Source organism: Bacillus sp. K7 (assembly GCF_053903245.1).
The window spans coordinates 172,501-287,843 of the sequence record NZ_CP096406.1; the positions used below are offsets into that span (position 1 = coordinate 172,501).

99 protein-coding genes, 5 tRNA genes, 6 rRNA genes and 3 pseudogenes (2 of these 113 only partly in view) are annotated in these 115,343 nt (G+C 45.1%); 75 read left to right on the forward strand and 38 right to left on the reverse strand.

All coding sequences use genetic code 11. From position 1 onward, the window contains the following. From M1D98_RS01010 to M1D98_RS01045, 8 genes are all read left to right on the forward strand, one after another. A 16S ribosomal RNA gene (locus tag M1D98_RS01010) occupies positions 1–1,146 on the forward strand (it extends 403 nt beyond the left edge of the window). A gap of 170 nt (positions 1,147–1,316) precedes the next feature. After that, positions 1,317–4,244, forward strand: a 23S ribosomal RNA gene (locus M1D98_RS01015). Between the two features lie 128 nt (positions 4,245–4,372). Further along, positions 4,373–4,488: ribosomal RNA gene (gene rrf / locus M1D98_RS01020) — 5S ribosomal RNA — on the forward strand. Positions 4,489–4,672: 184 nt separating this feature from the next. Then, positions 4,673–6,222, forward strand: a 16S ribosomal RNA gene (locus M1D98_RS01025). Between the two features lie 170 nt (positions 6,223–6,392). Continuing rightward, positions 6,393–9,320, forward strand: a 23S ribosomal RNA gene (locus tag M1D98_RS01030). 128 nt (positions 9,321–9,448) lie between these two features. Further along, positions 9,449–9,564 (forward strand): 5S ribosomal RNA (rrf, locus tag M1D98_RS01035). Together the 16S, 23S and 5S rRNA genes form the textbook arrangement of a ribosomal RNA operon. Before the next feature lie 995 nt (positions 9,565–10,559). Next, on the forward strand, positions 10,560–11,996 hold the full coding sequence (locus tag M1D98_RS01040; RefSeq protein WP_268558686.1) for a SulP family inorganic anion transporter: 1,437 nt from the start codon (positions 10,560–10,562) through the stop codon (positions 11,994–11,996). A 144-nt stretch (positions 11,997–12,140) separates the two neighbouring features. Beyond that, positions 12,141–13,061 carry a bile acid:sodium symporter family protein gene (locus M1D98_RS01045; RefSeq protein ID WP_082246426.1) on the forward strand — a complete coding sequence of 307 codons (921 nt, stop codon included), beginning with the start codon at positions 12,141–12,143 and terminating at the stop codon, positions 13,059–13,061. Between the two features lie 9 nt (positions 13,062–13,070). Here the strand turns inward: M1D98_RS01045 and M1D98_RS01050 are convergent, their stop codons facing one another. From M1D98_RS01050 to M1D98_RS01110, 13 genes are all read right to left on the reverse strand, one after another. After that, the gene (locus M1D98_RS01050) at positions 13,071–13,817 is read right to left on the reverse strand and encodes an alpha/beta hydrolase (RefSeq protein WP_456279904.1); all 747 of its coding nucleotides are present in this window, start codon (positions 13,815–13,817) and stop codon (positions 13,071–13,073) included. Next, positions 13,814–14,824 (reverse strand): iron ABC transporter permease FeuC, encoded by a 1,011-nt coding sequence (gene feuC / locus M1D98_RS01055; protein ID WP_121641730.1) that lies wholly within the window; start codon positions 14,822–14,824, stop codon positions 13,814–13,816. The genes M1D98_RS01050 and feuC overlap by 4 nt, the downstream gene beginning before the upstream one ends. Continuing rightward, positions 14,817–15,821 (reverse strand): FecCD family ABC transporter permease, encoded by a 1,005-nt coding sequence (locus tag M1D98_RS01060; protein WP_121641731.1) that lies wholly within the window; start codon positions 15,819–15,821, stop codon positions 14,817–14,819. The genes feuC and M1D98_RS01060 overlap by 8 nt, the downstream gene beginning before the upstream one ends. 19 nt (positions 15,822–15,840) lie before the next feature. Then, the gene (gene feuA, locus M1D98_RS01065) at positions 15,841–16,794 is read right to left on the reverse strand and encodes an iron ABC transporter substrate-binding protein FeuA (protein ID WP_456279905.1); all 954 of its coding nucleotides are present in this window, start codon (positions 16,792–16,794) and stop codon (positions 15,841–15,843) included. 90 nt (positions 16,795–16,884) lie between these two features. After that, entirely contained in the window at positions 16,885–18,474 is a 1,590-nt protein-coding gene (gene btr, locus M1D98_RS01070) for a bacillibactin transport transcriptional regulator Btr (RefSeq protein WP_456279906.1), read from the reverse strand. A gap of 187 nt (positions 18,475–18,661) precedes the next feature. Then, positions 18,662–19,906, reverse strand: coding sequence for an exo-beta-N-acetylmuramidase NamZ family protein (locus M1D98_RS01075; RefSeq protein ID WP_456279907.1), 1,245 nt, complete (start codon positions 19,904–19,906; stop codon positions 18,662–18,664). Between the two features lie 13 nt (positions 19,907–19,919). Further along, complete coding sequence (locus M1D98_RS01080; protein WP_456279908.1) at positions 19,920–21,848, reverse strand: glycoside hydrolase family 3 protein; 1,929 nt, start codon at positions 21,846–21,848, stop codon at positions 19,920–19,922. A gap of 28 nt (positions 21,849–21,876) precedes the next feature. Next, positions 21,877–23,202 carry a penicillin binding protein PBP4B gene (pbp4b, locus tag M1D98_RS01085; RefSeq protein WP_435576906.1) on the reverse strand — a complete coding sequence of 442 codons (1,326 nt, stop codon included), beginning with the start codon at positions 23,200–23,202 and terminating at the stop codon, positions 21,877–21,879. A 56-nt stretch (positions 23,203–23,258) separates the two neighbouring features. Further along, positions 23,259–24,626, reverse strand: coding sequence for a PTS transporter subunit EIIC (locus M1D98_RS01090; RefSeq protein WP_456279909.1), 1,368 nt, complete (start codon positions 24,624–24,626; stop codon positions 23,259–23,261). Between the two features lie 24 nt (positions 24,627–24,650). Continuing rightward, positions 24,651–25,502, reverse strand: coding sequence for a MurR/RpiR family transcriptional regulator (locus M1D98_RS01095; protein WP_121641739.1), 852 nt, complete (start codon positions 25,500–25,502; stop codon positions 24,651–24,653). A 13-nt stretch (positions 25,503–25,515) separates the two neighbouring features. Beyond that, positions 25,516–26,433 (reverse strand): N-acetylmuramic acid 6-phosphate etherase, encoded by a 918-nt coding sequence (murQ, locus tag M1D98_RS01100; protein ID WP_121641740.1) that lies wholly within the window; start codon positions 26,431–26,433, stop codon positions 25,516–25,518. Between the two features lie 108 nt (positions 26,434–26,541). Beyond that, positions 26,542–27,024 carry a GNAT family N-acetyltransferase gene (locus tag M1D98_RS01105; protein ID WP_121641741.1) on the reverse strand — a complete coding sequence of 161 codons (483 nt, stop codon included), beginning with the start codon at positions 27,022–27,024 and terminating at the stop codon, positions 26,542–26,544. A 12-nt stretch (positions 27,025–27,036) separates the two neighbouring features. Next, positions 27,037–27,492, reverse strand: a complete 456-nt coding sequence (locus M1D98_RS01110; RefSeq protein WP_121641742.1) for a DUF523 domain-containing protein — start codon at positions 27,490–27,492, stop codon at positions 27,037–27,039. 181 nt (positions 27,493–27,673) lie between these two features. On the opposite strand from M1D98_RS01110, the gene M1D98_RS01115 reads away from it, so the two are divergent. The 18 genes from M1D98_RS01115 to M1D98_RS01200 all read left to right on the forward strand — a co-directional run bounded on the left by M1D98_RS01115 (position 27,674) and on the right by M1D98_RS01200 (position 44,367). After that, positions 27,674–27,748 (forward strand) — tRNA-Glu (locus M1D98_RS01115). A gap of 3 nt (positions 27,749–27,751) precedes the next feature. After that, a tRNA-Val gene (locus M1D98_RS01120) sits at positions 27,752–27,827 on the forward strand. A 4-nt stretch (positions 27,828–27,831) separates the two neighbouring features. Next, positions 27,832–27,904, forward strand: a tRNA-Thr gene (locus tag M1D98_RS01125). Between the two features lie 22 nt (positions 27,905–27,926). Beyond that, positions 27,927–28,011: transfer RNA gene (locus M1D98_RS01130), tRNA-Tyr, on the forward strand. Between the two features lie 4 nt (positions 28,012–28,015). After that, positions 28,016–28,087 (forward strand) — tRNA-Gln (locus tag M1D98_RS01135). A gap of 228 nt (positions 28,088–28,315) precedes the next feature. Then, entirely contained in the window at positions 28,316–28,879 is a 564-nt protein-coding gene (sigW, locus tag M1D98_RS01140; RefSeq protein WP_010331476.1) for an RNA polymerase sigma factor SigW, read from the forward strand. Positions 28,880–28,892: 13 nt separating this feature from the next. Continuing rightward, a complete protein-coding gene (gene rsiW, locus M1D98_RS01145; RefSeq protein ID WP_121641743.1) occupies positions 28,893–29,519 on the forward strand; it encodes an anti-sigma-W factor RsiW in 627 nt (208 codons plus the stop codon). Between the two features lie 159 nt (positions 29,520–29,678). Beyond that, positions 29,679–30,500 carry a diadenylate cyclase CdaA gene (gene cdaA / locus M1D98_RS01150; protein WP_010331474.1) on the forward strand — a complete coding sequence of 274 codons (822 nt, stop codon included), beginning with the start codon at positions 29,679–29,681 and terminating at the stop codon, positions 30,498–30,500. Beyond that, entirely contained in the window at positions 30,493–31,938 is a 1,446-nt protein-coding gene (cdaR, locus tag M1D98_RS01155) for a CdaA regulatory protein CdaR (protein ID WP_456279910.1), read from the forward strand. Before cdaA ends, cdaR begins: the two co-directional genes overlap by 8 nt. 18 nt (positions 31,939–31,956) lie before the next feature. Next, positions 31,957–33,303, forward strand: coding sequence for a phosphoglucosamine mutase (glmM, locus tag M1D98_RS01160; RefSeq protein ID WP_010331472.1), 1,347 nt, complete (start codon positions 31,957–31,959; stop codon positions 33,301–33,303). 431 nt (positions 33,304–33,734) lie between these two features. Continuing rightward, complete coding sequence (gene glmS / locus M1D98_RS01165) at positions 33,735–35,537, forward strand: glutamine--fructose-6-phosphate transaminase (isomerizing) (RefSeq protein ID WP_456279911.1); 1,803 nt, start codon at positions 33,735–33,737, stop codon at positions 35,535–35,537. 449 nt (positions 35,538–35,986) lie between these two features. Further along, the gene (locus M1D98_RS01170; protein ID WP_456279912.1) at positions 35,987–37,132 is read left to right on the forward strand and encodes an NADH:flavin oxidoreductase; all 1,146 of its coding nucleotides are present in this window, start codon (positions 35,987–35,989) and stop codon (positions 37,130–37,132) included. 194 nt (positions 37,133–37,326) lie between these two features. After that, positions 37,327–38,097, forward strand: a complete 771-nt coding sequence (locus M1D98_RS01175; RefSeq protein WP_010331469.1) for an SDR family NAD(P)-dependent oxidoreductase — start codon at positions 37,327–37,329, stop codon at positions 38,095–38,097. A gap of 772 nt (positions 38,098–38,869) precedes the next feature. Further along, positions 38,870–40,378: an NADH dehydrogenase subunit 5 gene (locus tag M1D98_RS01180; RefSeq protein ID WP_456279913.1), complete on the forward strand. Its 1,509-nt coding sequence runs from the start codon at positions 38,870–38,872 to the stop codon at positions 40,376–40,378. Positions 40,379–40,392: 14 nt separating this feature from the next. Continuing rightward, positions 40,393–42,999 carry a DUF2309 domain-containing protein gene (locus M1D98_RS01185; RefSeq protein WP_268522060.1) on the forward strand — a complete coding sequence of 869 codons (2,607 nt, stop codon included), beginning with the start codon at positions 40,393–40,395 and terminating at the stop codon, positions 42,997–42,999. Positions 43,000–43,073: 74 nt separating this feature from the next. Then, a complete protein-coding gene (locus M1D98_RS01190; RefSeq protein WP_121641748.1) occupies positions 43,074–43,598 on the forward strand; it encodes a carbonic anhydrase in 525 nt (174 codons plus the stop codon). A 57-nt stretch (positions 43,599–43,655) separates the two neighbouring features. Next, on the forward strand, positions 43,656–43,946 hold the full coding sequence (locus tag M1D98_RS01195) for a DUF6407 family protein (protein WP_010331465.1): 291 nt from the start codon (positions 43,656–43,658) through the stop codon (positions 43,944–43,946). A 58-nt stretch (positions 43,947–44,004) separates the two neighbouring features. After that, the gene (locus M1D98_RS01200; protein WP_010331464.1) at positions 44,005–44,367 is read left to right on the forward strand and encodes a DUF2294 domain-containing protein; all 363 of its coding nucleotides are present in this window, start codon (positions 44,005–44,007) and stop codon (positions 44,365–44,367) included. A gap of 391 nt (positions 44,368–44,758) precedes the next feature. Here M1D98_RS01200 and M1D98_RS01205 read toward each other — a convergent pair whose 3' ends face one another. Then, a complete protein-coding gene (locus M1D98_RS01205; protein WP_010331463.1) occupies positions 44,759–45,763 on the reverse strand; it encodes a serine hydrolase domain-containing protein in 1,005 nt (334 codons plus the stop codon). A gap of 5 nt (positions 45,764–45,768) precedes the next feature. Then, entirely contained in the window at positions 45,769–46,599 is an 831-nt protein-coding gene (locus M1D98_RS01210; protein WP_121641749.1) for a MerR family transcriptional regulator, read from the reverse strand. 135 nt (positions 46,600–46,734) lie between these two features. Between M1D98_RS01210 and M1D98_RS01215 the strand changes: the two genes are divergently transcribed. The 4 genes and pseudogenes from M1D98_RS01215 (at position 46,735) to M1D98_RS01230 (ending at position 49,688) form a co-directional block, all read left to right on the forward strand. Beyond that, positions 46,735–47,712 carry an alpha/beta fold hydrolase gene (locus M1D98_RS01215; RefSeq protein WP_435576911.1) on the forward strand — a complete coding sequence of 326 codons (978 nt, stop codon included), beginning with the start codon at positions 46,735–46,737 and terminating at the stop codon, positions 47,710–47,712. Position 47,713: 1 nt separating this feature from the next. Then, entirely contained in the window at positions 47,714–48,385 is a 672-nt protein-coding gene (locus M1D98_RS01220) for a response regulator transcription factor (protein ID WP_456279914.1), read from the forward strand. Continuing rightward, positions 48,382–49,368 carry a sensor histidine kinase gene (locus M1D98_RS01225; protein ID WP_205600458.1) on the forward strand — a complete coding sequence of 329 codons (987 nt, stop codon included), beginning with the start codon at positions 48,382–48,384 and terminating at the stop codon, positions 49,366–49,368. Before M1D98_RS01220 ends, M1D98_RS01225 begins: the two co-directional genes overlap by 4 nt. Positions 49,369–49,425: 57 nt before the next feature. Continuing rightward, positions 49,426–49,688, forward strand: a pseudogene (locus M1D98_RS01230) (hypothetical protein). Here M1D98_RS01230 and M1D98_RS01235 read toward each other — a convergent pair. Together M1D98_RS01235 and M1D98_RS01240 are read right to left on the reverse strand one after the other, a co-directional pair. Continuing rightward, positions 49,673–50,443 carry a serine/threonine protein kinase gene (locus M1D98_RS01235; protein ID WP_268522039.1) on the reverse strand — a complete coding sequence of 257 codons (771 nt, stop codon included), beginning with the start codon at positions 50,441–50,443 and terminating at the stop codon, positions 49,673–49,675. The pseudogene M1D98_RS01230 and the gene M1D98_RS01235 overlap by 16 nt on opposite strands. Positions 50,444–50,539: 96 nt before the next feature. Next, positions 50,540–51,397, reverse strand: a complete 858-nt coding sequence (locus M1D98_RS01240) for a hypothetical protein (protein ID WP_039075999.1) — start codon at positions 51,395–51,397, stop codon at positions 50,540–50,542. A gap of 132 nt (positions 51,398–51,529) precedes the next feature. On the opposite strand from M1D98_RS01240, the gene M1D98_RS01245 reads away from it, so the two are divergent. From M1D98_RS01245 to M1D98_RS01260, 4 genes are all read left to right on the forward strand, one after another. Further along, the gene (locus tag M1D98_RS01245) at positions 51,530–52,714 is read left to right on the forward strand and encodes a DUF4885 domain-containing protein (RefSeq protein ID WP_456279915.1); all 1,185 of its coding nucleotides are present in this window, start codon (positions 51,530–51,532) and stop codon (positions 52,712–52,714) included. Positions 52,715–52,989: 275 nt separating this feature from the next. Then, complete coding sequence (locus M1D98_RS01250) at positions 52,990–54,378, forward strand: amino acid permease (RefSeq protein ID WP_010331454.1); 1,389 nt, start codon at positions 52,990–52,992, stop codon at positions 54,376–54,378. Between the two features lie 111 nt (positions 54,379–54,489). Next, complete coding sequence (csgA, locus tag M1D98_RS01255; RefSeq protein WP_003241413.1) at positions 54,490–54,738, forward strand: sigma-G-dependent sporulation-specific acid-soluble spore protein CsgA; 249 nt, start codon at positions 54,490–54,492, stop codon at positions 54,736–54,738. Between the two features lie 14 nt (positions 54,739–54,752). Next, the gene (locus tag M1D98_RS01260) at positions 54,753–54,944 is read left to right on the forward strand and encodes a YbxH family protein (protein ID WP_121641755.1); all 192 of its coding nucleotides are present in this window, start codon (positions 54,753–54,755) and stop codon (positions 54,942–54,944) included. A gap of 31 nt (positions 54,945–54,975) precedes the next feature. On the opposite strand, the gene blaOXA is transcribed toward M1D98_RS01260, so the two are convergent. Next, positions 54,976–55,779: a class D beta-lactamase gene (gene blaOXA, locus M1D98_RS01265; protein WP_121641756.1), complete on the reverse strand. Its 804-nt coding sequence runs from the start codon at positions 55,777–55,779 to the stop codon at positions 54,976–54,978. Positions 55,780–55,942: 163 nt separating this feature from the next. Here blaOXA and M1D98_RS01270 point away from each other — a divergent pair, with 163 nt between their 5' ends. After that, positions 55,943–57,196, forward strand: a complete 1,254-nt coding sequence (locus M1D98_RS01270) for a cytochrome P450 (protein WP_121641757.1) — start codon at positions 55,943–55,945, stop codon at positions 57,194–57,196. 39 nt (positions 57,197–57,235) lie between these two features. Here the strand turns inward: M1D98_RS01270 and M1D98_RS01275 are convergent, their stop codons facing one another. After that, complete coding sequence (locus tag M1D98_RS01275; RefSeq protein ID WP_039075993.1) at positions 57,236–57,496, reverse strand: hypothetical protein; 261 nt, start codon at positions 57,494–57,496, stop codon at positions 57,236–57,238. 356 nt (positions 57,497–57,852) lie between these two features. Between M1D98_RS01275 and M1D98_RS01280 the strand changes: the two genes are divergently transcribed. Continuing rightward, on the forward strand, positions 57,853–59,481 hold the full coding sequence (locus tag M1D98_RS01280) for a Na/Pi cotransporter family protein (protein ID WP_205600459.1): 1,629 nt from the start codon (positions 57,853–57,855) through the stop codon (positions 59,479–59,481). Between the two features lie 25 nt (positions 59,482–59,506). On the opposite strand, the gene M1D98_RS01285 is transcribed toward M1D98_RS01280, so the two are convergent. Then, positions 59,507–60,397 (reverse strand): glycerophosphodiester phosphodiesterase, encoded by an 891-nt coding sequence (locus M1D98_RS01285; protein ID WP_268558673.1) that lies wholly within the window; start codon positions 60,395–60,397, stop codon positions 59,507–59,509. 91 nt (positions 60,398–60,488) lie between these two features. Next, a complete protein-coding gene (gene glpT / locus M1D98_RS01290; RefSeq protein WP_121641760.1) occupies positions 60,489–61,823 on the reverse strand; it encodes a glycerol-3-phosphate transporter in 1,335 nt (444 codons plus the stop codon). A gap of 294 nt (positions 61,824–62,117) precedes the next feature. Here glpT and M1D98_RS01295 point away from each other — a divergent pair, with 294 nt between their 5' ends. From M1D98_RS01295 to M1D98_RS01305, 3 genes are all read left to right on the forward strand, one after another. Next, positions 62,118–62,366: a YbeF family protein gene (locus M1D98_RS01295; protein WP_268522032.1), complete on the forward strand. Its 249-nt coding sequence runs from the start codon at positions 62,118–62,120 to the stop codon at positions 62,364–62,366. 89 nt (positions 62,367–62,455) lie between these two features. Further along, entirely contained in the window at positions 62,456–63,373 is a 918-nt protein-coding gene (locus tag M1D98_RS01300) for a bifunctional helix-turn-helix transcriptional regulator/GNAT family N-acetyltransferase (protein ID WP_268558672.1), read from the forward strand. After that, the gene (locus tag M1D98_RS01305) at positions 63,370–64,623 is read left to right on the forward strand and encodes an MFS transporter (protein WP_268558689.1); all 1,254 of its coding nucleotides are present in this window, start codon (positions 63,370–63,372) and stop codon (positions 64,621–64,623) included. Before M1D98_RS01300 ends, M1D98_RS01305 begins: the two co-directional genes overlap by 4 nt. Before the next feature lie 28 nt (positions 64,624–64,651). Here the strand turns inward: M1D98_RS01305 and M1D98_RS01310 are convergent, their stop codons facing one another. The 4 genes from M1D98_RS01310 to M1D98_RS01325 form a co-directional block, all read right to left on the reverse strand. After that, complete coding sequence (locus M1D98_RS01310) at positions 64,652–65,077, reverse strand: hypothetical protein (RefSeq protein WP_010331443.1); 426 nt, start codon at positions 65,075–65,077, stop codon at positions 64,652–64,654. Between the two features lie 62 nt (positions 65,078–65,139). Then, entirely contained in the window at positions 65,140–66,051 is a 912-nt protein-coding gene (locus tag M1D98_RS01315; RefSeq protein ID WP_268558671.1) for a hypothetical protein, read from the reverse strand. A 178-nt stretch (positions 66,052–66,229) separates the two neighbouring features. Then, entirely contained in the window at positions 66,230–67,255 is a 1,026-nt protein-coding gene (locus tag M1D98_RS01320) for an ADP-ribosylglycohydrolase family protein (RefSeq protein ID WP_268558670.1), read from the reverse strand. Positions 67,256–67,267: 12 nt separating this feature from the next. Further along, positions 67,268–68,668 carry an ADP-ribosyltransferase gene (locus M1D98_RS01325; RefSeq protein ID WP_456279916.1) on the reverse strand — a complete coding sequence of 467 codons (1,401 nt, stop codon included), beginning with the start codon at positions 68,666–68,668 and terminating at the stop codon, positions 67,268–67,270. Between the two features lie 44 nt (positions 68,669–68,712). Here M1D98_RS01325 and purT point away from each other — a divergent pair, with 44 nt between their 5' ends. The 11 genes from purT to trhO all read left to right on the forward strand — a co-directional run bounded on the left by purT (position 68,713) and on the right by trhO (position 78,304). Next, complete coding sequence (gene purT, locus M1D98_RS01330) at positions 68,713–69,867, forward strand: phosphoribosylglycinamide formyltransferase 2 (protein ID WP_456279917.1); 1,155 nt, start codon at positions 68,713–68,715, stop codon at positions 69,865–69,867. A gap of 140 nt (positions 69,868–70,007) precedes the next feature. Continuing rightward, positions 70,008–70,946, forward strand: coding sequence for an extracellular metalloprotease Mpr (gene mpr / locus M1D98_RS01335; protein ID WP_456279918.1), 939 nt, complete (start codon positions 70,008–70,010; stop codon positions 70,944–70,946). Further along, the gene (locus M1D98_RS01340; RefSeq protein WP_121641768.1) at positions 70,909–71,307 is read left to right on the forward strand and encodes a DUF2606 family protein; all 399 of its coding nucleotides are present in this window, start codon (positions 70,909–70,911) and stop codon (positions 71,305–71,307) included. Before mpr ends, M1D98_RS01340 begins: the two co-directional genes overlap by 38 nt. 173 nt (positions 71,308–71,480) lie before the next feature. Beyond that, entirely contained in the window at positions 71,481–72,365 is an 885-nt protein-coding gene (locus M1D98_RS01345; RefSeq protein WP_010331435.1) for an alpha/beta fold hydrolase, read from the forward strand. Between the two features lie 200 nt (positions 72,366–72,565). Further along, positions 72,566–73,099 (forward strand): CDP-diacylglycerol--serine O-phosphatidyltransferase, encoded by a 534-nt coding sequence (gene pssA / locus M1D98_RS01350; protein ID WP_121641770.1) that lies wholly within the window; start codon positions 72,566–72,568, stop codon positions 73,097–73,099. Beyond that, positions 73,090–73,578: a DedA family protein gene (locus M1D98_RS01355; RefSeq protein ID WP_010331433.1), complete on the forward strand. Its 489-nt coding sequence runs from the start codon at positions 73,090–73,092 to the stop codon at positions 73,576–73,578. The genes pssA and M1D98_RS01355 overlap by 10 nt, the downstream gene beginning before the upstream one ends. After that, positions 73,571–74,362 (forward strand): phosphatidylserine decarboxylase, encoded by a 792-nt coding sequence (locus M1D98_RS01360; protein ID WP_456279919.1) that lies wholly within the window; start codon positions 73,571–73,573, stop codon positions 74,360–74,362. The genes M1D98_RS01355 and M1D98_RS01360 overlap by 8 nt, the downstream gene beginning before the upstream one ends. A gap of 54 nt (positions 74,363–74,416) precedes the next feature. Beyond that, on the forward strand, positions 74,417–74,710 hold the full coding sequence (locus tag M1D98_RS01365; protein ID WP_268558666.1) for a hypothetical protein: 294 nt from the start codon (positions 74,417–74,419) through the stop codon (positions 74,708–74,710). 88 nt (positions 74,711–74,798) lie between these two features. Next, positions 74,799–76,142 carry an erythromycin esterase family protein gene (locus M1D98_RS01370; protein ID WP_268558665.1) on the forward strand — a complete coding sequence of 448 codons (1,344 nt, stop codon included), beginning with the start codon at positions 74,799–74,801 and terminating at the stop codon, positions 76,140–76,142. 107 nt (positions 76,143–76,249) lie between these two features. Next, positions 76,250–77,131 carry a helix-turn-helix transcriptional regulator gene (locus M1D98_RS01375; RefSeq protein ID WP_268558664.1) on the forward strand — a complete coding sequence of 294 codons (882 nt, stop codon included), beginning with the start codon at positions 76,250–76,252 and terminating at the stop codon, positions 77,129–77,131. Between the two features lie 204 nt (positions 77,132–77,335). Beyond that, complete coding sequence (gene trhO / locus M1D98_RS01380; protein ID WP_010331429.1) at positions 77,336–78,304, forward strand: oxygen-dependent tRNA uridine(34) hydroxylase TrhO; 969 nt, start codon at positions 77,336–77,338, stop codon at positions 78,302–78,304. A 138-nt stretch (positions 78,305–78,442) separates the two neighbouring features. Here trhO and ptsG read toward each other — a convergent pair whose 3' ends face one another. Both ptsG and nagB read right to left on the reverse strand, forming a co-directional pair. Beyond that, complete coding sequence (gene ptsG / locus M1D98_RS01385) at positions 78,443–80,335, reverse strand: glucose-specific PTS transporter subunit IIBC (RefSeq protein ID WP_456279920.1); 1,893 nt, start codon at positions 80,333–80,335, stop codon at positions 78,443–78,445. Positions 80,336–80,355: 20 nt separating this feature from the next. Beyond that, positions 80,356–81,105, reverse strand: a complete 750-nt coding sequence (gene nagB / locus M1D98_RS01390) for a glucosamine-6-phosphate deaminase (protein ID WP_121641777.1) — start codon at positions 81,103–81,105, stop codon at positions 80,356–80,358. A 219-nt stretch (positions 81,106–81,324) separates the two neighbouring features. Between nagB and gamR the strand changes: the two genes are divergently transcribed. The 3 genes from gamR to M1D98_RS01405 all read left to right on the forward strand — a co-directional run bounded on the left by gamR (position 81,325) and on the right by M1D98_RS01405 (position 83,610). Next, entirely contained in the window at positions 81,325–82,032 is a 708-nt protein-coding gene (gene gamR, locus M1D98_RS01395) for a transcriptional regulator GamR (protein ID WP_121641778.1), read from the forward strand. Between the two features lie 33 nt (positions 82,033–82,065). Further along, a complete protein-coding gene (locus tag M1D98_RS01400) occupies positions 82,066–82,341 on the forward strand; it encodes a DUF1648 domain-containing protein (RefSeq protein WP_010331425.1) in 276 nt (91 codons plus the stop codon). Between the two features lie 201 nt (positions 82,342–82,542). Continuing rightward, positions 82,543–83,610 (forward strand): branched-chain amino acid aminotransferase, encoded by a 1,068-nt coding sequence (locus M1D98_RS01405; RefSeq protein WP_121641779.1) that lies wholly within the window; start codon positions 82,543–82,545, stop codon positions 83,608–83,610. Between the two features lie 37 nt (positions 83,611–83,647). On the opposite strand, the gene mmuP is transcribed toward M1D98_RS01405, so the two are convergent. The 4 genes from mmuP to M1D98_RS01425 all read right to left on the reverse strand — a co-directional run bounded on the left by mmuP (position 83,648) and on the right by M1D98_RS01425 (position 88,696). Next, entirely contained in the window at positions 83,648–85,060 is a 1,413-nt protein-coding gene (mmuP, locus tag M1D98_RS01410; RefSeq protein WP_456279921.1) for an S-methylmethionine permease, read from the reverse strand. A gap of 120 nt (positions 85,061–85,180) precedes the next feature. Beyond that, positions 85,181–86,128, reverse strand: a complete 948-nt coding sequence (mmuM, locus tag M1D98_RS01415; protein ID WP_268522014.1) for a homocysteine S-methyltransferase — start codon at positions 86,126–86,128, stop codon at positions 85,181–85,183. Between the two features lie 125 nt (positions 86,129–86,253). Further along, entirely contained in the window at positions 86,254–87,690 is a 1,437-nt protein-coding gene (locus M1D98_RS01420; protein WP_121641782.1) for an alanine/glycine:cation symporter family protein, read from the reverse strand. A 22-nt stretch (positions 87,691–87,712) separates the two neighbouring features. After that, positions 87,713–88,696 carry a glutaminase gene (locus M1D98_RS01425; protein WP_121641783.1) on the reverse strand — a complete coding sequence of 328 codons (984 nt, stop codon included), beginning with the start codon at positions 88,694–88,696 and terminating at the stop codon, positions 87,713–87,715. 299 nt (positions 88,697–88,995) lie between these two features. Between M1D98_RS01425 and M1D98_RS01430 the strand changes: the two genes are divergently transcribed. The 12 genes from M1D98_RS01430 (at position 88,996) to M1D98_RS01485 (ending at position 102,754) form a co-directional block, all read left to right on the forward strand. Then, on the forward strand, positions 88,996–90,228 hold the full coding sequence (locus M1D98_RS01430; protein ID WP_268558688.1) for a sensor histidine kinase: 1,233 nt from the start codon (positions 88,996–88,998) through the stop codon (positions 90,226–90,228). A 10-nt stretch (positions 90,229–90,238) separates the two neighbouring features. Then, the gene (locus M1D98_RS01435; RefSeq protein WP_121641784.1) at positions 90,239–91,183 is read left to right on the forward strand and encodes a DNA-binding domain-containing protein; all 945 of its coding nucleotides are present in this window, start codon (positions 90,239–90,241) and stop codon (positions 91,181–91,183) included. Positions 91,184–91,408: 225 nt separating this feature from the next. Continuing rightward, on the forward strand, positions 91,409–92,335 hold the full coding sequence (gene kdgD, locus M1D98_RS01440; protein WP_435576923.1) for a 5-dehydro-4-deoxyglucarate dehydratase: 927 nt from the start codon (positions 91,409–91,411) through the stop codon (positions 92,333–92,335). A gap of 32 nt (positions 92,336–92,367) precedes the next feature. Then, a complete protein-coding gene (gene gucD / locus M1D98_RS01445) occupies positions 92,368–93,834 on the forward strand; it encodes an alpha-ketoglutaric semialdehyde dehydrogenase GucD (RefSeq protein ID WP_456279922.1) in 1,467 nt (488 codons plus the stop codon). Between the two features lie 84 nt (positions 93,835–93,918). Next, a complete protein-coding gene (gudP, locus tag M1D98_RS01450; protein WP_121641785.1) occupies positions 93,919–95,286 on the forward strand; it encodes a glucarate transporter GudP in 1,368 nt (455 codons plus the stop codon). Between the two features lie 36 nt (positions 95,287–95,322). Then, on the forward strand, positions 95,323–96,690 hold the full coding sequence (gene gudD, locus M1D98_RS01455; RefSeq protein WP_268552555.1) for a glucarate dehydratase: 1,368 nt from the start codon (positions 95,323–95,325) through the stop codon (positions 96,688–96,690). A gap of 69 nt (positions 96,691–96,759) precedes the next feature. Further along, positions 96,760–97,461 carry a FadR/GntR family transcriptional regulator gene (locus M1D98_RS01460; protein ID WP_010331416.1) on the forward strand — a complete coding sequence of 234 codons (702 nt, stop codon included), beginning with the start codon at positions 96,760–96,762 and terminating at the stop codon, positions 97,459–97,461. 91 nt (positions 97,462–97,552) lie between these two features. Beyond that, complete coding sequence (gene garD, locus M1D98_RS01465) at positions 97,553–99,085, forward strand: galactarate dehydratase (RefSeq protein WP_456279923.1); 1,533 nt, start codon at positions 97,553–97,555, stop codon at positions 99,083–99,085. 328 nt (positions 99,086–99,413) lie between these two features. Next, the gene (locus M1D98_RS01470; protein WP_121643689.1) at positions 99,414–100,094 is read left to right on the forward strand and encodes a response regulator transcription factor; all 681 of its coding nucleotides are present in this window, start codon (positions 99,414–99,416) and stop codon (positions 100,092–100,094) included. A 1-nt stretch (position 100,095) separates the two neighbouring features. Then, the gene (locus M1D98_RS01475) at positions 100,096–101,031 is read left to right on the forward strand and encodes an ATP-binding protein (RefSeq protein WP_456279924.1); all 936 of its coding nucleotides are present in this window, start codon (positions 100,096–100,098) and stop codon (positions 101,029–101,031) included. Positions 101,032–101,125: 94 nt separating this feature from the next. After that, the gene (locus tag M1D98_RS01480; RefSeq protein WP_456279925.1) at positions 101,126–102,049 is read left to right on the forward strand and encodes an ABC transporter ATP-binding protein; all 924 of its coding nucleotides are present in this window, start codon (positions 101,126–101,128) and stop codon (positions 102,047–102,049) included. Between the two features lie 18 nt (positions 102,050–102,067). Then, positions 102,068–102,754 carry an ABC transporter permease gene (locus M1D98_RS01485; RefSeq protein ID WP_121643690.1) on the forward strand — a complete coding sequence of 229 codons (687 nt, stop codon included), beginning with the start codon at positions 102,068–102,070 and terminating at the stop codon, positions 102,752–102,754. Here M1D98_RS01485 and M1D98_RS01490 read toward each other — a convergent pair. Beyond that, positions 102,715–102,845 (reverse strand): annotated as a pseudogene (locus tag M1D98_RS01490) (hypothetical protein). The gene M1D98_RS01485 and the pseudogene M1D98_RS01490 overlap by 40 nt on opposite strands. Next, positions 102,805–103,191, reverse strand: coding sequence for a DUF2512 family protein (locus tag M1D98_RS01495; protein WP_010331411.1), 387 nt, complete (start codon positions 103,189–103,191; stop codon positions 102,805–102,807). The pseudogene M1D98_RS01490 and the gene M1D98_RS01495 overlap by 41 nt, the downstream one beginning before the upstream one ends. 110 nt (positions 103,192–103,301) lie before the next feature. On the opposite strand from M1D98_RS01495, the gene M1D98_RS01500 reads away from it, so the two are divergent. From M1D98_RS01500 to tatC, 7 genes and pseudogenes are all read left to right on the forward strand, one after another. Continuing rightward, positions 103,302–104,537 (forward strand): serpin family protein, encoded by a 1,236-nt coding sequence (locus tag M1D98_RS01500; protein ID WP_268558661.1) that lies wholly within the window; start codon positions 103,302–103,304, stop codon positions 104,535–104,537. Positions 104,538–104,619: 82 nt separating this feature from the next. After that, positions 104,620–105,048 (forward strand): cell wall hydrolase, encoded by a 429-nt coding sequence (locus M1D98_RS01505; RefSeq protein ID WP_010331409.1) that lies wholly within the window; start codon positions 104,620–104,622, stop codon positions 105,046–105,048. 99 nt (positions 105,049–105,147) lie between these two features. After that, complete coding sequence (locus tag M1D98_RS01510) at positions 105,148–105,879, forward strand: vWA domain-containing protein (protein WP_010331408.1); 732 nt, start codon at positions 105,148–105,150, stop codon at positions 105,877–105,879. 81 nt (positions 105,880–105,960) lie between these two features. Then, a pseudogene (locus tag M1D98_RS01515) lies at positions 105,961–106,137 on the forward strand (hypothetical protein). Between the two features lie 18 nt (positions 106,138–106,155). After that, positions 106,156–107,907, forward strand: coding sequence for an alkaline phosphatase PhoD (phoD, locus tag M1D98_RS01520; protein ID WP_268558660.1), 1,752 nt, complete (start codon positions 106,156–106,158; stop codon positions 107,905–107,907). A gap of 13 nt (positions 107,908–107,920) precedes the next feature. Further along, positions 107,921–108,133, forward strand: coding sequence for a sec-independent protein translocase protein TatAD (gene tatAD / locus M1D98_RS01525; RefSeq protein ID WP_003223835.1), 213 nt, complete (start codon positions 107,921–107,923; stop codon positions 108,131–108,133). 60 nt (positions 108,134–108,193) lie between these two features. Next, positions 108,194–108,919, forward strand: coding sequence for a twin-arginine translocase subunit TatC (gene tatC, locus M1D98_RS01530; RefSeq protein WP_121641792.1), 726 nt, complete (start codon positions 108,194–108,196; stop codon positions 108,917–108,919). On the opposite strand, the gene pcp is transcribed toward tatC, so the two are convergent. Further along, positions 108,916–109,563, reverse strand: a complete 648-nt coding sequence (gene pcp / locus M1D98_RS01535; protein WP_268558659.1) for a pyroglutamyl-peptidase I — start codon at positions 109,561–109,563, stop codon at positions 108,916–108,918. The two genes, tatC and pcp, sit on opposite strands and share 4 nt — an antisense overlap. Before the next feature lie 79 nt (positions 109,564–109,642). Here pcp and M1D98_RS01540 point away from each other — a divergent pair, with 79 nt between their 5' ends. Further along, the gene (locus M1D98_RS01540; protein ID WP_121641794.1) at positions 109,643–110,752 is read left to right on the forward strand and encodes an aminotransferase class V-fold PLP-dependent enzyme; all 1,110 of its coding nucleotides are present in this window, start codon (positions 109,643–109,645) and stop codon (positions 110,750–110,752) included. 57 nt (positions 110,753–110,809) lie between these two features. On the opposite strand, the gene lmr(B) is transcribed toward M1D98_RS01540, so the two are convergent. From lmr(B) to M1D98_RS01555, 3 genes are all read right to left on the reverse strand, one after another. Next, complete coding sequence (gene lmr(B) / locus M1D98_RS01545) at positions 110,810–112,249, reverse strand: lincomycin efflux MFS transporter Lmr(B) (protein WP_456279926.1); 1,440 nt, start codon at positions 112,247–112,249, stop codon at positions 110,810–110,812. 55 nt (positions 112,250–112,304) lie between these two features. Next, the gene (lmrA, locus tag M1D98_RS01550) at positions 112,305–112,871 is read right to left on the reverse strand and encodes a transcriptional regulator LmrA (protein ID WP_010331401.1); all 567 of its coding nucleotides are present in this window, start codon (positions 112,869–112,871) and stop codon (positions 112,305–112,307) included. 395 nt (positions 112,872–113,266) lie between these two features. Further along, positions 113,267–113,392, reverse strand: coding sequence for a hypothetical protein (locus M1D98_RS01555; protein WP_268522005.1), 126 nt, complete (start codon positions 113,390–113,392; stop codon positions 113,267–113,269). A gap of 274 nt (positions 113,393–113,666) precedes the next feature. Between M1D98_RS01555 and M1D98_RS01560 the strand changes: the two genes are divergently transcribed. Then, on the forward strand, positions 113,667–114,305 hold the full coding sequence (locus M1D98_RS01560; RefSeq protein ID WP_456279927.1) for an esterase/lipase family protein: 639 nt from the start codon (positions 113,667–113,669) through the stop codon (positions 114,303–114,305). A gap of 38 nt (positions 114,306–114,343) precedes the next feature. Here M1D98_RS01560 and M1D98_RS01565 read toward each other — a convergent pair whose 3' ends face one another. Next, positions 114,344–114,727: an RDD family protein gene (locus tag M1D98_RS01565; protein ID WP_456279928.1), complete on the reverse strand. Its 384-nt coding sequence runs from the start codon at positions 114,725–114,727 to the stop codon at positions 114,344–114,346. A gap of 233 nt (positions 114,728–114,960) precedes the next feature. On the opposite strand from M1D98_RS01565, the gene M1D98_RS01570 reads away from it, so the two are divergent. Continuing rightward, positions 114,961–115,343 carry the 5' portion of a helix-turn-helix domain-containing protein gene (locus tag M1D98_RS01570; protein ID WP_456279929.1) on the forward strand. 694 nt of this gene lie beyond the right edge of the window, so 383 of the gene's 1,077 nt are visible here — the first part of the coding sequence; its start codon is at positions 114,961–114,963; the stop codon falls past the right edge of the window.

Sequence of the window (115,343 nt, forward strand, 5' to 3'; positions counted from 1 at the left end):
GCCGCGTGAGTGATGAAGGTTTTCGGATCGTAAAGCTCTGTTGTTAGGGAAGAACAAGTGCCGTTCAAATAGGGCGGCACCTTGACGGTACCTAACCAGAAAGCCACGGCTAACTACGTGCCAGCAGCCGCGGTAATACGTAGGTGGCAAGCGTTGTCCGGAATTATTGGGCGTAAAGGGCTCGCAGGCGGTTTCTTAAGTCTGATGTGAAAGCCCCCGGCTCAACCGGGGAGGGTCATTGGAAACTGGGGAACTTGAGTGCAGAAGAGGAGAGTGGAATTCCACGTGTAGCGGTGAAATGCGTAGAGATGTGGAGGAACACCAGTGGCGAAGGCGACTCTCTGGTCTGTAACTGACGCTGAGGAGCGAAAGCGTGGGGAGCGAACAGGATTAGATACCCTGGTAGTCCACGCCGTAAACGATGAGTGCTAAGTGTTAGGGGGTTTCCGCCCCTTAGTGCTGCAGCTAACGCATTAAGCACTCCGCCTGGGGAGTACGGTCGCAAGACTGAAACTCAAAGGAATTGACGGGGGCCCGCACAAGCGGTGGAGCATGTGGTTTAATTCGAAGCAACGCGAAGAACCTTACCAGGTCTTGACATCCTCTGACAATCCTAGAGATAGGACGTCCCCTTCGGGGGCAGAGTGACAGGTGGTGCATGGTTGTCGTCAGCTCGTGTCGTGAGATGTTGGGTTAAGTCCCGCAACGAGCGCAACCCTTGATCTTAGTTGCCAGCATTCAGTTGGGCACTCTAAGGTGACTGCCGGTGACAAACCGGAGGAAGGTGGGGATGACGTCAAATCATCATGCCCCTTATGACCTGGGCTACACACGTGCTACAATGGACAGAACAAAGGGCAGCGAAACCGCGAGGTTAAGCCAATCCCACAAATCTGTTCTCAGTTCGGATCGCAGTCTGCAACTCGACTGCGTGAAGCTGGAATCGCTAGTAATCGCGGATCAGCATGCCGCGGTGAATACGTTCCCGGGCCTTGTACACACCGCCCGTCACACCACGAGAGTTTGTAACACCCGAAGTCGGTGAGGTAACCTTTTAGGAGCCAGCCGCCGAAGGTGGGACAGATGATTGGGGTGAAGTCGTAACAAGGTAGCCGTATCGGAAGGTGCGGCTGGATCACCTCCTTTCTAAGGATATATTACGGAATATAAGACCTTGGGTCTTATAAACAGAACGTTCCCTGTCTTGTTTAGTTTTGAAGGATCATTCCTTCGAAACGTGTTCTTTGAAAACTAGATAACAGTAGACATCACATTCAATTAGTAAGACAAGATATCACATAGTGATACTTTTTAACGGTTAAGTTAGAAAGGGCGCACGGTGGATGCCTTGGCACTAGGAGCCGATGAAGGACGGGACGAACACCGATATGCTTCGGGGAGCTGTAAGCAAGCTTTGATCCGGAGATTTCCGAATGGGGAAACCCACCACTCGTAATGGAGTGGTATCCATATCTGAATTCATAGGATATGAGAAGGCAGACCCGGGGAACTGAAACATCTAAGTACCCGGAGGAAGAGAAAGCAAATGCGATTCCCTGAGTAGCGGCGAGCGAAACGGGATTAGCCCAAACCAAGAGGCTTGCCTCTTGGGGTTGTAGGACACTCTGTACGGAGTTACAAAGGAACGAGGTAGATGAAGAGGTCTGGAAAGGCCCGCCATAGGAGGTAACAGCCCTGTAGTCAAAACTTCGTTCTCTCCTGAGTGGATCCTGAGTACGGCGGAACACGTGAAATTCCGTCGGAATCCGGGAGGACCATCTCCCAAGGCTAAATACTCCCTAGTGACCGATAGTGAACCAGTACCGTGAGGGAAAGGTGAAAAGCACCCCGGAAGGGGAGTGAAAGAGATCCTGAAACCGTGTGCCTACAAGTAGTCAGAGCCCGTTAACGGGTGATGGCGTGCCTTTTGTAGAATGAACCGGCGAGTTACGATCCCGTGCAAGGTTAAGCAGAAGATGCGGAGCCGCAGCGAAAGCGAGTCTGAATAGGGCGCATGAGTACGTGGTCGTAGACCCGAAACCAGGTGATCTACCCATGTCCAGGGTGAAGTTCAGGTAACACTGAATGGAGGCCCGAACCCACGCACGTTGAAAAGTGCGGGGATGAGGTGTGGGTAGGGGTGAAATGCCAATCGAACCTGGAGATAGCTGGTTCTCTCCGAAATAGCTTTAGGGCTAGCCTCAAGGTAAGAGTCTTGGAGGTAGAGCACTGATTGGACTAGGGGCCCCTACCGGGTTACCGAATTCAGTCAAACTCCGAATGCCAATGACTTATCCTTGGGAGTCAGACTGCGAGTGATAAGATCCGTAGTCGAAAGGGAAACAGCCCAGACCGCCAGCTAAGGTCCCAAAGTATACGTTAAGTGGAAAAGGATGTGGAGTTGCTTAGACAACCAGGATGTTGGCTTAGAAGCAGCCACCATTTAAAGAGTGCGTAATAGCTCACTGGTCGAGTGACTCTGCGCCGAAAATGTACCGGGGCTAAACGTATCACCGAAGCTGCGGACTGTTCTTCGAACAGTGGTAGGAGAGCGTTCTAAGGGCTGTGAAGCCAGACCGGAAGGACTGGTGGAGCGCTTAGAAGTGAGAATGCCGGTATGAGTAGCGAAAGAGGGGTGAGAATCCCCTCCACCGAATGCCTAAGGTTTCCTGAGGAAGGCTCGTCCGCTCAGGGTTAGTCGGGACCTAAGCCGAGGCCGAAAGGCGTAGGCGATGGACAACAGGTTGATATTCCTGTACCACCTCCTCACCATTTGAGCAATGGGGGGACGCAGGAGGATAGGGTAAGCGCGGTATTGGATATCCGCGTCCAAGCAGTTAGGCTGGGAAATAGGCAAATCCGTTTCCCATAAGGCTGAGCTGTGATGGCGAGCGAAATATAGTAGCGAAGTTCCTGATTCCACACTGCCAAGAAAAGCCTCTAGCGAGGTGAGAGGTGCCCGTACCGCAAACCGACACAGGTAGGCGAGGAGAGAATCCTAAGGTGATCGAGAGAACTCTCGTTAAGGAACTCGGCAAAATGACCCCGTAACTTCGGGAGAAGGGGTGCTCTGTTAGGGTGCAAGCCCGAGAGAGCCGCAGTGAATAGGCCCAGGCGACTGTTTAGCAAAAACACAGGTCTCTGCGAAGCCGTAAGGCGAAGTATAGGGGCTGACGCCTGCCCGGTGCTGGAAGGTTAAGAGGAGCGCTTAGCGTAAGCGAAGGTGCGAATTGAAGCCCCAGTAAACGGCGGCCGTAACTATAACGGTCCTAAGGTAGCGAAATTCCTTGTCGGGTAAGTTCCGACCCGCACGAAAGGCGCAACGATCTGGGCACTGTCTCAACGAGAGACTCGGTGAAATTATAGTACCTGTGAAGATGCAGGTTACCCGCGACAGGACGGAAAGACCCCGTGGAGCTTTACTGCAGCCTGATATTGAATGTTGGTACAGCTTGTACAGGATAGGTAGGAGCCTTGGAAACCGGAGCGCCAGCTTCGGTGGAGGCATCGGTGGGATACTACCCTGGCTGTATTGACCTTCTAACCCGCCGCCCTTATCGGGCGGGGAGACAGTGTCAGGTGGGCAGTTTGACTGGGGCGGTCGCCTCCTAAAAGGTAACGGAGGCGCCCAAAGGTTCCCTCAGAATGGTTGGAAATCATTCGCAGAGTGTAAAGGCACAAGGGAGCTTGACTGCGAGACCTACAAGTCGAGCAGGGACGAAAGTCGGGCTTAGTGATCCGGTGGTTCCGCATGGAAGGGCCATCGCTCAACGGATAAAAGCTACCCCGGGGATAACAGGCTTATCTCCCCCAAGAGTCCACATCGACGGGGAGGTTTGGCACCTCGATGTCGGCTCATCGCATCCTGGGGCTGTAGTCGGTCCCAAGGGTTGGGCTGTTCGCCCATTAAAGCGGTACGCGAGCTGGGTTCAGAACGTCGTGAGACAGTTCGGTCCCTATCCGTCGCGGGCGCAGGAAATTTGAGAGGAGCTGTCCTTAGTACGAGAGGACCGGGATGGACGCACCGCTGGTGTACCAGTTGTTCTGCCAAGGGCATCGCTGGGTAGCTATGTGCGGACGGGATAAGTGCTGAAAGCATCTAAGCATGAAGCCCCCCTCAAGATGAGATTTCCCATTCCGCAAGGAAGTAAGATCCCTGAAAGATGATCAGGTTGATAGGTCTGAGGTGGAAGTGTGGCGACACATGGAGCTGACAGATACTAATCGATCGAGGACTTAACCACATTTTGATTGATGTCATATCTGTTATCTAGTTTTGAGAGAACATCTCTCTAAAAGGCGGAAAGAAACTCCGCTAAGGGCTCTCACATCCTGTGAGAAACGCCCAGTACCTTCATCCTGAAGGCATTTGTTTGGTGGCGATAGCGAAGAGGTCACACCCGTTCCCATGCCGAACACGGAAGTTAAGCTCTTCAGCGCCGATGGTAGTCGGGGGTTTCCCCCTGTGAGAGTAGGACGCCGCCAAGCAGTTGCACGCTAGTGTAATTAAATAAGAAAAAGTTGTTGACTTTGAAGAAGCAACGTTATATACTAATAAAGTTGCTTTAACAAAGCGCACAAAAAAATGATCTTTGAAAACTAAACAAGACAAAACGTACCTGTTAATTCATTTTTATAAATCGCACAGCAATGTGCGTAGTCAGTCAAACTTTTATCGGAGAGTTTGATCCTGGCTCAGGACGAACGCTGGCGGCGTGCCTAATACATGCAAGTCGAGCGGACAGATGGGAGCTTGCTCCCTGATGTTAGCGGCGGACGGGTGAGTAACACGTGGGTAACCTGCCTGTAAGACTGGGATAACTCCGGGAAACCGGGGCTAATACCGGATGCTTGTTTGAACCGCATGGTTCAAACATAAAAGGTGGCTTCGGCTACCACTTACAGATGGACCCGCGGCGCATTAGCTAGTTGGTGAGGTAATGGCTCACCAAGGCAACGATGCGTAGCCGACCTGAGAGGGTGATCGGCCACACTGGGACTGAGACACGGCCCAGACTCCTACGGGAGGCAGCAGTAGGGAATCTTCCGCAATGGACGAAAGTCTGACGGAGCAACGCCGCGTGAGTGATGAAGGTTTTCGGATCGTAAAGCTCTGTTGTTAGGGAAGAACAAGTGCCGTTCAAATAGGGCGGCACCTTGACGGTACCTAACCAGAAAGCCACGGCTAACTACGTGCCAGCAGCCGCGGTAATACGTAGGTGGCAAGCGTTGTCCGGAATTATTGGGCGTAAAGGGCTCGCAGGCGGTTTCTTAAGTCTGATGTGAAAGCCCCCGGCTCAACCGGGGAGGGTCATTGGAAACTGGGGAACTTGAGTGCAGAAGAGGAGAGTGGAATTCCACGTGTAGCGGTGAAATGCGTAGAGATGTGGAGGAACACCAGTGGCGAAGGCGACTCTCTGGTCTGTAACTGACGCTGAGGAGCGAAAGCGTGGGGAGCGAACAGGATTAGATACCCTGGTAGTCCACGCCGTAAACGATGAGTGCTAAGTGTTAGGGGGTTTCCGCCCCTTAGTGCTGCAGCTAACGCATTAAGCACTCCGCCTGGGGAGTACGGTCGCAAGACTGAAACTCAAAGGAATTGACGGGGGCCCGCACAAGCGGTGGAGCATGTGGTTTAATTCGAAGCAACGCGAAGAACCTTACCAGGTCTTGACATCCTCTGACAATCCTAGAGATAGGACGTCCCCTTCGGGGGCAGAGTGACAGGTGGTGCATGGTTGTCGTCAGCTCGTGTCGTGAGATGTTGGGTTAAGTCCCGCAACGAGCGCAACCCTTGATCTTAGTTGCCAGCATTCAGTTGGGCACTCTAAGGTGACTGCCGGTGACAAACCGGAGGAAGGTGGGGATGACGTCAAATCATCATGCCCCTTATGACCTGGGCTACACACGTGCTACAATGGACAGAACAAAGGGCAGCGAAACCGCGAGGTTAAGCCAATCCCACAAATCTGTTCTCAGTTCGGATCGCAGTCTGCAACTCGACTGCGTGAAGCTGGAATCGCTAGTAATCGCGGATCAGCATGCCGCGGTGAATACGTTCCCGGGCCTTGTACACACCGCCCGTCACACCACGAGAGTTTGTAACACCCGAAGTCGGTGAGGTAACCTTTTAGGAGCCAGCCGCCGAAGGTGGGACAGATGATTGGGGTGAAGTCGTAACAAGGTAGCCGTATCGGAAGGTGCGGCTGGATCACCTCCTTTCTAAGGATATATTACGGAATATAAGACCTTGGGTCTTATAAACAGAACGTTCCCTGTCTTGTTTAGTTTTGAAGGATCATTCCTTCGAAACGTGTTCTTTGAAAACTAGATAACAGTAGACATCACATTCAATTAGTAAGACAAGATATCACATAGTGATACTTTTTAACGGTTAAGTTAGAAAGGGCGCACGGTGGATGCCTTGGCACTAGGAGCCGATGAAGGACGGGACGAACACCGATATGCTTCGGGGAGCTGTAAGCAAGCTTTGATCCGGAGATTTCCGAATGGGGAAACCCACCACTCGTAATGGAGTGGTATCCATATCTGAATTCATAGGATATGAGAAGGCAGACCCGGGGAACTGAAACATCTAAGTACCCGGAGGAAGAGAAAGCAAATGCGATTCCCTGAGTAGCGGCGAGCGAAACGGGATTAGCCCAAACCAAGAGGCTTGCCTCTTGGGGTTGTAGGACACTCTGTACGGAGTTACAAAGGAACGAGGTAGATGAAGAGGTCTGGAAAGGCCCGCCATAGGAGGTAACAGCCCTGTAGTCAAAACTTCGTTCTCTCCTGAGTGGATCCTGAGTACGGCGGAACACGTGAAATTCCGTCGGAATCCGGGAGGACCATCTCCCAAGGCTAAATACTCCCTAGTGACCGATAGTGAACCAGTACCGTGAGGGAAAGGTGAAAAGCACCCCGGAAGGGGAGTGAAAGAGATCCTGAAACCGTGTGCCTACAAGTAGTCAGAGCCCGTTAACGGGTGATGGCGTGCCTTTTGTAGAATGAACCGGCGAGTTACGATCCCGTGCAAGGTTAAGCAGAAGATGCGGAGCCGCAGCGAAAGCGAGTCTGAATAGGGCGCATGAGTACGTGGTCGTAGACCCGAAACCAGGTGATCTACCCATGTCCAGGGTGAAGTTCAGGTAACACTGAATGGAGGCCCGAACCCACGCACGTTGAAAAGTGCGGGGATGAGGTGTGGGTAGGGGTGAAATGCCAATCGAACCTGGAGATAGCTGGTTCTCTCCGAAATAGCTTTAGGGCTAGCCTCAAGGTAAGAGTCTTGGAGGTAGAGCACTGATTGGACTAGGGGCCCCTACCGGGTTACCGAATTCAGTCAAACTCCGAATGCCAATGACTTATCCTTGGGAGTCAGACTGCGAGTGATAAGATCCGTAGTCGAAAGGGAAACAGCCCAGACCGCCAGCTAAGGTCCCAAAGTATACGTTAAGTGGAAAAGGATGTGGAGTTGCTTAGACAACCAGGATGTTGGCTTAGAAGCAGCCACCATTTAAAGAGTGCGTAATAGCTCACTGGTCGAGTGACTCTGCGCCGAAAATGTACCGGGGCTAAACGTATCACCGAAGCTGCGGACTGTTCTTCGAACAGTGGTAGGAGAGCGTTCTAAGGGCTGTGAAGCCAGACCGGAAGGACTGGTGGAGCGCTTAGAAGTGAGAATGCCGGTATGAGTAGCGAAAGAGGGGTGAGAATCCCCTCCACCGAATGCCTAAGGTTTCCTGAGGAAGGCTCGTCCGCTCAGGGTTAGTCGGGACCTAAGCCGAGGCCGAAAGGCGTAGGCGATGGACAACAGGTTGATATTCCTGTACCACCTCCTCACCATTTGAGCAATGGGGGGACGCAGGAGGATAGGGTAAGCGCGGTATTGGATATCCGCGTCCAAGCAGTTAGGCTGGGAAATAGGCAAATCCGTTTCCCATAAGGCTGAGCTGTGATGGCGAGCGAAATATAGTAGCGAAGTTCCTGATTCCACACTGCCAAGAAAAGCCTCTAGCGAGGTGAGAGGTGCCCGTACCGCAAACCGACACAGGTAGGCGAGGAGAGAATCCTAAGGTGATCGAGAGAACTCTCGTTAAGGAACTCGGCAAAATGACCCCGTAACTTCGGGAGAAGGGGTGCTCTGTTAGGGTGCAAGCCCGAGAGAGCCGCAGTGAATAGGCCCAGGCGACTGTTTAGCAAAAACACAGGTCTCTGCGAAGCCGTAAGGCGAAGTATAGGGGCTGACGCCTGCCCGGTGCTGGAAGGTTAAGAGGAGCGCTTAGCGTAAGCGAAGGTGCGAATTGAAGCCCCAGTAAACGGCGGCCGTAACTATAACGGTCCTAAGGTAGCGAAATTCCTTGTCGGGTAAGTTCCGACCCGCACGAAAGGCGCAACGATCTGGGCACTGTCTCAACGAGAGACTCGGTGAAATTATAGTACCTGTGAAGATGCAGGTTACCCGCGACAGGACGGAAAGACCCCGTGGAGCTTTACTGCAGCCTGATATTGAATGTTGGTACAGCTTGTACAGGATAGGTAGGAGCCTTGGAAACCGGAGCGCCAGCTTCGGTGGAGGCATCGGTGGGATACTACCCTGGCTGTATTGACCTTCTAACCCGCCGCCCTTATCGGGCGGGGAGACAGTGTCAGGTGGGCAGTTTGACTGGGGCGGTCGCCTCCTAAAAGGTAACGGAGGCGCCCAAAGGTTCCCTCAGAATGGTTGGAAATCATTCGCAGAGTGTAAAGGCACAAGGGAGCTTGACTGCGAGACCTACAAGTCGAGCAGGGACGAAAGTCGGGCTTAGTGATCCGGTGGTTCCGCATGGAAGGGCCATCGCTCAACGGATAAAAGCTACCCCGGGGATAACAGGCTTATCTCCCCCAAGAGTCCACATCGACGGGGAGGTTTGGCACCTCGATGTCGGCTCATCGCATCCTGGGGCTGTAGTCGGTCCCAAGGGTTGGGCTGTTCGCCCATTAAAGCGGTACGCGAGCTGGGTTCAGAACGTCGTGAGACAGTTCGGTCCCTATCCGTCGCGGGCGCAGGAAATTTGAGAGGAGCTGTCCTTAGTACGAGAGGACCGGGATGGACGCACCGCTGGTGTACCAGTTGTTCTGCCAAGGGCATCGCTGGGTAGCTATGTGCGGACGGGATAAGTGCTGAAAGCATCTAAGCATGAAGCCCCCCTCAAGATGAGATTTCCCATTCCGCAAGGAAGTAAGATCCCTGAAAGATGATCAGGTTGATAGGTCTGAGGTGGAAGTGTGGCGACACATGGAGCTGACAGATACTAATCGATCGAGGACTTAACCACATTTTGATTGATGTCATATCTGTTATCTAGTTTTGAGAGAACATCTCTCTAAAAGGCGGAAAGAAACTCCGCTAAGGGCTCTCACATCCTGTGAGAAACGCCCAGTACCTTCATCCTGAAGGCATTTGTTTGGTGGCGATAGCGAAGAGGTCACACCCGTTCCCATGCCGAACACGGAAGTTAAGCTCTTCAGCGCCGATGGTAGTCGGGGGTTTCCCCCTGTGAGAGTAGGACGCCGCTAAGCAAGGTAAAACCCAGCTCATTGAGCTGGGTTTTTTGTTTCATATTTGTACTGATTTGTTTTTTGATGAAACAATTTTGACGGATCTTGGCTGCAGTAACCAGCAGTCGTGCGACGCTGCGTTAACGAAGGAGCTGCATCAAAAGCTGTTTGATTAAATTCGCTGGGACAAACAGAAAAGGATTAACCTGTTATTGTAAAACGTGGGATTAGGGGTACATGGCCCATTTGCCGATTATGACGTAGACGAGGACTGTTTTATGTATAATTCCAAAAATAATATGAATCGGAATGAGCCACTTAAATTGAGCTGTTTTCCTGTGTATTAAACGTGATAGAGCAGGCTGCAACGGGCTGCAAGAAAACCCGATGATGTAGAGGCCGATTAGGGTATGCATTTGCTGTGATCTATGACACGATTGATAATCAACTTTATTGGGCATATTTGTTAATTAATGAGGGTAGAAGGCTTGTGTCCATAGGGTTTGATGATACGCATGAGGTGAAAATCAGCTCATATTAGCTGCTTTCGCATGGCGTACAATTGTTGAAATCCGAGAGGCTCACCAGATTATGGAGGATGCCGTATCATGTGTCGTGGATATGCCTCAGCTTACTGAACTGATTGGAAAAAATCTCGCTTGATAACTATGAGGCTGCGATCCAAGAACTAATGAGAAGAGATCCGTTGTCTAAATGAGAGAACATTTCTTACTGCTATTCAGATGATTCTTGTTTTTCATCCAGATATGATATCATTCAAAAATGGCTCAAAAGTTAGTGTAAGTCATTATTTCTTCAGCATTCATCTTGCGTAATTGATTAAAATTTATTATGATACTCTTTGTATGGCAACTCCTTGCCTCAATTCAATATACTCAACGTTTCCCCTTTTTCTCCGGTCGTTTACCTTTTCTTTTTCTTCCGTAAAATAAAGAAAGCTTCCAGCATAACAGATACGGTGCGGATTTATTTTTTTAAAAAAGGAGTCGTTATATTTGAATAATAGTTTTACATTAAAGCAGCAATGGTTCGGAAATATCCGAAAAGACATACTTGCTGGCATTTTAGTTGCTTTAGCATTAATACCTGAAGCGATTGGCTTCTCGATTATAGCCGGTGTTGACCCGATGGTCGGTCTTTATGCGTCATTTTGTATAGCCATTATCATCTCTATTTTTGGCGGCAGACCTGGCATGATTTCAGCTGCTACTGGCTCAATGGCGGTTGTGATGGTATCGTTGGTTGCAGATCACGGGCTTCAGTATTTATTTGCGGCTACGATTTTGACAGGAATTATTCAGGTGATTTTAGGTATCAGTAAAATTGCGAGATTAATGAAATTTATTCCGCGTTCTGTGATGATCGGTTTTGTGAATGCGCTGGCGATCCTTATTTTCTCAGCGCAGCTTCCTCAGTTTGAAGGTGCTTCTTGGAGCATGTATGCGATGCTTGCCGGATCGTTGGTTATTATTTATGTATTGCCGAGGTTTACAAATGCGGTTCCTTCTCCGCTTGTTGCGATTGTTGTGATGACGATTATTGCGGTCATATTTCATGTGGATGTGCGGACCGTAGGCGATATGGGCAATATATCTAGTTCGTTGCCTCATTTCTTAATCCCTGATGTCCCATATACGTTTGAAACACTGCAAATCATTTTTCCTTATTCGATTGCTTTAGCGTTTGTCGGATTACTTGAATCTTTGCTGACAGCACAGATTATTGATGAAATGACGGATACGGACAGTGATAAAAATAAAGAGAGCCGCGGACAGGGAATTGCGAATATCGTGACTGGATTCTTTGGCGGCATGGCAGGCTGCGCTATGATCGGACAATCTGTCATTAATACAAAAGCTGGCGGGCGCGGGCGCTTATCAGCATTTGTTGCCGGTGCTTTTCTGATGTTTTTAATTGCCGTCTTGAGTACTGTCGTCATGAAAATTCCAATGGCTGCGTTAGTGGCCGTTATGGTTATGGTTTCTGTCGGTACATTTGATTGGTCTTCTTTAAAAGGCCTCAAGAAAGCGCCGCTCACTGACTCTATTGTCATGATTGTGACTGTTATTACGGTTGTGGTGACGGATGACTTATCTAAAGGTGTATTCGTCGGCGTTATCTTAAGTGCGGTGTTCTTTGTGGCGAAAATCTCAAAGCTGAAAATCGTTTCTCATGCAGAGGATCAAAAGCTGAGAACGTATCGAGTAAAGGGACAAATCTTTTTTGCCTCAGTGACTGATCTTACGAATGCTTTTATTTACCAAGAGGATATTGAGCGAGTCGTGATTGACTTAACTGAGGCTCACGTATGGGATGATTCAGGAGCGGCGGCGCTTGATAAGATTGTTGCGAAGTTTAAAGAGCAAGGAATTGAAGCTGAAGTAAAGGGTTTAAATAAAGCTAGTAAAGCTCTTATGAAGCAAATGACATAAAGTGTGAAAGTCCAGATTGATGAGATCTGGGCTTTTTTATATAACATACGGCTGAACAGCATTGATATAATAGAGAGAAAAGAAATGTAAATAGGGGACTTGCGTATGATGCTTCAGAAGCTTAACCGTATATTGGGGAGGGTGATGCCGCTTTTAACGCCGACTAGCGTGGTGCTGGGCGTGCTGCTGGCTCAATTTTTAAATGGGTATGAAAGCGCTGTGCCCTGGATCTTTGCTTTTATTACGTTTGCAGGCAGTTTGAGCGCTAACTTTCAATCATTGAGGCACGCATTGTCACATCCCCTTCCTATGATTCTTGCATTATTTGTTCTTCATATTTTTATGCCGCTTTTTGCTTGGGGCAGCGGCCATCTTATCTTTAAAGGCGATCCTTTGACGATCACCGGCTTAACATTGGCTGTTGTGATTCCTACGGGGATTACAAGCTTGATTTGGGCAGCGATGTACAAAGGGAATGTCGGATTGACGCTTTCAATTATCTTAGTTGATACGGTACTGTCTCCGTTGATCGTTCCGCTGAGCCTTTCATTGCTAGCAGGCGCTCAGGTTCATATGGATGTGTGGGGAATGATGAAAGGGTTGATTGTGATGGTCGTGATTCCTTCTTTTCTGGGTATGCTGTTTAATCAGATGTCATCTCCAGAAAGAACTGCATCTATGAGCAGTATGCTGTCTCCTTTTTCAAAACTTTGCCTGATGGCAGTGATTGCGATTAACAGTGCTGCGATTGCCCCTTATTTCAAAGCCGTTGATTGGAGATTCGTAGGAATAGCGGCGACGGTTTTCTTTATCGCGTTAACAGGCTATGCTGTTGCTTGGCTGATCGGAAAAATGATGAAAAGGCGCCAGGAGGAAATTGTATCTCTTATTTTTACGGGAGGCATGAGAAATATTAGTGCCGGCGCAGTTCTTGCCGTTACGTTCTTTCCGTCTCAGGTTGCCGTTCCGGTGGTGATCGGCATGTTGTTTCAGCAGATTCTGGCTGCTTTGTTTGGCTATATGCTGAATCGTTTTGAGTTAAAACCTGTATTGCAGAAAGCATGAAAAACCCGCTCAATTGTGTGAGCGGGTTTTTCCGTATAGCCATTCGAGCGCGATGATGAACTGTTCGGAGAAGTACTTGTGGTGGTGCACTGCCCCTTTTTCTATTGAAAGACACAGCTGATCTTCAGTGAAGCCTTTTTCTTTTAAACTTTGATGCACTTGCTTTGTATTCTGTAGCATATGTCGCTGAATGGATTGTTTTTCACGGCCTTCTTCACTGCCGACAGACATAAAGACACGTGCAGTGCCGGGTTTTAAAGAAGATGAACGAATGGTTTCCACTGTGTTCTCATACCAATAGGAGCCTGAGATAGAGCCTATCTTTTCAAACACTGACGCATGCTTTAATAAAGCGAACATTAAGATGAGGCCTCCTAATGAGGAGCCGATCAACCCTCTAGATTCTCTGCTAACGTTCCAGTTGGCTTCAATAAATGGAATGAGCCGGTTTATGATGTCAGACAGATAGTGATAACCCATGCCTCCGAAGTCTGGGAACCGATCACTAAGCGAAGCAGCTGGCCAAGGGGTGTATTCATCCAGCCGGTTTTCAGGTTCGATACCAATCAGGACGAGTTCTGGGAGCGTTCGCTGTTGAAATGCGCTTTCTAATACTTTGATTTGGTCTTGAAATAAAGAATTTCCATCCTGCACGTAAACAGGAGGAAATCTTCTGCTGTTTGGGTTGTAGGAAGGAGGGAGGTACAAATTGAACCTCCTTTTGCCGGCTTTGTGTTCTGAGAGGGATCCGTTCAAGCATTCCCCCCCTTTTTTTGCTTGAAAAGCAGATATAAGAAATAAGGAACACCGAGGATCGCCAAAATGATTCCTGCGGGCACTTCCGCTGGCTGAAAAAACAGCTTTCCGGCAAAGTCTGCACTTATGACTAGCAGCATGCCGATTACACCGCTCAGCGGCAGGATGTCACGATGTTCGACACCAGCCAGTCTCCTTGAAATATGAGGAGCAATTAAGCCGACAAACGCCATGCTTCCCGCTACGGAGACACAGGCGCTGATGATTGCTACACAGGCGACGAGCAGGATGGTTTTTTCCCTATTTGATGAAATACCGAGGCTTCTGACTGTGTCTTCATCAAAACGAATGGTGTCCAGCAAGCGGGACTTCCCGATAAGAATAGGGATAAACAGCAGCATCCATGGGAGGACGGCTGTGATGTAAGTCCAATTGGCAGACCAGATGCTTCCGTTTTTCCACACCATGGCCATTTGATAGTCTTGCGGGTCCATTTTTAATGATAAAAACAAAGACAGGGCGCTGAATCCAGAATTGATCGCGATTCCCACTAGAATAATTCTTCCTGAATCTAGGTTGCCTCTATGCCATGCAAATATGTAAATCAGGATCGCTGCAATCAGTCCGCCTAACAATCCGAAGATCGGCATTCCCATCGCCGCAGCTAAGGATGTCACTTCTTTTTGGCCTTGGAACAAGAGCATAAACGCGACTATCCCAGCTCCCGCCCCCGCGTTGATCCCGAGTATTCCAGGGTCTGCGAGGCCGTTACGTGTGATGGCTTGGATGACGGCGCCCGCAATGCCCAGACCGAGTCCAATAATGGCCGCCATGACAATTCGCGGCAGTCTTAAATCGAACAGCAAAATTTCATACTGCGGATTCGGATCAATCTGAAAAAGAGTGGAGAGCAGCTCAGCCGGACGAACGGAAAATGATCCGCTCGTTAAGCTGAAATAGCTGACAACGAGAATCAAAGCAATGAATACGGCATATTTTTTAGCCATTTTGCTCCCCTCCTTTTCGTTTAATCAAATAAAGGAAGAAAGGCACGCCGATTATGGATGTCACGACTTCAATCGGTGTTTCAAACGGATAATTGATAAATCTGCTTGCGAGATCACACAAGGTTAAAAAGACTCCGCCCAAAATGCATGAACACGGAATCAGCCTGCTGTAATCTGAGCCAACAAGAAATCTTGTGATATGCGGAACAACCAATCCGACAAACGCAATTTTACCGGCGAGCGCTACGGCACTGCCGGTTAAAATGATGACAGAAAGCATCGCCATGATCTTAATGGTTTTTTTCTTTTGTCCCAGGCTTTTAGAAATGTCTTCGCCTAATGATACAGCGGTCACCTTTTTGCTGAGAGAAACGGCTATCACGATGCCAATTAGGAAAAACGGAGCGGCTAGCTTCAGGAAATCCGGACTCATTTGATGAAGTCTGGCACTGTACCAGAAACTGAGATCCTGTGAAATTTGAAAATAAATTGACATGGCCGCTGATAAACTGCTGAGCAGCATGCTTGTGACTGTGCCGATGATGGCAAGCTGTACGGGGGAAAACCCGTTAGGCATCAAGGCGGCAAGGCTGAATACTAACACAGCTCCTAATGCTGAGCCGATAAAAGAGTAAATGATCATTTCAAACGAAGACGATTGCGGGAGCAGAACCATACAAAGCGTGATAATAAACGCAGAACCATCTGAAACGCCCATAATAGAAGGCGAAGCTAAATAATTTCGTGTAATGCCTTGCATAAGCGCTCCAGAAACAGCAAGGGCTGCCCCTATGAGCAGAGCGCCGGCAGCCCTTGGAATCCGGGAATGCCATATAATTTGATGGTCTGTGTTTCCCGGATCGAAATAAATAAGAGATGTAAAAACAATATCTGTGTTTAGATGCTTTGCGCCGTATAGGATCGAAAGCAACAGCGATAGTGCGATAGCAAATGGAGAAGTAATCAATATGATACGTGTCCACTGTTTTGAATACATACAAAAAACCTACTCTGAATTAGTTTTGTGTCAATTTTTCAGCAGCCGCTTTCAGGAAGCGGACTTTGCTCCACGCTGTGCCGCCTTGTGCGAGAGGATCCACTGAGTTGACGTACACATGATCTTCTTTGACTGCTTTAAGGCTTTTCCAGATTGGATTCTTCTTTAAATCTTCTAACGCTCCAGGTTTGTCTGCATTTTCATCATCAGAAAATTGGACGAAGATATGGTCCGGGTCCATTTCGCTTAATTTTTCTAACGAAATCAACTCCTGCGCTTTTGCCGCTTTTACTTCGTCCGGCGCTTTAAGGCCTAAGTCACCATAAAGAGTGGAGTTGAAGTACACCTGTTCAGGATAAATGTAAATGTTGCCTTGTCTGATTCTGATGACAAGCGCTTTTGAATCTTTTGCTTTATCGCTGATTTTTGTTTTTGTTTCTTTTAGATCCTGTTCATAGTCTGCAATGATTGTTTTCGCCTTTTTCTCTTTTCCAGTCAGCTGGGCAAGCAGCATCATGTTTTCTTTCCAGTTTGAAGAGATATGAGAGACCGGGATTGTCGTCCCGGCTGTGCTGATTTTTTGCAGTGTTTTTTCCGGGAACTTTGTTGAAGCAAGGATGACATCTGGCTTCATTTCAAGAATTTTTTCAATGTTTGGCTCCATTTTTTCTCCGGTTGGTTGGGCATTATCAGTGATATCTTTGTACATATCAGGGAACTTGCCGGAAAATGAAATCGCGCCTTGCGGATGAACGTCAAGCAGTTTCGCGTCTTCCATTGATTCGACGCTTCCCGTAATGGCAATTTTGTCTGTTGGTACAGATACTTCATAGGTTTTATCCAGGTATTCAATTTTCTTCTTCTCAGATGCTGAACCGCTTGCCTTGCTGGCAGTCGATTCGTTTTTGCTGCCGCAAGCTGCCGCCGTTAGCGCGAGAAGCAAGATTAATAAGGTAAGAGAAATCTTTTTCATCTATAGAGCCTCCTGTTCAATTGATAACTATTATCAATTGGAATTATAGAGAATGAACGGATATAACACCATGGATAAAATTCATATTTATCATGGACTTTCACCGGATAGTAAAGAAATGGCTTGCTTTACGATCCGTTCGTGCCCGAAAGCCGAGTATTCATTCCAAGGGTCGAAGGATAGAAGATAAACTCGTTTGTTACGCACCGCGCTTAGGTTTTGCCACACTTCTGTCTTCTGTAATTGCTTGAAGTAAGCGATGGTTTCAGGCTCTTTAAATAGAAAAAGCATGATGCAGTCAGCTTCGCAGTTTGCGATATTTTCTAACGGAATCGCTTGCTCTGAAGGCGTGTCTGCTGTTAATGCGGAGTTGAATCCTAAATCTCCAAAAAAGACTTCACGGACGCTTCGATGATGTGCCGGATAGAAGTTTTGCTTGTGCAGCCTCAGAAACAGAAAACGCAGGCCTTGGGTGTGGTGAAGTATTTTCTTTGCAGTCTCCGTTTGCTGGTCATAAGCCGCAAGCCACTTTTCTGCTTCGGACTCTTCCCTTAAGAATAAGGAAGTTTGCAGAAAGTGATTTCTCCAGCTTTCTTCTGAAGGAAGATATATGACTTTTGCGATGCGATTGAGCTTATTTTGTTCTTCTGGAGAAATGGAATCCATGCTGAAAACCACATCGGGTTCAGCCTGAGCTAACGTCTGCAGGTTTTCTTCCCATTTTTCATTAGACCGGTATGCGCTGAGATGGACGGGTATATCTGCCGAATAATGCTGATAGTAGTAAGACGTCCACTTCGGATGGAGTGCGGCCGCAATCGGTATGTGATTCAGTGGGATGAGATGGCCCATTGTGCCCTTTCCGTATGCGGCAATTTTTTTTCGGCGTTTTTTCATATAGCTTGTAGGTGAACAGCCTGTATGCTTTTTAAAGATTCTGCTGAAATAAAACTCATCTTGATAGCCTGTTTGATGAGCGATTTCTTTTAATTTGCAGTTTGATCTTGCCATGAGCCGTTTTGCTCGGGTGATTCGCGTTTTTGTGATGAATTCTGTTACGCTCTGGCCTGTCCGTTTTTTAAAGGTTTCGCTGTAGTGTTTGGCGCTGATTCCCGCCATTTGCGACAACTGGGCAAGAGTTATTTTTGTATGGGCATGGGTTTCGATGTATTGCTTTGTTTTTTCGATGGCTGAATGTGTATCCGTCTGATCAGATAAACTGGCAGTGAAGAGGTCATAAATCAGGCTTTGTACTTCAATCACACATTTTAACTGAGAAAGATGAGACGACTCACTCCACAGCGCTGCAAGCTCATGAAGCCGGGCTGCTAGGTTTTCGATAGGTGAAACATTCACATGCTTCAGTTTGGCTAGTTCCGTATCTGTATATGGCGTTAAGAGATCTTGTCTGGAATGCTGGATATAGCTTTGAAGCCTGATCAGACAAGTATCTATATCTCCCTCGGCTGAAGGTGAAAAGCCGAAGGTCTCATTAGGCGGACAAACATAAAGTGTCTTTTTTTGCAGAGGGTTGATACTTGTTCCGATCGAAATATGACCGTTTCCTCTTAAATGAAAGATCAGCACGAATGAATCGGCTAATTGCTGTTCTGAGAAGAGATCGCTTGTTTTTTTGAGATATTCAATTTGTATCGGATGATAAATGACTGTATTTTGCAAGAGTAGACCACCTTTTCAGAAACATTCAATTGATAATCATTTTCAATAGAATTGTACCAAATAAATGAAAGTTTTCCTATATAAAGCGGGTGGGTTTTTGTCATGAAAAAACCCTTACTTTCGTTTGAACGTAAGGGTCTTTTGTTCAGTAGAAAATGTTACACGTGTAACATACGATGCTTACGTCTTAATAGATGAGATATTTTTTTCTTGTTTTGCTGAATTGTTTGAGTGGTTTTTCATAGCGATCTATGATGTCTTCTATAGAAGTGCCATTTACAATTTCTGTTTTGATCCAGCCGTTGCCTGCCAGTTTATCAAATGAACCTGTTGAAAGGAACTCAAAATCCTCAGGATAGAGATCATGTAGGGTTTTAATGAGTGACAGACCTGTTCTGGTCGCTTCAAACGTTTCTCTGTCTGTCACATAGAGCTGCACACCATGGCAAAGCGTTCCCTGATATTTAGAAAACGTCGGTGTGAATGAAGCTGCCCTGAATGTCACGCCAGGCAGATTGAGACTGTTCAATATTTCTTCAAGCTTTGTACTTTTGATAAAGGGAGCTCCAATGAATTCGAATGGCTTTGTGGTACCCCGCCCTTCGGAGATATTTGTTCCTTCAATCAGACCGGTTGCGGGATAAACAAATGTACTTTCCACAGTCGGCATGTTCGGTGAAGGGAGGACGAAAGGCAGTCGGGTATCGTTGAAATCCATTTTTCGTTTCCAATGTTTCATTTTCACTACTGTGAGATCGGCACCAATGTCAAATTCTTTGTTGAACAGTACAGCCAATTCACCTATGGTCATTCCGTGCTTTAGCGGAATGGGATACAGTCCGACAAATGAAGCGTATTCAGGTTCTAAGACTGGCCCTTCAATATGTTTTCCGCCTTGAGGATTGGGGCGGTCCAGCACCATAAAAGGAATGTCATTTTCTTTAGCGGCTTCCATGGCGTAGGCCATTGTATAAATGTACGTGTAGTAACGGGTCCCGACATCCTGAATGTCAAACATAAGAACATCGACATTTCTCAGCATCTCTGGTGTCGGTTTTTTCGTTTCCCCGTAAAGGCTATATACGGGAATCCCGGTTTTTTCATCAATGTAAGAGCCAATTTCGTCTCCCGCCTGAGCGTCGCCGCGGACGCCGTGCTCAGGGCCGAATAACGCTGTCAGTTTGATATCTGGGTTTTCATAAAGAATATCGACACTGCTTTTCAAAGATACATTTATGCCTGTTGGATTGGTGATGAATCCGACTCTTTTTCCTTTGAGCTGTTTTTTATAAGCTGGCAAAAGCGTATCTATACCGGTCTGGACTTTAGGTTTTTTAACTGTTTGATTCTTGGAATCGGGTGATGCTGAGGCAGCCGTTATCGTTCCAAACATAATGAACCCTGTGAGAAATGCGAATATTGTTTTTCTCATGTGTCCCTCCTTATTAGAGCGGTTTTCCCGTTTTGATATTTAATCCGTAGCCATATGGATACAGGATGTCTCCCGGTTTCGTGACTGACAGAATGTCGACTGGAAGTGTACCTTTAGGTTTTGCCTGGCCGAATATCGCCATAACTCCGGCGGGAATATTGGGTTGTAGATAACGGCCATTCGCGTACCCTTTAAATCCATAGACAGCTATGAGCGCCTTAGATTCTTCAAAATTGGCTGCATCATATGGGTTGCGCAGGCTCATTAAGACAAATGGTTTGTTGTGCTGCAGTGCAGTCTTCATGACAGCTCTCGGAAATACGGTGGCCCATTTGCTTGAATCCGATATGGTGTCGTCGATGACACCGTCGTTGACGACAGGGTCATTTTTCACGACATAAGATCCGGTTATGATATAATCAGCCTCTTTTACTTGTTTTTCATGCTCGGCATTAAATACTTGGTTGGCAAATTTCATTTTGCTGAGGGACACGGGTTTGATTTTCTTTCGCTTGACGAGATCGTGAATGGTTTGTTCAATCGAAGCCGTTTGTTCTTCGTAAGGCGCGACAATTAAGATTTGGCTGCCTTTTTTAGGCTTGAACGGCAAGATATGCTGTTCATTTTTCAAAACGGTCACAGCTTTTTCAGCTATTTTTTTCTCCGCTTTCAGGTGATGCTTACTTCCTACGATTTTCTGGGCTTTTTCTATTTTTTCTTTTATGCTGTCATCGTTTCGAGCTGGATACATACCGCGTTTTATTTTCAGGGAAATGATTCTTTCAACTGATTTGTTGATTTGATGTTCAGGAATGTCTCCGTTTTTCACTGCTTCTTTTAACGCTTGAATAACACGTGCGAATTTCTGTTCTTCTTTCAGAGAAGTAACTGAGGCGGGCATTAAGGCAATATCGACGCCCGCTTTTACAGCCATGACCACAGCCTCTTCCTGGCCGAAATGATCTGTGATTGCTTTCATATTGAGGGCATCGGTAACAATGACGCCGTCAAAGCCCATTTCCTGACGAAGAAGACCGGTCATCACCTTTTTCGAGAGTGTCGCCGGAACCAGAATGTCCGATCCATCGAGTTTGCTTTTGTACGTGGTGTCATCAAAGGCAGGAAATTGAACGTGAGCTGTCATCACCATATCAGCACCGGCATCAATAGCTCTTTGAAAGGGATAGAGCTCGATCTCACGAAGGCGTTCTTGACTATGGGAAACAAGAGGCAGTCCGTAATGGCTGTCAACGTCCGTGTCTCCATGTCCCGGGAAATGTTTGAGGGCAGAGGCGATATCTTGCCGCTGCAGCCCTTTCATCGTATATAAACCGAGTCGTGCTGTCAGGTTCCGATTCGAGCTGAATGACCGTACGCCAATCACCGGATTATCAGGATTATTATTAATGTCCATGACAGGGCTGAAATTTGTATTAATGCCTAAGGCAGAAAGCTCTTTCCCAATGATGGTGCCAGTCTGGTAGGCATTGATTCTGCTTCTGGCAGCACCCAGTGCCATATTCCCTGGGAAATTAGTCCCCTCCCCTAATCTCGTAACAATGCCGCCTTCCTGATCAATACTCAGAATGAGCGGGATGTTGGGGCTGGCCCTTTGGTAAGCGTCTGTCAATTGAACGGTTTGCTTTGTTGTTTTTACGTTTTCTGCAAAAAGGATCACGCCGCCGAAATGATATTTGTTGATAAGACTAGCGACTTCTTCATTCATTTCTGTAAAGGCTTGAGGAGAAGAAACGCCTTCTTTTTGCCAATTTCTAAAATCCGGCATCAACATCTGGCCGAGTTTTTCATCTAACGTCATGCGATTGACAAGCTGCTTGGCGTCAGCTGAGCTGCTGGCTGAAGCAGCTTTTGTCTGGCTGGCGCCGAGAAAACATGATAGAAAGAGAACGGTTGAAAGGATAAGCGGAAATACGGTTTTCATAGAAAGCTTCCTCCTATCGTCGAATCATTCATTCCATCGCTTTATAGATCGCGGTAATGACGCTTCCATAACTGCCTGTTGGAAATTGATCGCCCTCAAACCCATTTGGATTTTCCTCTGGATCAGCAACTGGTGAATGCTTTTTGTTTGTTAACAATGCGATGCCTAAATTGTAAGTAGGATCAATGATTGTAACTGTCCCTGTCCATCCGGTATGTCCATAAGCATGTTCGCTGGCGTAAGGGCCAAACATCCATTCCATGCTTTTATTTCCGTTTCGCCGCCAGCCAAGAGCGTATGTTGGATCTGTTGCTGAAGAGGCTGTAAACAGGTCGGCTGTGTACTGATCAAATAAAGAAACGTTTCGGTATGATCCTTTGTTTAACATGACCTGTAGCAGAATAGCCATATCATCAGCATTTGAGAACAATCCAGCATGGCCGGACACGCCTCCCATTGAGTAAAACGCTTTTTCGTCGTGCACTTCTCCTTGCAGCGTGTTTGTGCGGATGTTAGGGAAATGAATAACGCCGTCCCGCGTGTTGCCCATACGTTCAGTCGCTGCGAACTGCTTCGGTTTGAAGCCTTTTTGCAACGGATTGTATAAGGTATGTTTGAGTCCCAACGGTCTGTAAAGTTCTTGCTCAGCGTAGACATCAAGCGGTTTTCCGGTGAGCTTTTCGACAATACAGCCGAGGATCATGTATCCGATGTCACTGTATACGTGTTTTGTCCCTGTTTGATAATCGAGCGGAATTTTCGACAGATATTTAATTGTTTTGTCCCGCTCCTGAGAAAAGTACATACCGGCTTTTTCCGGCGTGTAAAAGTAAAAGCTTGCGGGGAGCCCTGATTGGTGCTGGAGAACATCAATGACACGAATCTTGTCTTTTCCTTTCATAAGGTCTCCTGGCTGATCTTTGAAATCAGGCAAATATGCAGAAACCATTTCATAGACGTCGAGCTTTCCTTGGCTGACTAAACGCTGCAATGCGAAATTAGTTGCGTACATTTTCGTATTTGAGGCTAAGTCAAACATCGTGCGGGTTCTCATTTTAACCGGACGGCGCAACAGCTCTGATTCTTCGTACTTTTTACTGTAGCCGTACGCTTCTTTTTTAATGATGCGGCCGTCCTTCACGATGACAAGAACAGCGCCAGGAAATCCTGCTTCAACATCGCGTTCTATCATCCGATCAACCTTCCTTAGTTTCTTCGACGAGAATTGTGCAATTTCTGTATTGATGGTTTTCGGCTCAATCTGGTTATCTGCTGTTTGCGCGAAGGTTTCGTTGGGCGCCAGTATAGATAGAATGAATATGGCACTGAATAAGGAAAGTGTCTTTGTTTTCATAGGTTTGCTCCTTTCCTTGCGTTTATCCTGTTTACTATCCCTAAAACAGAAACCATTTAATCGAACTGAGAAGCCATTTCATCTTTATAGCCAAACGCGTACGTTAATAAAAAGCCGGCCGCGTAGGAAATAAAGAGTCCGATGATATACAGAATGATTTGCGAAGATAGGACGAGAAAGGAAAGCGGCAGTCCGGAGACACCAATCGCAATGGTAGCTATCTGAAAATAAGCTTGAAAGGCGCCGCCGATTCCGGCTCCTAAGCAGGCTGTTAGAAACGGGCGTCCAAGTGGCAGCGTGACCCCGAAGATCAGCGGTTCACCAATGCCGAGCAGCCCCGAAGGCAGTCCTCCGGCGATCGCTTTTCTCAATGTTGTTTTTTTCGTTTTGATAAAGATGGCAAAGGCCGCGCCTACCTGTCCCGCCCCTCCCATAGCCAAAATAGGGAGCAGAGGATCATTTCCGATTGAATGGATCAGTTCCATGTGCACAGGCGTCAAGCCTTGATGCAGTCCGGTCACGACGAGGGGAAGAAAGGCAGCGCCCAGAATAAAGCCTGCAGCGATGCCGCCGATATTCAAGATGGACAGAAGGCCGTCTGTAATAGCATCAGAAATGAAGCCGCCTAAAGGCATAAATACGACATACGTTACGATTCCGGTGATTAACAGTGAAACGGTTGGGGTGACAATGATATCAAGTGATTGAGGAATAAAACGGCGGATACTTTGTTCAGTGTAAGCAATGAATATGGCTGCGAAAAGAACTCCGATCAGACCTCCCCTGCCCGGAAGAAGCTGTTCTCCGAATAAACTGATCTTTGCGATCTCCGGATTCATAATCAAGATCCCTGCCAGAGCTCCAAGAGCGGGTGTCCCGCCAAATTCTTTCGATGCGTTAATGCCGACAAGAATGCCGAGATAAGTGAACAACCCTGAGCCGATGACTGTCAGGATAACAGCGACTTGTGATTCTGCAGAGAGCCAGCCAGCTTGAATGATTGCCTTGGTAATCCCGGTGATTAAACCGGAAGCGACGAGTGCGGGAATAAGAGGGATGAAGATGCTGGCCATTTTACGTAAGAAACGTTTAAAAGGAGTGGCGTTTTTTCGGTTTATGTCGGCTTTCTTTTTGGCTGCTGCATCTTTGACGTCGATACCTTCTTCAGCTGACACGAGCTTCGAGAAAGCGGCTGAGACATGATTGACGACTCCGGTTCCGAGAATGATTTGTAAGGTTTCAGCTTCAACGACACCCAATACGCCGTCAAGCTTTCTTAAAGCATGGGCATCTGCTTTGCTTTTGTCGTAAGGCGTAATCCGGAGACGCGTCATGCAATGCGTATACGAGGAAATATTGCCCCTTCCTCCGCATAGCTCAAGGATTTTCTTTGCGAGATGATGATAGTTCTTTTCTTTGCTCATCAAAACCCTCCTCTTCTAGCTGCCTTATTTTTTTCTCAAAGATTGTATGGCTGCTCTTGTTTTATCGATATAGCCGGTTGTTTCTTCGTACCGCTCAGCCGCCATGCCTAAAAACAAAACATCCATCATAAAAAGCTGGGCGAGGCGGGAGGAAGTGGCTGCACTTCGAATCAGGGCTTCGTTGGAATATGCTGTGTGCAATGGGACGTCAGCCAGCGCGGAGACGGATGTCTGACTGAATTGTGTGAGGCTGATCGTTTTGATGCCTTGTTTCTTAGCCATCGTGAGCGATTCAATGATTTCCTGCGTCTCTCCTGAAAACGAAATGGCGAATGCGATATCATCCTTATCTGCATTTGCGATTAATGATGCCACAAGGTGAGTGTCTGTGAACGCGGTTGCTTGTTTATGAATCCGAAGCCACTTTTGCTGGGCGTCCTTGGCGACAATGCCGGAAGCCCCGAGGCCGATAAAATGCACGGTATGAGCTTTGAGAAGCAGAGACACCGCTTGTTCCAGCTTTTTGTAGTCCATCAGGCCTGAAGTATCCTGAATGGCCTGAATGGCATTGCCGGCCGCTTTTTCAGAAATGGAGGACAGCGGTTCGTGGGGCGAAATGTCCCGGTAGCCTTGTGTAGCAGGCTTTGCCAGATCGCCTGCCACTCTCATTTTTAAATCTTGAAAGCCCTTTAGTCCGAGTGATTTGCAGAGCCTGATGACGGCAGCGTCACTTGAATTGGCTAAGACGCTAATTTCGCTGACAGTGCTTTCGATTGCTTTGTGGGGATGAGTTAGGATGTAATCTGCAAGTTTACGCTCCGATGGAGGGAGCTTGTGCTTCATTGATTGGATGATCGCTATACCGCCTGTTGCCATGCTCGTTCTCTCCTTATCCTGAATGGTGATTTTCGATAGCTTTGTCTATAAAACCATTTGCTTCATCAAGCAATGTTTTAGCTTGCTCCTGATCGGTGCTTGTTTTGAGCATGACGATTGCCGTTTTGACGTGATGATCGGCTTGTTCCAGAGTTTGTCTGGCTGTGTCGTATGAAGCGTTTGTAAAGCTTTGGATGATATTGATGGCGCGTTCTTTTAGTTTTTTGTTGCTGACGTTGACGTCTACCATCAAGTTTTCGTAAACCTTGCCGATTTTGACCATGACAGCGGTGGATATCATGTTTAGAATCATTTTATGAGCAGATGCGGCTTTCATACGTGTTGATCCGGTTATAGCCTCAGGTCCGACGACAACCTCAATGCTGTGATCAGCTTCCTTGCTGATGGCGGAATTTTCATTACTGGTAAGGGCGATGGTGTGTGCTCCGACTTTACGGGCGTATGTGAGGGCGCCTGCGGCGTAAGGTGTGCGGCCGCTTGCTGCGATGGCAATGACGGTATCGTTTGATGTAAGCTGTATGTTTTTTAAATCTTCGGCTCCTGCTTCTTCACTGTCTTCAATACCCTCTGCTGCCTGCAAAAATGCTTTGGGGCCTCCAGCCATAATTCCAATGACCTGATCTGAGCTTACGCTAAAGGTGGGAGGACATTCAACAGCATCCATGACACCGAGTCTGCCGCTTGTGCCGGCGCCTGTGTATATGAGCCGGCCCCCATTTTGAAACGAGTCGCAGGCGCAGTCTACAGCTGTTTTGATTTTAGGGAGAACCTGCTGAACGGCGGCTGCGACTTTCAAATCTTCGTTGTTGATCATTTTGAGGATGCCGAGTGTGTTTGCTTTATGGATGTCAGCTGTTTGGCTATTGCGTGATTCCGTTGTGAGACGGTGAAGGTTTAATGGTTCTGACATGAGGATGCCCCCTGTTTCAATATAATGTATCTCAATATTCAGTATATTCATTTCTGTCATTGTATTTCAACTCTGTTTTTTATTTTTGAAATTTTATTTCATCTGAGACTATAAGAAATAATGAAGAATCAGCTGTTCTCCTAGCGGCCCGATTCTTCTCCGTCCTTTATCCAGGAATCCGCTTTTCATGTAAAGTTGTTTTGCGCGTGTGTTTAGGTAATTGACGGCCAAAATGATTTCATCACACCATGGAAAATAACCGCTCACAAACGAGGGTAGCTGAAGCATTGCTTTTTTTGCATAGCCTTTTCCATGATGTGCAGCGTTTACAGACAGGGAACTGAGCAGTAAAGCAAATGGATTGTTAGTATAGGGAGCAAGTGTTTCTTTTGATGTATATAGAATGAAAAAGCCGACCGGCAGATCGTTTTTTAGAATGACAACCGGATATCGGTCTTTTACGCCTAAGGTCTGAGTCAGCACCTCATTGGGAAGAGAGGTAAAGCGTTTGTCATCGTTGTTTAACGTGAATGATTGAAGTTCCTGCAAATGTTCAGGTTTATAGAATGATAAAGATATGTCTAGAGTCATGTAGCGGCCTCCTTACAATATGTCGTCTAGCTGATTTTCTGAAATGACGCGGTAGCCTGCTTGTATTAATAGTGCGGCGGTCACTCCCCTGCCGGCGATTTTTCTGCTAGAGAATGTGCCATTATAAATAAAATTGCTTCCGCATGACGGACTGTTTTCTTTTAATATGACGGCAGAAGCATTGATTTCTGTTGCGTAAGCTAATGTTTTAGCGGCGCCTTTCATATATAATTCTGTTACATCTTCTCCTGAAGCCGTCATGATTTTCGCGGTTCCATTGAGTACATCCTCGCCAGTGCCTCCGATGATTTCTGCAGGCTCACGGGGCGTGCAGAAGCCGCCGAGAAGCTCAGGGCAAGCCATGACTGCTTTCTTTTCATCGACTAGTTTTCTGATTTTCTCTGATGCGGCGTGAGAGCCGTTGTATCGGCATTCAATGCCGCCAAGACAAGAACTGACTAGAATCATTTTGGTTACTCCTCCCTCGGATTCGCTTATTTCTATCATAAAATAAATGACTAATGTTGGTAGGCTTTTTCACTTAAAAAAGGGGTTAAAAAGTTTGAAAATAAAAAATTCAATTTTTCTCTTTACAAATGGGGGTCAACCTGTATATAATAACTTTTGTCAGCTCGACGAGAACACAAACGGCCCGTTGGTCAAGCGGTTAAGACACCGCCCTTTCACGGCGGTAACACGGGTTCGAATCCCGTACGGGTCACCATTTGGAGGATTAGCTCAGCTGGGAGAGCATCTGCCTTACAAGCAGAGGGTCGGCGGTTCGAGCCCGTCATCCTCCACCATCTTGCCGGTGTAGCTCAATTGGTAGAGCAACTGACTTGTAATCAGTAGGTTGGGGGTTCAAGTCCTCTTGCCGGCACTGTTTTTTCAAAATTTTATGTGGAGGGGTAGCGAAGTGGCTAAACGCGGCGGACTGTAAATCCGCTCCCTCAGGGTTCGGCAGTTCGAATCTGCCCCCCTCCACCATTATTGGGCTATAGCCAAGCGGTAAGGCAACGGACTTTGACTCCGTCATGCGTTGGTTCGAATCCAGCTAGCCCAGTCACAGACACCTTTGACCAAAAGGTGTCTTTTTTCTTTTGTGATGATTATTCCAACTTCTAACTGTTCAGTCTGTATAATAATTTTAATCATATGTTAAGGTAGTTTATTGGCGAATTACCATCTACACCCTGCCAAAAATTTGTTAAACTTATTTTATAAAAAATTGAAACCTTTTCAAACGAAGCTCGTATACATACAGACCGGTGAAGGCAGAGGTTAGATAAATATGGAAATGATGATTAAAAAGAGAATTAAGCAAGTCAAAAAAGGCGACCAAAATGCATTTGCGGACATCGTTGATATTTACAAGGATAAAATTTATCAGCTTTGCTACCGTATGCTCGGCAATGTGCATGAGGCGGAGGATATTGCACAGGAGGCTTTCATCAGGGCGTACGTTAATATCGACAGTTTTGATACAAACCGGAAATTTTCAACTTGGCTTTATCGAATTGCGACCAATTTGACGATTGACCGCATTCGCAAAAAGAAGCCGGATTATTACCTCGATGCAGAGGTGGCTGGTACGGAAGGCTTGACCATGTATTCACAAATCGCCGCAGACGGAGTTTTGCCAGAAGATGCAATAGTGTCGCTGGAGCTATCAAACACGATTCAACAGAAAATTTTAAAGCTTCCTGACAAATACAGAACAGTAATCGTATTAAAGTATATTGACGAACTCTCATTAATTGAAATCGGCGAGATTCTGAACATTCCTGTGGGGACTGTGAAAACGCGGATTCACAGAGGGAGAGAGGCTCTTCGAAAACAATTAAGGGATCTTTAAGTGGGGTGATGAAATGAGCTGTCCTGAACAAATTGTGCAGCTTATGCATATGCATCTTGATGGAGATATCCTTCCGAAAGATGAACACGTATTAAATGAACATCTTGAGACATGCGAGAAATGCAGAAAGCATTTTTATGAGATGGAAAAATCTATAGCGCTCGTGCGGAGCACATCGCATGTCGAAGCCCCTGCGGATTTTACCGCTAATGTCATGGCGAAATTGCCTAAGGAGAAGAAAAGAGCTTCTGTGAAAAGATGGTTCAGAACCCATCCTGTTATCGCAGCTGCTGCGGTATTCATCATTTTGATGGGCGGGGGGTTTTTAAACAGCTGGCATAATGACCACAACTTCAGCGTGTCCAAGCAGCCGAATCTTGTGGTGCAGAATCATACTGTAATCGTGCCTGAAGGTGAGACGGTTAAAGGTGATGTGACTGTCAAAAACGGCAAGCTCATTATTAAAGGCAAAATAGACGGGGATGTAACCGTTGTAAATGGCGAAAAGTATATGGCCTCTGCTGGACAAGTCACCGGTCAGATTGATGAAATCAACCAATTATTCGACTGGACATGGTACAAATTGAAGTCCACGGGGAAAAGTGTACTCAATGCATTAAAACCGAATGACAAAGAGTAAAGCGTGTCGCCGCTTTGCTCTTTTTTTACGGGCTGAAAGAGCTGGCGCATTTCACTTGCCAAATCGAAATGTGGTATAATGGGCTCGCTATGTTAAGTACATATGCGCAACACGTTAAACACAAAATACGAAATGACTGAAATCTTGGAGGACGAGGAAATGGCTTTTGAGGATATCCCTTTTTTGCAGTACCTCGGCAATGCCGTTGATATTCTCCTTGTTTGGTATGTGATATATAAGCTTATTATGGTCATACGCGGCACGAAAGCGGTTCAGCTGTTAAAAGGAATTGTCGTGATCGTGCTTGTTCGTATGGCAAGCCAATATTTGGGCCTCGGTACGCTTCAATGGCTGATGGACCAAGCGATAACATGGGGATTTTTAGCAATTATTATTATTTTTCAGCCTGAGCTGAGAAGAGCGCTTGAGCAGCTTGGCCGCGGCCGCTTTTTCTCAAGGAGCGGCACGCCTGTGGAGGAAGCCCAACAGAAAACGATTGAGGCCATCACAAAGGCGATCAATTATATGGCGAAACGACGTATAGGAGCCCTGCTGACCATTGAGCGGGACACTGGAATGGGCGATTATATAGAGACTGGCATCCCGTTGAATGCCAAAGTCAGCTCCGAGCTGCTGATCAATATTTTTATTCCGAACACTCCGCTGCATGACGGTGCGGTGATTATGAAGAATAATGAAATTGCCGCTGCCGCCTGTTATCTGCCGCTTTCTGAAAGCCCGTTTATTTCAAAAGAACTGGGCACGCGGCATAGAGCGGCTGTCGGCATCAGTGAAGTGACAGACAGTTTGACGATTATTGTGTCGGAAGAGACCGGCGGCGTCAGTGTGGCAAAGAACGGCGACCTTCACAGAGAACTGACTGAAGAAGCGCTGAAAGAAATGCTTGAAGCCGAGTTTAAGAAAAACACCAGAGACACTTCTTCTAACCGCTGGTATTGGAGGGGCAAGAAAAATGGATAAATTCTTAAACAACCGCTGGGCTGTAAAAATCATTGCTCTGCTTTTCGCGCTCTTGCTTTATGTGGCGGTTAACAGCAATCAAGCACCGACTCCGAAAAAACCAGGTGAATCTTTTTTTCCGACATCAACGATTGATGAGGCAACACTGACCGACATTCCGGTTAAAGCGTATTACGATGATGAAAACTACGTCGTGACAGGTGTTCCGCAAACAGTGAATGTCACAATAAAAGGTTCGACAAGCGCCGTGAAAAAGGCCAGACAGACAAAGAACTTTGAAATATATGCCGACATGGAGGACTTGAAAACCGGCACACATAAGGTCGAGCTTAGGGCCAAAAACGTGTCGGATGGACTCACAATCTCGATTAATCCATCGGTTACGACGGTTACAATTCAAGAACGAACGACCAAAAGCTTTCCTGTAGAAGTGGAGTATTATAATAAAAGCAAGATGAAAAAAGGCTATTCTCCGGAGCAACCGATTGTCAGCCCGAAAAATGTGCAGATCACCGGATCTAAAGATGTGATTGATCATATTTCTCTTGTGAAAGCTTCGGTGAATCTGGAAAAAGCAGATGAAACGATCGAAAAGGAAGCGAAAGTGACTGTCTATGATAAAGACGGAAACGCGCTTCCTGTGGACGTGGAGCCCTCGGTCATCAAGATTACCGTTCCGGTGACAAGCCCAAGTAAAAAAGTGCCCTTTAAAATTGAACGGACAGGAAGCCTTCCTGACGGTGTCAGCATAGCGAATATTGAATCCAGCCCCAGTGAGGTAACGGTTTACGGCTCGCAGGATGTGTTGGATTCTCTTGAATTTATTGACGGCGTCAGCTTAGATTTAAGCAAAATCAACAAGGATTCAGATATCGAGGCAGATATTCCGCTTCCCGACGGCGTCAAAAAAATCTCGCCGTCAAAGGTGACGTTGCATATAGAGGTTGATAGTGAAGCGGATCAGAATTTTGAAAATGTCCCTATTAAGACTGTAGGGCTGAACAGCTCGCAAACCATTGAATTTCTTGATCCTGAATCGCAAGCCATAGACGTGACGGCTAAAGGTTCTCCCGGCAATATAAAAAAGCTGAAAAAATCAGATATAGAATTGTATGTGAATGTTTCAGATTTAGATGACGGGGAGCATAGCGTGAAGCTTGAAGTAAACGGGCCTCAGAATGTAACCTGGTCCTTGGGGCAAAAAAGCGCCAAAATCAAGCTGACGTCTAAAAAAAGCAATACATCAACTCATGACAACAGCAATACATCAGGGAACCAGGATGGCACAGATAAACAAACGAATGATCAAAATCAGCAAGAAGATACAACGAACAGTAATAAAAACAGCAATGATCAAAAACAAGACGTAAATAAAGACCAAAACCAAGATCAGGATGAGGACGAATCCGCTGCGGATTCACAATCTTCATCAGAATAAAAAAGGAGCGATTATAAAATGGGCAAGTATTTTGGAACAGATGGTGTAAGAGGTGTCGCCAATAGTGAGCTTACACCTGAGCTGGCCTTTAAAGTCGGGCGTTTCGGCGGGTATGTGCTGACAAAAGATAAACAACGTCCAAAAGTACTGATAGGCCGCGATACACGGATCTCCGGCCATATGCTGGAGGGGGCCCTTGTCGCCGGACTTTTATCTATTGGCGCAGAAGTCATGCGTCTGGGTGTCATTTCTACACCTGGTGTATCCTATTTAACAAAAGCGATGGATGCAGAGGCAGGCGTCATGATTTCTGCTTCTCATAACCCAGTACAGGATAATGGCATCAAGTTCTTTGGGGGAGACGGATTTAAGCTTTCTGATGAACAGGAGGCTGAAATTGAAGGCCTGATGGACGAACCGGAGGATAAGCTGCCAAGACCGGTTGGAGCTGATCTAGGGCTTGTAAATGACTATTTTGAAGGCGGCCAAAAATATCTGCAATTCTTAAAACAGACAGCTGATGAAGATTTCACAGGCATTCATGTGGCGCTTGACTGTGCCCATGGCGCAACATCGTCCTTGGCGACACACCTGTTTGCGGATTTAGATGCAGATGTTTCAACTATGGGAACATCTCCGAACGGATTAAATATTAATGACGGCGTCGGATCGACACATCCAGAAGCGCTCAGCGCGTTTGTCAAAGAGAAAAACGCCGATCTTGGTCTTGCATTTGACGGTGATGGTGACCGACTGATCGCTGTCGATGAAAAAGGAAATATCGTTGACGGCGACCAAATCATGTACATATGCTCAAAATACTTGAAATCAGAGGGCCGTTTAAAGGATGATACAGTCGTTTCAACTGTGATGAGCAACCTTGGTTTTTATAAGGCGCTTGAACAAGAAGGCATCAAAAGCGTACAGACAGCTGTCGGTGACCGCTATGTAGTGGAAGCGATGAAAAATGACGGCTATAATGTCGGCGGAGAGCAGTCAGGACATCTGATTTTCCTTGATTACAACACGACAGGGGACGGATTATTGTCAGCTATTATGCTGATGAACACATTGAAGGCGACAGGCAAGCCGCTGTCAGAGCTTGCGGCTGAAATGCAGAAGTTCCCGCAGCTGTTAGTCAATGTAAGAGTAACTGATAAATATAAAGTCGAAGAAAACGATAAAGTAAAAGCTGTTATTTCTGAAGTTGAAAAAGAAATGAATGGAGACGGCCGGATTTTGGTGCGCCCTTCAGGCACTGAACCGCTCGTGCGCGTTATGGCTGAAGCGAAGACGAAGGAGCTGTGCGATGAGTATGTGAATCGCATTGCTGAAGTTGTGCGGTCAGAAATGGGATTGGAGTAACGAAGTCTATCATCAGAGAGCGAACAAGACAAGCGAGGTTTACATATGATAATTGTGAGACATGTGGGAAAGTTGTTTAAAAAACAATTGACCGTTCATGGCACATGCTGTAAAATCAAGCTTGTCTTGTTTTTATTTTCTCTGAGGAAGAAAAGACGGGATAATTGCTTCACTTATAATGATAGCGCCCGGACTAAGCGCCCGAAAAAAGGCTTAGTTGACGAGGATGGAGGTTATCGAATTTTCGGCGGATGCCTCCCGGCTGACTATGCAGATCACAGCCGTAAGGATTTCTTCAAACCAAGGGGGTGACTCCTTGAACAAAGAGAAATTACATGATCTTCCAAAAACATGTAGGAGGGGACGATTGAAAGTCCCCTTGAAATTTGACTTTCTTCGTCTCCTTTTACAATCTTAGGAGGAAGAAAAATATGTGTGGAATCGTAGGTTATATCGGTCAGCTTGATGCGAAGGAAATTTTGTTGAAAGGGTTAGAAAAGCTTGAGTACCGCGGATATGACTCTGCGGGTATCGCTGTTGCCAACGAACAGGGAGTCCATGTGTTCAAAGAAAAAGGACGCATTGCTGATCTTCGTGAAGTTGTGGATGCCAATGCAGAAGCGAAAGCTGGAATTGGCCATACTCGCTGGGCAACGCACGGCGAACCAAGCTATCTGAACGCTCACCCGCATCAAAGCGCACTGGGCCGCTTTACACTTGTTCATAACGGCGTGATCGAGAACTATGTTCAGCTGAAACAAGAGTATTTGCAAGATGTTGAGCTCAAAAGTGACACCGATACAGAGGTAGTTGTTCAAGTAATCGAGCAATTTGTAAACGGAGGACTTGAAACAGAAGAAGCGTTCCGCAAAACACTTACACTGTTAAAAGGCTCTTATGCAATTGCTTTATTCGACAACGAAAACAGAGAAACGATTTTTGTAGCGAAAAACAAAAGCCCTCTATTAGTCGGTCTTGGAGATACATTCAACGTTGTAGCATCTGATGCGATGGCGATGCTTCAAGTAACCAATGAATACGTAGAGCTGATGGATAAAGAAATGGTCATCGTCACTGATGATCAAGTTGTCATCAAGAATCTTGATGGTGACGTCATTACACGTGCTTCTTATATCGCTGAGCTGGATGCCAGTGATATCGAAAAAGGCACGTACCCTCACTACATGTTGAAAGAAACGGATGAGCAGCCTGTTGTCATGCGCAAAATCATCCAAACGTACCAAGATGAAAACGGCAAACTGTCAGTGCCTGGCGATATCGCTGCCGCGGTAGCGGAAGCGGACCGCATCTATATCATTGGCTGCGGAACAAGCTACCATGCAGGACTTGTCGGTAAACAATATATTGAAATGTGGGCAAACGTGCCGGTTGAAGTGCATGTAGCGAGTGAATTCTCTTACAACATGCCGCTTCTGTCTAAGAAACCGCTCTTTATTTTCCTTTCTCAAAGCGGAGAAACAGCAGACAGCCGCGCGGTTCTTGTCCAAGTCAAAGCGCTCGGGCACAAAGCGCTGACAATCACAAACGTACCGGGATCAACGCTTTCTCGTGAAGCTGATTACACATTGCTGCTTCATGCGGGCCCTGAAATCGCTGTTGCGTCAACGAAAGCATACACTGCACAAATCGCAGTTCTTGCGGTTCTGGCATCTGTAGCTGCTGAGAAAAACGGCATTGATATCGGATTTGACCTCGTTCAAGAACTCGGTATCGCGGCGAATGCAATGGAAGCCCTTTGCGACCAGAAAGACGAAATGGAAATGATCGCCTGTGAATACCTGACTGTATCCAGAAACGCTTTCTTCATTGGACGCGGCCTTGACTACTTCGTATGTGTTGAAGGCTCACTGAAGCTGAAAGAGATTTCTTACATCCAGGCAGAAGGCTTTGCCGGCGGAGAGCTGAAGCACGGGACGATTGCCTTGATCGAGCAAGGTACACCAGTAATCGCACTGGCAACACAAGAGCACGTAAACCTAAGTATCCGCGGAAACGTCAAAGAAGTTGCCGCTCGCGGAGCAAACACATGCATCATCTCACTGAAAGGCCTAGACGATGCGGATGACAGATTCGTACTGCCGGAAGTAAACCCAGCGCTTGCTCCGTTGGTTTCTGTTGTTCCACTGCAGCTGATCGCTTACTATGCTGCACTGCATCGCGGCTGTGATGTTGATAAGCCTCGTAACCTTGCGAAGAGTGTTACTGTGGAGTAATAAATGTTTAACCCCTTTGGTTATAAGCCCAAAGGGGTTTTTTCTGCTAGAATGAACTGTTTTGAGCTTTTACTTAATTGTATAGCTACTTTTCCATTGCTAAAAAGATGGTTCCTTTGAAGAAAATTATATAACAATACGGAAAACGAAGAAGCTATGAATGTACAGTAAATGGTTCCGTTGGCATTTCTCCTCCCTCTCTGTAACTTTGTCGGAGTCTACATTCCCCTAAAGTAATTAAGGTCGACCTACCAAGTTTAAGCAAGATACAAACAATAAAAAAACAAAAACCGCTGCTATTTTAGACATTTTATCGATACGAATACAGAAGAAACGCTAGAACATTCTTAAAAGATGAATCAAATAAACAAAAACAACGAATAGTAATGGGAGGCTAACTTGCGTTAATGACCGATACTAAATGATTTAACGAAGAAGGAGTTTGACTTATGAGTAATAAAGACTTGTTGTTTGAAAAAGTGACTTTAGGTAGTACATCAATAGACAATCGGGTAGGCGTAGCCCCAATGACACGTACGAGCGCCACGCCGGATGGGTATGTAACCGAACAAATGGTTTCGTATTATACATCATTTGCCCGTGGTGGGTTTGGGCTGATTATTACAGAAGGAATTTATCCGGATGATCAGTATAGTCAAGGATATTTGAATCAGCCTGGTATTGTCTACGAAGAACAAATAAAGGCATGGAAGAAAGTGGTGGATTCCGTTCACCGAGCTGGAGCTAGAATATTTGCGCAGCTCATGCACGCAGGGGCACTGTCACAAGGAAATCGTTTTGTGAATGAAACGATTGCGCCTTCTTCTGTTCAGCCAAAAGGAGAACAGATGGAGTTTTATGGAGGTAAAGGGCCATTCTCGATACCAAGAGAAGTGACAAAAGAAGACATAACAGAAGTGATCAAGGGGTTTGTCAATGCGGCTAAAAAAGCCAAAACAGCTGGTTTTGATGGGGTTGAAATTCATGGAGCGAATGGTTATTTATTAGATCAATTCCTAACAGATTACACCAATCATCGTACAGATGAATATGGCGGTTCTGCTGAAAATCGTGTGCGTTTACTGGTGGAAGTCTCAAAAGCTGTTCGGGAAGCTGTTGGACAGGATTTCACCGTTGGGATCCGAATTTCACAAGGGAAAGTGAATGACTACACACACAAATGGCAGGGTAAAGATAAGGATGCTGAAATAATCTTTGGTCAGTTAGGCCAAGCTGGTCTCGATTTTATCCATGTCACGGAATATGAAGCATGGCAACCAGCATTTCCGGAAGGGGAAGGGACGACTGCAACCGACTCAGCTTTTGGTGATGGTGGGTCCTCAATGGCTCGTTTAGCAAAAACATATAGTAACTTGCCCGTAATTGCCAATGGTCATCTTGAGGATCCTGCCAAGGCTAGAGAAATTATTGAAAAAGGGGAGGCGGATGTAATTACTTTAGGTAAAGGTGCTCTTGCGAACCATGACTGGGTAGAAAAAGTGAAAAACGGGGAGCGTTTAGCAGAGTTCCAGCCTGAGAAAGTATTAAGCCCGAATGCTAAAATTAAAGAATTTGAAACAGAAGAATTCGAATAAACGATAGACATCGGCTTTATTTAATATCCTTCCGATCCGCTTCGAACAAGATATGATGAAAATCAGGCGATTTTAAAAGAAAGAGCCTTTGCAGTTGGGACAGATAATCAGTCGAGATTCTTTAATTTCTGAGTTAATGGGTAAGAATGAGTGAAGGCGCATAAAAAGAAAAAAATAAGGGAGAGGAGAATAAGATGAACGAAATGTTTGACTTAAGTGGCAAAGCAGCCATCATTACAGGAGCTGGGAGAGGTATTGGAAGAACACTTGCTGAAGGTTTGGCTAACGCTGGAGCAGATGTTGTCCTAGTTGCTCGAACAGAAGAAGAAGTGAATAATGCGGCAAATGAAATATCTAAAAACACAGGTCGTAAAACACTAGCATTGGTTTGTGATGTTACTGATGCAGAGGCTGTGAATGATACCGTGAGCACGGCGTATGAGCATTTTGGACATCTTGATATTTTAGTTAATAATGCGGGGATTAGTGTCCGTGAAACAACATTTGATTTATCAGAAGAAAACTGGGATAAAGTCATGGACGTTAACTTTAAGTCAGTTTTCTTGATGTCCAAAGCCGTTGGAAGATATATGATGAAACAAAATTCAGGAAGAGTCATAAATGTAGCCTCAGTGGCATCTACATTGACGTTATCATCGGGAACACCATACGGACCAAGCAAAGCAGGTGTCGTTCAATTAACTCGCCAAATGGCAAATGAGTGGGCAACACAAGGAATTACGGTTAATGCGATAAGCCCTTGGTTTTTTAAAACATCATTAAATGCAAAAGCGTTAGAAAACGAGGAATTCCGAAGTCTATTAGAAAGCAGGACACCGATGAAACGCCTTGGTCAATTAGAAGAAGTTATTGCTCCTGTTGTCATGTTTTGTTCTGATCATGCAAGTTATATTACTGGTCAAAATCTTTTTATTGACGGTGGAGTAACTAATTATGCGTTTTAACACCAAAGAATGGCTAGGCGTGTTTTTATTATAGCGAAGTGAATGCTTATACACGAGAATTCTATCTATCGGTTGGACTAGCTGTTATCGAAATAATTGTGTATCAAAAAGGCTATAAGCAGGAACTGTATACATTATTTGACCGGTCGGTTATGTATATATTTTTTCTTGGGTTTCTAAAAAATTAAGACAAGCTTTAGTTAAAAACTCAGGATATCATTCCAAAGGGAAAGAGGATGTAAACCTTCTTTCCTGTTCCAATCATCAATTAATAAGAGTATGAGTTTGTGTTGACAATGTTTCAATTTTATCATATCTTATACATAACTAAATTAATCGGTATAGATGTTTATTTTTGCCCTTTTGGATCATTAGGTCTTTAGCATTCTTTTAATATTAACTTTTAATCTTGACGGGATGAAAAAGTATTCTAATATAAAAAGGGAAGAATAACATTAATCGATTTAATCTATAATCAACGAACTACATTAAAATCGTAACGATAATTCCTTTAGAGGAAATGAAAACATAGCATATAGAAAATGACCAATAATAAGGTAGCTCTTCAAAAAACTTCGGCTGAAGTTAGTTGAAGTGAAGCCGACAATTTTCAAGATTCAATGACTAACATCATCATTGAATCTTGAAGTTGTCGGTTTTTTTATTGGGAAAAAATAGAGAATAATAAAAGTTGTAATACATGATAGAAAAATATGATCTGATATAAAGGTCTTTTGAACAATATCAACATTTAAAAAGGGAGAAGTTAGAAATGTTCGTTTCGTCATCATTATTAACATTATTTTTTATGATGCTTATTGCTTCTGGGATAAGTGGACTAGTGTTTTTACATCCACGCGTACCTTTGAGTTATGTTCGCATTCATATTGGTATCTTGGCTTTGCCGCCGTTGGTTTCCTTAGTGATTCTTGCCAATCGCAGTGTGGGTGGAACTCTTGGCCCTTGGCACTTAGATTCCTTAGCTTGGTTAATGGCATTCTTTGTTTTGGCAATTGGTCTAATCATTCAGCGTTTTTCTGTACGTTACTTAATGGGGGATCGATCTTATCGAAAATATTTTCCGCTTTTCACTTTCACGACAGGTGCTGCTTCGATTGCATGGTTAAGTGGTGATCTTCGCTTGATGGTTATATGTTGGGGAGCAACTCTTGTCGGTTTAACCTTGCTTATACGGTTAAACAGTGCTTGGCAAGTGGCTGGTGAAGCGGCCAAGGTTTCTGGCCGATTATTTTTGTTAAGTTGGTTTTCGTTGTTTGTCGCGATGATCTGGCTTTTTCAAGTTACAGGCCAATGGCAGCTATCATTGGCTTTAACACATGATAGCTTAGCTCAGCTGGAGGTATGGGAGAGAACAGGGATTCAATTATTGATTGTATTAGCAGTGATCATTCCTGCGGCTCAATGGCCATTCCAAAGATGGTTAATTGAGTCTATTGTTGCTCCAACTCCTGTTTCTGCGATTATGCACGCTGGTTTAGTCAATGCAGGCGGGATTATACTAGCCCGATTTTCACCTCTATTTAATGGAGGTATAGCTTCGATTATTTTACTTTTGATTGCGGGCATCTCTGTGTTGATTGGAACTGGTATTAGTTTGGTTCAGGTTGACTATAAACGCCAGTTAGTAGGCTCCACGATTGGTCAAATGGGGTTTATGCTCATTCAGTGTGCATTAGGCGCCTATATCGCAGCCATTATTCATCTTATTTTACATGGTTTATTCAAAGCTACGTTGTTTTTACAAGCTGGTTCAGCAGTACGGTCTCATAAAATATCAAGTCGTGCTCATGAAGGAACATCCTATCTATGGATCATAGCTGGCTGGATTTTATCCTTAGTTATAGGTGTTTCTTTTTGGCTCACGGCTCCTGGTGAGGGGTATCGATTCATTAGTGCGCTAATCTTGGGGTGGTCATTGTCCGTTTCTTGGACTCAGCTCGTAGCTTTTGGAGAGGGGAGACTTGGCCGAATTGTAGGTTTAACATGTTTAGGAGGAGCAGCTCTCGTATATTTTATCATTCATCATCTCTTCTATGAGTGGTTGCATACAATTGCTTTTCAAAGTGTTCAGCCTCCAATGTCAGCTGTCATCATTGTCGTATCTCTCTTACTATTCGGCAGTGTTATGGGTACGTGGATTGCCCGTCATCGTTCTTCAGTTTTCTCCGCAGTTGTCTACCTTTGGTTAGTACGATTAGGTGAAGCAAAACCAAAGACAGTAGAGAGTCATCCAGACTACCTTAAACAATATTTATCATAAGGAGGTCATCAATGATGGGCATTACATCCGTATTAACGAAAGAAAATGTAAAAGAAATCGATCTTGATGTTCAAGAAAAAGATATTCGCGTTTTCATTGAATCCGCCAGCCGAGTGATTGCGCCGCTTTGGCCTATTTCTACCTTTGCTGCACGTAATCCTTGGATGGGTCTAGAAAACCAATCTTTTGATCAGATTGCAAGGTGGTTGAAAAATACTCGCGATGTTGATATATACCCAAGTGCATCTATGATCCGTTCAGCAAAGAATAAAGGTGAGATTGATGAAGATTTTGTGGAAATGGGGCTGCAGCGTTGGCTTGATTCACAATCCTTTAACATCCCGCGGGACGTGGCAGAACGATTTTGTCGAGCTGGATTAACATTAGACCCGCTGCCATCCGATCTTTTATCATCACACAAGCTGAAGGAATTGGAACATACATGTAGTGAACTGAATCGTATCGAGAATGTTTTTATGCAGCCAATCAGTTCAAATATAGAGAATCAAGAAGGTGAAAGGTTAGTCAATATACTAGATCATCATGTCATTAAGTGGTGTAAATTATATCTCGATGATTCTCAAGCAGGTTGGAAAATGCCTAATCGTGAGGAAGGTTTCTATCGTGCTTGGCAGCATCTCATTCAATATGATCCAGCACTTAGTAAAAAGCAGCGTGAGAGGTTGAAAGGTTTGCCGCAAGAGGCACATTTGGCTTTACAGGAAGCGTTATTTGCACTAGAAGTTCCGGAAGCAGACATCCAGACTTATCTTGAAGGCCATTTGCTTTCCTTGCCTGGATGGGCAGGAATGATGCTTTGGCGCTCCCAACAATCGAGCCATGAACATGCACTCCTAACAGAATATTTAGCGGTTCGAATATCCATGGAGTGGGCCCTTATACAGCCATATTTGCCTTTGGCTCATGAGCAAAAACAAATGTCGATTGCTCCCCTTTTAGCAGCTTGGATTCATTGGGGAGGCCTTACATTAGAGGAATGGTCTCAGATGTCGGACGCAGTACAAAACGAATATGTATCATTTGCCTATCGTTTTGATGAGAAACTTCGCAAGAAACTTTGGCTAGAAGCTTGGGAACACACACACACAGATCGATTAAGCCAGAAGATCATCTCGAAACAACGTAAAACCAAGGATGAAAAATCTGCATTGGCTCAATTGGCATTCTGCATCGATGTCCGATCAGAACCTTTTCGCCGCCACCTTGAAAAAGAAGGTCCGTTTGAAACGATTGGTATGGCTGGTTTCTTCGGGATGCCGATTGCAACTTGTGAACTTGGCAGCAAACACAGTCATGCCTCCTTGCCGGTCATCCTAAAACCGCAACATCAAATAAAAGAGTTCGCAGATGAAGATATACTCGAAAAATACAATCAACGCAAGCAGGCAGTTCATTCCGTAAGCGAGACATTTAAAAAGATGAAACAGAATGTACTGACGAGCTTACTTCTGCCTGAGCTAAGCGGGCCTTGGCTTAGTCTGCAAATGGTAGCGCGCAGCTTTGTGCCAAGCAGATCAGATCGTTTCATTCGTCATCTTCGTGAGACTTGGTTGCGCAAACCCGATACAACACTCTCGCTACATCATGAGTATGACACAGTGGCAGATATACCTGTTGGTTTTTCTGAAGAAGAAAAAGTGACCTATGCTCGCCAAGCTTTAAAAATGATGGGGTTAACGGAGAATATCGCACCATTGGTCGTGATATGCGGACATGGCAGTCAAAGTGCGAATAATCCTTATGCCGCGGCTCTTGACTGCGGTGCCTGCGGTGGAGCGGCCGGTGGATTCAATGCGCGAGTTTTAGCTGCTTTATGTAATCTTCCTGAGGTAAGAGAAGCTCTTGCAACTGAAGGAATGATCATTCCTGAAGATACGGTTTTTGCCGCCGCTGAACATCATACAACGGTGGATGAATTACATTGGCTTTATGTGCCAGAGCTTTCTGAAGCTGCTCAAGAAGCATTTGAACGTATCGAAGCTATTATGCCGACGGTGAGACATCGTGTAAATGCAGAACGTCTAGCCCAATTACCGAATGTCCAAGAAAGACTTAAAAACCCGAAGGCAGAGGCAAACCGATTTGCGGAGGATTGGAGTGAGATCCGTCCCGAATGGGGACTGGCTCGTAATGCCTCTTTTATTATCGGCCAACGTGAACTCACTCAGGATTGTGATTTGGAAGGAAGAGCCTTTCTTCATAATTATGATTGGAAGCAGGATGAAAGCGGTGAACTCCTAGCAAATATTATTGCAGGGCCTGGAACTGTGGCCCAATGGATTAATTTACAATATTACGCATCAACGGTAGCACCTCATTATTATGGAAGCGGAAATAAAGCCACTCAAACCGTTACTGCAGGTCTTGGCGTTATGCAGGGGAATGCAAGTGACTTATTAGCCGGACTGCCTTGGCAATCCGTTATGCAATCAGATCATGAGGCTTATCATTCTCCTCTTCGTTTGCTGATTGTCATTCAAGCACCTAGAGAACATGTAGAACGATTATTAAATAAAGACTCAGTATTTCTGCAAAAAGTTCAAAATGGATGGGTTCGACTGGCTAGTGTTGATCCAGAAGGGCATTGGGAAAACTGGTAACTTTTATATAAACAATGATCAGATAGATTTGGTGCTCAATATAAAATGATAAACATATAGAAGAGGTGTGCTGTATGAATGTAAATAAAAAAGTATTATGTTTGACAGACATTGAAAACGGCTTAGAGCCTATTTTACTAGAAGCGACGAACACTTCAGCAGGAAATATGCTGACTCTACAAAGCTATGGTGCCGCTATCTCACATCCTTATGGAGAAATCATGAGGTCTGTTATCATTGCCATTTATCAGGAAGATGTTGAAGAGATTTTTGTTGTAGGAACAAAAGATAAGAAATCTTCCACAGGCTATGTACGAACTCAACTTGAAATAATGAAAGATAAAATACAAACATTGGATTATCTTTTTCAACATTGCAAGCCTGAATTTTTTGGCGGTACCGTCGATGAATGGCTAGATGGAAATAGCAATGGCGCTATTGAAAAAAGTGTTGAAATCATTCGCAATCATCCACTAGTGCCGTCCTATGTGAAAGTGAGAGGTTTAATCGTGAATCCAAAGGATGGAACATCTTCAATTGTGGATGTTCCTGTGACCAAAACAGATCAAGTATACCCTGATCATTGCTTGTCACGATAAACGGAAGGGTTAACTTCTCAGTACTCATATATGAAAAAACAGTTTTAAGGAGAACGTATGGCCTCGAATGTAACTGATTTTGTAACCAAAACAATAGAGGAAATGAGTCCGTTTGATCGTGAAAATATGGAAGATATGAAAAAAATAATAAGAAAAGCAATTGATTATTATCATATGCAATCTTATGAAGAGGTTGAGGAAACCCATTTAGGAAGCATTCGATTTTTGCATATACACTCCATGATGGAAGAAAATATGTTATCCAAAATGGTAGTGGTCACAAGGAACGGAAAAACTGATTTGGTTATTGAAGATGTATATGAAGGATATGTTGTAAGAGAATATTAATGAGACGAAATCACAAAATAGAATATGCAATTTTTGTTGCTCAGGAGAGGTTTTATATATGAAAAAATCGAAAGGTTCTTTTGAATCAGAGATCAGTAAGTCCATTACTCAATGGGAAAAGGATTATCTTGGGCGAGGGTCTGTATCTGTTAAGACTGATATCTTGCGTGACATGATCATTGTTAATTTAAAAGGAATTTTAACACCGGCTGAATATGCAGTTTGTGAATCAAAAGAGGGGCTGTTATCTATCAAACAAACTCGTTCGGAGTTAGTTGAGTCTGGGGTAGAAGGCCTTAAGGATATTATCCTCACGATAACCGGAGAAGAAGTGAAAAGCTTTCATACTGATTTAAGCTCTCGGACAGGTGAACGGGTGATGGTGTTTAAATTATGTAATGATCTAGAGAAAAGTCTTTAAGATATAGAAATGGAAAGGTTCTAACCCCTTTGGTTATAATAGCCAAAGGGGTTTTTCATATGGTTATTTAATTGGAGGGAGGCTGCGAAATTGGTAAACATGTTATCAAGGTGAAAGCTGCTAGGCATACAAGCCACATATTGAGGTTTACCTTTAGTGGAAAGAGAAGTGTTGAAGTTTTAAATGTGGAGGTCCAATCCGGGGATGAGCGTTGCTTTTGGCGCTTTTATCAGTTCTAGGCAGTCGTTGAAAATGATCTGTTTATCAAGAAGAAAATGAACTGAATATCGCAGCATGATGTTGTGGAAAAGAATCGATAAAACCGACAGCCTTCTCAATGTCTTGCTTCTTGGAGAAGGCTCGTATCTGAAGTTCTCGTCTGTCTATTTTCCTAATTTGTCCGAGAAACTACATATTCCTTAATTAACTTCCACCTGTCACGTGGATTCATGATAAACCCTGATGCGATCGCTACAACCAGGTCATTCTCCGGAACACAGCAAATCACATTCCCGCCATCACCCAGAGCTGAGTATGAAAAAACACTGTCCTCATCACGAAGCCACCATAGATAACCATAGTGATTGGCGTTCATCTTTGTTGATTCGTCAATCCATGATCTTGGAATAATGCGTTGATTGTCCCAAGTACCATGATTCAAATAAAGATAACCAAACCGAGCCATATCCCGCGGAGTCAGCGTAAGCCCCCATCCTCCGGTTGAGTTTCCGTCCGGATCATTTACCCATCCCTTCACATCTTTTCCGAAAAGGTCGTCAAAGCCGAATGATTTCATTTCATAATGCGGAATTTCTTTCATGCCGATTGGTTTAAATAAGTGCTCGTTAGCAAATTCGCGGGCGCTCTTGCCTGTGGTGCGGGTGATGATGGCTGACAGCAGGTGTGCACCTGCGGTGGAGTATTTAAAAGTGCCGATTGTGCCTCCTTGGCCCAGCATATCGAGTGTATAGATGATCCAATCAGGCTGTACGCACATTTTGTCGAGCGGTTCGTGCCAGTCTTCAAATGGATAGGGAGCTGTCATTGTGAGGAGGTGGCGTATGGTGATGTTTTGTTTTTGTTGATTATAAGGATCAGGGACGTATTCCGGGAAAAAGTCGAGCACGTTTTGATCGACACTTTTGATATATCCTCCATGTATCGCAATTCCAATGAGAGCCGATATAATACTTTTGGTTACTGATGCTACATGATGCGTATCATTCGGGCCATAGCCATGATTATATCGCTCATAAGCGATGTATCCATTTTTCACAACCACCATACCGTTTATATTGCTGTATTCGGATTTGATTTTTAGGTCAAGCTCAGACAGTTTTTCAGCGTCTATGCCCAAGGCTGCCGGGGCTGCAGTTGGCCAGTCGTTTCTTTTCATGATAGTTACCTCTCTTTTTTCTTGATTGGAAAATACACTTCGGTCACAATATCCTCTGGCACAGGGGCTTGCTGGTGATCGGTTACATACACTTCATATGGTGATTGGGCTAATTCATAGCCCTCATCTTCGACCCACTCTCTCAGCTTAGCGTATATCGAGGTCAATTCTGCATAGGGGCCCTTTAATACAGACTTTGCACAAAGCCCACCGGGCAAATCTCTTGTTCCCTTTACCGTCTCCTCTATTGGAATCGCAAACTCTGTATCATTGCCGGCAGGGTTGAACTCAGGGCTGTGATAAATTGTCATGGGCGTGGCTAGTAGAGTGAGTTTTTCAACGGCAATTCTTTCATAGAGTCTGCTAAAATACTTCTCATATCCTAAGGCGTAGTCTTCACTGCTCAGCATTTGGCGTATGTAAAGGATGTTCCTTGTCTGGGTATCGGAAAGCTCTACTTCTATATCGTCAAACCATGACCTCATTGATTTGCCCATCTCTGCACGCAAAATATCTTGGTTCATTTTTGTAAGCGTATATTCATATGCACTTATTTTTGCGTGAACTTCTTGTCTTTTTCGCTGAAGGGCTAAACCAAGCATTTCTTCCGCCTGATCCTCTTCTGCATTGAGAATGGTTTTAATTTCCTCCAGAGAAAAATGATACGACTTGAAACGGTTAATCAAGAGCATTTCTTTCAGCTGCTTGATAGAATAATATCGATATCCACTTTCAGGATGAATGTCTTCGGGGTGAAGTAATCCGATTTCATCGTAGTATCGAAGTGTTTTTGTTGATACTTTGCATATCTTTGAAAATTCACCGATCGACAGCAAGCGATCACCTCCATGCTTTCAATGTACACCTTTCCGTAAGGGCAAAGTCAAATGTCAAAATAAAATCTTTCCAAAGTTAATCAGAAATTTATTTTCTTATCGTATCCTTTCCGTATCACGTGAAAGGAGCATCATATGAAAACATTATGGAACGTCCTAAAGATTGTTTTTGGCTGCTTGGCTGCTTTGGTTTTGCTTGTATCCGTCTCGGTATTTATATATCACCACTATCAATTAAATAAGGAAGCGGCACTGCTGAAAGGTAAAGGCACAGTAGTCGATGTTGATGGGAAAAAGATGAATGTGTATGAAGAGGGAAGCGGGAATGATACGTTTGTGTTTATGTCCGGCTCGGGGATTGCTGCGCCTGCTTATGAGATGAAAGGTTTGTACAGCAAATTTTCAAAAGAAAATAAGATTGCTGTTGTTGATCGGGCAGGTTATGGATACAGTGATGTGTCTAACGATGACAGAGATATTGATACGGTTCTGGAACAGACAAGGAAAGCGCTTATGAAAAGCGGGAATAAGCCTCCTTATATTTTAATGCCTCATTCCATATCCGGGATCGAGGCGATGTATTGGGCACAGAAATATCCTAAAGAAATCAAGGCCATTATTGCGATGGATATTGGCTTGCCTCAGCAGTATGTCACGTATAAGTTGAGCGGGATCAACAGACTGAAAGTGAGAGGATTCCATCTGTTAACGTCGATTGGTTTTCATCGATTTATGCCTTCCGCTGTATATAACCCTGAGGTGATTCGTCAGTCGTTTTTAACCGATAAAGAAAAAGAAATCTATAAAGCCATTAACCTTAAGCAATTTTTTAATGCTGATATGGAGCATGAGCTTTTACAGTCTTACCAAAACGGGAGCAAATCTGTGAATCTGCCGGCCCCAAAAGAAACTCCTGTCTTATTGTTAGATGCGGTCTCTGACCAAAATAGAAACTCAAAATATGCCATACAAAACAGAAAAGATTATGAGGCATTCGCGGCTCAATTCAATACAGCCGATATAAAGGAACTGAGGGGTACACACAGTATTTATTTATATCAGCCTGATCAAATATATAAACTTTCCATGGAGTTTATGAGAAAGGTTCGCTAGGATGAAGGGTTATCATATTTTAATCGTGGAAGACGATGTGATGATTGGCGGTCTGCTGCAAAAGATTTTGCAGCGTGAGGGCTATCATGTGATGTGGAAAACCGATGGAGCGGAAGTGCTTTCGGTCATACAGAAGGTGGATTTGGTCATTATGGATGTGATGCTGCCGGGTGAAGACGGGTATCAAATGTCTGCAAAAATCAAAAAGCTGGGACTGCGTATTCCGGTCATTTTTCTTTCGGCCCGCAATGACATGGACAGCAAACTCCAAGGGTTGAAAATCGGCGAGGATTATATGTTGAAGCCCTTTGATCCGAGAGAGCTGCTGTTGAGGATGCAGAATATGCTTGAGCATCATTATGGAACCTTTACGCAAATCAAGCACTTGTATATTAATGCTGAAACCAAAAAAGTGTTCAATGAAAGCCTGCATGAAGAGGTGTTGTTTACTGCGATTGAGCGGAAAATTTTCTTTTACTTATATGAAAATAGGGACAGCACCCTGACAAAGGAACATTTCTTTGAATATCTGTGGCAGCTCGAAGACAGAAACCCGAATATCGTCAATGTGCACATTAAAAAAATCAGAGCCAAAATCAACGATCAAGCGGGTGAAATTATTGAAAATATATATGGAGAAGGGTATCGGCTGAATACCATTGTGAGGAAATGAAGTTAAAGACAAAATATATGTTGTTATTATGTACGGCTGTCATTAGTGTGCCGGTGCTATTGCTGGCGGTTAGTATTTTGATGTCTGTCATTTATGACAACGTGTTTAAATCAATGAATCACGGTATACCTTTTCATAGGTCGTTTGCGTATCCGGCAATGCTCATTGTATTTTTGTTATCACTCTTATTGTTAGCTTTTTTATTTTCGAAGTCAATTCATTCTCTGCTGCATAAAATCAATCTATTACATCATACCATTCGGCATCTGGCGAGTGATCAAAAGGTGCCGGATAAAATAGAAGTGAAACACGTTGATGAAATCGGGGAGCTGATCAAGTCTGTCAATTTGTTAATTGAACGGACGACATATCGTGAACTGGAACTGAAACAGCAGGAGGAAATCAAAAAGGAGCTTTTGCAAAAACTGCGTCATGACATTAACACACCTTTAACAGCTCTCAGGCTGCAGTTGTTTTATTTGGAAGGCCAGTATCATGATCAGGCCGTATTCGAATCGTTGTATCAGCAAATCGAATATATCTCGGAATTAACCAATGAATTCAATCTATATTCCGCCGAGACGCTAGAAAGTTCTTATATCGTAAATGAAGAAGTGCGTCTTAACGAGCTGTTAGAAACAGCGGTGAAAAAGTGGGATTATTTATATAGTGTGAATGGGATTGAATTGCGCTTTAAACCGGCAGATCAAGATGTGATATGGATGAGCAACGTGTTATGGATGCAAAGGCTGTTTGATAATATTTTTCAAAATACGTTAAAGCATTCAAAAGCTAAAAAAATGGAAGTCATGATTGAAAATGGCACTGTTTCTATTCGCGATGATGGTATTGGATTTGATCAGAATGAGAACAGTGAGGGGCTTGGGTTAAAGATTATTGAGGATATATGCAGGCTGCTCGCGATGACTTATGTGCTGCAGACAAATGAGAATGGAACGGGATTCTTGTTTTCAAAAGAGTGACCCCGCTGAAGTTTTTCTTTCTCCTATTAACTATATATAATAGGAGAAAGAAAAGGGGTGATCAGCATATGTTTAAAAAAATCATTAAAACGATCAAGCGCCTCTCAAGCAGCTCGAGTGATCGCTATCGCAGACATCGGCATTACAGCAGCAGCCGGCGCAGATATCACCGCAGCTACAGCAGCAGCTCAGGCAAAAGAAGACACTACGATCGATATGGCGGCAGTCATCGCTACAAGCGCCGGAGCTACAGCAGCAGTTAATCTCAAAAAAGTTCTTGTTCCGTCTTGGGACAAGGGTTTTTTTATGAGACCGATTGAATGGCGCGGTTTAGGTCTTCGCGAATGAGAGCGGTGTGCAGGTACTCTTCATCAATGCCCAATAATTTTTTCAGCAGCAAGGTTACTTCTTTTGTCAGCGTTAGTTCCTCCAGCCAAGTGCCGTTTTTCTTCTTTTTTCCTTTATATTGAGAGTACAGCAGGAACAATAGCGTTTCTCCTAGATCGAAGAAGTCATCCTGTTTTCTCACCTGTGCCTCCTCCGTTTCTTCGGGAGTCAATTGCTTTGCAAGGCCGAAATCGATGAGGCTGAGCTTGCCTTGATTGATGATGATATTAGGCGTTCTGATGTCACTGTGAAAAATCAGGCGCGCATGCAAGTATTCTACAATCTCAAGCAGCTGCGAAATCAGCTGTAAAGCCATGAGCTCTGTAAACGGCTGTTTTTGAAAAAACAATAACTCTTCTATATTTTCTCCCTCGATGAACTGCATGACAAAATAAGCCTGTCCGTCTATGATGAAATCTTCTATAAAGGCTGGAATGTGCGGGTGGTGAATGCTTTTGAGCAGCTTCATTTCCTGCTGGAACCGGGCTCTTTCTTTTTCCTTTATCGCTTTTGTCTGCCGCAGCTGTTTTAAGACATAGGGTGTTTGCGTACGGACATCGGTGCACAAATAAACTAGGCCATACCCGCCCATGCCGAGGCATTCTTCGATTTTGTATTGGTTGTTCAGGATCACGCCGTCCTTTAGAGGGCGGTCAAATAACAGTTTTTTCAGCTGTTTTAATGCCATGTCTGCACTTCCCTTGGTTGTACTGACTATAGTTTACCTTTTAGGCTAAGAATAAAAAAGAGCCGGCTCAAGGAATTTGAACCAGCTCAGTATGAATTAAAATTGCTTTGTGACATCGTATTCATAATCTATTTTTGCTTTGACATTACTCATCGTCGATCTGGCTGTCGCTAAAGTATTATATTTAAAACTCCATACTTTTGCGACACTGAGTTGATCTGACAATGATATATCATAAGACCCTGACGTCGAGCTGTTTACAAGAGCACGGCGCCATTCGTTGTTTTCGCTTGTCATGATCAGATGGCGTGTATTTCCCTGGCTTGGTGTTTGAGTGGCTGTTGTTTGTACTCTAGTGACAATGGCATCGCGTGGTATTCCGGCTTGGTTTGTTAAATCAACCTTGATCACGCTGGAGTCAGAACCTGAGGGGCTAAGGGCAGTGTTTCCTTTATTTTCAGCAACGCCGCTGAATGGGAACGTTCCGCTGCCGGATTTGATTCGATTTTCAATTGAAAGTGTGAAATACATGTTCCCGGTATAGGAGCCGCGTGACACTTTTACATAGAAGGTATCCGTCGTGTTTTGGGCGTCAGCATTGGCATAAATAAAAGAAGAGTACGTATTAGGATTAATGACTTCAGTGCCTTGTGAAACAGGTACTCTGTTTCTATCGTAAATTTCAATTTTCATCCCTGTGTACGCGCTTTGATATGTACTTCTCACATAGACTTTTTCTCCCTTATTAGCTGTAAACGTGAAATAGGCTTCATCCTGCCCAGCTTCCAAAATTGTTGTATCGATATTCTTATATTTCCAATAACCGATTGGCGCTGCGGTATCGAATGAATTGTTTCCTGTAATCGCAGTAACCCCGGCGGCTGATGCCGAATAAGTAAAGGTGAATAAGACAGACAGTATCAACGCGAATGAGATAAGCCATTTTTTTGTCATACAAACAACCTCCTTTTATTTCCATCATACATAATAATGTTCACTGTGTAAATAAATGTTTTTATAGGTTAATATATACATTGGGTTTGCCGATAAAAAAGAGTAAGAGAAAATTGTTCAGGAGGGAATCCAATGCGTCTGAATCGGCAATTTATCCGCACACAGCTGATGGCACAGAACATATTGAATAGGAATGTGGCTGGTACACGCGAGAATACGTCTGAAAAAACAGCAGCGGTGCTGGAGAAGGCATACAGCAGGCTCGAGTCACGATCTTATAATGAGGGGATTAATCAGATTAATTATTCGAAAACCAGTGTGGCGGGAAACAGCGGGACTTTCAGCAAAGTGTATCGATCAGCGAATGAACGAACAGTGAGGGACACAGGGGAGGAAACAGTGATTCAATCCAATAACCCCTATGAGTCTGAGAGTGATATCAGAATCAAGATACTAGATGAAAAATACAGCAGGATCAATGCGATTAACAAAATGAAGTCTGATCCATTAGGCTATATCAAGGATAAGTACCAAAATGCAAAGTCTCCTTATTTCAGAAGTGATCTGTCTGCTGCGGAAAGACAGGCTGCTTATGATAATGAAACAGAATGGCTATTCAAAGGGAAGGCGCAAAACTATAACTTGCAGGATGCCGCATTTCGCCATGTCACGTTTCATGGAGAAGTGGAGGATGAGAATGCAAAGGTGTATCAGCGAAGCCAGGTTAACCAGCAGCTGCAAGTGCTGTTGAACCGAAACCATATTCACATTCCGCAGGGGACAGAGCTGACGTTTACGATTACGCCGATTGACTATAAGGTCCAGGTGAGCGGGACAGACGATCAGGCACTGATTGAGCAAATTGAGCAAGTGCTGCAATCTGGAGACAACAGCAAAGAGCTATTTTTACATATCATGAAAAGCCTAAGCAGTGATTCAACACAATTTTCCGAAGAGGCATATCAAAAGTATCAAGCTGCTCGTGAGATGTACGATGTCACAGGCTATCGGTTGAAGGATTTAGAAGTGATAGACGGGCGGTACATAACACCTGATGGACGTGACGTAATAGACGTTTATAAAGAAGAGCTTGAAAAAGATCCTGTCCAAAAACAAACGGCTCCCTATGCTATATCCCACTATCGTTTGGCGCTTAGTAAACTGGCGGAAGCCGGGTATGATGCCATCCCGGATTTCATCCTTTCAATTGATTACAGCAATGGATCTTTGAGAGATGCAGGGCAAAGCAAGAGCTATGGCACCGGAGATACCGAGTGGCTTGAAATATTAAAGCGTCAAACGGGCGTGCATTATTAGGTGAGCTGTTCATTGGGAACAGCTCTTTTTTTATGAAAAGAAAAGGAATTATAAAATTCAAATAATTTAATTATATTTATATAAAAAAATTAAAATGAAGTGTTGATGAAAAACTCTGACTAAAAGTGTTTGCCTGAAAAAAACAATTGTATTTTCCAGAGAAATTTATTATGATGAAATAAGTAATTTTAGAGATTATATAACAATATTCCGTTTGAATTTTCAGATTGTTACAGAGGGAGATTTCGAGAATTTTATTAAGAGGAGGAAGAGAAGTGGCAAATCAAGAATTAAAGAGGGGATTAGGCGCTCGTCACATTCAAATGATCGCCTTGGGCGGCACGATTGGTGTTGGCTTGTTTATGGGTTCTGCCAGCACGATTTCATGGACTGGGCCGTCTGTCCTTTTGGCTTATGCAATATGTGGGATTTTTATCTTTTTTATCATGCGCGCGATGGGTGAAATGCTGTATGTCGAACCGAGCACGGGTTCTTTTGCAACATTCGGCCATAACTATATTCATCCGCTGGCAGGTTATATGACAGCATGGAGCAACTGGTTTCAGTGGGTTATCGTCGGCATGTCAGAAATTATCGCTGTCGGTTCCTACATGAAGTATTGGTTCCCGGATTTGCCCGCTTGGATACCTGGTATCGTGGCAATGGTGATTCTCGGTGCGGCGAATTTAATTTCTGTTAAGTCATTTGGCGAGTTTGAGTTTTGGTTTGCGATGATTAAAATCGTGACGATTATTTTGATGATTATTGCGGGAATCGGGATTATTTTCTTCGGATTCGGCAACGGCGGAGATCCGATCGGATTGTCGAATCTGTGGTCCCACGGAGGATTCTTTACTAACGGCTTCTCTGGCTTCTTCTTTGCGCTTTCTCTTGTTATTGCGGCTTATCAAGGGGTTGAGCTGATCGGGATTACAGCCGGTGAAGCAAAAGACCCGAAAAACACGCTAAGAAGTGCGATTCAAAGTATTATTTGGCGCATTTTGATTTTCTATATTGGTGCTATTTTTGTGATTGTGACAGTGTATCCTTGGGATGAGCTCAATTCACTTGGAAGTCCGTTCGTGTCTACGTTCGCGAAAATTGGTGTTACAGCAGCTGCCGGCATTATTAACTTTGTCGTGATTACAGCGGCAATGTCCGGCTGTAATAGCGGTATTTTCAGTGCAGGACGCATGCTTTATACACTGGGGGTAAATGGACAAGCACCAAAATTCTTTACGAAGATTTCACGCAATGGGGTGCCGCTCTACGGCACAATTGCTGTAATGATCGGTTTGGCTGTTGGTGTTGTGCTGAACTATATCGCGCCGCCGAAGATTTTTGTATATGTTTACAGCGCCAGCGTGCTGCCTGGTATGATTCCATGGTTTGTCATCTTGATCAGCCACATCGGATTCAGAAAAGCGAAGGGCGCTGCATTAGATAAACATCCATTCAAAATGCCGTTTGCGCCTTTCACAAACTATGTGACGATTGCTTTCTTGCTGATGGTTCTTGTCGGCATGTGGTTCAATGATGATACTCGTATCTCTCTGGTTGTCGGTGTGATTTTCTTAGCGCTTGTGGTCATTAGTTATTATGTGTTTGGGATTGGCAAGCGTTCGCAGGCCAATTTGGCAAAAAGCGATCAATCGGTTGAATAACATGGAAAAAGAGACATTCACGGATGTCTCTTTTTTTATTTTTGGCGTATGGAATTTTCCTGTTTCCGCAAGCTATAGGGTAAAGATAGCGGAAGGAAAGGTGTTCATAACATGGATGTTACACTCGGTTATTTGCGTGAATCACTTTCGAACCACCTTGAAAATGAAGTCTGCCAGCGGATTTGCAAGAAGATGCTGGCGAAGCGTTATGTGAATGAAGAGGAATTTGTAAAAGATTTGGATGACAATGAAATGTCTTTTTTGAACCATGTATTAGAAAAAGAAATTAAGTATGCGCAGAATGAACAGGATCAAAAACGGGCCAAGGAATTAAACGAGGTGTATGAATTACTGCTTTGAAAGGCGGGTAAGAAATGGGAGCAATTGAACGAAACGGATATACATTTCAGCCGGAGTTTAGTGTTATCCGACAAAACGGAGCCATCCATGTATACCATCAAGGCGAATTTGTGGAAGAAATTGAATTTGAATGTAACGGAGAATATCCAGATCACGATTTGATTGAAGAGCTTGTGAATCATTATTGTTTCGAGCATGAGATTTAGAGCCCTGCCCATTATGCAGGGCTCCTTTCATTTAGGATGTGATCAGGCCGTATTTTTTCAGGATATTCACTGTAATGTTTTTGGCTTTTGTGCCGGAATCATCGACATTGGTGACAAAAATATACGAACCATGCTCTGTTTTGATGAATCCGACAAACCAGCCTAATCCCATATCTGTCAAGCGGGTTCCGGTTTTCCCAAAGAGCGTGTAATGATCTCCTTCCTCTTGAATCATCATGCGCTTGACGGTTTTCATCACTGATTGATCAAAGGGAAGTGTCTCATGAAAAAGTTTCTTCACAAAGGCTTCTTGTTCCAGCGGAGAAATTGCAAGCGAGCTCTGCAGCCAAAATTGGTCGATGCCGCCGCTGATATCCTCGTTGCCGTACGACAAAGTATGGAGCCAGACCTTCATCCTTTTTTCGCCGATATCCCTCGCCAGTTCCTGATAATACCAGATTGCCGATTCACGCATGGCCGATCCAAGCGTGTGGTCGCGGTTCCATGAATCGAACTCACGCTTGACCCCGTCCCACCGTTTGACATCGTATTCATCTCGAACAGCTTTTACTTGCAAACCGATTAAGGCATTTACGACCTTGAAGGTGGACTGCGGAGTTTGTCTTTTGTTTGCACGTTTTCTGTTGTATATAAAGGTCTTGTCCTTTTGCACATCGTGAAGAATGAAGGTTCCATCCGTATCTTTGAATTCGTTATCGACTTTCATTTGGCTGACATTCAGATGCTTTTCATGGGCAGACGATGATGCGTAAACGGAAAAACCGACGATCCCTGCAATACTCAGCACAAGCACAACATATGTCCATTTCTTCATTTGGTTCTCCCCTTTGCTTTGGTCAATTATCTTTTCTCTATTTCTTTTGTACTTCCTTTTAAAAGAATGCGTAAATTTGGTTTTGAAAACAAATACTGTAATTGGGTTTATCTGCGGGTGATAACGTGAAAAAAGAGGGTAAAAAGGAAGGCAGGGTTGCAGGATGAATGAGCATATTCCACATGACAAAAGCCTTGATAACAGTCTGGCTTTGATGCGGGAAGGATATTTGTTTATAAAGAACAGAAAAGAGCATTACCAGTCGGGTTTGTTTCAGGCACGTTTGCTTGGAAAAACATTTATTTGTATGAGCGGCGCGGAGGCCGCGAAGGTATTCTATGATACGGAGCGATTTCAGCGGCAGGGGGCTCTCCCGAAACGAGTGCAGAAATCGCTGTTTGGGGTGAATGCGATCCAGACAATGGATGGTGAAGCTCATCTTCATCGGAAGCTGCTTTTTCTGTCATTAATGACGCCGCCGCATCAAAAGCGTTTGGCTGAACTGATGACAGAGGAGTGGGAAGCGGCAGTCACAAGATGGGAGAAGGCAGATCAGGTTGTGTTATTTGAGGAAGCAAAAGAAATCCTGTGCAGGGTGGCGTGCTATTGGGCAGGTGTTCCGCTGAAGGAAACGGAAGTGAAAGAGAGAGCGGATGATTTCATCGATATGGTTGACGCGTTTGGTGCCGTGGGGCCGAGGCATTGGAAGGGAAGAAGAGCGAGGCCGCGTGCGGAAGAGTGGATTGAAAGAATGATTGAAGATGTTCGTGCCGGCTTGTTGAAGACACCTGCCGGAACAGCGCTGCATGAAATGGCGTTTCACACGCAAGAAGATGGCAACCAGCTGGATTCCAGGATGGCCGCCATCGAGCTGATTAATGTACTGCGGCCGATTGTTGCGATTTCTTACTTTCTTGTGTTTTCAGCTTTGGCGCTTCATGAGAATCCTGCGTATAGAGAATGGCTGCGTTCTGGAAGCAGCCGGGAAAGAGAAATGTTTGTGCAGGAGGTCCGCCGATATTACCCATTTGGCCCGTTTTTAGGGGCGCTTGTTAAAAAGGATTTTGAATGGAATAACTGTCAGTTTAAGAAGGGTACATCGGTATTGCTTGATGTATATGGAACGAATCACGATCCCCGCTTATGGGACAATCCTGATGAATTTCGGCCTGAACGATTTGAGGAGCGCGAGGAAAATCCGTTTGATTTGATTCCCCAAGGCGGGGGCCACGCGGAGAAAGGCCATCGCTGTCCAGGGGAAGGGATAACAATTGAAGTCATGAAAGCAAGCCTGGATTTTCTTGTGAATAAGGTAGAATACAACGTCCCGGAACAATCGCTGCATTACAGTCTTGCCAGAATGCCATCATTGCCTGAAAGCGGATTTGTGATGAGCGGAATCAGACGGAAAGGGTAAATGCAAAAGCTCTCTTCCTTATCGAAGAGAGCTTTTAGATTACTTCTTTTTTTCATCATAATATTGGACGGGGTACATGGAGCCTTCGGATACCATTTTATTGTCCTCAATATCTTGCGGGTGCGGGTGGCCGGCTTTATCGACTGGGAACTTTTCCATTTCAGGTTGTTTTGTCATTTTCATTTTCATGCTGTGAATGAATTCTCGTGCTTTTTGGCGATTTGACGGGTCTTTTAATAGATAAGAAGTGATGCCGACAGTTGAAACAGCGAGACCTGAAAGTAACAGCTTTTGTTTCATGGTGATACTCCTTTCTATTGTAAGAGTAGTGTTTCCTATATCATTCCCGTTCTCATGATCACTAAACCTTGCCGGTTGTCTTAGGAGAACTGTAAAGAGGGTGCTTGTTTCAGTATAGAGAAAGCTGGAGAAGGAAAGAATAATGCCCATGATAAAACCTTGTGATGATGTAAGATTTTTGTAGTCGATTGGTCATGTTCATCGCGGAATATTACACGAATGTAAACCTGAAATAGGACCATAAGGCTGATTGTTAAGTTATTGTAAATTCAGCGGTTGTTTTATTTACAACCAATTGAACTTGAAACATAATCGAAGTGAGTTTGCTGAATAATGTCTAAATAGAGGTGAACATGTTGGCGATTGATTTACAAACATTACTGTTCGAATTTCTCGGGGGTCTCGGTATTTTCCTGATTGGGATTAAGTTCATGGGAGAGGGACTTCAGAAATCGGCTGGAGATAGATTAAGAAATATTTTAGACCGTTTTACAAGCAATCCGCTGATGGGTGTATTGGCGGGGATCATTGTGACGGTTTTGATTCAGAGCAGTTCCGGAACAACGGTGATCACCGTTGGGCTTGTCAGTGCGGGCTTTATGACGCTTCGCCAGGCCATCGGCGTTATTATGGGGGCCAATATTGGAACAACGGTTACCGCATTTATTATTGGAATCGACATAGGGGCCTATGCCTTGCCGATTATTGCCGCCGGCGGATTTTTACTGTTCTTCTTTAAACATAAAAATGTGCAGAATGCTGGCCAGATTGTGTTTGGATTCGGGGCCCTGTTTTATGGGTTGGAGTTAATGAGCGGCGGCATGAAACCGCTCCGTTCACTTGAAGCGTTTCATGATTTAACGGTTAGTATGAGCACCAATCCGGTTCTAGGTGTTGTCATTGGGACATTGTTTACGGTACTCGTGCAAAGCTCCAGCGCCACGATCGGTATCCTGCAAGGATTATTTTCAGATGGTCTCATTGATATTAACGGCGCACTTCCGGTGTTATTCGGGGACAATATCGGAACGACGATCACCGCGATTCTTGCGTCTCTCGGGGCATCTGTTGCCGCGAGACGTGCTGCGGCTACTCATGTGCTGTTTAACCTTATCGGGACAGCGATTTTCCTGATTTTGCTTAAGCCGTTTACTTCTTTGATCTTATGGTTGCAGGCTTCAATGGGGCTTGATCCTAAAATGACAATTGCCTTTGCGCATGGAATCTTTAATACGTCCAATACACTCATACAGCTTCCTTTTGTGGGGATATTGGCTTTGATCGTAACAAAACTGATTCCGGGCAAGGATTCAATGGTGGAATACAAGTCGCATCTTGATCCGATTTTTATTGAGCAATCTCCATCTATTGCTCTCGGACAAGCAAAAGAAGAAGTTCTGCAAATGGGGAACTTTGCGGTACAGGGGCTGGAGGTCACAAAACAGTTCATGGTCACAAAACAGCCGAAATATGCGGCAAGTGCCTACCAGCTAGAGGATGCAGTTAACAATCTTGACCGAAAAATTACTGATTATTTGATTGAGCTTTCTTCAAGCTCTCTTTCAGAGCACGAGTCTGAAGAGCATCATATGCTGATGGATACAGTCAGAGACATTGAAAGAATCGGGGATCACTTCGAAAACGTGAATGAACTGATTGAATATCAGCAGGCGCATCGTGTGGTTCTTACTGAATCTGCCATGGAGGATTTAACCAAAATGATGGATTTGACGATTTCTACTGTGAAGGCGTCCATGGATGCTTTGCACCACAATGATGTGAAGATCGCTGAACAAGTTATTGAAAAAGAAGATGAGATTGACAAAATGGAACGGAAGCTTCGCAAAAAGCATATTATCCGTCTGAATGAAGGGCTGTGCACTGGACAAGCGGGCATTGTCTTTGTCGATATGATCAGCAACCTGGAGCGTATCGGTGATCATGCGGTCAATATTGCTGAAGCAGTTATTGGTGAAAATCAATAAGAAAAACGCTGAGAATCTTAGGTTCTCAGCGTTTTTTGTAGTCTTTTTTAACGTGCTGGAAGACATCAGGGTAATTTGTGAACACTCCTGTCGCTCCCCAGTCAAGCAGACGGCGCATATCTGCTTCCGTATTGACTGTGTAAGGATGAAGCAGGAGGCCGTGACTGCGGATCATGCGGACGTTTTCTTGATTTAAGGCTTTATAACTCGGTCCCGCACCGACAGCGTATGTTTTGATGTCCTCTAGGCCAGCATCTGTCATGGACGCCATTTGTTTGGCATCCAGTAATTGTACGGTAGGCAGGTTTGGCTGTAATTGATGGACTTTTACCAGGCTTTCTTTGCTGAACGATTGAATGATCACTTGGCCGCGTTTAGCATGTTTGCCCAGTAATTTATGTTTCTGCAAAGAAGCGAGCAGTTTTTCTTCCATACCTGGATAAGTGTCGGGCGATTTTGTTTCAATGTAGTAGTTCGCGTGTTTTCCAAAACGGTCTAATACTTCGTCTAATGTAGGAACTGTCAGACCGGCGTACCATGGTTTTGCTTTTTCCGGATAGGCTTCATTAAACCATGAACCGGCGTCAAGTTTCTTAATGTCTGCAAGCGTATGGTCTTTCACCCAGCCTGTTCCGTTTGTGGTACGGTCCAGTTTTTCATCGTGCATGGCAATCAATTTGCCGTCTTTTGTCATTTGCAGATCCAATTCAATATAATCTGCTTTCATTCTCTGAGCGGTTTCGTAAGACAGGATCGTATGTTCAGGCACATATCCGGAAGCCCCTCTATGCGCAACCGTCAGGATACGGTCAGGTGACAGCAGGTTTCCTTTTGACGCTGCCGACACTGGGGTTACCATAAATGAGAGTAAGCCGAGCGACAGAAGAACCAAGGCTAGTATTCTATTTTTCCTCATGATTTCTCCTCCTTATCAATAACTGTCTTTCATATTAAAAAACAGATGTAAACGTCGTATTGGAAAATGATTAATCTTTTATGTTTCTTTCTTAAACGTGCTCCGCCCGTTTTCCTGTATTCCATGTCAGGGCCAAGAAGACGATGGCGAGAATGCAGGAAGAGACCAACATGATAAAGCCGCCGTTCCAATCATATCGGTCAACAACAAAGCCCATAATGGCGTTTGCGAAAGCAGATCCGCCGATGTATCCAAAGAATCCGGTCAAACCGGCCGCGGTTCCGGCTGCTTTTTTCGGCGCGAGATCAATCGCTTGCAGGCCGATCAGCATAACCGGTCCATAGATTAAGAAGCCAATGCTGATCAGGGCGATGTTGTCGACGAGCGGATGGCCGGCCGGATTCAGCCAGTACACCAATACGGCAATGAAAACGCCCGCCATAAACAAAACGCCTGCCGGTGCCCGGCGGCTTCTGAAAAATCGGTCACTGATCCAACCGCACAGGATCGTTCCCGGTATGCCGGCGTATTCGTACAGAAAATACGACCAACGCGAGTCCTCAGGAGAAAAGCCTTTGGCTTCAGTTAAGTAAGTAGGCGCCCAGTCAACCACGCCGTATCGCACAAAATAGACAAATACATTGGCAAACGCGATGAACCATAGAAATTTGTTGTTCAGCACATATTGAAAAAGGATTTCTTTTGTTGTTAATTCTTTTTCTTGATTTTTAAAAGCGTGTGTCGGGTAGTCATTCCGATACTCTTCAATTGGCGGGAGGCCGCAAGATTGAGGCGTATCGCGAACCAATAAAACAATTAAAAATGAAATGATAATGGCAATGATGGCTGGGAAGAAAAATACGCTTTTCCAAGTCACAAACATCGCAATGCCAAGAGTGACAAGCGGAGCCAGGATACCGCCGCCTATGTTATGGGCAACATTCCAGATTGACATTTTTGTGCCTCGTTCACTAATAGAAAACCAGTGGGCCATTGTCCTGCCGCATGGCGGCCAGCCCATTCCCTGAAACCATCCGTTGATAAACATAAAAATAAACATGATGGTAACGCTTGAAGTCACCCAAGGCATTGAAACGAAAAGAATATTAACGATTGCTGATAAAAACAGGCCTGTCGCGAGGAAATATCTCGGATTGCAGCGGTCAGACACCATCCCCATAATGAATTTGCTGAAGCCGTATGCAATGGACACAGCGGCCAGCACCAAGCCCAGTTCCGTTTTTGAAAATCCCTGTTCCTGCAGATAAGGAATGGCAAAGGCAAAGTTTTTCCGCAGCAGGTAGTAGCCCGCGTAACCGACGAAAATACCAATGAATACTTGGAGCCTAAGCCGTTTATAAGCCTCATCCGTCTTTGAATCATCCAGTCTCTCAATGTGAGGAGCCGGTTTAAAGATGTGAAACATCAAAATCATCCCCCTTTGCTGTATGTGCCGGATGTGTGGCGTGCCTCCTTTCTGAAAAACAAAAAGAGCCAGAAACTCCCCTTGTATAAAAGGGGTTAGATTCCTGGCTCTCCTCATCTCCATCCAAGCTATTAACTTATTATGATAGCGCTTTCTTAAATTATCATAGTCAGAAGTGAATGTAAACGGTTAATTTTAAAACTGGATTTTTCGAAAAGTGAATAATACCCTTTTACTTATTGTGGTTATGTTTTTTTGCAAGCAGCATAAAAATCTGGAGGGAGGCTGTTGCAGATGGATGAATTAGAACTCGCATTCGGTATTTTGCCGTTAGGAATTATCATGTTATCGGTTGCCGGGACTTGTGTTTGTCAAAACGTATATCTGATGCCGATGATTAGTTTGGTGATTTCGCTAGTGCTCACGTTTACCGTTTTTAATCCATCATTTTTGGGATGGGTTGTTGTCTATACTCTGATTTCAGCTGCTATATCGTATATCACACTAATTGTGGTCAGGAAAAGGAAAGCATCAAAAAAATGAAATGCCCACTTTCTAAGATATCGTTGACTATGGCAACTATGTTTGGTTATAATTGCCTTAATCAACGATACAAGAAAGTGGGGATTGATTTGAAAACCAGTGAGACATCTGTCGGATTAAAATTCAGAAAGTTCAATCGATTTTATACGAATGTCCTTGGCTTCCTAAATGAGCACATTTACGACAGCCCGTTTTCCTTAACAGAAACACGGATTTTATTTGAAATCTATAATACGCCGAATTGTACGGCCAAAGCCCTTCAGGATAAGCTAGGGCTTGATCGGGGTTATGTCAGCAGGATGTTGAAACAGTTTGAAAAAGAACAATTAATCTATAAACAAAAGAGCAAAGATGACGCCCGCCATCATTATATTTATGTCACGGAAACAGGAAAAACGATTTATAAAAAGCTGGAAGAGAAAGCGAACGAACAAGTAGAACGGATGCTCAAAGAAATTGACCAAAAGGACCAGCGAAAGCTTGCGGAGGCGATGGCAGAAATTGAAGCGATCCTCTCACAGTCGCTTTCTTCCAGAACGTCAGACATATCGATTAGAGATTATTTTCTTTCGGATGATCTCCAGCTTCTCATCGAAAAACAGAGACAATTTTATGCGGAGGCCCATGGCTGGGACGACACGTTTTTAGCTTATCTTCATGAGACCTTTGATGCTGAAATTGAAACCATATGGATTGCGGAAAGCGGCGGGAAATTTGCCGGCTCTGTCGGGTTGGTCAAACATGATGAAAAGATCGTGCAGCTTAGGTGGTTCCTAGTTGATGACGCTTTTCGAGGCAGGGGGCTGGGCACACAATTGCTGGAGCATCTGGTTGCATATTGCAGGGATATGGGGTTTGAACGCATTTTTCTTTGGACGGTGAGCACCATGGCTGAGGCTCGTCCGCTCTATGAAAAATTTGGTTTCAGAGTAAGTGAAGTGAAAGAAGAAGCGCCATTATGGGGCCAGCGTCTGACAGAAGAACGGTGGGATTTGGAGCTGTCATGAAAAGACTGCACTACGCGTGGATCATCGTTTCCGTCACCTTTTTGATCTTATTGGCCGTTCAGGGGGTGCGCCTGTCGTTTGGAGCGTTTGTGGAGCCATGGGAACGGCAGTTTTCAATGGATCGAGGCGCCATCTCGCTGATTTCTACAATAAGTTTTATTGTCTATGGCATATCTCAGCCTGTGATTGGGCGGCTTGTGGACAAATGGGGTGCCCGGGCTGTTTTGTCATGGAGTGCGCTGCTGACAGGGATAAGCATTTTCTTAACATGCTTTGTCTCTTCGCCTTGGCAGCTGTTTCTGCTTTATGGATTAGGTGTCTCGCTTGGAGTTGGGGGAGCATCGAATGTGGCAGCAAGTGTGTTGGTCGTCAATTGGTTCAGCAAAAAGCGGGGACTAGCCTTTGGGATCATGGAAGCAGGTTTTGGAGCGGGGCAAATGCTTCTCGTTCCAGGCTCACTCATGCTGATCCATTGGTTTAGCTGGAAGCTGACGGTGGTGGTATTGGGCTTGCTGTTAATCGTGATTGTTTTTCCGGCTGCACTGCTGATGCTGCGGAACAATCCTTCAGAAAAGAATGCAGAGCCGATAGGCGGATTGACTGCTGCAGAAAAAGAAACAGCGCCCAACACAACTGCTCTTTCAGTGACTGGAATGTTTCGGATGAGGCAATTCTGGTTTTTGATTTTGCCGTTTTTGATCTGCGGGTTTACGACCGTGGGACTGATGGATACCCATTTGATTCCGTTTTCTCACGATCACGGCTTTTCCACGACAGTCACAAGTGCCGCTGTCAGTCTGCTTGCCGGCTTTAATATCGCTGGCATCTTACTGTCCGGAATGGTAGCGGACCGGTGGAGCAGCCGGAAAATCCTGTGCTTTTTATATGCGGTACGCGCGCTTTCGATTGTGATTCTGATTTACAGCCACGAACCCTACTTGCTTCTAGGTTTTGCAATTCTGTTTGGATTAGTGGACTTCGCTACCGTTGCGCCGACTCAAATGCTCGCCACCCAATACTTTCAAAACTACTCGATCGGCCTTATGATCGGCTGGCTGTCGCTCGCCCATCAAATCGGCTCGGCACTCGGCGCGTATATCCCTGGCGTCATCTATACGGTAACGGGTGAGTATACAATGGCTTTTTATTTGTCGATTGGGATGCTTGTGCTGGCAAGTGTGATGAATGTGATGCTGAGGGAGCCCGCGGAGGTCACGAGTGACAGTGCGGCTATGGCGGAGAAGGTGTAAGAGAGAAGGAGCATCTCTGATGATGGCATTATTCAGAGATGCTTTTTTTGTATTTTTGTTCTAATACGAAGTCAATCATGCCGACAATACGGGCGTTTTCGGATTTTTGTTTGAAGCGGTCAGAGATTTGAACTTTTCTTGAGAATGGAAAAACAACAAAAACCCAAAAAAGGCCGATCAAGGCAAAAAACATTTGTACAGATAATTGTATTAATTCATTAAAACGAGTGCTGAAAAAATAAATATATAAAGTTACGAATGTAACGAAACAAACGATTTTGACGGTGTGTTTGAATGTGAGTTGCGGTTCGCTAAAGAATACTTTTAATTGATTAAGCATGATGGAGTCATGTTTGTTTAGGAAAATCAAAAGTTCTTTATCATCTTTTGCATGTTCTAAAATAAACTTCGCTGCTATTTCGGTTTCTTTATATGTGTGTAGGTCTACATTCAATACATACATCTCCTAATTATAAAAATTGCGTATTTCTTTTCTTAATTCAAGTTGAAACAAAACTAAAGAATTTTTTTGTTATATCTTTCAGTTAGAATAAAATCTATAACTCCTTTCATTCGCAAATATTCGGCTCTCTGCACAAAGTGCAGAACAGTATGTAATTGTCCTTTTCTGGAAATATTTAAAAGCTTTATCAAATCAATAAGGATTTTCAAAAAAATGATGAATAAAAGATAGATAAACATATCTGGTATGTCAATGTAATTAATTTGTCCTGAAAATAGAGTAGTTGCATAAATGACAATTATACTTCCGCAAAACATTAAACTCATATAATGTGAAAGGGAAAATGGACGAGCAGAAAAATATGCTTTTAATTGGTTTAGCACAGCAATATCTTTTGTATCTAAGTAGGCCAAAAGCTCTTTATCATTTTTACTAATTGTAAGTACATGGTTCAATACAGCATGTAAATTCATTGAATCTTCTTTATCAGAGGCAGTTGGTTCATTTGCTTGTATGTTTTGTTGATCCACTTTATATTTTTTATAAAGTATTGTATGAATTAACTTGTTTTTCTCATAGAATTTAGATTGTTGAATAAGGGATGCTTCTCCTTTGTTTTTATATCCTCTTTTTATGACGTTGGTATAAGTCATAAACATACATATGACTGTAAAAATAGAAAAAACTGCAGGTGAAATATTTGATAATGTAGGATTGATGAAGACTTCTTTTGCTTGAATAAAAAAGAAAGAAGCTAAAGCCATAGATATAAACATGCATAAAACTGCTTCTTTCACTAGAAAATGAAGCGGAAGGAAAGGTTCAGAATAATATTGCTTCAACTGGTTGAGTGTAAGAGAATCTTGGCGAAAAAGATAATCTATTTTCTCCTGTTGATTTTGCATCTGATCGATATCATGAGCGATGGTCCTTGTTTTTTCAAAAACGATTTGATCATTCTTCATTTTTGATAAACCTCCAAAAGATCATAAATAAACTAAAAAACTGCATGAGCATATTTTAACTTATGTTCATGCAGTTTTGTATAGCTGTATAATAACAAAAATAGCTAAATAATTTAGTAGAAGTGCAGCTACTGTTTTTTTATGAGATTTATAAGAGGCCTGAAAATAGTTAAAAAATTTAAAGCTTTCCATATTCCTCAATAATAGCTTTCTCTGCACAATGCTCATAGAAATTTTCTATTAATTGATCAACATCTTGCTTACGGGCTATTTTAGCTAACCAATCCTCTGGAATTCCGTCCATCTTATAATACATTCCTGCTATCGATCCTGTTATTGATGCTACCGTATCAGTATCTTCTCCTAGGTTTACTGCAGTAAGTACTGCTTCGGTAAATGAAGTTGTAGTGCCAAAACACCATATTGCAGCTTCTAAAGTATGAACGGCATATCCGTCTGATTGAATTTCTTCTCTTGGTGTATTCAAAAAACGTTTGTCAAAAATTCTTTCATAATGGGTTAGCTCTTTATGGTATATATGTTCCTTTGCAAAATTCTCATCGAAAAGCTCTTTCACTTCTCTTAAAGATGTATCAATTGAATTGTTATAGTATAGCCTTAGTAATAGCTCAACATAAATAATGGAACCAACTATAGCACGCGGATGGGCATGGGTTATTTCAGTGTATTTCTTGATCATCTCCGCTTTTTTTACAAAATCAAATTCTTTATGCAAAATAAACACTAATGGTGAAATTCTCATTAATGCTCCATTTCCGTTATCAAACTCTGACTGACCGCCGCATTCTTCTGGCAAAACACCTTTCCTAAATCGGGTAATCGCTTCGGCAGTCGTCCTTCCAATGTCAAACATTTCACCATACGGCGTCCAATAGCCTTCGTCTTGATACTGTTTAAATTTCTGCATCAAATTGTTGGTGCTTCCTTCTTCAACTACATTCTCAACCAGACATAAAGTCAGCGATGTATCGTCAGACCAGGTTCCGGGAGGTTGATTATATGTGCCGTATCCAACTATATCCTGTATATGAAATTCTCCTCTTGTTTTAAATTCAACTGGAACTCCTAACATATCTCCAACAATGCCACCGTATATTGTTGGAAGTACTTTATTTTTTATATTCAGTTTAAGGAAGCTCTTATTGTCATCTTCCCATCTATCTATCATTCTTCTGCCTCTCATTTTTTCACCCACTTAAATTAAGTCTAAAACAATATGTAACTTATTGCTGCTGTCAACATGTGCGCTTTTAATTACCATCTCTTGTCCAAAATTTAAAAGTAACTCAGCTTCATTAGGGAAATGACTTATCTTTCCGAGATAAGCTGCATGAGCTCCTGCTGGAACATTTATTTCCCACGAGACTTTCATGTGTTCAAAGGGTGATTCTTTAACAATTGCAGTACTTACAAAACCGTTGTCTCTAAAAGTCTTCCCAATTAGTGATTCAGCATTAATGTCTCCATATTTGTCAACTTCAATTAATGACTCTAAAGGTCTGAGGTCTGTCCCTCTATAAACTTGTAAGTTGTGTGGAACTCTCGCTTTATCCAACCCATTCTTTATATTATAGATTGTATCTAAATCAATGCCATCTAAAGAATCATTAATTCCTCTTAAATAATCATTTATTATCTTATAATCGTCGCCAGTATATTGCTTAATAGCATGTTGTTCACGTGGAGTTAATGAATTAATCCAATCGTCATAATACTTGCTTCCCCATTGGTGTGCTTGTTCTACTGTATTAATATCACGTGTAATTTTAGAATTTTCGATTGGTCCTACGCCACCTGATTTGCTTTGAGCGCTACCATTAATATTGACAAAGTTTTCATGTTTTTTATCAAAATTCTTCTCAAGTTTCGATATAGGGTTTTCGATATTCCCAGCGCCCTGTATTGCAGGTTCTAGATGATTGTTATTTGGCAATGTGAAATAAGGTTTCGCTTTATCAGTAATGTTCTTTGCTAAAGATTTATGATCGTTCACAAAAGCTTTTGTTTCCTTTGTCACGAATTTTCCGGCTTTTGTTGCTGATGACACTTTTCCGAGTCCTTTTGCTCCAAAAAGGGAAGCAAGTGCGTAGGTGATGTAATGGGAGCGGCTATATGCATCACCATGAACCATATTGTCGTTCCAAGATGTTTTGAATGAATCGACCATATATTCAAAAGTCTCGGGCGCGCTATAAATCACATTTTGGAGTTCCTGTCCGGCTTTGACTTGTTCCTCGATGCCCATCTTACCCTGCGCTCTATAAGACCATACAGCAAGATCGTAAGCGCCGACTGCGAGGTCGCATGCCCCGGTGACGATGTCTTTTCCGGCTTCCCAGAGCCCGACAATTACACCCTTTGCGCCTTCGACAAGCATTTTTCCTGTTTCTTGTTGTGCCTTCATTTGAACAATGCTTGAATAATATTGTAATTGCTCAGCGTTCAGGTTGTCAGTGCCAATCTTGTCTGCAATTTTCAAGTATTCCTCAGGATCAGTAGTTTTGTGGAGCTCACCTGCATTCTTATGAAAAAATCTCTGTTGCAAGCTCATGATGATTTCTAATTTCGTCTTTTTGAATAAAAATTTATTTTTCAAATATTTCAGTTATAATGGTTGGGAAATAGATAGGAGGGGCAAAGATGTATCAATCAAAGAAGGTTTTGTTGTTAGGTTCAGGTGAGTTAGGAAAAGAGGTAGTGATTGAAGCTCAGCGTCTAGGGGTGCAGACGGCGGCAGTTGACAGTTATGAGCACGCTCCGGCGATGCAGGTCGCGCACAATAGTTATGTCGTTGATATGCTGGATCGCGAGCAGATCAGAACCATTATTGAGAAAGAAAAGCCGGATTTGATTGTGCCTGAGGTTGAGGCGATCGCGACGGATGAATTGCTGAAGCTAGAGGAGGAAGGGTTTCACGTCATCCCGAATGCGCGTGCTGCAAAGCTAACGATGGATCGGGAAGGGATCAGGCGGCTTGCGGCGGAAACGCTCGAACTTCCAACGGCTGGCTATGAGTTTGCGAATACATATGACGAATTTGTACAAGCGGCAGCTCAGATCGGCTTTCCTTGTGTCGTTAAACCATTGATGAGTTCTTCTGGAAAAGGCCAGAGCGTATGCCGCTCTGAAGCAGATGTAAAGAGCTGCTGGGAGACAGCCATGGAAGGCGGACGTGTGAAAAATGGGCGCGTGATCGTTGAGGAGTTCATCCCGTTCGAATCAGAAATTACGCTCTTAACCGTACGAGCGGTAAACGGCACGGCATTTTGCGAGCCGATCGGTCATGTGCAAAAGGACGGAGACTATATCGAATCATGGCAGCCGCATCATATGACAGGGCAGCAAATGGAAGAAGCGAAGCATATTGCGAAAGCCATTACGGATGAGCTTGGCGGATACGGCCTGTTTGGCGTTGAGCTTTTCCTTGCGAAAGATAAGGTGTATTTCAGTGAGGTTTCTCCTCGTCCGCATGATACGGGCCTGGTCACGCTGGTGACGCAAAATTTGTCAGAGTTCGCGCTGCATGTCCGGGCGATTCTCGGTTTTCCGATTACAGAAATCACACAGCTTTCTCCTGGCGCCAGCCGGCCCCTCAAAGCACCGGAAGAATCAGCGGATTACACAGTTGAAGGACTGGAAAACGCACTGGCAGTACCGAAAACACAAGTTCGCGTCTTTGGTAAGCCGATAACGAAAGCCGGACGCCGTATGGCGGTTGCGCTATCTGCGGCTGATACAGTTGAAACAGCGAGAAATAACGCAAAGAAAGCGTTGGATCAGCTATCTATAACATAGAGCGAAAGCAGGCCTTGTCAGGGTACAAGGCCTTTTTTCATTCCTGATAAAAGTTTTATCATAAGAATCAGAAACGTGATTATAATGTAAAAGTCTTCCACTGTTAAGGGTGGTTGACACAAAGGGAGGGAGATGACAAAATGAAATTAGTTCCAACATTCAGAAAAAAGTGGTTCGTTTACTTAACGGTTTTATGTCTGGCATTAGCAGCGTCGGTATCTTTCGGCGCACCGGCAAAAGCGGAGGAGAACCCGCAAATGTCTGTATCGAATACGGGTAAAGAAGCTGATGCTACAAAAAACCAAACGTCAAAAGAAGAACAGGTTTCCGCTCCTTATGAGGGAACCGGGAAAACAAGTAAATCGCTATACGGCCAAAAGGAACTGGAAAAAAACATTCAAGCCTTACAGCCTTCGAGTATCATCGGAACCGATGAACGCACCAGAATCTCCAGCACTACATCTTTTCCTTACAGAGCAACTGTCCAACTTTCAATCAAGTATCCCAACACCTCAAGCACATATGGCTGCACCGGGTTTTTAGTCAATGCCAATACAGTCGTAACGGCTGGACATTGTGTGTACAGCCAGGATCATGGCTGGGCTTCAACGATAACAGCCGCGCCGGGCCGCAACGGTTCGTCATATCCATATGGAACTTATTCAGGCACGATGTTTTACTCTGTTAAAGGATGGACGGAAAGCAATAACACCAATTATGATTACGGAGCTATAAAATTAAACGGTTCTCCCGGAAACACGGTTGGCTGGTACGGCTACCGGACAACAAACAGCAGCAGTCCTGTGGGCCTTTCCTCGTCAGTGACAGGATTCCCATGTGACAAAACATTTGGCACAATGTGGTCTGGTACAAAGCCGATTCGATCCGCTGAAACATATAAGCTAACCTATACAACCGATACGTATGGCTGCCAAAGCGGCTCACCTGTTTATCGAAACTACAGTGATACAGGCCAGACAGCTATTGCAATTCACACGAACGGAGGATCGTCATACAACTTGGGAACAAGGGTGACGAATGATGTATTCAACAATATTCAATATTGGGCAAATCAATAAGTACAGCAAATTAGCCATTTTCATGTTTATTTTGTTTTTATGCGGGTGCGGTTCACCGACCCAATCTGCTCAGAAAGAAACAACGATTCCTGTCACTCTTCATGTGGAGGATGCCGAGGGGCTGCCGGTTGAAGGGGTGCAAGTGACGATTGTCGCAGCACCGGCCTCAGATCAAGAGCCGAGTATAGAGATTGGCGAGATACTCGGCAAAACAGATAAAAATGGAGACATCAAATGGGATACCGGCAAAAAAGGTGACTACTCAGTCGCATTGACGAAGGATGAAAAGTCAGTAACCCATCACATCTCATTAACAGAGGATCAGAAAGATAAGGCCATTTCATTAGCCTTCAAAGAATAGGCGGTTTCCTTGGTTTCAAGGGGAAACGGCCTTTTTTTATTTATCCGGGAAGTCAAACTATATACTGGAAATTTAGAATGTGAGATAATGATAAATAGGTATTTTTTCTTATGAGATAAAAGGAGCATTATCCTTAATTTTATATCAATCAAACCCGGAGGAAAAAGAAGAAGATGACACAAGATTCGATGCAGCTTGCCTCGGCTGAAAGCGGTCTTCGCTTTTGCCAGGCATATGATCACAGCCTTTCTTTGTGGCCGATTGAGCCGGAATCATTCTATGTTTCTACTCGTTTTGGCAAAACACATATCATGGCAAAAGGGCCAAAGGACGCACCTTCACTCGTATTGCTTCACAGGGGACTCTTCAGCTCTGTTATGTGGTATCCGAATATCGCGGCGTGGAGCAGTCAATTTCGTACATATGCGGTCGATATAATAGGAGACAAAAATAAAAGTATACCGTCAGCTGCTCTGGATACGAGAGCAGATTCCGCAGAATGGCTGAAAGACGTCTTAGATTCGCTTGAACTTGAGAGCGCCCACCTGGCCGGCCTCTCGCTGGGTGGATCCTATATCGTAAATTTCTTGCTTCAAGCACCCGAAAGAGTAAAGCGGGCAATTGTGATGAGCCCTGCTGAAGCCTTTATATCTTATGATCCAGATGTCTATAAATTTACTGCGGGACTTACAGGAGCAAGAGGAGCTGAGGCTTATATCGAGTGGATCACGGCTAGCCGTTATGATCTGCATCCTGTGCTGCGAAAACAAATTGTGGCGGGTGTGGAATGGCGGGATGAACAAAGAAGCCTGAAACCGACAGAAAACGGCTTTCCGTACGTGTTCACAGACCGGGAATTGAAATCGGTTTCGGTCCCGATGCTGCTGATGTTTGGCGAGCACGAAGTCATGTATCATCAGCAAATGGCTTTAGAGCGTGCTTCCATATTGGTACCGGGAATTCAGGCTGAAATCGTGAAGAACGCCGGACATCTGTTATCTCTGGAGCAGCCGGAATACGTCAATCAACGCGTCTTGTCCTTTTTGAGCGGAGAATAAAAATTGTCAGAAACAAGAAAAGAATGGCATTCATTTTTCAAAAGGTAACAAATGTTGTATAATAATAGAATTTGAGTGCTGCTTTTTGTCGGGCCTTTTATGTTATTATGCTTAATAGAGAAAATTTTTCCTGTAACGCTATTCGGCCTATAACGTCGAATAATGATAGATGGTTTTACAATTGGAGGTTTGGTTACACTGTGAATTATATCCCCTGTATGATTACAATAGGAAATTTTATTTGCGGCCTGCTGGCGATTCATTCCTTGTTATATCATAACATTCATGCAGCAGTGCTTTTCATTTTTACCGGCATGCTTCTCGACCTTTTTGACGGGATGGCTGCACGTAAGCTAAATGCCGTTTCTGATATGGGCAAAGAACTGGATTCGTTTGCCGACCTGGTGACGTTTGGTGTGGCTCCTTCCATGCTTGCTTACAGTGTCGCATTATATTCCCTGCCATTTATCGGGATTTTATGCGCATTGACGTACAGCATTTGCGGAATGCTTCGCCTCTCTAAATTTAACATTGAACAAAGTAAGCTTCCGACATTTATCGGAATGCCGATTCCATTTGCGGGTATGTGTCTTGTGCTTCTCAGCTTTACCTATCACCCGATCCTGCTGGCAATCGGAGCTTGCGGACTTTCATATTTAATGGTGAGTAAAATCAAATTCCCTCATTTTAAAAAACATGCGGCAGAAAACCTGGAGTCCGGGAGATGGAATTAGTTCAGGATCTCATAGCGGATTACGGTTATCTCGCTATTTTTTTGATGCTGGTATTAGGGATTGTTGGATTGCCGATTCCAGATGAAGTGATGATGACTGTTGTCGGCTACTTCACAAATACGGACGTGCTGAATTATGAGCTTTCAATATTCATCAGCTTTGTCGGAGCTTTGTCAGGTATGCTGATCAGCTACATGATCGGCAGAAAAGCCGGCCGCCCGTTTATCGACAAGTACGGCAAGTGGGTCGGATTAAAAGAAAAGAGAATGATCAAAGTGGAAAAATGGATGAAGAAATACGGTCCATATTCGCTCATTTTTGGTTATTTCATACCCGGCGTCAGACATATGACGTGCTACTTTTCAGGAATCGGCAAAATGGAGCTGAAAACGTATATTGTGTTTGCGGCAGTCGGCGCCTTTTTATGGTGCTTTATTTTTATTACAATCGGAAGGGTAATAGGGATTATTCATGTTTAACACAGCTGTAAAGATTCTGTATCGTTCATTGATAGAGCTGACAAATCATCGTCTGTCTTCCTATCTGATTAAAAGATTTTGCGAGTCTAACATGAGCAAACCGGTCATTCCGCTTTTCTCAAAACATTTTCGGATCAACTGGGACGATGTAGGTGGCTCGGCCGCTGATTACGGCTCGCTTTCCGAATTGTTCATTCGGCATATTAATTTGGAGCGGCGCCCTGTTTCAAAAGAGGCGGACGCGGTGGTCAGCCCTGTTGACGGTGTGGTTCAGACGATAGGAACAATTAATCCAAACCAGACCTTTACGGTAAAGGGAAAAGATTACTCATTCGCTGAGCTGACCGGCTGTAAAAGCGCGGACCATCAATATAACGGCGGATACTTCATCGTACTGTATCTAAGCCCGCGGCATTATCACCGTTTCCATTCCCCGATCAGCTGCACGTATCAAAAGCTGGCCGAGCTCGGAAATCGCTCATATCCGGTCAATCAATTAGGGTTACAATACGGAAAAGATGTGCTTTCGAAAAATTACCGGTTTGTGTACGAGTTGAATGGCGGCACCCGAAGTGTCCTGATGATTCCTGTCGGCGCGATGAATATTAACTCTATCGTGCAGACGAGCACCCGGGGTGAATTGAAGATCGGCGAGGAGCTTGGATACTTTTCATTCGGCTCAACCGTCATTTTGATTTTTGAAAAAGACGCGTTCCAGCCGGCCGCCCATTTAACAGAAGGCCAAGAAGTCCAAGTCGGAGAACTGATAGGGTACGAAGAATAAAAAGAGGAGCTCGCATAAACGCAGCGCCTCTTTTTTTGAAGAAAGGGGAACCTCATGGAGAAACAAATCATTAGCTGGATCACAGATTATCAGACAACCGGAGATAGAGCTGTCCTGCGGCAAGTGCGGGAAGCGTGCTGGTCAATTGTTGAAGCGGTTCTGCAAGAGAAGGCGACGGATGAAGAGCAAGCGAGTGATTTGCGCGTGAAAGGAATCGAGCGGTTTCCGTTCATCATCAGCAAATACCAAACGGATGTGCAGCTTCCGGTTGACACATTTTTACGAAATACGTATCGGTTTTATTTTCATCAAGTGATGAGAGAATCCAGTGAAAGCTTCTTGGAATAGAGAAGCTTTTTTTGATATGAAAAAAGGAAACTTTTTCTATATCGATCTCGTAATTACTAGAGAATCTAACAGATAAGGAGAGATCGAATTGAAACGAATGATTGTCAAAATGGCTTTGCCGCTGCTGGTTGTCTGTCTTGTGTTTGCTTCTTTTTCAGCCTCCTCCGCCCGTGCTGCTTCTGAAGCAAAGCATTGGGAGCGCTGGATTCAGCGCCATGCACATCCACTGGATTCCTCCGATGCCTCAAACAAAGACCTTCGATTTCTGAAGAAGGCGCTAAAGGGAAAACGAATTGTTCAATTAGGAGAAACCACACACGGCGCTGGCGAAATCAATGCAACAAAGGTCCGTATGATCAAATACCTCCACGAAGAACTGGGGTACGATGTATTGGCCTTTGAGTCTGGCTTTACCGATACAAATGCATCCTACCTTAATATGGACCAACTTACCTCTAAGAGCACGATGAAAAAATCCATTTTTCCCGTTTGGCATACAGAAGATGTTGTTGAGCTGTTTGCTTACATGAAAGAGCAAAAAGAGAAAGGCGATCCGCTTATCCTTACGGGTTTTGATATTCAAAGCATGAAGAATTCATTCAATGATGCTGCAAACCAATGGGTAAATGCGGTGGACCCTGAAAAAGCAGAGCTGCTCTCCCAATCAGAAAATGACTTTTCAACATTGGTGACTAACAGCAACACGTTTGATGAATTTGCGCAAAAGAAAGAAACGCTTGTGAAAAACTATCAGGAGCTGATCAAGTTCGCTGAAGCACATGCTTCAGAGCTAAAAGCACACCTTCCAAAAGAGCCGAAAGCTTATGAGATGTTTATGCACTCCCTTCAGCTGAGAATTGACGTCATGGAAACGTACATGCTAGAAGAAATGAAAGAAAAACTAAAGGATTATCCGGAGAACATTGAGGATTTTACATTCTATATGAGAGACCGCATGATGGCAGAACAATTTCAGTGGGTTGCGGAAACCCTCTATCCAAAAAAGAAGATCATTGTATGGGCCCACAATTACCATATCCGCAAACAGAATACCAAAATGATAAAGGACTGGGTAGAGCTAAACGGACCTAATATGGGTGATTATTTGCCGGAGCGGCTGAAAAAACAGACATATACGATTGGCATTTATGCATATTCAGGCGCCAGTCTTGATAGCTCAGATAATAAGACCGTTACGCCGGTCACAAGCCCGCCGCCGACTGGAAGTCTTGAAGCTTTGCTGAAAGCTGCAGATCATCCAGCTGTCTTTGTTGATGTTCTCCATACCAAAAACAAGAAAGGCACTTCGTGGATGTATACCCCGCGGACAGCACTCTATTGGGGGTTCATGGAAGAGCAGATGATCCTGAAGGAACAATATGACGGTGTCATTTGGCTGGAGCATATCACGCCATCTGTCATTATCAAGTGAGCGGTGTCCCCTGTGGTAAACAGGGGATTTTTACATATCGCAAAAATCATCAAAACATGGAGGCCGGGATCTATTATTCTATAACAGAAAGGAGATTGAAGTGTGAAATGTATTATGAAAAAGCTGTCCAGAAAACAATCGATTGGATTGAATGCAATTTACATGAGCAAATAGCAAGTGAGGATATTGTAAACGTTTCAGGCTTTTCAAAATTCCATTTTCATCGGATCTTTCAGAAAGAAGTCGGCATGTCGGTTGCTTCTTATATTCGGTTAAGGCGTCTTGCGACAGCAGCGACGGCTTTGCTTTATACCGATTTTCGTATTATGGATATTGCTTTGTATTATCAGTTTGAATCTCAAGAGTCATTTACGAGGACGTTCAAAAAGCTGTATCACATGCCGCCTGGGACATATCGAACATTTATGAAGCAATTGACTTCAAAAAAGGAGGAATCTCGCATGGGGAAAAAAATGAAGGGCTGGCTATTGAACGGGAGCCATCCGTTCCAATACGAAATGGGTGTTGACCGGGAAAATGTACATCAGGGAAAGGCTTCAGGGTATTTAAAATCAACGATGGTGCAGGGCAACGGTGAATTTGCGACGATGATGCAGCAATTTAAGGCAGATCGCTATCTAGGAAAAAGGCTTCGGCTATCAAGTTTTATCAAAACAAAAGGAGTGCAGCATTTTGCCTCACTTTGGATGCGGGTTGACAGTGCTGCTGATGATGTTCTCCAATTTGATAATATGAGCAACAGGCCTATTACCGGCACAACCAATTGGAATCATTATACTATTGTTTTAGATGTCCCTGAAAATAGTGCTGTGATATCCTTTGGTGTCCTATTATCTGGGCCGGGTCAGATGTGGATGGATCATGTTGTTTTTGAAGAGGTAGATGAGAGCGTTCCTTCAACAAACCTTGAAATGCCGGGAGAACTTTTAGATGAGCCGATGAATTTATCTTTTGAAGAGGAATTATAAGATAGTTTTCAGATAACTATATTAATTAGTGAGTTATTGGAAGATATCATTCCTGATGGATAAACCCTTGTGTCGCATGAGTTTGTAAGAGATTGGATATTTTTATCAGTCTGTGCGGATATGTTCATCTTTGAGGCATTTTCCTGTATGATATAGTAAGAGTGTGCATAGCAACTAACTATAATTGAACAGGGTGTTTAAATCATGGAAAAACAATACAGAGTATTACTTTACTATAAATATGTTCCGATTGAAGATCCAGAGGCGTTTAGAGAGCAGCATCTGGCTTTTTGTAAGGAGCTTGGTTTGCTAGGCCGTATCCTTGTTTCTTCTGAAGGAATTAACGGTACGGTATCAGGTACGGTTGAGCAGACTGAAAAATATATGGAAACAATGAAAGCTGATTCTCGTTTTGCGGATATGGTATTTAAAATTGATGAGGAAGAAGGCCATGCGTTCAAGAAAATCTTCGTCCGCCATAAGGAAGAGCTTGTAACGCTTCGTCTTGAAGATGATGTGGATCCGAATGAAACAACGGGACAGCATTTGAAGCCTGCGGAATTTTACGAGAAAATGCAGGACCCAAACACAATTGTGATCGACGCGCGTAACGATTACGAGTATGATCTTGGCCATTTCAGAGGCGCTGTCCGTCCTGATATCGAAGCCTTCCGTGAATTGCCTGAGTGGATCGAAGAAAACAAAGACATGCTTGAAGGCAAACAGATTTTAACGTACTGCACAGGCGGCGTGCGCTGTGAAAAATTCTCAGGTTGGCTGATGAAACAAGGTTTTGAAGATGTATCACAGCTTGACGGCGGAATCGTGACATACGGAAAAGATCCTGAGGTGCAAGGCAAGCTTTGGGACGGCCAGTGCTACGTATTCGATGAAAGAATCAGCGTGCCTGTCAACCGTGTCGAGCATGTGATTGTCGGAAAAGACCACTTTACAGGTGAACCGTGTGAGCGTTATGTGAACTGCGCAAATCCATCTTGCAACAAAAAAATGATATGCACACCGGAAAATGAGTATAAGTATATGCGCAGCTGCAGCCACGAATGCCGCACGAACTCAAGAAACCTGTATGTCAAAGAGCACAATATGACAGAAGAAGAAGTAAACGCAAGACTGGCAGCGATTGAAAAAGAAGATCACGCTGCTGCTGAATAATAGATAGTGCACCTTGTTTTTAAGGTGTTGTTAGATTGTTGACAAAATCCTAAAAGTTTCGTTTTGGGATTTTGTCTTTTTTATTGTGGCGATGTTTTCATACTTGAACGAAAAAATCCCCCGTAGAGGGGGTTTTTTTTACTTTATTTGAATGTGCTTCATCTCTTCCTCAGATGCATTTGTGAAAATAATCGGTGTTACAGCTGAAGCGGCATGCTGTTTGATGGTTTCGAGATCAAATGTGAGAAGCAGTTCACCTTGTTTGACGGCTTGTCCGCTCGTCACATGTGCTTCAAAGCCTTCCCCGTTTAATTTGACCGTATCAATGCCAACATGGATCAAGATTTCGGTGCCGCCGGCGCTCTTAAAGCCTATAGCGTGCTTCGTCGGAAAAATGGAGACGATTTCGCCGTCTGCTGGGGCAATGACTTTTCCTTCCGATGGATCAATCGCAAACCCCTCGCCCATCATTTTTTCTGAAAAAACTGGATCAGGCACGTCTGTTAAAGAGACTGTTTCTCCTTTGAGCGGATAAATAAAGGTTTCTTCGGGATCGGTTTTCTGCCGGATGTCAGCCTCTGAATCCAGCGCGGCGGCATCAGGTACGCCCCCAGCCATGATCGTTTTGATGTCGTCTTTTAAGGCATCGGATTTTGTCCCGAATATCGCCTGGAAATTGTTGTTGACTTCCAGCACACCTACTGCGCCAAGCTGTTTTAATGCATCCTTGCTGACTTGGCTTGGCTGATGAACAGTCACACGAAGCCTTGTGATACACGCGTCCAGGTTTGCGATATTTTGCTGTCCGCCTAAGGCCTGAAGCACTTGAAAGGCTAGCTGGCCTTTTGCAACAGGCGCTTTTGCCTCATTCTGATCAGCTTCATCTGTTTCACGGCCCGGAGTTTTTAAATTCCATCTCAAAATCGCAAATCGGAACAAATAATAATAAATGATAGCAAATACAATCCCGACAGGAATGACAACCCAGCCATTTGTCGACAGTCCATAGTTTAAAACGTAATCAATACCGCCGCCCGAGAACGTATAGCCATGGCGGACATGGAATAAATCACAAACGACAAAGATGACGCCGGCGAGAATCGAGTTAATCAAATAGAGCACGGGCGCAACGAACAAGAAAGAGAATTCAACCGGCTCTGTAATACCCGTCAGCATAGATGTGAGCGCCGCAGAAATCATCACGCCGGAGATCATTTTTTTCTTTTCAGGACGTGCGGTATGGATAATGGCAAGTGCAACTGCCGGCAGACAGAAAATCATGTAAGGGAAATCTCCCATCATAAAGCGCCCGGCAGTCGGGTCTCCCGCAAAAAACCTTGTCAGGTCGCCGGTTACGGTGCTGCCTGTTGACGGGTCTGTGTATTCTCCCATCATAAAATAGAAAGGTGTATAAAAAATATGATGCAGGCCAAAAGGAATCAGCAAACGATAGATCGTTGCATAAAAGAACAGGCCGACCGTTGAATCGGCAATTAAACTGCTGGCTGCGTTAATTCCGTTTTGGATCAGCGGCCAAACAAATGAGAAAATGACGCCGATCACCAATGAACTGATGGAAGTGATAATCGGGACAAATCGTTTTCCAGAGAAAAATCCAAGGACCGGATGCAGTTCAATTGTTGAAAAACGTTTATATAAATAGGCGGCGAGAAGCCCGATGATGATGCCTCCGAATACGCCCATATCAATCAGGTGCTCGGCGCCTTCATACGGAGGCTGGAGGCCGAGTAATTTCCCCATGTTGTCGAGGGTGACGGTTAAAATTAAGTACCCGATGACAGCGGCAAGTCCGGCTACACCTTCGCCTGCGGCTAAACCGATCGCAACCCCCACGGCGAAAATCAGCGGGAGGTTATCGAATACAACGCCGCCCGCATCCTTAATAATAGGGTTATTCAGCAAATCCTTGTCACCGAAACGGAGCAACAGACCGGCTGCCGGCAGGACGGCAACGGGAGTCATCAATGCGCGTCCAAGCTGCTGCAGAATTTGAAATGCCTTTTTAAACATGACAGTCTCCTTTTATTGAGTTATGTGTATGATGCAATCTTTAATTTTTGGGCTGCTTTTTGGTCTGCGATAACGGTTACTAGATGATGTTTTTGAAGAATGGAGGCCGGTACATCTGTCGTGACAGGGCCTTCAGCCATCTTCTGAATGGCATCTGCTTTTTCCTCACCGCTCGCTAAAAGCACAATATGTTTGCTGAATTCCAGGATGGTTTGAATGCCCATTGAAATGGCAAGTCTCGGGACCAGTACAGGATCGCCGCCAAAGAATCTCGCATTTGCCTGTATTGTGCTTTCTGACAGCTTGACAATTCGTGTTCGATCCTCAAAATCAGAGCCCGGTTCATTAAAGCCGATGTGGCCATTGGCGCCGATGCCGAGAATTTGAATATCAATCCCTCCCGCCCGGCGGATGAGATCCTCGTATACTTTGCATTCAGCCTCAAGCTGCGGATTGTCTCCTTGCGGGATATGAATATGGCCAGGCTGCATATTGATATGCTGAAAGAGATACTCGTGCATAAAATGGTTATAACTTTGCGGATGAGACGGAGAGAGACCTGCATATTCATCCAAATTAAATGTAGTAACCTTTGAAAAATCAATTTCACCTGACTGATAGTCTGAAATCAGCTGCTTGTACAAGCCGACCGGCGTGCTTCCAGTTGCCAAGCCGAGAACGGCATCTTTCTTTTCCTGTACGTGTTTCTTAACAATGTTAGCGCTTAACTTACAGAGCTCTTCATAGTGATCGGCGACAATAATCCTCATGCGACACCCCCCTCATAGATAAACAAGCACCACATTTGTTATAATCAATTTATAATAGTTGTCATTACGAATTTAGCACCGACATCATGAAACTGTCAATATTATTTTCTGAAAATTTGTTATAAAAGGACAGTGCAAATCTTTCATATAGAAAAGGCAAGTGGTATGATGGTCTCAATAAAAAAGAACGGATTGCATACAGAATGGGGGGGAGATGAAATGACAGCTTTATATTCTGTTATCAAGTTTAAAGTCATTGAATTAATCAAGTCTGGCAAATATCAGGCGAATGATCAGCTGCCGACGGAAAGCGAGTTTTGCGAACAATTTGATGTCAGCAGAACAACGGTGAGACTGGCCCTGCAGCAGCTTGAGCTTGAAGGGTATATTAAACGGATTCAAGGAAAAGGAACATTTGTATCAGCCGCAAAAATACAAACACCGATCCCGCATAAGATTACGAGCTTCGCAGAACAAATGAGAGGTCTGCGTTCTGAATCAAAAGTGCTTGAACTGGTTGTGATTCCTGCTGATCACTCCATTGCCGAGCTTTTGAAAGTGAAAGAGGGTGAACCTGTCAATAAGCTGATCAGAGTCAGATACGCCGAGGGGGAACCCTTGCAGTATCACACCTCATATATTCCTTGGAAAGCGGCACCCGGGCTGGCACAGGAAGAGTGCACCGGCTCGCTTTTTGAACTATTAAGGACAAAATACAATATAGAAATCAGCAGGGGCACGGAATCGATCGAACCGATTTTAACGGATGAAACGATCAGCGGCCACTTATTAACCAATGTCGGAGCGCCAGCGTTTTTCTCAGAATCCCTCACCTATGATAAAAATGAAGAGATAGTGGAATATGCGCAAATGATTACGCGGGGAGACCGAACGAAATTCACCGTAGAACAGTCATATGATTCATAAAGAATACGTGTTGAAGAAAGGAATGGTGGTTCTATGTTTCTTTTGACGAATGGAAAAGTGCTGTGGGGGTCTGTCATTGCTGCTTTCATCCTTTCAATCGTGTGTTATCCGTTTCTTCCGGCGGAGATGCCGATTCATTATGATGCAACAAACAGCCCGGATATGACGGTTCACAAGCTGGCGGGGACAGTGATACTGCCTGTCATGATGTTGGTGTTTGCATGGGCGCGGAAGGTCAATTGGCAATTTGTGATCGCAGTGTATATTTTGCTGATTTGTCATCTTGTCATCCTGTATTTAGCGGTCTAATGTCACAGCCGGATTGAATCTGGCTGTTTTTCTTTTATTTCATCTTCATTTGACAATGAATGTGGTGTATAATAGCTCATGATCATAAAGAATATTCTGAAATTTATAGGTTGGAAGCGGCGTATCATGAAAGAAGCGGCTGTGTTTTTTGTAATTTTAAAAAGACTGAATATTTAAATAACTACGGAAGGTGTGCTAAGATTGAATAAGCTTATTGAACGAGAAAAAATGGCATTTCATAAGGAAAAGCCCGACCCGTCATCATTGGAATTCGGAAAATATTTTACGGATTATATGTTTGTGATGGATTATGAGGAGGGAATGGGCTGGCATCATCCGAGAATTGCACCGTATGCGCCGCTTACGCTTGATCCTTCTTCATCTGTATTTCATTACGGCCAGGCTGTGTTTGAAGGATTAAAAGCGTATAGGACAGAAGATGGCAGAGTGCTGCTGTTCCGGCCTGACCAAAATATCAAACGGCTGAACAGGTCGTGTGAGCGCATGAGTATGCCCCCTTTAGATGAAGAGCTGGTGCTTGAAGCATTGACGCAATTAATTGAACTGGAGAAAGATTGGGTTCCAAAGGAAAAGGGAACGTCATTGTATATTCGTCCCTTTGTTATCGCCACAGAACCGAGTCTCGGGGTGAAGGCATCCAAAAGCTATACATTTATGATCGTGCTTTCGCCTGTCGGATCCTATTATGGCGATCAGCTGAAGCCGGTTAGAATTTACGTCGAAGATGAGTACGTGCGGGCGGTGAATGGCGGAGTCGGATGTGCAAAAACATCGGGAAATTACGCGGCCAGCCTTCAAGCGCAGCGAAAAGCGAATGAGCGGGGCTATGACCAGGTGCTGTGGCTTGACGCTATTGAAAAGAAATATGTGGAAGAAGTCGGAAGCATGAACATCTTTTTTGTCATCAATGGGGAAGCTGTCACCCCGGCTTTAAACGGAAGCATTTTAAGCGGGGTTACACGGGCGTCTGCCATTGAACTGATTCGCAGCTGGGGCATTCCGGTTCGTGAAGATAGAATTTCAATTGATGACATTTATGCGGCGTCTGTACGCGGGGAATTGACGGAGGTCTTCGGCACGGGCACGGCAGCTGTGGTTACGCCTGTCGGTGAACTCAATATTCATGGAAAAACGGTGATTGTAGGCGACGGACAAATCGGGGACATATCGAAAAAACTGTATGAAACGATAACAGATATTCAGCTTGGCAAAGTGAAATGTCCGTTTAACTGGATAGTGGAAGTGTGAAGTATGAAAAAAGAACCTGCTCGGAGGCAGGTTCTTTTTACTTTGAATAAGTCATATCAGATGGCTGCTTGCTTTTCCGGTTTTTCGCATAATACACAGCATAGCAGACGGCCATAAACGGAATGCCGCAATACAGTGCGATTCTTTGATTCGGATCAAAGGCTATGCCGGTGACGGAAGCCAGACATAAGAGGAACGCGGCAATCGGGACGAACGGATACCAAGGGGTCTGGTATTTTAAATCGGCGACCTTGTTTCCCGCTTCGATATAACGTTTTCTGAACATAAATTGAGAAGCGGAGATACCCATCCACACAACAACGACCGCAAAACCAGAAACCGACACGAGCACAACGTATACAGTGTCTGGCGCAAATACGCCGGACAGCAATGACAGAATGCCGCCGATCATGCTGAACATTAGCGCGTTAAACGGAGTTCCTTTTGACGTCAGCTTTGCAAATGCCGGGTGAAGCGTCTTTTCTTTTGATAAAGACCACAGCATCCGGGAAGAGGCGTAGAGTCCTGAATTAGCCGCTGACAGGATCGCTGTCAGAATGACAAAATTCATAATATCGGCTGCGTACGGCACACCGACTCTGTCAAAGACAGCGACAAACGGGCTTTTGATGACGCCAGCTTCTTGAATTGGAATCAGCCCTGACAGGACAAAAATCGTTCCGATAAAGAAGAGTGACAGACGCCAGACCGTTGTTTTTATCGCTTTTGGTATCGTTTTGTCGGGATCGACGCTTTCTCCGGCGGCAATCCCGATCAGCTCAGTTCCCGAAAAGGCAAAGTTGACGGCCAGCATTGTCATCAAAATCGGGACAAATCCATTCGGAAAGAGACCGTCTTCCGCTGTGAAGTTGGACAGCATCGGAGCGGCTTCTCCGCCTTGAATCGGGATGATGCCGAACATGGCAGAGCCGCCTAAAAGAATAAACATAATAATGGCTAATACTTTGATGCTGGAAAACCAAAATTCTGATTCAGCGAAAAACTTGACTGAAAATGCATTCAGCAAGAAAATCAACAGCGCAAAGACGGCGCTCCACATCCAAACGGATGTATGGGGAAACCAGCGCTGCATTAACAGGCCTGCTGCTGTGAATTCTGATCCCAATGCCACAGTCCATGTCAGCCAGTACAGCCAAGCGACCGTAAATCCGGTGCCCGGCCCTATGTATGTGGCCGCATACGTGTGAAAGGCGCCTGTTACAGGCATCGCCACCGACAGCTCACCGAGGCACAGCATAACCAAATAGACAATTCCGGCGCCGACTAAGTAGGCGAGTATCGTTCCCGCCGGGCCTGCCTGCTGAATGGTATAGCCAGAGCTTAAAAACAGCCCGGTTCCGATGACACCCCCTAAGGAAAGCATAAAGAGGTGCCGGCTTTTCATACTTCTCTGAAAGTTTGTCTCATTCTTGTTGTGAACAGATTTCATCTTTTTCCAACTTTCTATCGGCGATTTATTTCCTTCCTAATAAAAAATCTCATGTCAGCGAGTGACACGAGATTCCGGCGAACCGGCTTTTAGATAGAATATACAAATAATTCCGATAAGTCAAGTTGTTTTTAAAGAGCGCGCCCAAGACGCAATTTCTTTGATATCTTCTGGTGTTGTCCGGCAGCAGCCTCCTATCAGCTTCGCCCCTTTTTCATGCCACGTGCGGGCGCTTGTTCCGTAAGGTTCTGCGCATCCTGCGCCGTTCCACGTTTTTGTCTTGGGGTCGTATTGCTCGCCTGAATTCGGGTAGACAATGATCGGTTTTGATGAGTGCTTTTTTAACTCCTCTATTAAAAAAGGGATATGCTGAAGCGGCGTGCAGTTGATGCCGAGCGCCGCAATTTGGCGGTGCTCATCAAGCCATGACGCGCAGTCAGCGGCAGGTGTTCCGTCACTGATATGCTGGCTGTCTTTTGCGCTGAAGCTGATCCACGCATACGCTTCGGGAAATTCCTTCAGCAGCCGCGCAATCGCTTTTGCTTCGCTCAGACACGGGATCGTTTCGCATGCCAAAACATCAGCTCCGGCTTCGATCAGCGCCTTCATGCGGGGGCGATGGAATTCAACAAGTTCATCCTCTGAGATTCCGTAGTGGCCACGATACTCAGAACCGTCCGCAAGATAGGCGCCATAAGGGCCTACAGAAGCTGCGATGATCGGTTTCGGACGATTCAGGCGGTTTTCTTCAAACGCCCAAAATTCATCACGTGCTTCTGCTGCGATGCTGACGGACATCTCGATCAGACGGCGTGCTTCGGCTTCGCTCAGCCCGCGTGCGGCAAAGCCTTCAAACGTAGATTGATAGCTGGCGGTGATCGCACAGTCGGCGCCTGCCGCGAAATAATCAGTATGCACTTGTTTGATCAGCTCCGGCTCTTCCATCAGGATTTTGGCTGACCAGAGACTGTCGTTCAAATCACAGCCTTTGCGTTCAAGCTCAGTCGCCATGGCGCCGTCTAGCACAATAAGCGGGTATGTATCTAGTATGTGTTGGATAGGATTCATAGAATGTACCGATGCCTTCTTTCAGATTTTTTAAAAAAGATATGAAAATCGTAATGGAGGCTTGCGTGTTTGTCAATAAACGAAAAGGGAAAGGTGTTCAGCCCGTCTATCTGAACATCCTTTTTTTACGATATTTGTTTGTTGTGCGTGTCAGTCTGTGTGTCAGAAATCGGCCAGCATTCAATGCCATTGTGGTTTTTAAGCACATTTTTATAAAAGACTGGGTCTTTGCCCGCTTTTTTCTGGCGTGTATAGTCGTGCAGCGCCGCAAAAACGACCTTTGATAAAAAGAAAATCGCAATTAAATTCACGACGACCATCAAGCCCATAAACATATCAGCCAGATCCCAGACGAGCTGGACTTTGGCAACACAGCCAAATACAATCATCCCCAGCACGCCAATACGGTAGACAAAAATCAGTTTTTTGCTTTTGTTTAAAAAACCGATATTGGTTTCGCCATAATAATAGTTTCCGATTAAAGCACAGAATCCGAATAGCAAAATCAGAATGGCGAGAAAGCCTGATGCCCACGATCCAACATGGGAGCTGAGAGAGGCTTGTGTCAACGCGATTCCGCTTAGTCCCGGAGTTTGATAGGCATCCGAAAACAGGATGATAAAGGCGGTGCTTGTACAAATAACTAGCGTATCTGACAGCACACCAAGCGCTTGAATCAGCCCTTGTTTGACAGGATGGCTTGTCGTTGCGGTGGCAGCAGCATTCGGTGCGCTCCCCATTCCCGCTTCGTTCGAAAAGATTCCCCGTCTGACACCCTGCATTAGCGCCGCTCCCAAGGCGCCGCCAGCGGCCTGATCAAAACCAAACGCGTTTTTCACGATAAGCGCAAGCACGCCCGGCAGCTGCGTAATGTTGGTGAAAATCACGAAAAACGCAACTCCGATATACAGGACAGCCAATACGACGACTATGGATTCAGCCAGTTTCGCAATCCGCTTTACACCGCCGAAAATAATCGTGCCGAACACAGCAATTAAAATGAGTCCCAAAGTAAGGCGGTTTGTGCCGAATGCGTTTTCGAAGGCGAGGCTGATTGTATTTGATTGAACCGAGTTAAAGACGATACCGAACGATAAGGTGATTAATACGGCAAACAGCGCGCCCATCCACCTTTTGTTCAGCCCTTTTTCCATATAATAAGCCGGCCCGCCGCGGAAGCCGTTTACATCTTTTACTTTATAAATCTGAGCCAGTGTGCTTTCCACAAAGCTTGATGCTGATCCGATAATGGCGATCATCCACATCCAGAAGATTGCACCGGGCCCGCCGAGCGCAATAGCGATGGCAATGCCCGTAATATTTCCCGTGCCGACACGGGCTGCCATGCTGATGCAAAAGGCTTGAAACGGAGAAATACTGTTTTTCGACCGGGAAGCAGCGCCTTCTCTTAATACTTTGACCATTTCTTTCAGCATGCGAACCTGCAAAAACTTAAGCCTGAACGTAAAATAGATTCCCAGCGAAAGGAGCAATACAATTAATAGCTTTGACCACAAAAGATCATTTGCGATACCAACGATATGTTCCAGGATTTGCTGCATACAATCACCTCTTGTTTTATGGTTAAAAAATACTAAGCTCCCACTCTTGCGCCATGTGTTTTAGCAGCATACCGCCAGTGAGGCTGTTGCCGTATTCATCAATGGCCGGCCCGTAAATGCCGATGCCGCACCCGGATGGAAAAGGCCGATCTTTTCGGGCGCTCGGAGGAACCAGTGCCATGATGCCGCCGGAGACGCCGCTTTTAGCCGGCACACCGACAAACGCAGCATATTTGCCTGAAGCGTTGTACATGCCACAAGTCAGCATTAACGCCTTTGCCAATTTCGCTACGTCCTTTGGAATCACTTGCTGGCGGTGAATCGGATGATAGCCGTCATAGGCAAGGATCAGGCCGATCAACGCAATATCTTCAGTGGTGCTCTCCATGGCGCACTGCTTTAAGTAAACCTCGAGCGTTTCTTCTACATGTGCTTCTAAAAAATTTGTTTCCTTTAAGTAGTAGGCCAGTGCTCTGTTGCGGTGAGCGGTTTCCCATTCAGACCGGAACACTTCCTCATGAATTCTCGGCCGCTTTCCTATTAAGGTTTCCATCACCGAGTAAAGAAACTCGAGCTTATCGTGTGCCGACTCTCCGGGAAGAAGCGAGGCGATGGTGAGGGCACCTGCGTTGATCATAGGATTAAACGGCTTTCCCGGCTTGTTGATTTCGAGCCGAATGATGGAATTAAAGGCGTCGCCTGTCGGCTCGACATCTACGCGGTCGAGCACATAGGGTATGTTGCGGCTCATGCAGGCGGCGATAAAGCTGATCACTTTTGAAATGCTTTGCAGGGTAAATGGGACGTTCCAGTCGCCGGCGTGTATCATCGTTCCGTCAGGCTCCAATATACAAATGCCGAGCTGTGAATCATTGACTTTTCCTAAAGCGGGGATATAATTCGCACTTTGACCATTGGCGGCAAAGGGGCGATAGTGCTCCACCCAATCATGCAGCTGGGACGCCGGGTCTATTTCTATCAGGGGCTCTTTTATCGATTCTTTCATCAAATTCCTCCTCACTGTTTTCTTCTTTAAGGGCTGTAGTTTATCAAAACGAAGGCTGAAGAGGCATTAATCGCTTTCATAAAAGCGGAAGGTATATTTACTGTATAATGGCGACTACAGAATCATACAAAATACGACAAAAATGTTTTAAAAATAAGCCGTAAGATTTATAAAAACCTCATTTTCTGGGTCAAAAGAAATTTGCGGGTTCTCTGCCGTTTCCCCAAAATAAAAGCGAGGATGTGATCGTCATAAAACTGGAGCGTTTTTTTGAAAAAGACGGATATATACTGGCTCTCATGCTGATTACGGTGCCGCTGGCCGGTGAACTGAAATTCTATCCTCTAAATGAAGAGTTCCGGATCAGCTTTGGCACATCGGTTTTTTTCTTCTTTTTATCGTTGCTGCGTCATGTGCCCGCTGTGCTGCCGGGGTTTCTGACTGGAGCGGCAGTTTTTGTTTTTCGTGTCTTTCTGGAGTTATGGCGCGGGGGACACGATGGACTGACTGCGATTCTGTTTGACCAAGCGTCTGGCTTTTTCTTCTATATGACTTACGCCTGCTTGTTTTTCATATTGAAGGCCAATCGTTTCTGCGAACGGCCTGTTATGCTCGGTTTTATCGGATTTATTATTGAAATTGTGTCAGACTGTGTCGAGCTGGTTGTGCAGTTTCTCATGTTCCATACGGTTGTCACGCCAGAGGTAATTACCGATCTCGCGGTGATTGCAATTTCTCACACATTTATTGTGATCAGCTTTTTTACTGTGCTGAAGCTGTATGAAACACAATCGAGAGAAAAGCAGACAAGGCATCAGCATGAGCATATGCTGATGATCGTATCGAATTTATATGAAGAGACGGTGCATCTAAAAAAGACGCTGAAAACGACAGAGAAAGTGACAAACGATTCGTATCAGCTCTATCGGGAAGTGAAGGGCAAGGATGATCAGCTGAGCGGCAGAATCCTGAGGCTGGCCGGAGAAATTCATGAAGTGAAGAAGGACAACCAGCGGATATTCGCTGGGCTTTCAAAACTGATTTTGAATGAGAGCTTAAGAGATTATATGAGGGCGTCTGATTTGCTGCAGCTGGTGGTTCGCATGAATGAAAAGTACGCTGAAGCGCTGGGAAAGCAGATTGACTTTCAATGCTCGATAGAGGGGGAGCATGCCGATTATCACGTATTTACCGTGCTTTCGATCATTAATAATCTAACGGCAAACGCGGTAGAGGCTTTGGGGGGAAAAGGTGTGATCAGCCTGAGGCTTCGTAAGCCAAATGAGAGTATGGCAGAATTCCAGGTGGAAGACAATGGCCCCGGTATTTCTGAAAAAATAGGAGACATTGTGTTCGATCCGGGCTTTACTTCAAAATATGACGAATTGGGCACGCCATCTACGGGAATCGGACTTTCCTACGTGAAGGAAATAGTGACTGAACTAGATGGGAATATCGCATTTCATAATCAGCAGCGGGGAGTGGTGTTTGCCATCAGGCTGCCTGTCCGGCATTTGATTCAGAAAGGGTGAACCGAAAGCTATGCGTTTTTTTATCGCTGATGACGACCGTGCAGTACGGTCGATTTTAAGGCAGATCATTGAAGATGAGGATCTCGGGGAAGCTGCTGGTGAAGCGGACGACGGAATCCAGGTGGAAGGCCATATGCTGCAATTCAAACAGGTTGATATTTTATTAATCGATCTGCTAATGCCGGGAAGAGACGGTATTGAGACGATTCGCCAGCTCCAGAATACGTACTTCGGCAAAATCGTGATGATCTCTCAAGTGGAAGCGAAGGAAATGGTCGGAGAAGCGTACTCGCTCGGCATCGAATATTTTATCCATAAGCCGATTAACCGAATTGAGATTGTCACGGTTCTCCAAAAGGTGAAGGAACGGATCGAGCTTGAGCACTCGATTGGGGTTATTCAGCACTCTCTCAGCCGGCTTGTCGACCGGACTGAACGGAAAGCGCGCCCTCAGCAAAATAGTGACAGCGGCTTGAAAGAAGCAGGAACATTCCTATTGTCCGAGCTTGGCATGATGGGGGAAGGCGGCGCGCATGATCTCGTGGCTGTGCTGCAGTACTTATCGGAACATGAGCAATCTGAGACGTTCGAGAACCATAGCCCTTCGCTCAAACAGATCTTCACCAAAGTCGCGGAACGGAAGCTGGGGGCGGGAGCATCCGAAACGGAAGTCAATCGCGAAATGAAAGCCTCGGAGCAGCGTATTCGCAGAGCGATTATCCATTCACTGCACCATTTTGCTTCGCTAGGCACAACTGATTTCTCGAATCCGACATTTGAAACCTATGCATCAAAATTCTTTGATTTTCCTGTAGTCAGCCAGAAAATGAAAGAACTCCAATCCAAGGATGCAAAGCCTCTCGCCCCTGTGAGAGTCAATATGAAAAAATTCATTCACGTGTTCTTTTTGGAAGCGAAGCTTTTGCACGACACAAGGAAACAGAGACCTATATAAACAAAAACAGCCGTCCTGGCTGTTTTTTTTGCTGTGCAGAAATACTGGCCGGACAGCGTTTTGCGGATTTTTTGGAAAATATCAGAAAATAAAGATATTGACTTATTGTTTATTTGTCTTACAATTAAACAAAAGGATAGAGGAAGGAGCGGGTGTTAAACCAAACTAACAATAAAAGCGCTTTCAGATAGGAGCTGTATACACAACTAACAGGAGGTTATGTGGATGAACCGAATCAGAAAAGCACCCACTGGCATTTTAGGTTTTCCGGTTGCGCCTTTTAACACACAAGGACAACTGGAGGAAGAAGCTCTTTTTCAAAACATTGAGTTTTTGCTGGAAGAAGGCTTGGAAGCTATTTTTATCGCTTGCGGATCAGGTGAATTTCAATCTCTCAGCCAGAAGGAATACGAGCAAATGGTCGAAGTTGCAGTCTCGGCAGCCGAAGGAAAGGTGCCGGTTTACACGGGGGTTGGCGGTAACCTCAGCACGGCGCTGGAATGGGCGCGCCTGTCGGAGAAAAAAGGCGCCGACGGCTACTTGATCCTCCCGCCGTATTTGGTGCATGGCGAACAGGAGGGGCTGTACCAGTATGCGAAAACGATTATTGAAAGCACTGACCTGAATGCGATTCTTTACCAGCGCGATAACGCCGTTCTTTCTCTTGAACAGATTAAGCGGCTGACCGAATGTGAACAGCTTGTCGGTGTGAAGGACGGGGTGGGGAATATGGATTTGAATATTAACCTCGTCTATACGCTCGGCGACCGTTTAGGATGGCTCAACGGAATGCCGATGGCTGAAGTGACGATGCCGGCTTACCTGCCGATCGGGTTTCACTCTTATTCTTCAGCGATTTCAAATTATATCCCGCATATTTCCCGAATGTTCTATGACGCATTGAAAAACGGAAATGACGAGCTGGTGAAGGAGCTCTATCAGCATGTGATTCTGCCGATCAACGACATTCGCAAACAACGGAAAGGATACGCTGTATCTTTGATTAAAGCGGGCATGGAGATTATGGGGTTAAATGTGAGAAACACAGCAAGACCGCCTGTCGGCCCGGTTGAAAAAGAACACTATCAGCAATTAGAAGCGATTTTGAAGCAGGCGGCTGACCGTTTTCCGAAAAAAGCCGCGACGGTTTGATGAACAGAAAAAACATGAAAGGGGCAATGGGCATGTCTGTAATCACGGAACAAAACACGTATCTCAACTTTATTAACGGAGAGTGGGTGAAGTCTGAGTCAGGCGATATGGTCAAGGTTGAAAACCCTGCGGATGTGAATGATATTGTCGGCTATGTACAGAATTCAACAGCTGATGATGTGGAACGGGCAGTCGCCGCCGCCAATAAAGCCAAAAGGGCTTGGAGAAAGCTGACGGGGGCCGAGCGGGGCCAATACTTATACAAAACGGCGGATATCATGGAACAGCGCTTGGAGGAAATCGCCGCCTGCGCAACGCGTGAAATGGGAAAAACACTGCCGGAAGCGAAAGGAGAAACGGCTCGGGGTATTGCGATTCTGCGCTATTATGCCGGAGAGGGCATGCGCAAAACGGGTGACGTCATTCCGCCTACTGACAAAGACGCGCTCATGTTCACAACCCGTGTTCCGCTCGGTGTGGTCGGCGTGATCGCTCCGTGGAACTTCCCGGTCGCGATTCCGATTTGGAAAATGGCCCCGGCATTGGTATACGGCAATACCGTTGTCATCAAACCGGCGACAGAAACAGCCGTTACATGCGCAAAAATCATTGCCTGCTTTGAAGAAGCCGGGCTCCCGGCAGGAGTCATCAATTTGGTGACAGGCCCGGGTTCTGTTGTCGGGCAGGGACTTGCTGAGCATGACGGTGTTAACGCTGTTACGTTTACCGGATCAAATCAGGTCGGGAAAATCATTGGGCAGGCCGCTTTAGCGAGAGGAGCCAAATACCAGCTTGAAATGGGCGGCAAAAACCCGGTCATCGTAGCTAATGACGCTGATCTGGAAGCTGCGGCTGAAGCTGTCGTTACGGGTGCCTTCCGTTCAACCGGCCAGAAGTGCACTGCGACAAGCCGCGTCATCGTGCAAAGCGGAATTTACGACCGTTTTAAAGAAAAACTGTTCCAGCGCACAAAGGATATTACGATCGGAGACAGCTTACAAGAGGATGTCTGGATGGGACCGATCGCCAGCAAGAATCAGCTTGATAACTGCCTGTCGTACATTGAGAAAGGCAAACAGGAAGGCGCTACTCTTTTGATCGGAGGAGAAAAGCTGGAGGACGGAAAGTATCAAAACGGCTATTATGTTCAGCCTGCCATTTTTGACAATGTGACATCTGAGATGACGATTGCCCAAGAGGAAATCTTCGGCCCAGTGATTGCCCTGATCAAGGTGGACACGATGGGGGAGGCACTGGACATTGCCAATGATGTAAAGTTCGGCTTAAGCGCTTCCATTTTTACGCAAAATATCGGCCGAATGCTTTCATTCGTTGATGAAATTGACGCCGGGCTTGTCCGGGTCAACGCGGAAAGCGCGGGAGTAGAGCTTCAGGCGCCTTTTGGCGGCATGAAGCAGTCGAGCTCCCACTCCCGTGAACAGGGCGAGGCAGCGAAGGACTTTTTCACGGCGATCAAAACCGTTTTTGTGAAGCCGTAATGATGCTGGAAAGAGGCTAACGTCTCTTTCCCAGCTTTCTCACAGCCAGCATATGATTCTCTACTTTGAAAAGGAGAAGATACTATGAAAAAAGACTATGCGAATGTTTCACCGGCGGGCAAAAAAACGTCTGTACGCTGGTTCATCGTTTTTATGCTGTTTCTTGTGACCTCAATCAACTACGCGGATCGGGCGACACTTTCTATCACGGGAGATTCCGTCCAGCATGATTTGGGGTTGGACTCGGTCGCCATGGGATATGTCTTTTCTGCTTTTGGCTGGGCCTATGTTATCGGGCAGCTTCCGGGCGGCTGGCTGCTTGACCGGTTTGGTTCAAAGACTGTCATAGCGTTAAGCATCTTTTTCTGGTCGTTTTTTACGCTGCTGCAAGGGGCGATTGGTTTTTTCTCCGCCGGCACAGCGATTATCCTGCTGTTTGCCCTGCGTTTTCTGGTCGGCTTATCCGAAGCGCCCTCATTTCCCGGAAACGGCAGAGTTGTTGCCTCATGGTTCCCAAGCTCCGAGCGCGGGACAGCTTCAGCCTTTTTTAATTCAGCTCAATACTTCGCAATCGTCATTTTTTCTCCTTTAATGGGCTGGCTCACCCACTCTTTCGGCTGGCATTCCGTCTTTGTTGTCATGGGTGCAGCGGGCATTCTTCTGGCTGTCGTCTGGCTAAAAACGGTATATGAACCAAAAAAACATCCGCAGGTGAATGAAGCCGAGCTTGCGTATATCGAACAGGGCGGCGGGTTGATTTCCATGGATGACAGCAAAAGCAAGCAAGAAACAGAATCGAAATGGCCGTATATCAAACAGCTGTTAACGAACCGCATGCTGATTGGCGTATACATCGCGCAATATTGCATTACGACTCTCACCTATTTCTTTCTCACATGGTTTCCGGTATATTTGGTTCAGGCCCGCGGCATGTCTATTCTTGAAGCTGGGTTTGTCGCTTCTCTTCCGGCGCTGTGCGGATTTGCCGGCGGCGTGCTTGGGGGCATCGTGTCAGACATCTTGCTCAAAAAAGGCCGTTCGCTGACCTTTGCAAGAAAAGCGCCGATCATTGTCGGCATGCTGCTGTCTTGCAGTATGATCATCTGTAACTATACAGATTCAGCGTGGCTCGTCGTCGTCATTATGTCACTTGCGTTTTTCGGAAAAGGATTCGGCGCATTGGGGTGGGCTGTCGTGTCGGACACGTCTCCGAAAGAGTGTGCAGGATTAAGCGGCGGTTTGTTCAACACGTTTGGGAATATTGCCTCGATTACAACACCGATTATCATCGGCTATATCGTAAGTGCCACAGGATCTTTTAATGGCGCGCTCGTGTTTGTCGGCGCGAACGCGGTTGCGGCGATCCTTAGCTATTTGCTGCTGGTCGGGCCAATCAAACGGGTCGTGTTAAAGAAACAAGAGCAGGGCCCCGATCAATCATTGCCTATCTAACATTTATGAAAGCGCTTTATAAGAGGAGGAAAATAGATGAGTTCATCACTACAAGAGCAGGTTCAAAAAGAAAAGAGATCAAATATTCCTTCAATTTGTGCGATGAAGGTGATCCCTGTTGCGGGACATGACAGTATGCTGCTGAATTTGAGCGGCGCGCATAGCCCATTTTTCACCCGAAATATTGTGATCTTAACTGACACCAGCGGAAATCAAGGTGTCGGCGAGGTGCCCGGCGGAGAACAGATTCGCCGCACACTGGAGCTGGCGGAACCGCTTGTTGTCGGAAAATCCATTGGCGCGTACCAGTCGATATTGCAAACGGTCAGAAAGCAGTTTGCCGACCAGGACAGAGGAGGACGCGGCATCCAGACGTTTGATTTGCGCACCACGGTACATGCCGTCACAGCGCTTGAAGCGGCTTTATTAGATTTGCTCGGAACGTTTCTTCAGGAACCGGTCGCAGCTTTGCTGGGTGAAGGAAAACAGCGTGATGAAGTGAAAATGCTCGGCTACCTCTTTTACATCGGCGATCGAAAGCGGACGACCCTGCCATATCAAAGCGATGAGCAGTCAGATTGCGGGTGGTTCCGTCTCCGCCATGAGGAAGCGCTGACCCCAGAGGCCATTGTACGTCTTGCTGAATCCGCGCAGGAGCGCTACGGCTTTCAGGATTTTAAGCTGAAAGGCGGGGTGCTGCGGGGGGAGGAAGAAATCGAAGCTGTCACAGCATTGGCGAAACGTTTTCCAGAGTCAAGGATCACCCTTGATCCGAACGGGGCGTGGTCATTAGAGGATGCGATTGCATTATGCAAAGGCAAGCATGATGTGCTCGCGTATGCGGAAGATCCGTGCGGGGATGAAAACGGCTATTCCGCCCGAGAAGTAATGGCTGAATTCCGCCGCGCGACAGGCCTTCCAACTGCGACAAATATGATTGCGACCGACTGGAGGGAAATGGGACACGCGATCCAGCTTCACGCGGTGGATATTCCGTTGGCTGATCCCCATTTCTGGACGATGCAGGGTTCGGTGCGGGTTGCGCAAATGTGCCATGATTGGGGTTTGACATGGGGCTCCCACTCCAACAACCACTTTGATATCTCCCTTGCGATGTTTACCCATGTGGCAGCAGCGGCTCCGGGACGCATCACGGCGATTGATACCCATTGGATCTGGCAGGACGGGCAGCGGTTGACGAAACAGCCTTTTGAGATTGCCGATGGCTGTGTGAAGGTGCCGAATAAGCCCGGTCTTGGTGTTGACATTGATATGGAACAAGTGGAAAAAGCGCATGAGCTCTATCGAAAAATGAATTTGGGCGCCCGGAATGATGCGATCCCTATGCAGTATCTGATCAGCAACTGGGAGTTCGATCGGAAACGCCCGTGTCTTGTGCGATAAGTTTGATTGCAAATATTGTCATACCGACTATTTTGTCTTACAATTGAACAACTGAAGGGAGAGTTGTTCGTGTACGAAGGTTTAGAAGATCTGAAAGTCGATACAGTCAATCGGAAAACATTAGCCAAGCAGGTCATTGAACGGATTGTCCATTTATTATCGAGCGGACAGTTAAAGGCAGGAGACAAATTGCCGACAGAAATGGAACTGATGGACATTTTGCATGTCAGCAGGCCGGTGCTTCGGGAGGCGCTAAGTTCACTTGAAACGCTGGGCGTCATTACGAGAAAAACCCGCGGCGGCACGTATTTCAACGACAAAATTGGCATGCAGCCATTTTCCGTCATGCTTGCCTTGGCCACTGATAATCTTCCGGCTATCATTGAAGCGCGGATGGCGTTAGAACTCGGGCTCGTGACGATTGCCGCCGAAAAAATCAATGAGGATGAGCTTCAGCGTTTGCAGAAGACAATCGACGACATCGCCAACAGCACTGACAATCTTTATGGTGAAGCAGATAAAGAATTCCATCGAATTATTGCATTAAGTGCCAATAACCCCGTTGTTGAAGGGATGATTCAGTCCCTCTTGATCACCCACGCGAAAATTGACAGCCAAATTCCTTACAGGGAGAGAGATGTAACGGTCGATTATCACAAAAAAATCTACGATGCACTTGCTGAAAGAGACCCTTACAAAGCGCATTACCACATGTATGAGCATCTGAAATTTGTCCGTGACAAAATTTTGAAAGGCATGAATGAGAAATAATTGTAGAGACAGCCGCAGTTGAACCGAAAAAGCTGCGGTTTTTTTGAACCGGTTTAGAAAACGCTTACTATGATATGAGGAGTGATTTCATATGGCGATGAACCTCAGACAGAATCAAGCGCCCCTTTACATCAAAGTGAATGAAACAGATAACACGGCGATTATTGTCAATGATGGAGGACTGTCAAAGGGCACTGTTTTTTCATGCGGGCTCATACTTGAAGAAGATGTCCCTCAAGGCCATAAGGTGGCCTTAACCGACCTGAATCAAGGAGATGAGATCGTGCGGTACGGGGAGGTGATCGGATTTGCCGATGAGACGATCAAACGCGGGAGCTGGATAAGGGAAGCCCTCGTAAGAATGCCCGCTCCTCCGGCTTTAGATGATCTTCCTCTCGCAAACAGAGTGCCGAAGCCGCTGCCGTCACTTGAAGGCTACACGTTTGAAGGGTATCGAAATGCAGACGGCAGTGCCGGGACGAAAAATATTCTCGGTATCACCACAAGTGTTCAATGTGTCGTTGGCGTTTTGGATTATGCGGTTAAACGGATCAAAGAAGAGCTGCTGCCGAACTATCCAAACGTCGATGATGTTGTGCCGCTGCATCATCAATACGGATGCGGCGTGGCGATCAATGCGCCCGATGCTGTCATTCCGATCCGCACAATTCAAAATCTGGCGAAGCATCCGAACTTCGGCGGCGAAGTGATGGTCATCGGATTAGGATGTGAAAAGCTTCTCCCGGCAAGAATCGCTTCTGAGAATCCTGATGACATCCTCTCACTCCAAAATCACCAAGGTTTTGCGGCAATGATTCAATCCATTTTGGATATGGCGGAGGAACGGTTAATCAGGCTGAACAGCAGAACCCGTGTGACCTGTCCTGCTTCTGATCTGGTCATTGGCCTGCAATGCGGCGGCAGTGACGCGTTTTCAGGCGTGACAGCGAACCCTGCCGTAGGGTATGCGGCTGATTTATTGGTTCGAGCAGGTGCGACGGTCTTATTTTCTGAGGTGACAGAGGTGCGGGATGCCATTCATTTGTTAACGCCGCGGGCGGTCAGCGAAGAGGTCGGACAATCGCTGATCAAAGAGATGAAGTGGTATGACAGCTATCTCCAGCGGGGAGACGCAGATCGAAGCGCAAACCCTTCACCAGGCAATAAAAAAGGCGGGTTATCCAATGTGGTGGAAAAAGCGTTAGGCTCGGTAGCCAAATCGGGCACAAGCTCCATCTCCGGCGTGCTCGGACCAGGTGAAAAGGCGGAGCAAAAAGGCCTGCTGTTCGCGGCGACACCGGCAAGCGATTTCGTGTGCGGTACCCTCCAGCTGGCGGCAGGCATGAATCTGCAGGTTTTTACGACAGGAAGAGGAACACCGTACGGCCTGGCCGCTGCTCCGGTGCTGAAAGTATCGACGCGGCATTCATTATCAGAGCATTGGGCGGATTTAATCGATATCAATGCCGGACGAATCGCGACAGGAGAGGCCAGTATTGAAGACGTAGGCTGGGAAATCTTCAGAACGATTCTGGAGGTGGCTAGCGGCCGCAAACAAACGTGGGCGGACCGTTGGGGTCTTCATAATGATTTGTGCTTGTTTAACCCTGCTCCAGTGACTTAATTCATTTTTTTAAAGTGGAATAATGTAAAAAATAGTGACTGGTATAAAAATAGCGAAGGGGTCCATGATGGGCCAAAAACGAAATCGGAGCACAGCAAGCCGCCGGCATAACAGTGGGAGAGCCTGCCTTGACATCTCGATGACAGGCTTCACTTATTCAAGGCATTGGTTGCGAGCAAGTCTTCATTTTCATAACAGGTATGGGATATAGAAAAAAAGGAAAAGTTAATAATTTTTGCAAATCACACACGTTTTTCCATTACAATATGTGTAATCACGTGTGTGTTTTTTGATTTTGCAAAGGTTAGGTGAGAAGATGCAGCGCATATTGCTTGTGGAGGACGACCATTCCATCAGTGAAATGGTGGATCATTATTTAACAAAAGAAGGCTTTGAGATGGTGCATGCTTTCGACGGAGAAGAAGGCATCCGGCTGTTTCGCCAGGACTCATATGATTTAATTCTCCTTGATATCATGCTCCCGAAGCTGAACGGCATGGATTTTCTGAAAATCATTCGGGAAAAAAGCAACATTCCGGTGTTGATGATTTCTGCAAAAGACGGAGAGGTGGACAAGGCATTGGGACTGGGGTTTGGGGCGGATGATTATATCGCCAAACCGTTTTCGATGATTGAGCTGACAGCCAGAATAAAGGCTGCGATACGGCGGGCGACGCAATATTCGACGGAGGAACCGGCTCAGAATAAGATGATCCGGATTCACCAGCTTGCGATCGATACAGACAATGTCTCAGTTTTGAAAAATGGGCAGCCGCTTCAGCTGACGTCAACAGAATGGCAGCTGCTGTGCCTATTTGCGGCAAATCCTAAAAAAGTGTTTACGAAAGAACAAATCTACCGTTCTATCTGGAATGAAGAGTACTTTGGCGATCAAAACATCATTAACGTACATATGCGGCGGCTTAGAGAAAAGATTGAAGATGACCCCTCTTCACCTCAATATATTAAAACGTTATGGGGCATTGGTTATAAATTAGGAGAGTTTTAGCATGACAGTGTTATGGATAGCCGCTGCTATCGTTCTGGCGTGTCTGAATGTGATTCAATTTATGATGAAAAAGAGGCGGGATGGGAATCTGGCATACACGGCAGAACAGCTTGGCGTCCTGCTCAATCGGGATTCGGCAGAGCAAATTTTGCTTCAAACAGACGATCAGGCGCTCAAAGACCTGCTTGTCAACATCAACCTGTTTGTTGAGAATCGTCAGCAGATCAGCGCCCGGTTTGCCAAAACAGAGCAATCTATGAAGCGGATGCTGACCAATATGTCGCACGACCTGAAAACACCGTTAACAGTCATCCTCGGCTATATCGAAACCATTCAAAGTGACCCGGACATGCCTACCGAAGAGCGGGAAAGATTGCAGGGGAAGCTCCGACAGAAAACAAATGAACTCATTCAGATGATCAACTCTTTTTTTGATTTAGCAAAATTAGAATCTGAAGATCAAGACATCCCGATCACCAAAATCCATATGAACGACATATGCAAACGAAATATCCTGCACTATTATGACGCCGTTCAGTCAAAAGGCTTTCAAGCTGCCATCGACATTCCGGATACGCCAGTGTATGCCCACGCAAATGAAGAGGCATTAGACAGAATCCTGCAAAACTTATTATCCAATGCGATTCAATATGGCGCGGCCGGCAAGTTTATCGGCATGGAGCTGTTCTATGATGAAACGAGCGTTGCCATCACTGTATGGGATCGCGGTAAAGGAATCAGTGAGACCGGCCAGCAGCGTGTGTTTGAGAGGCTGTACACACTTGAAGAATCCAGAAATAAAGCATTTCAAGGAAGCGGTCTCGGATTAACCATCACGAAACGGCTCACAGAAAAAATGGGAGGGTCTATATCCGTTCAAAGCAAGCCTTACGAACGGACGTCATTTACGATTACATTGAAACGCATGACCTATTAACAAACGTAAGAATTTCTTAAGATATTAGAAATAAAAATGACAGGGCTCACCGCTACAATAGAAAACAGAAAAAGAGAAGGAAGGAGAAACAAAGTTGACTTATATCGTACAAACAAACGGACTGACCAAAACGTACCAGGGCAAAGAAGTTGTATCCAATGTCAGCATGTATATAAAAAAAGGCGAGATCTATGGCTTTCTCGGCCCGAACGGCGCGGGGAAAACAACCATTATGAAAATGCTGACGAACCTTGTCAAACCGACAAGCGGTGAGATCAGCATCCTAGGGAACAAGCTCACCCGCACATCATACGAGGTGCTGGGGAACATTGGCAGCATGATCGAATATCCGATATTTTATGAAAACCTGACAGCCGCAGAAAATTTAGACCTGCATTGTGAATACATGGGATACCACAATAAAAAAGCTATTCAAGAAGTGCTGGATATGGTGAATCTAAAACAAATCGACAAGAAGCCAGTTAAAACATTTTCGCTTGGTATGAAGCAGCGCCTTGGGATTGCGCGTGCCATTCTCACGAAGCCGGATTTGCTCATTTTGGATGAGCCGGTGAATGGTCTTGATCCTCTCGGTATCAAAAAGATCAGGCAGCTGTTTCAAGTGCTGAGCAAAGAGTACGGTATGACGCTGCTGATCTCAAGCCACTTGCTGAGTGAAATCGAACAAATTGCGGACACGATCGGCGTTATTCGGGACGGCAGGCTGCTTGAAGAGGTGTCAATGGAAGATGTCAGAGGCCAGAACACTGAATACATCGAGCTTGTCACACCGAATCAGACAAGGGCCTGCTTTGTGCTGGAAAAAGAACTGCATGTAACCAACTTTAAAATGTTAAACGAGAAAACGATTCGGATTTACGAGGCTGAAGTCTCTCAGTCTTCCATTACTAAAGCGCTGATTTTACATGATGTAGACATTGCATCAATGAACAAAAAGTATACATCGCTGGAGGATTATTTTATTAACTTGATTAACGGCAATAGCATCAGTGCGTAAAGGAGGAGAGACGAGTTGCTGAATTTGATTAGAATTGAATTAAGAAAAATGAAAATGGGCTGGTATGTCAGAGGCGTCCTCATTGCCAATCTGATCATCATGGGCTTTATGTGGCTGATCAGTTATTCAGAAAAAGTTGATGGCGAGGTTTCGTTCCAAAGCATAGAGGAAGCGTTTCTTATCATCGGCACCTTCGTCAGAGCGGTATTTATCGTTTTTGGTGCAGTGCTGATCACAAAATTGGTGATTTCGGAATATAAAAACAAAACCATTCTTGTCTTGTTCACGTACCCAATCAGCCGGAAAAAGCTGCTCACTGCTAAGCTCATGATTGCGGGCGGACTGACGTTTATCACGATTCTACTATCAAATATACTCATAGCCGCCGGGTTCTTTTGGCTGAACTCGATCTATCATTTCATACCGGGAGAGCTTACGTCAGAAATCATGTCTCAGCAGGCGGTAAAAATGGCGGTTTTCGCTTTTGGCGCCGCTGGAACCAGTTTAGTTCCCATCTTTTTTGGGATGCGTAAACACTCGGTTCCGGCAACCATCATTTCATCTGTAGTGATTGTGATGCTCATCAGTTCAACAAGTCCGGGCTTCTCCATTTCGTCTGTTGTGTATATCCCATTATCTTTGGCAGCTTTCGGTTTGTTTTTTTCCTACATGGCAATCAGGAACGCAGACAAGCAGGATGCGTAAACAAAGGCGCCCCTTATAAAAGGCCGATGCTATCAGCACCGGCCTTTCGATTATGAATCTGTTCTTGTTTCAAGATAATGCTTCTTGCCAATCTCTTTGCTCATCATATAGAAATGGAAGCAATATTCACCGATTGCCATAGCGACCGCGGCAAATAAAGCCGCCAATGCAACTTCACCGCCAGTCATACCCATAGAGAGCGGCATGCCCATCAGCCAAATGACGAGAAAAGCCAGACCAAAATCAGCTAACGTTGCAATCATATTATTCCATCTCGGCAAGATATAAAGATCGCCCAGCAAATAAGAAATAATCCCTAACACAAGTGTTATTAAGAGCGTATCACCAAACGTGTAACCAAAACCCAGACCCAGCACGAGATACAACACAATGATTGTCATAATACCTTTAATCGCGAGTGCTTTCACATGTGTCATTCCAAAAGACCTCCTTCTATATTTTGATTTTGTTATGTATGATTCCTCAAATGCAGAAAGTTAAACCATAAATTGCGTTTTACAGTCCATATAAGGGAGTGAATGTTTTTATGAAGGGAAAAGTGATGACCATTTTGCTGACGTGTATGTTTTTCGGAGGCGGGTGCAAGTCTGCTGAAGAACCCGCATCATCTGCTCAATCATCTCGGCTGCCTGCTTCTTCTAAAAACAAAGCTTACGATATTCATGAGGGTTTTGTTGAAGCAGAGCGTTCATTCGGATTCGATTTGTTCAGAAATATGTCAGACCATGGCAGGTTAATGGATAATCTGCTGATTTCTCCATACAGCATACAGCAGGTGCTGATGATGACAGCAAATGGAGCGGCTGGAGATACAGCAAAAGAAATGAAAGCTGCCCTATACTTGTCGGACATTCAAGACAGCGTTATAAATGAGTCATCGTTTGCGCTCTTGAAAAGGTTCGAATCTTTGCCTAAAGGTGATCTGCTGACTGCTAATTCCGTATGGTCAAGGCTTGAAGCTAAGCCAGACTTTAAACAAACGATTAAACAATTCTTCTCAGGCAGTGTCTTTAAAATGGCTGATAATATTCACACCGCAAAAAACTCGATCAATCAGTGGACGGCTCACCAAACAAAGGGACATATTGACGATATAGCGGATCGTCTTTCACCGGAGGCTGTTTCGCTTTTGATAAACGCCGTCTATTTTCAAGAAAAGTGGTCGCTGCCGTTTGACCGGCACGTGACCGCTGAGGAGCTGTTTTTTCTGCCTGACGGCTCGAGCAAAAAACTGCTGATGATGAAGCAGACTGCGCGCCTTGCTTACTTAGAAAATGAACTGTTTCAAGCAGTCAAGCTTCCATATGAAGATCAACACCTATCTTTCACTTTATTTCTGCCAAAGAAAAAACCGGCTTCTTTCATGTCTTTATTTTCAAATCAAAGTGTAAAAGAATGGGACAATTCATTTCAGCCCAAAGCAGTGAAATTGAGTATGCCCCGGTTCACATTGAATGGGAGTTATCAGATAAAACAGGCTCTTCGCGAGATGGGGATGGAATCCGTCTTTTCCGCTGCTGACTTTTCCAACATGTTTACTGAAGGCCGCGGGGTAACAATTGATGATGTGAATCACCATACTTTTATCAAGGTGGATGAATCAGGAACCGAAGCCGCGGCTGCCTCTTCAGTGGAAGTTATTGAGAGGGGACTGGCCCCAGACGTTACCTTGAGGGCCGACCGCCCATTTTTCTTTGCCATTACTGATGAACAAACAACAAGTCTTTTGTTTTTAGGCTTTGTCGCGAATCCGAATGAATAAATTTACAAACTTCTCCTGTCCCTCCGTCATCACTTTTGAAGTCATGAAATATGATGAAAGGAGATCAAGGGGAGGTGACGTGATGGCGGTCGTAAGAGCAACGAGCGAGGATATCGATTTGCTGGCAAGGCTGCTCAGAGCTGAAGCGGAAGGCGAAGGCAAGCAGGGAATGCTGCTTGTCGGCAATGTGGGAATTAATCGGCTGCGGGCAAATTGCTCAGATTTTAAAGGCCTCCGCACCATCAGGCAGATGATTTTTCAGCCGCACGCATTTGAGGCGGTGACGCATGGATATTTTTATCAAAGGGCACGGGAGAGCGAGAAAAGCCTTGCACGCCGGTCGATTAATGGCGAAAGGATCTGGCCTGCAAAATTTAGTTTGTGGTACTTCAGACCGGAGGGGGACTGTCCGCCCCAGTGGTATAATCAACCATTTGTAGCCAGATACAAGTCACACTGCTTTTATCAGCCGACTGGGGAAACGTGTGAAAATGTATATAACACATTTTAGAGACAGGGCGCCGTTCAAATCGAACGGTGTCTTTTATTTGAAAAATATACAATGGAAAATATTCCTGTGAGATAATGAAATAAAAACGGAGATGACAGAATGGCAACAATAGACCTGCAAAAGAAAAGCGTAAAGATCGTACTGGAGAAAAAGCAATTAACGAAGGTGACGGCCCGTGTCGGACTGGTGCTTGATATCACGGGGTCCATGAGAGCGCTCTATAAAAACGGAACGGTTCAAAACGTGGTGGAACGGATATTGGCAGTGGCCGATCAATTTGATGATAACGGCTTACTGGATGTATGGGTGTATGATAACGAATTCTCCCGATTAAAGCCAGTTTCTGAAAAGGATTTTTCAGGCTATGTCGATCGTGAAATTTTACATAATGACCGCTTGCATAAATTCGGCAGAAATGATGAGCCGCCGGTCATGAAGGACGTGCTGCGCAAATACGTTGCAGAGGAACCGAGTTCTTATCCCGCTTTCGTCGTTTTTATTAATGACGGAGGCTGTAAAAAGTCGATCAAACCAATTATTGCAGCCTCTTCTGACAAGCCGGTGTTTTGGCAGTTTGTCGGCATTGGAAACGGAAACTTCGATTTTCTTAATAAACTGGATACGTTAGAAGGACGCGCTGTTGATAATACGAATTTCCTGCGTATTGAAGAAATCGACCGCATTTCTGATGATGAGCTTTATGATGCTCTGCTTACTGAATTTCCATTTTGGCTGAAAGAAGCGAGGCAAAAAGGAATTGTAAGAGAACAAGAGCCTCCTGCTGAAAAGCCGAAAAAGAAGGGTTTTTTCAGCAGATTGTTTTCAAAATAACACTGATACGGCACTGAGTCATTCTGCGAAATGGCTCGGTGTTTTTGTTTTTTTAAGATCCTGTGAAGAAAAATAGTTCGAATGGGCGGCTTGCAATCGACAGGATAAGCGGAAAAAGCGCCATTAAGCCAGCTTTCGATACGAATCAGCAGCAGGTTTGTGAGCGAAGACCTGTTTTTGATGTTCAACGCTTACAATCGGTTCATACTTCTTCACAGCCGTTTAACAATGATTTCCTATAATGGAGGCGATCAATGAGAAGAGAGGGGATCTTGAATGGCACACGACAATCGTTTTGATGAATGGGTACAGAAACTGAAAGAGGAAAGCTTTCAAAACAATACGTTTGACCGCCGCAAATTTATTCAAGGTGCGGGGAAGATTGCAGGGCTTTCGCTTGGATTAACCATCGCTCAGTCAATCGGTGCATTTGAAGTCAATGCTGCGCCTAGGTTCTCTAGCTATCCGTTTACGTTAGGGGTCGCGTCTGGAGATCCGCTTTCTGACAGTGTCGTACTTTGGACGCGTCTTGCGCCAGATCCGCTGAACGGCGGGGGAATGCCGAAACAGGCGGTCCCGGTCAAATGGGAGGTTGCAAAGGATGAACATTTCCGCAAGATTGTGAGAAAGGGCACCGAGATGGCCAAACCGAACCTCGCCCACTCTGTTCACGTTGAGGCGGACGGGCTTGAGCCGAACAAAGTGTACTATTACCGTTTCAAAACCGGACATGAACTAAGCCCTGTCGGAAAAACAAAAACGCTGCCTGCCCCGGGCGCCAATGTGCCGCAGATGACTTTTGCGTTCGCTTCCTGTCAGCAATATGAGCATGGATATTATACGGCCTACAAGCATATGGCGAAGGAAAAGCTTGATCTTGTCTTCCATCTCGGTGATTACATCTATGAATATGGCCCAAATGAATATGTTTCAAAAACAGGCAATGTCCGCACGCACAACAGCGCGGAAATCATTACGCTGGAAGACTATCGGAACCGCCATGCCCAATACCGCTCTGATGCTAATTTAAAAGCTGCGCATGCGGCGTTCCCTTGGGTTGTGACGTGGGATGACCACGAAGTCGAAAATAACTATGCCAATAAAATACCGGAAAAAGGACAGTCGGTTGAAGCATTCGTACTCCGCCGTGCGGCTGCGTATCAGGCGTACTATGAACATATGCCGCTTCGCATCTCCTCTCTGCCGAATGGCCCTGATATGCAGCTGTACCGTCACTTTACGTACGGAAACCTGGCGTCCTTCAATGTTCTTGATACCCGCCAGTACAGGGATGACCAAGCCAATAACGACGGCAATAAGCCGCCTTCTGATGAATCGCGCAATCCAAATCGGACCCTTTTAGGAAAAGAACAGGAGCAGTGGCTCTTCAACAATTTGAGCAGCTCGACCGCGCACTGGAATGTGCTGGCGCAGCAGATTTTCTTTGCGAAGTGGAATTTTGGGACAAGCGCAAGCCCAATCTACAGCATGGATTCGTGGGACGGCTACCCTGCCCAGCGCGAACGGGTTATCAATTTTATTAAAAGCAAAAACCTGAATAACGTTGTTGTGCTGACAGGTGATGTACACGCAAGCTGGGCATCGAATTTGCATGTCGACTTTGAGAAAACAAGTTCAAACATTTTCGGGGCTGAATTTGTCGGAACCTCGATCACTTCTGGAGGAAACGGCGCGGATAAGCGGGCGGACACAGACAAAATTTTAAAAGAAAATCCGCATATCAAGTTCTTTAATGACTATCGCGGATATGTCCGCTGTACTGTGACGCCTCACCAGTGGAAAGCCGATTATCGGGTGATGCCGTTTGTGACAGAGCCTGGCGCAGCCGTTTCAACAAGGGCTTCATTCGTTTATCAAAAGGACCAAACCGGGTTAAGAAAGGTTTCCTCCACAACCATCCAAGGCGGCGTGAAGCAATCTGATGAAGTCGAAGAGGACCGTTTCTTTGCGCACAACACAGCCCATGAAAAACAAATGATGAAAAAACGGGCAAAAATCACGAATTAAGGAGTGAAAAAGTATGTTTTCAAACATTGGGATACCGGGCTTGATTCTGATCTTTGTCATCGCCCTCATTATTTTTGGCCCTTCAAAGCTGCCCGAAATCGGACGAGCTGCCGGACGGACACTGCTGGAATTTAAAAGCGCCACAAAATCACTTGTGTCTGGTGATGAAAAAGAAGAAAAATCGGCTGAGCTGACAGCGGTCAAGCAGGACAAAAACGCGGGCTGAGTGCTGATGAGGCAGACACCGGGTCTGCCTCTTTTTTTATAAAAGGGAGGGCTTTTTTGAATGGATAAAAAAGAAACCCATCTGATCGGGCATTTAGAAGAGCTTCGCCGCCGGATTATCGCGACTCTCGCGGTATTTCTTCTATTTCTCATCACGGCTTTTTTGTTTGTGCAGGATATTTATGACTGGCTGATCAGGGATTTGGATGGGAAGCTGGCTGTACTTGGGCCGAGTGAAATCCTCTGGGTGTATATGATGCTTGCCGGCATTTGTGCCATTGCGGCTTCCATCCCTGTTGCCGCATACCAGCTGTGGCGTTTCGTTGCCCCGGCTTTGACAAAAACGGAGCGCAAGGTGACGCTCATGTACATACCCGGGTTGTTTGCGTTGTTTTTGGCGGGGATCTCTTTCGGATACTTTGTCTTGTTTCCGATCGTACTCAGTTTTTTGACTCATTTGTCTTCCGGCCATTTTGAAACGATGTTTACAGCTGACCGTTATTTCAGGTTTATGGTGAATTTGAGCCTGCCGTTTGGCTTTCTGTTTGAGATGCCTTTAGTGGTGATGTTCTTAACAAGGCTGGGCGTCCTCAATCCCTATCGGCTGGCCAAAGCGAGAAAGCTGTCCTATTTTTTGCTGATCGTCGTGTCCGTATTGATTACACCGCCTGATTTCATTTCTGATTTTCTCGTCATGATTCCGCTGCTTGTCCTGTTTGAAGTGAGTGTCACCTTATCGGCGTTTGTTTACAAAAAGAGACTGACAAGCGAAACGGCGGCCGCTTAGTGCAGCGTACCGCCGGGTGACTTCAAATCCTCATCATATTGTGCGGCCGTAACAGCGGCGATTCTCAATGCCCGGACAATCGTGTCCAGGCTGAGGCTCGGCGCTGTTTTGTCGATGGTCTGTTCAGGAATGAAAGGAATATGAATAAATCCGCCGCGAATGTGTGAAGATGTCCGGCTAATGTGATCCATTAACCCGTAGAACAAATAGTTGCATACAAATGTGCCCGCCGTATGAGAAACAGCGGCTGGTATGCCGTTTTCCTTCATTTTCTCAGTCATCCTTTTCACGGGAAGCCCGGTCCAGTATGCGGCAGGCCCGCCTGGAGAAATCTCTTCATCAATCGGCTGCTGGCCTTCATTATCGGGGATGCGCGCGTCTGCGAGATTGATCGCGACCCGTTCCGGCGTGATCTGCATCCGTCCGCCGGCTTGGCCAACGCAGATCACGATATCCGGCTGATGCTTCTGAATAGCTTGCCGCAGAGTGTCCAAAGCGGTTTTAAAGACAGTCGGAATTTGTGCTGCTGTGATGATGGCTTCATCTGTCTCGAAGCCATTCAGCTGTTTCGCCGCTTCCCATGATGGATTGACTTTTTCTTTGTCAAAAGGGTCAAAGCCTGTGATCAGCACTTTTTTTCTCATCTTCCCATCTCCTTTTTTCTTTTATTCTATTGTTTATTTTTGGGTTTTTCACCAAAATAATAGAAAGGAGTGAATCACAATGGAGCATTTGCCGCAGCAGTATCGCCAGCTGTTCCCAACTGTGCAGACACATACGATGCTTGCCAGCTGTTCTCAGAGCGCGTTGGCAGAGCCTGTGTCAAGGGCGATCAAAGACTATCATGACAGCCTGTTGCTTATGGGAACGAACTGGAATGAAGCAATCGAAAAAACAGAGAGTGCGAGAAACGAGTTTGCAAAGCTGATAGGGGCTGGACCGGATGAAATTGCGATTGTGCCGTCAGTTTCTGATGCGCTGGTCTCTGTCGCATCGTCTTTATCTGGTTTTCGAAAGAAGCATGTTGTGTATACGGAGATGGATTTTCCGGCGGTGTCCCATGTTTGGCAGGCGCAATCCGATTATACCGTATCTGTCATTCCAACAATAGACGGTAGATTGCACCCCAAACAATATGAAAAAGATATCACAGATGAAACAGTGCTGACGTGTGTTCCGCACGTTCATTATCGGGACGGCTTTGTTCAGGATGTAAAAGCGATCGCAGAGATGTCTAAGAAAAAGGGTTCTTTGTTATTTGTGGATGCTTATCAATCAGCGGGGCACATTCCCATTGATGTGAAGGAGTGGGGCGTAGATATGCTGGCGGCGGGCACCCGGAAGTATTTGCTCGGCATACCGGGAATGGCATTTCTTTATGTGAGAAAGGAGCTTGCGGACGCACTGAAGCCGAAGTCATCAGCTTGGTTTGGCAGGAACGGATTTGATGCGGCTTATGCCACAGGCGCGCGTCGTTTTCAAACAGGCACTCCTGCTTTTATCAGTGTATACGCCGCGGCATCGGCTTTATCACTGCTGAACCATATCGGAGTTTCCCGCATCCGGGAGCATGTGAAAACGATCTGTGCTGATGCATGTCAATATGCTGCTGATAAAGGCCTGCAGCTGGCGGCGGCACCAGCGGGGGATCAGCCGGGTATAGTCGCGATCTGGGATGAGCGGGCATCTGAAACGGCGGCGCTGCTAAAGAAGAAAAAAGTGATTTGCGCGCCGCGGGACACTCTCATTCGTCTCGCTCCCCACTTTTACAACACGAAGGATGAATTGCGCCATGCGATTGATGAAATCGCGGCGGTTTTCTCCGCGCGCTGATTGCGGCACATGTAAACAAACAAAAGCCCCTGACCTTGAGATCAGGGGCTTTCCATATTAATGATCAACTTTCACCCGCTTCAAAAAGAAAGCGCCAATTAAACCGATAATCGCCACAATCATCGCAAACACAAACGCGTGCTGTATGCCCGCTGTCAAAGCCTGCGGGATGACTGCCGGATCGGCGGGATTTTTGACTGTGCTCATATAATCATGCTGGCCCGCAGCCATAATGCTGACCGCAACAGCTGTTCCGATAGCGCCCGCCATTTGCTGGAGCGTATTCATGATGGCGGTGCCGTCTGGATAAAACTCAGGCGGAAGCTGGTTTAAACCATTTGTCTGCGCAGGCATCATGATCATAGAGATTCCGATCATCAAGCAGGTGTGCAAGATGATAATCATCACAGCCGTTGAAGTGGTTGTGATGTTTGAGAAGAACCAAAGGACAACAGTCACAATCACAAATCCCGGGATGACAAGCCATTTCGGTCCGTATTTGTCGAACAGACGGCCTGTAACAGGGGACATAAATCCGTTTAAAATGCCGCCCGGCAAGAGAATAAGGCCAGAGGCAAATGCCGTCAGGACTAAGCCGCCTTGCAAATACATCGGCAGAAGCAGCATAGAGGACAGGATGACCATCATGCAAATGAACACCATGAGCACGCCCAAAATAAACATCGGATATTTGAACGCACGGAGGTTGATCATTGGCTGCTTCATCGTCAGCTGGCGGATTGAAAACAGGATAAGACCGACAACGCCGACAATCAGCGAGACGATAACAGTCGGGCTGGACCATCCGCCGGAGCCTTCACCCGCGTTGCTGAATCCAAACACGATGCCGCCAAAACCAATCGTGGACAGGATGATAGACAATATATCAATTTTCGGCTTTGTAATCTCAGATACATTTTGCATGTATGCGAGACCGAAAACAAGGGCCAGCACAAGGAACGGAAGAGAGATCCAGAAAATCCAGTGCCAGTTGAGATGCTCCAGAACCAATCCGGAGAAAGTCGGGCCGATGGCGGGTGCAAACATAATGACAAGTCCGATCGTCCCCATCGCCGCGCCTCGTTTATGAGGCGGGAAAATCACCAAAATCGTGTTAAACATCAGCGGCAATAAAAGCCCCGTTCCAATAGCCTGAACGATCCTCGCCGCTAATAAAAACGGGAAGCTGGGCGCAAGCGCCGCGATCAAGGTGCCTGCAATTGAAAAGATCAGTGACACGGTAAAAAGCTGTCTTGTTGTGAACCACTGCAAGAGCAGGCCTGATACAGGAACGAGGATACCAAGCACTAGCAGGTAGCCTGTCGTCAACCATTGAACGGTTGCTGCTGTAATATTTAATTCCTTCATAAGATCGGTTAACGCGATATTCAGTGCCGTTTCACTGAACATGCCGATAAAACCGGCCAACAGCAAGGAAGTCATAATCGGCATCACTTTGTATTGCGGAGATGCTTTAGCTGCTGTTTCCAAAATCATTTCCCCTCTCTGTCAGCTGAATGTATTCATTCGGCTTATATAAGTATGTCTCTTTTTATCTCTTCAGCAGGGCGGGTATGCGGTTGGAGATATGAAGGAGCGGTGTGCTGTTTTTTGCCGTCAATGATAGAAGGATACCGCCTTCAATCATCGCGTTAATCACGGTGCTGGCTTCCTTAGCATGGCTCTCGCTGCAGCCCGCCTTCCGCAGTTTTTCCTCATACACAGAGGCCCACTCTTTGTAGGCTTCATGGCAGGCTTCCCTCAATGATTCGCTTTTCAATGACGTCTCAGCCGCAAGCAAGCCGACAGGCAAGCCTTCAATGTCTTCCGTACATGAAAATTGGCAGGAGAGCTCCTTCAAAAAGGATTGAATGCCTTCCGCCGGATCGGTGCAGGCTTCCATGCAGTCCGCGATTTTCTGACGGATATAGTCCTTCATCTCATTCACCGCTTCGATCGCGAGTTGTTCTTTACCGCCCGGAAAGTGGTAATAAAGAGAGCCTTTAGGCGCGCCGCTTTCCTTTATAATCTGGCTCAGCCCCGTGCCGTAATACCCCTGCAGCTGAAATAGCCGGGTAGCTGCTGAAAGAATTTTCTCACGGGAATCTCCATAACTCATCACATTCCCACCTCACTGAATTGCAATCAAAAATAAAAATATAGTGACTGGTCTATTATCTTGATTCAATCATCAGTTGTCAAGAGAAATTGACTGTATGAAAAACAAAAATTAAAGGGTCTCTGGGTCCTTTTAGCTTTCTTTATCTTTGAATTTGCTAATGATAAAATGATGTAAGAAACCGATAAGGGAGGTCTCCCTCATTTGCGATTCAATAGATATACAATGATCCTCATCCTTCTTGCCGCAGCATCTCATGTCATTTCAATATACGTATTTCACCAAGGGATTCTAGCTTATCTACTTGCCATTGTCTTTTTATTAGCAGCTGGATACTCCACGAAATGAACGAAACCCAAAGACGAAAATCAAACCAAATCAAAAAGAGAAAAGGATTATTCTCCTTCTCTCTTTTTTTTATGCCTGTTCCACACACCATCAAAAATGAAAGCTGCTGTCATCACAACAACTAAAACGATGATTGTCACTGTGAAAGAAAAATGTTCTTTTATATTTGCCATGAATAACGCCCCTAAAGCCCCAAACACAAAACCCTTTAGTATATTCAACGAGAAGTTCAAACCTTTCTTCATTTGATTGGTCGTGAGTACAAAAATGAATGACCTCAAAAACGGCAATGAGATTGTCAATATTTATATTTTAAAACGAAAATAGGAAAATATTCTCTCTCCGAACCTTAAAATCTCTTTAAAAATAAGGTAAAATTACCCTTTACCTAACTAATTTGGTAACGTAATATAATTGAAGAATTTGTTACAAAAAAAGGAGGAAATTATGAAATTTGTAAAAAGTAAGTTCGTTGCACTTGTAACAATTTTGGCGCTGTCAGTTACATCGCTGTTTGCGGTGCAGCCGTCAGCAAAGGCTGCTGAACACAATCCTGTTGTTATGGTACATGGTATTGGAGGAGCATCATACAATTTTTCGGGAATCAAGAGTTATCTTGTCTCTCAAGGCTGGTCACGAAGCAAGCTGTATGCAGTTGATTTTTGGGACAAGACAGGCACGAATTATAACAATGGCCCTGTATTATCACGTTTTGTGAAAAAGGTGTTGGACGAAACAGGTGCGAAAAAAGTGGATATTGTCGCTCACAGCATGGGGGGCGCGAACACACTTTATTACATAAAAAATCTGGACGGCGGAAATAAAATTGAAAACGTCGTAACGCTTGGCGGAGCGAATCGTTTGACGACAGGCAAGGCGCTTCCGGGAACAGATCCTAATCAAAAGATTTTGTACACATCCATTTACAGCAGTGCCGATATGATTGTCATGAATTACTTGTCAAAATTAGACGGTGCCAAAAACGTTCAAATTCATGGTGTTGGCCACATCGGGCTTCTATACAGCAGCCAAGTCAACAGCCTGATTAAAGAAGGGCTCAACGGCGGGGGCCAAAATACGAACTAATAAGAAACATAACCTTGAAGAATGTCTATTCTTCAAGGTTATTCTGCTTTCAGCACAATGGTTTTCGCAGCCATATCATGAACGGCTTGTTTTTTCTTCGTAAAGGCGGCTGTTAAATAGATCAGGCGGGAGAACACATGCACCCAAGCGATCATATAACGGGCAATAGCCTGTGGGAGGGTGATTTTCTCGTAGGTTTCGTCCCTCACAATTTGCAGCCCGATGATTTTTTTTCCGAGTGTACCCTTCCAATTTGTCAGCGGCATCAGCAATGGATACACAAGCAACACCAATATGGCGGTAACAATGACGCCGGCGGACCCATCGTCAAACGTAAATCCGGATGCCACAATCACTGCGGCTGCTATGATCACATCAAGTAGTAAAGCGCAGGCGCGCAGCATAAAACCAGCTGGTTCCAACATAAACACTTCCTTACATTTTGATAAACACCTAATGATTGTAAAAAAGAAGGGCCTTTAGATGGAATAGGTTATAAGTCTTAAATCACGAAAAATAGTTAAAATATCATAGGTGAATAGACATGATCGCCAAGCTTTTCATATTACCAAATTCTTTTTTAGTCCGAAACCAAGCCCTCAGAAGTTATTTTTGTTAAAATAGAAAAGTTACAACAGAATTCGGAGGGTTTATTGTGGGAAAAGTGAAACGAAATGCTCCTTGCCCTTGTGGCAGCGGCAAGAAATATAAAAAATGCTGCGGAAGTAAAGTTGTCGACTTCCCGACAGAACTAGCGGCAAAAGAAGCAAAACAAATTCAGGAAGACCTAGTGGAGTTTGCCTTCACAGTACATAGAGAAAGCATGTCAGGATTTATCAACCAGCATGAATTTCTTTCTGCTATGGACAGACAGACGAAAGATATCAGCGTATTTAATTTAGGGATCTGGGGAATCTTCTTCCACCCTCTTGCTGGTGAAAAGACCATTTTCGAAGATTATCTTCAGAAAGAAGGCGATTCGATCACTCGTCCGAAAACGCGTGACATCGTGGAATCATGGAAGAGCATGACGCCTGC

Bases quoted from the DNA above. Each gene is read 5' to 3' on its own strand.
- M1D98_RS01045 (WP_082246426.1), top strand. From the start codon at position 12,141: ATGCCGCTTTTAACGCCGACTAGCGTGGTGCTGGGCGTGCTGCTGGCT.
- feuC (WP_121641730.1), bottom strand. From the start codon at position 14,824: ATGGCTAAAAAATATGCCGTATTCATTGCTTTGATTCTCGTTGTCAGC.
- M1D98_RS01060 (WP_121641731.1), bottom strand. From the start codon at position 15,821: ATGTATTCAAAACAGTGGACACGTATCATATTGATTACTTCTCCATTT.
- feuA (WP_456279905.1), bottom strand. From the start codon at position 16,794: ATGAAAAAGATTTCTCTTACCTTATTAATCTTGCTTCTCGCGCTAACG.
- M1D98_RS01075 (WP_456279907.1), bottom strand. From the start codon at position 19,906: ATGAGAAAAACAATATTCGCATTTCTCACAGGGTTCATTATGTTTGGA.
- M1D98_RS01080 (WP_456279908.1), bottom strand. From the start codon at position 21,848: ATGAAAACCGTATTTCCGCTTATCCTTTCAACCGTTCTCTTTCTATCA.
- pbp4b (WP_435576906.1), bottom strand. From the start codon at position 23,202: ATGAAAACAAAGACACTTTCCTTATTCAGTGCCATATTCATTCTATCT.
- M1D98_RS01090 (WP_456279909.1), bottom strand. From the start codon at position 24,626: ATGAGCAAAGAAAAGAACTATCATCATCTCGCAAAGAAAATCCTTGAG.
- M1D98_RS01095 (WP_121641739.1), bottom strand. From the start codon at position 25,502: ATGGCAACAGGCGGTATAGCGATCATCCAATCAATGAAGCACAAGCTC.
- murQ (WP_121641740.1), bottom strand. From the start codon at position 26,433: ATGTCAGAACCATTAAACCTTCACCGTCTCACAACGGAATCACGCAAT.
- M1D98_RS01105 (WP_121641741.1), bottom strand. From the start codon at position 27,024: ATGACTCTAGACATATCTTTATCATTCTATAAACCTGAACATTTGCAG.
- M1D98_RS01110 (WP_121641742.1), bottom strand. From the start codon at position 27,492: ATGATTCTAGTCAGTTCTTGTCTTGGCGGCATTGAATGCCGATACAAC.
- sigW (WP_010331476.1), top strand. From the start codon at position 28,316: ATGGAAATGATGATTAAAAAGAGAATTAAGCAAGTCAAAAAAGGCGAC.
- rsiW (WP_121641743.1), top strand. From the start codon at position 28,893: ATGAGCTGTCCTGAACAAATTGTGCAGCTTATGCATATGCATCTTGAT.
- cdaA (WP_010331474.1), top strand. From the start codon at position 29,679: ATGGCTTTTGAGGATATCCCTTTTTTGCAGTACCTCGGCAATGCCGTT.
- cdaR (WP_456279910.1), top strand. From the start codon at position 30,493: ATGGATAAATTCTTAAACAACCGCTGGGCTGTAAAAATCATTGCTCTG.
- glmM (WP_010331472.1), top strand. From the start codon at position 31,957: ATGGGCAAGTATTTTGGAACAGATGGTGTAAGAGGTGTCGCCAATAGT.
- glmS (WP_456279911.1), top strand. From the start codon at position 33,735: ATGTGTGGAATCGTAGGTTATATCGGTCAGCTTGATGCGAAGGAAATT.
- M1D98_RS01170 (WP_456279912.1), top strand. From the start codon at position 35,987: ATGAGTAATAAAGACTTGTTGTTTGAAAAAGTGACTTTAGGTAGTACA.
- M1D98_RS01175 (WP_010331469.1), top strand. From the start codon at position 37,327: ATGAACGAAATGTTTGACTTAAGTGGCAAAGCAGCCATCATTACAGGA.
- M1D98_RS01180 (WP_456279913.1), top strand. From the start codon at position 38,870: ATGTTCGTTTCGTCATCATTATTAACATTATTTTTTATGATGCTTATT.
- M1D98_RS01185 (WP_268522060.1), top strand. From the start codon at position 40,393: ATGGGCATTACATCCGTATTAACGAAAGAAAATGTAAAAGAAATCGAT.
- M1D98_RS01190 (WP_121641748.1), top strand. From the start codon at position 43,074: ATGAATGTAAATAAAAAAGTATTATGTTTGACAGACATTGAAAACGGC.
- M1D98_RS01195 (WP_010331465.1), top strand. From the start codon at position 43,656: ATGGCCTCGAATGTAACTGATTTTGTAACCAAAACAATAGAGGAAATG.
- M1D98_RS01200 (WP_010331464.1), top strand. From the start codon at position 44,005: ATGAAAAAATCGAAAGGTTCTTTTGAATCAGAGATCAGTAAGTCCATT.
- M1D98_RS01205 (WP_010331463.1), bottom strand. From the start codon at position 45,763: ATGAAAAGAAACGACTGGCCAACTGCAGCCCCGGCAGCCTTGGGCATA.
- M1D98_RS01215 (WP_435576911.1), top strand. From the start codon at position 46,735: ATGAAAACATTATGGAACGTCCTAAAGATTGTTTTTGGCTGCTTGGCT.
- M1D98_RS01220 (WP_456279914.1), top strand. From the start codon at position 47,714: ATGAAGGGTTATCATATTTTAATCGTGGAAGACGATGTGATGATTGGC.
- M1D98_RS01225 (WP_205600458.1), top strand. From the start codon at position 48,382: ATGAAGTTAAAGACAAAATATATGTTGTTATTATGTACGGCTGTCATT.
- M1D98_RS01235 (WP_268522039.1), bottom strand. From the start codon at position 50,443: ATGGCATTAAAACAGCTGAAAAAACTGTTATTTGACCGCCCTCTAAAG.
- M1D98_RS01240 (WP_039075999.1), bottom strand. From the start codon at position 51,397: ATGACAAAAAAATGGCTTATCTCATTCGCGTTGATACTGTCTGTCTTA.
- M1D98_RS01245 (WP_456279915.1), top strand. From the start codon at position 51,530: ATGCGTCTGAATCGGCAATTTATCCGCACACAGCTGATGGCACAGAAC.
- csgA (WP_003241413.1), top strand. From the start codon at position 54,490: ATGGATGTTACACTCGGTTATTTGCGTGAATCACTTTCGAACCACCTT.
- M1D98_RS01260 (WP_121641755.1), top strand. From the start codon at position 54,753: ATGGGAGCAATTGAACGAAACGGATATACATTTCAGCCGGAGTTTAGT.
- blaOXA (WP_121641756.1), bottom strand. From the start codon at position 55,779: ATGAAGAAATGGACATATGTTGTGCTTGTGCTGAGTATTGCAGGGATC.
- M1D98_RS01270 (WP_121641757.1), top strand. From the start codon at position 55,943: ATGAATGAGCATATTCCACATGACAAAAGCCTTGATAACAGTCTGGCT.
- M1D98_RS01275 (WP_039075993.1), bottom strand. From the start codon at position 57,496: ATGAAACAAAAGCTGTTACTTTCAGGTCTCGCTGTTTCAACTGTCGGC.
- M1D98_RS01285 (WP_268558673.1), bottom strand. From the start codon at position 60,397: ATGAGGAAAAATAGAATACTAGCCTTGGTTCTTCTGTCGCTCGGCTTA.
- glpT (WP_121641760.1), bottom strand. From the start codon at position 61,823: ATGTTTCACATCTTTAAACCGGCTCCTCACATTGAGAGACTGGATGAT.
- M1D98_RS01295 (WP_268522032.1), top strand. From the start codon at position 62,118: ATGGATGAATTAGAACTCGCATTCGGTATTTTGCCGTTAGGAATTATC.
- M1D98_RS01305 (WP_268558689.1), top strand. From the start codon at position 63,370: ATGAAAAGACTGCACTACGCGTGGATCATCGTTTCCGTCACCTTTTTG.
- M1D98_RS01315 (WP_268558671.1), bottom strand. From the start codon at position 66,051: ATGAAGAATGATCAAATCGTTTTTGAAAAAACAAGGACCATCGCTCAT.
- M1D98_RS01320 (WP_268558670.1), bottom strand. From the start codon at position 67,255: ATGAGAGGCAGAAGAATGATAGATAGATGGGAAGATGACAATAAGAGC.
- purT (WP_456279917.1), top strand. From the start codon at position 68,713: ATGTATCAATCAAAGAAGGTTTTGTTGTTAGGTTCAGGTGAGTTAGGA.
- mpr (WP_456279918.1), top strand. From the start codon at position 70,008: ATGAAATTAGTTCCAACATTCAGAAAAAAGTGGTTCGTTTACTTAACG.
- M1D98_RS01340 (WP_121641768.1), top strand. From the start codon at position 70,909: ATGTATTCAACAATATTCAATATTGGGCAAATCAATAAGTACAGCAAA.
- M1D98_RS01345 (WP_010331435.1), top strand. From the start codon at position 71,481: ATGACACAAGATTCGATGCAGCTTGCCTCGGCTGAAAGCGGTCTTCGC.
- M1D98_RS01355 (WP_010331433.1), top strand. From the start codon at position 73,090: ATGGAATTAGTTCAGGATCTCATAGCGGATTACGGTTATCTCGCTATT.
- M1D98_RS01360 (WP_456279919.1), top strand. From the start codon at position 73,571: ATGTTTAACACAGCTGTAAAGATTCTGTATCGTTCATTGATAGAGCTG.
- M1D98_RS01365 (WP_268558666.1), top strand. From the start codon at position 74,417: ATGGAGAAACAAATCATTAGCTGGATCACAGATTATCAGACAACCGGA.
- M1D98_RS01375 (WP_268558664.1), top strand. From the start codon at position 76,250: ATGTATTATGAAAAAGCTGTCCAGAAAACAATCGATTGGATTGAATGC.
- trhO (WP_010331429.1), top strand. From the start codon at position 77,336: ATGGAAAAACAATACAGAGTATTACTTTACTATAAATATGTTCCGATT.
- ptsG (WP_456279920.1), bottom strand. From the start codon at position 80,335: ATGTTTAAAAAGGCATTTCAAATTCTGCAGCAGCTTGGACGCGCATTG.
- nagB (WP_121641777.1), bottom strand. From the start codon at position 81,105: ATGAGGATTATTGTCGCCGATCACTATGAAGAGCTCTGTAAGTTAAGC.
- gamR (WP_121641778.1), top strand. From the start codon at position 81,325: ATGACAGCTTTATATTCTGTTATCAAGTTTAAAGTCATTGAATTAATC.
- M1D98_RS01400 (WP_010331425.1), top strand. From the start codon at position 82,066: ATGTTTCTTTTGACGAATGGAAAAGTGCTGTGGGGGTCTGTCATTGCT.
- mmuP (WP_456279921.1), bottom strand. From the start codon at position 85,060: ATGAAATCTGTTCACAACAAGAATGAGACAAACTTTCAGAGAAGTATG.
- mmuM (WP_268522014.1), bottom strand. From the start codon at position 86,128: ATGAATCCTATCCAACACATACTAGATACATACCCGCTTATTGTGCTA.
- M1D98_RS01420 (WP_121641782.1), bottom strand. From the start codon at position 87,690: ATGCAGCAAATCCTGGAACATATCGTTGGTATCGCAAATGATCTTTTG.
- M1D98_RS01425 (WP_121641783.1), bottom strand. From the start codon at position 88,696: ATGAAAGAATCGATAAAAGAGCCCCTGATAGAAATAGACCCGGCGTCC.
- M1D98_RS01430 (WP_268558688.1), top strand. From the start codon at position 88,996: ATGCTGATTACGGTGCCGCTGGCCGGTGAACTGAAATTCTATCCTCTA.
- M1D98_RS01435 (WP_121641784.1), top strand. From the start codon at position 90,239: ATGCGTTTTTTTATCGCTGATGACGACCGTGCAGTACGGTCGATTTTA.
- kdgD (WP_435576923.1), top strand. From the start codon at position 91,409: ATGAACCGAATCAGAAAAGCACCCACTGGCATTTTAGGTTTTCCGGTT.
- gucD (WP_456279922.1), top strand. From the start codon at position 92,368: ATGTCTGTAATCACGGAACAAAACACGTATCTCAACTTTATTAACGGA.
- gudP (WP_121641785.1), top strand. From the start codon at position 93,919: ATGAAAAAAGACTATGCGAATGTTTCACCGGCGGGCAAAAAAACGTCT.
- gudD (WP_268552555.1), top strand. From the start codon at position 95,323: ATGAGTTCATCACTACAAGAGCAGGTTCAAAAAGAAAAGAGATCAAAT.
- garD (WP_456279923.1), top strand. From the start codon at position 97,553: ATGGCGATGAACCTCAGACAGAATCAAGCGCCCCTTTACATCAAAGTG.
- M1D98_RS01475 (WP_456279924.1), top strand. From the start codon at position 100,096: ATGACAGTGTTATGGATAGCCGCTGCTATCGTTCTGGCGTGTCTGAAT.
- M1D98_RS01495 (WP_010331411.1), bottom strand. From the start codon at position 103,191: ATGACACATGTGAAAGCACTCGCGATTAAAGGTATTATGACAATCATT.
- M1D98_RS01500 (WP_268558661.1), top strand. From the start codon at position 103,302: ATGAAGGGAAAAGTGATGACCATTTTGCTGACGTGTATGTTTTTCGGA.
- M1D98_RS01505 (WP_010331409.1), top strand. From the start codon at position 104,620: ATGGCGGTCGTAAGAGCAACGAGCGAGGATATCGATTTGCTGGCAAGG.
- M1D98_RS01510 (WP_010331408.1), top strand. From the start codon at position 105,148: ATGGCAACAATAGACCTGCAAAAGAAAAGCGTAAAGATCGTACTGGAG.
- phoD (WP_268558660.1), top strand. From the start codon at position 106,156: ATGGCACACGACAATCGTTTTGATGAATGGGTACAGAAACTGAAAGAG.
- tatAD (WP_003223835.1), top strand. From the start codon at position 107,921: ATGTTTTCAAACATTGGGATACCGGGCTTGATTCTGATCTTTGTCATC.
- tatC (WP_121641792.1), top strand. From the start codon at position 108,194: ATGGATAAAAAAGAAACCCATCTGATCGGGCATTTAGAAGAGCTTCGC.
- pcp (WP_268558659.1), bottom strand. From the start codon at position 109,563: ATGAGAAAAAAAGTGCTGATCACAGGCTTTGACCCTTTTGACAAAGAA.
- M1D98_RS01540 (WP_121641794.1), top strand. From the start codon at position 109,643: ATGGAGCATTTGCCGCAGCAGTATCGCCAGCTGTTCCCAACTGTGCAG.
- lmrA (WP_010331401.1), bottom strand. From the start codon at position 112,871: ATGAGTTATGGAGATTCCCGTGAGAAAATTCTTTCAGCAGCTACCCGG.
- M1D98_RS01555 (WP_268522005.1), bottom strand. From the start codon at position 113,392: ATGGCAAATATAAAAGAACATTTTTCTTTCACAGTGACAATCATCGTT.
- M1D98_RS01560 (WP_456279927.1), top strand. From the start codon at position 113,667: ATGAAATTTGTAAAAAGTAAGTTCGTTGCACTTGTAACAATTTTGGCG.